The following is a 111,902-nucleotide window of genomic DNA, read 5'->3' on the forward strand; positions in this document are numbered from 1 at the left end:
GATGAGATGTTCCGCGCGAGCGATACGGCATGGGCGCCATGGTATGCGGTCCATTCGGACGACAAGCGCAAGGCGAGACTGGCGATCATCTCGCACATACTCAGCTCGGTTCCCTATGAAGCAATGCCGCGTGAGAAGATCAAGTTACCCAAGCGGCAGAAAGCACATGGCTATGAGGAAGCCGAGTTTGCGCGCAACTGGATAGGTTAGGTGTTCCCAGATCTTCCGAAAGGATGATCGCATCCGATTGCTCTAAACTGTTGATGCATCAAGTGTGATCCGATTAGCTTGTGCGGCAGGCTGGTTGCGGCGTGCTCTTGAACCGGAGTGTTCCGATGGCCGCTGGCCTTCATCCCTTGGCACCGCATTATCTGCCGGGCTTCATCACCGCGCCGGAGGAGACCGACACGCTGCTGGTCGTCACCGGTATTATCCTCCTTTTGTCGGTTCTGGGCGTGGGCCTCATCTTCCTGCGTCTTCACACGCTGCCCGAGCGGATGGCGCACAAGTCGCAGAAATTGCAGTTCGAGATCGTGGCGGTACTCGGCCTGCTCGCCCTGTTCACCCATGTCCATCTGTTCTGGGTAGCCGGGCTGCTCTTGGCCCTGATCGACATTCCCGATTTCTCGGGGCAGTTCGGCCGAATGGCCCATGCGCTCGAGCGCATCGCCGGGGTGAAGTCCCCGACGTCCGAGGTGGCGGGCGACGACGCGTCACCGCCCGGCGACGTCGACACCGCAGCCGAGAGCGATGCCGTGGTCCGGAAGGAGCAGGGTCATGCTTGAGCTCATGGTCTGCTCGCTCCTCACCATCGTCCCGGACTATCTCTACAGGCGCTTCGCGCAGGGCAAGCGCCTCGGCAAGGAGATCACCTTCTACTCGGTCTGGTTCGAGCTGCGCTGGGGCATCACCTCCTGCCTCATGCTGACTGTCGCCCTGATCACGGTGATCTTCTATAATCACCCCTCGACGACCAGCGCTTCGGTGATGTTCCGGACCGTCCCGATCGTGCCCGAGATCAACGGCCGCGTCGCGCAGATTTATCTCGGCGTTAGCGGCAATGTCGCCAAGGGCGACCCGATCTTCCGGCTCGACAGCAGCCGGCAGGAAGCGGCGGTCGAAACCGCAAGGAGCAAGGTCGCCGAGGTCGAGGCCGCGATCATCGTCGCCAGGGCGGATCTCCTCACCGATGAGAGCAAGATCCTTGAGGCGCGCAGTGCCCACAAGCAGGCGCTCGATGAGCTCGAGACCAAGCAGGAGCTGCGTCGGCGCAATGACGACATCGTCGCACGGCGCGAGATCGAGCGGCTGGAAAACCTCGTCGCCGGGCGGGAGGCCGCTGTGGCAGCGGTCGTCGCTTCGAAGGCGAGCGCGGAAACGCGGATCGCGACCCTTTTGCCGGCCGAAAGGGCGAGTGCCGAGGCCGCTCTGGTCCAGGCGCGGGCCGATCTCGACCGGACTTTGGTGCGTGCCGGGGTCACCGGGCGCGTCGAGCAGTTCACCCTGCGCGTCGGCGATGTCGTCAATCCTCTGCTGCGGCCTGCAGGCGTGCTGATCCCGGCCGAGGCGGGACGAACAACCTTGCAGGCGGGCTTCTCGCAGATCGAGGCGCAGGTCATGAAGGTCGGCATGGTCGCGGAAGCGACCTGCCTCTCCAAGCCCTGGGTGATCATCCCGATGGTCGTCACCAATGTGCAGGATTTCATCGCAGCGGGGCAAATCCGCAGCGGCGAGACCCTGCTCGACGTGCAGCAGGTTGCGAAGCCGGGAACGCTCCTGGCCTTCCTGGAGCCGCTCTATGCTGACGGGCTCGACGGTGTCACTCCAGGCAGCACCTGCATCGCCAATGCCTATTCGAGCAATCACGAGTTGATCGCCTCAGGGAAGCTCTCGACCGGGCGCAAGATCATGCTCCATGGCGTCGACGCGGTCGGCCTCGTGCACGCGCTGCTTCTGCGCATCCAGGCGCTGGTCCTGCCGATCCAGCTGCTCGTGTTCGGTGGGCATTGAGGGGCGGTTACACGTCGGGGCGGACGCAGTCTTGCTCTACCCTCTCGGCCCGGTCAGGCCGGCGGGCCGCGATGAGGTGTCCATTTAGGCCGAGCAGGTCGCCATGCCTCCTTCCACCGGAGGATCAGCGACCGAACGGACGCGCGGCGATCTAGCGGCGCAGCGCGCCGATGGTCTCGGCGTTCGGGCAATAGGCCTGGTAGCTGAGCTCCGCTTCTTCGCGGTCGAGCTCGCGGCGGCAGCGGCGCGCGCTGTCGCAGCCGGCGCAGACACGCGCCATGTCGCGCATGACCGCCGGCTGCTGCCGACTTACCCGATCGGCGTCGAGCCCGATGCTGGCGAGAAGGCGCGGCAGCAAGGCGCCATCGGCCGGGCTGCGCGAAACGAGATTGTAGAGATCGGCCTGCTGCAGGGCGACGTCGCCGGCGAGCTCGCGCAAGCCGTCGCTGCCGAGCCCATCGAGTTCGCGCAAGCTAGAATGGCGCTGCCGCCAGCGCTGGGCGAGTCCGGAAAGATGCATGGTTTCCTCCTCTTGGAGCCCAGCATTCACCAGCTGACGGTGCGGAACATTGTTCTGGCTCAAATCGGGATGCGATCGCCCGGCCCGCTTCCGCGCCGGCGCCGGGTGCTTCATTGCATTTGCACTCGATCAAAGAAGGGTGCCGCGGCGTGGGGTAAGAGCGATCAAACAGACGAGGTTCCGGAGCTTTTCGATGCAGGGCGCGCACTATGCGGATGAGCGGCTTCCGCGCTACACGAGCTATCCGACCGCGCCGCATTTCAGCGCCGGGATCGACGCCGCAACCTATGCCGGCTGGCTGAAGGCGCTGCCGGCGGGAACGACGACCTCGCTCTATCTGCACGTTCCCTTCTGCCGCTCGATGTGCTGGTATTGCGGCTGCCACACCACGGTCGCGCTCCGCGACGGCCCGATCGTCGACTATCTCGCCGTGCTACGCAGCGAGATCGCTCTGGTCGCGGCGCAGCGTTCCGCTCCGCTCGACGTGCGCCATATCCATTTCGGCGGCGGCACCCCGACGATCATCGAGCCGGAGGAGTTCGTCGGGCTCGTTGCGCTGCTGCGGCAGCATTTTGCCGTTCACCCGCAGGCGGAGATCGCCGTCGAGATCGATCCGCGCCGGCTCGGGCCCGGCATGACCGCGGCGCTCGCCGCGGCGGGCGTCAATCGCGCCAGCCTCGGGGTTCAGAGCTTCGATCCGGCGGTGCAGAAGGCGATCAACCGCATCCAGAGCGTCGAGCAGACCGCAAGTGTCGTCTCGGGCCTGCGTCGTGCCGGCATCGAGGAGGTCAGTTTCGACCTGATCTACGGGCTGCCGAAGCAGACGCTCCAGTCCTGCCGCGACACAGTGGAACAGTGCCTCGCCATGCGGCCGGACCGGTTCTCGATCTTCGGCTACGCCCATGTCCCGGAGTTCAAGAAGCATCAGCGCCGGATCGCTGTCGAGGATCTGCCTGACGGACGGGCGCGGCACGAGCAGGCCGAGGCGATGGCGCAAAAGCTCGTCGCCGCCGGCTATGTCCGAATCGGGCTCGACCATTTCGCCCGGCCGACGGATGCGATGGCGCAGGCTCTGGCGCAGGGGCGGCTGCATCGCAATTTCCAGGGCTACACCACGGATCGCTGCGAGGCGCTGATCGGCTTCGGCGCTTCGGCGATCGGGCGCCTGCCGCAGGGCTTCATTCAGAACGAGGTGGTGATAGGGCGCTATGCCGAGCGCGTCGCCGATGGCGCGCTGCCGACGGGCAAGGGCTATCGGCTGACCGCGGAAGATCGGTTGCGCGCCGCGCTGATCGAGCGGGTGATGTGCGATCTCGCCGTCGATATCGATGCGGTCTGTGACCAGCATCCCGTCGACCGCGGGGTCCTGGCTACGTCGCTCGCCAAGCTCGAGGACCTGTCGCGGGACGGGCTGATCCGTTTCGACGGCAGCCGGGTGCTGCTGCCCGAGGATGCGCGCCTGTTCGTCCGCAAGGTCGCCGCGGCCTTCGACGCGCATCTCGACCAGTCGCCGCGCCAATTCAGCCGGGCGGTCTGAGCAGCAAGCGCCGGAGCCTGTGGGTCTGCGCCGCTCGTCCGGGACGAGCGGCGTTGGCGACAGCCGGAATCCAGGTTGCAGGAATTCGCTTCAGGTCTTTGAGATAAAACAGAGTTTCAGAAGCGATTTTGCCTCGGTCAGGCCACCTCTGCGGGCAGGTGGCACACTCGCCCAGCCGCACAATCCATCATCAGGAGCCGGAAGCCTGCGATGGCGTCCGGCATTCTGCCGTGCTTCGTCGGACATGATGGTGCAGGCTGAACCTCGGATGCTCTCGACAATCCGCCAGCGGCGGAGTGCCCGGCTCAGAGGTCGACCAGCACCCAGAGCACGACGGCGTCGGTCGGGCCCGAGGAGGTCCAGGTGTGCTCGGTGCTCGCGTCGTAATAGACCGAGTCGCCCTTGTTGAGTTCGAGCGGCTCGTAGAGCGCGCTGTGCACGATCAGCGTCCCTTCCAGGACCATCACGAAGATCTCGGCCTCCGACTTGGCCCAGGCCGGATAATCGTCCGGCGAGCGTGCCGTCACCGTCGTCAGGATCGGCGTGGCGCGCTTGTTCTTGAGGTCGGCGCACAGCAGCATGTTGTTGCAGGTCACCGTCGCATGGCGGCTTCCGGCGCCGGCCCGCGTCACGCTGCGCCGGCCCCGGAAGGCGCCAGGATCGTTGTCCTGATCATCGAGCAGGGAGACCAGTTCGATGCCGAGCCCTTGGGCGATGCGCTGCATCGTCGAGATGGTCGGCGAAAGCTCGTTGCGCTCGATCTTCGAGAAGGCCGAAGCCGAGACACCGGTCAGCCGGCTCGCATCCTGCAGGGTCAGCTGCCGACGCTTGCGCACCTTCAGCAGGCGCGCGCCAATGTCGAGATGGCCCCGCGCATCTTCGGAATCGTGATCGGCGGGGCGGCCTGCGCCGCGGGCCGTGTCGTCCCGGTCGAGCGACGAGATTTCCGGCATCCTGATCTCCTTGGCGCGGCCGCGAGGCGCAACGCCTCTCGCCCGGACTGTCATAGCGAGCAGCATAGGGCATGGAAAGCGCTTGATCCATAATGCTCCACAAAATGTCGTATAGTGGATTTTTCTATCTTAGTGTTGACATTGGTCGAATGGTGGACGAGCGTTGGCTTGGCTGACGAGCCGGCAAACCGAAGCGGGATGCTCCGTCTGCGGGCACGCTCCGGCTTGAATCCGGTTGGCGGCTAGACAAGGGAAACGCTTGATGACGCTTACGAAAGACCAGTTGAACGGCCTCTATACGGCCATCGTCACCCCGCTTGCCGAGGATGGGTCTGTCGACGTCAAGGCCCTGAAGAAGCTGGTGCGCTTCCAGCTCGATGCTGGCGCAGCCGGCATCGTGCCGATCGGCGGCACCGGCGAATACCCCGCTTTCTCGCGCGACGAACGCCGTACCATCGTCGCGACCTGCGTCGAGGCTGCCGAGGGCAAGCCGGTGATCCCGGGCGTGCTTTCGACCGGCTTCGAGGATGCGCTGGAAGCCGGCCGCGACTTCGCGGCCGTGGGCGCGGCCGCGGTGATGACGGTCACCCCCTATTATGCGCCCGGCACCCAGGACGGCATGCGCGCCTATTTCCGGCGCTACCGGGATTCGCTCGACCTGCCGGTCATGCTCTACCAGATCCCGCGCCGCACCACCGTCTCCGCCTTCGCCGACACGGTTCAGGCGATGGCGGAGGACGGCTCGATCATCGGCATGAAGTACTCGTCCTATGACATGCCGGACTATATCCGCACGGTGAAATACGCCGGCGACAAGATCGCGATTCTCAGCGGCGAGGAGCCCCTGTTCGCGACCCATGTCGCGCTCGGCGCCCGCGGCGGCGTGCTGGCCTCGGCGACGATCTATCCGAAGATCTGGATCGAGATCTTCGAGCTCGCCAAGCAGGGCAAGCTGAATGAGGCGCTGAAGCTCCAGGACAAGATCGATCCGGTCATCGATTCGATCTATGTCGAGACCAATCCCGGCCCGTTGAAGCGCTACATGGCGCTGGCCGGCATGCCGGTCGGCGGTGTCCGCCTGCCGCTTCAGGGGCCGAGCGCCGAGACGATCGCCAAGCTCGAGACCGCCGCCAAACAGGCGAAATCGGTCAGCCTCGCCTGAACGAAGGGAACCGCATCGTGCTCGATCGGCTGCGCGATATCGTTGGCGACAAGGGGCTCATCGCCGATCCCGGCGATATGGCCCCCTGGCTGACCGATTGGCGCGAGAGGCGCAAGGGCAGGGCGCTCTGCGTCGTCGCCCCGGCCTCTACGGCCGAGGTCGCAGCCGTGATGCGGCTCTGCGCCGAGGAGGGCCAGCCGGTCTTCCCGGTCGGCGGCAATACCGGGCTCTGTTTCGGCGCGGTGCCGGAGAGCGGCCACGCGGACAGGCCGGGCATCGTCCTGTCGCTGCGCCGGATGAACAAGATCCGCGCCATCGACCGCGCCGGCAATGTCGCGACCGTCGATGCCGGCGTCGTGCTCGGCGACCTGCATGCCGCTGCGGCGGAAGCGGGCCGTCAGTTCCCGCTCCATCTCGGCAGCGAGGGCAGCGCCCAGATCGGCGGGCTGATCTCGACCAATGCCGGTGGCACCGGCGTCGTCCGCTACGGGCCGATGCGCGATCTCGTCGCCGGGCTGGAGGTCGTCCTTGCCGATGGCCGCGTGCTCGACGATCTCGCGGCCCTGCGCAAGGACAATACCGGCTATATGCTGCGGCACCTGTTCATCGGTGCCGAAGGAACGCTCGGCATCATCACCGGCGCGGCGCTGCGGCTGCACCCGCAGACCCCGAATACCGCCCACGCCTGGGTCTCGGTGGCCGATCCAGCCGCTGCGGGCGCTCTTCTCGCCGCCATGCAGGATCGGGCAGGCAGCGCGATCCAGGCCTTCGAACTGGTCTCTGCCTCGCAGTTCGAGCTTGTGGTTCGCCATGTCGAGCGCATCCGCATTCCCTTCGATGCCATTCCGGCCTGGTCGGTGCTGATCGAGCTCGGCAGCGAGGATGGCTCGACCGGCCTTAGCGCCATTCTCGAAGAGGTCCTCGGCGACTGCCTGGAAAAGGGCACGGTGGTCGATGCGGTCGTCGCGACCTCGCAGCAGCAGGCCGGCGAGTTCTGGCATGTCCGCCACTCGGTCTCTGAGGCCAACAAGAAGGAGGGCATCGGCGTCGTCCACGACGTCGCCGTGCGGACCTCCGACGTCGCAGGCTTCATCGCGGCCGCCGATGTGGTTGCCGCCGCGCGCTATCCGCAGGCTGTGACCCAGGTGGTCTGCCATCTTGGCGACGGCAATGTGCACTACATCCTGATGTTCCAGCGCGCCTTTTGGGCGAGCCTGCCGGACACGGAGGCCTTCGCGCTCGAAGTCGAGCAGGCGGTGCATGACGTGGCGGCGCGCTTCCGCGGCACCTTCAGCGCCGAGCACGGCGTCGGCCGCAAGCTGACCGAGGAACTCGAACGCCTCGCCGACCCGTTGCGCTACGAGCTGATGGGCAAGGTCAAGGCACTGTTCGATCCGCACAATCTGATGAATCCCGGTGTCCTCCTTCCGGCGAAGGCCGGGTGAGGGTGCCGCAAGCAAATCCGCCAGCGCTCCTGCCGGAGCGCGGGACGGCCTACCCGCCGACACAGGCGGGATCGCGCTCCAACGACCTTGGAGCACTATTCCAATCGGGAGAGACGACATGACGACACGCAGGGATCTCGCCGGGCTGCTCGGTGCCGGCGCCGTTGCGGCAACGGCGCTGACCCTGGCTTCGAAGGAAGCCAGCGCGCAGGCGGCCACCACCAACACCTTCGAGCGCATCCTCAGCTCCAAGAAGCTCCGGATGGGCGCCGTCGCCGCCGGCCAGCCCTGGACCTTCAAGGACCGTGCGACCGGCAAATGGGGTGGGCAGTTCATCGACATCGGCACGGCGCTTGCCGCCGACATGGATGTGCAGCTGGAGATCGTCGAGACGACCTGGGGCAATGCCGTCCTCGATATCCAGGCCGACAAGATCGACATCATGTTCGGCATGAACCTGACGCCGAAGCGCGCTTTGGTGGTCGACTACACCTCCACGGTCTATGACAGTGCGCTCGTCGTCATCGCCCGGCCCGGCTTCGAGCCGAAGATGTGGGCCGATCTCAACGACCCCAAGATCAAGATCTCGGTCGATGTCGGCTCGGCGCACGACCATGTCGCCGCCCGGCTCTGCCCGAAGGCGCAGATCGTCCGCTTCAAGTCGCTGGAGGAGGCGACCCTCGCGCTCCGCAGCGGTCGCGTCGACGCCCAGAGCATCTTCTGGATGGGTGGCGTACGCGCCGTGAAGCGCGATCCCGGGCTCGGCAAGGTCATCGTGCCGCAGCCGATGTTCGGCTCGACCTCGAACGCGATCGTGCGCCGCGAGACCGACAAGACCTGGCGCGATTTCGCCTCGGCCTGGATCACCTATTCGCGCGGCCTCGGCCTGATCCGCGAAGCGGTGGTGAACAGTCTCGCCCAGGTCGACCTGACGCTGGACGACATCCCGCCGGGCGTCACCTTCTGAGTGTGGGACAGGGTCTCCGGCCTAGTGCCGGGGACCCTTTTCCGGTTCCACCGGTTCCTGCGGCCTGGTCGCCGGGCAGGCTTGCGAGAGGAAAATCATGTATACGTGGCGTTTCGATGCCGTCTGGGGCTATCGCGATCTGTTCCTGACCGGAACCGCGGTCACCATCGGCCTGACCATCGCAGTCGTCATTCTCGGCCTGGTGGTCGGGCTCGTCGCCGGTCTCGCGCAATTGTCGCGTTCGCCGACGCTGCGCTGGCTGTCCTGGCTCTATATCGAGATGTTCCGGCTGACGCCGCTGCTCGTGCTGCTGCTCTGGTTCTATTACGCACTGCCGATGCTGACGGGCATCAAGATCGACGCGCTGACCGCGGCCGTCGTGACGCTCTCGCTCTATGGCGGCTCTTTCTATGCCGAGGTCATCCGGGGCGGCATCGTCTCGATCGAGGCCGGGCAAAGCGAGGCGGGGCTCGCGCTGGGCATGACGCCCGGCAAGGTGATGCGCCGCATCGTCCTGCCGCAGGCGATCAAGCGGATGATCCCGCCGCTGATGAATCAGTCGATCATCCAGTTCAAGAACACCTCGCTGGTCTCGGTTCTGGCGGTGCCGGATCTGCTCTATCAGGGCCAGATCGTCGCGATGGAGACCTATCGCGCCCTCGAGGTCTACAGCGTGATCGCCGCGATCTATTTCGTCGTCCTGCTGCCGGCGACCGTGATCGTCAAGCGCGCCGAAAAGCGCCTGTCGCAGAGCAATTGAGGCAGAGATGACCACCAGCAAGATCGAAATCTCGGGCCTGCGCAAACAGTTCGGCGATCTCGTCGTCCTGCGTGACATCAACCTCAAGGTGGACGCCGGCGCGGTCATCGCGCTGATCGGGCCCTCGGGCTCCGGCAAGTCCACCTTGCTGCGTTGCCTCAACCTGCTCGTCATCCCCGAAGGCGGGCGCATCCGCATCGGCGACGATGCCTTCGCCTTCGATGGCGGCGCCAAGCTGCCGGGCGTGCGCGAGCAGGCGCGCTTCCGCTCCAACACCGGCATGGTGTTCCAGCATTTCAACCTGTTTCCGCACATGACGGTGCTCCAGAACGTCATGGAGGGGCCGCTCTCGGTGAAGAACATGCCGAAGGCGGAGGCCGATGCGCTCGCCCGCCGGCTGCTCGACAAGGTCGGGCTCAGCGACAAGGTCGACGTCTTCCCGAACAAGCTCTCCGGCGGCCAGAAGCAGCGCGTCGCGATCGCTCGCGCGCTGGCGATGGAGCCTTCGGTGATGCTCTTCGACGAGGCGACCTCGGCGCTCGACCCCGAACTCGTCGGCGAGGTTCTCGGTGTCATGCGGGCTCTCGCAGCCGAGGGCATGACCATGATCATCGTCACCCATGAGATCGGCTTCGCCCGCGAGGTCGCCGACCGCCTCGTCTTCATGCGTGACGGCGTGATCGTCGAGGAAGGGCCGGCGCGCGAGGTCATCGACAGCCCGAAGGAGGAGGCGACCCGCGCCTTCCTCAGCCATTTCCACAATCGCGGCTGAACCCTGAAAGCAGGACGATGACGGCTTCTTCCGGCTCGCATGTCGCCGTCATCGGGGGCGGCATCGTCGGCCTCGCCGCGGCTTTGGAGATCCAGAGCTCCGGCCATCGGGTGACCCTGATCGAGCCCGCAGAGCCGGGCGGCCGGCAGGCGGCCTCCTATGGCAATGGCTGCTGGCTCAACCCCGGCGCGATCATGCCGATCTCGCTGCCCGGGCTCTGGCGCAAGGTGCCGGGTTTCCTGCTCGATTCGACCGGTCCCTTCGTCATCCGTTGGCGCGACCTGCCACGGCTGGCCGGCTGGCTGCGCGATTTCGTGCTCGCCGGCCGCAATTGGGATCTGGTCGAGGCCTGCGCCCGCACCCGTTTCGAACTCTGCCGGACTGCCGTCGATGAGCATGTAGCACTCGCGGCGGAGGCCGGGGTTCCCGAGCTGATCCGGCGGGAAGGCGTCATGTATGTCTATCTCGACCGCTCGGAATTCCTGGCCGAGGAACGCGTCTGGCGGATGCGGCGCGAATTCGGCGTTCCCTTCAGCGAGGTCGGGGAAGAGGAGCTGCGCCGGATCCAGCCGGAGCTGGCGCCGCGCTATCGTTTCGGTGCCCGGCTCGATGGCGGCGCCTATGTCGTCGACCCCGGTGCCTATTGCCGCGCGCTGGAGCAACTCCTCCTGCGTCGGGGTGGCAAGCGCATCGTCGCGCGCGCCACGGGCTTCGAATTCGCGGCGGGGCAGCTCAGCGCGGTGCGGTCGCAGGCCGGCCCGATCTCCTGCGACAAGGCGGTGATTGCTGCCGGCATCGGCTCCCGCGAGCTGGCCCGTCAGGCGGGCGACCGCGTACCGCTGATCTCGGAGCGCGGCTATCACGTCGTCCTGCCTGAGCCGGGTTTCGACATCCCTTGCGGCCTGATGCCCTCCGACGGGCTGATGGCGGTGGTTGCGACCTCCAAAGGGCTCCGGCTCGCCGGCCAGGTCGAGCTCGCCGCAATCTCGGCGCCGCCGGATTGGCGCCGCACCGAGATCCTGCTCGGCTTCGCCCGCAAGATGTTTCCGCAATTGGAGATCGACGAGAGCCGGCTCGACCGCTGGATGGGGCATCGCCCGTCGACGCCCGATGGTCTGCCCTGTATCGGGGTCTCCTCCGGCAGTGCCGACATCTTCCATTGCTTCGGACATGCCCATACGGGATTGATCCAGGCGCCGACCTCGGCCCGCCTGCTCGCGGCGCTGCTCGACGGCCGCGCGCCTCCCTTCGACCCGGTGCCGTTCTCGGCAGGAAGGTTTCGCTGATGAGCGACGGTCTGCTCTATCTTTCGCGCCGCGAGGTTCGTGCACTCGGCATCTCGCCCGGCGAGGTTCGCGAATCCGTGCTCCAGGCCTTCCGCGACCATGCCGCCGGGCTGAACCGCAGTCTGCCGAAGAAATCGCTCGATCTCGGCCCGGGCCATGGTTTCCAGGCGATGTCGGCGGCTTCCGAGCCGGAAGCGATCGCGACCGTCAAATGGGTGGCGATGGCGCCGGTGGCGCCGGGCAGCACGGCACCCGGCATCAGCGCCCTGATCTGCGTCAGCGACTATGCGACCGGCCTGCCGCTTGCTGTACTGGACGGCGACGAGATCACCCTGATCCGCACCGCCGCGATGTCGGCCGCCGCGGCGTCCTATCTCGCCCCGGCCGAGCCGCTCACCATCGGTTTCGTCGGCTGCGGCCTGCAGGCCCATGCCCATCTCGACGCCTTCCTCGATCTCTATCCCGGCCTCAAGACGGTGCTGGCGCTGAGCCGCAGCCGCGCCTCGGCCGAGCGTCTGGCCGAAGCCGCGGCGGCGCGCGGGCTTGCAACCGAGATCGTCGCGGAGGCCGATGACCTCCTTGCGCGCTCCGACATCGTCATCTCGATGGTTCCGGGCGCTCCCGGCCTGAAGCCCTTCCTCGATGCCGGACGCATGCCGGCCTCGTCCTTCGCTTCGGCGGTCGATATCGGCCGCAGCTGGCGCCCGCAGACACTGCCCGCCTTCGACTTCCTGGCGACCGATAGCCTCGCCCAGTCGACCGCGCCCTATGACGTCAATTCCCAGCCGGTCGAGACTGTCCGCTTCCAGGACGACCTGATCCAGATCGCGGCGCGCAGTGCCGGGCCGGCCGGGCAGGGGCGCCGGATGTTCTGCTTCCGCGGCTTCGCTCTGGCCGATCTCGCTCTGGCCGGACTGGTCGTCCGTAAGGCGCGCGCAGCCGGTGCAGGGACGAGACTCGAACGATGATCCTGACCGGCCTGGACGCCATCCTCAATGTCGAGGATGCGCGGCGCGCGGCCCGCCGGCGCCTGCCGCGTGGGCTGTTCGAATATGTCGACCGTGGCGCCGAGGACGAGAACGCGATCGGCGGCAACCGGCGCGATCTCGATGCGGTGAAGCTCGCGCCCTCCGTACTTGTCGACGTCTCCCAGCGCACTCAGGAAGCCGAGGTTCTCGGCCGCAAGCAGTCGAGCCCGCTGGTCATCGCGCCGACGGCGGTCGCCGGCCTGGTCTGGCGCGACGGCGAGATCGCTCTGGCGCGGGCGGCGGCCGCGGCCGGCATCCCGTTCTGTGTCTCGACCCAGTCGATCACCTCGATCGAGCGCATCGCCGCCGAATCCGGGGCCGAACTCTGGTTCCAGCTCTATGTCTGGAAGAACCGCGAGCGCACTTTGGCGCTGCTCGACCGGGCCTGGGCGGCGGGTGCGCGCACTCTGGTGCTGACAGTCGACACCGCGGTCGGCCCCAATCGCGAATACAATCTGCGCAACGGCTTCGGCATTCCGCTCAAGCCCTCGCTGCGGGCCGGCATCGACCTCGCGCTGCATCCGCGCTGGACCTGCGAGGTTCTGTTGCGCTCGCTCATCGCCTCCGGCGTGCCGACCTATGCGCATTATCCGGACGAGTTCCGGACCCAGCTCGGCCGCGTCTCGCTCTCTGACGAGATGTCTCTCGCGACCGACGTGACCTGGGAGGATGTCGCGCTGCTGCGGAAGCGCTGGCAGGGCAAGCTCGTGCTCAAGGGCGTGCTGCGCGTCGACGACGCCCGCAAGGCGGCCGAACATGGCGCGGACGCCATCGTCGTCTCCAACCATGGCGCCCGCAATCTCGATTGCGCACCGGGGCCGGTCGAGGTCCTGCCTGCCATCGTCGATGCTGTCGGGGACCGCCTCGCCATCCTCGCCGATAGCGGTGTCCGGCGCGGCGCCGACATCGCTCGCTTCCTGGCGCTCGGCGCATCGGGCGTATTGATCGGCCGGGCGACGCTCTACGGCGTGGCGATTGCCGGCGAGGCCGGCGCGCGCCGGGTGCTCGACCTGCTGCGCAACGAGCTCTCCATCACCATGGGCATGCTCGGGGTACGCTCGCTCTCCGAGTTGCCGGGCTGCCTCGCACCGCTTCCGGCTGGGCAAGCACCGCGGCAGGCTGCGATCAAGGCCGGGGCGGCGACCTAGAGCTGGGATTCGATCGGCAGCAGCCCGATGGCGAGGGCGGTGAGACGCCGTCCGAGGCTCGCGCCCGGCTCCGAGCGCAGTTGCTGTGGAACTGCGTCCTTCGCATCGTTCCAGACGAGGCGGCTGCCTTCGAGCGCAACCTGATAGCTGCATTCCGGGGCGGTCTGTGCCAGGAATATCGTCCGCATCTGCGCGACCAGCCGTGGATCATTGAAGATCACGCCCATTTCGGTGTTGAGCGAAGCCGAGCGCGGGTCGAAATTGAACGAGCCGACGAAGCCGGTCGCGGCATCGACCGTGAACGCCTTGGTGTGCAGGCTCGCGCCGCGCGAGCCGAACAGCGAAGGGCCGTCGCGGATGTTCTCGGGCCGCAGCTCGTACAGGGCGACGCCGCTTTCGAGCAGCGGCTTGCGATATCTGGCGTAGGCGCCGTGGACGGCGACGACATCGGTCGCCGCGAGGGAATTCGTGAGTACGGAAACCTTGATCCCGCGCCGGGCCATGGCCGCGAAGGCGGCGGTTCCTTTCCTGCCCGGAATGAAATAGGGCGAGGTGATGTTGAGCTCGTGCCGAGCGGTGGAGAGAGAGGCGAGCAGGCGCTCCGCCAGCCAGCCGGTGCCGCGTGGGTCCCAGGCTTTCGCCGGCGGGTCGGAGACGACGTCCACATCGGCGCTCCAGAGCAGGGAGCGGCCCGCCTCGGGCAGCACGTTCGCCTCCTTCCGCTCGGCGAGATTGGTCAGGAATGGCGTGGCGTTGAGCAGGCGCCGCGCAGGCCGCCTGGCCTGGCTCGCGAGCTTGCGGCGCAGCTTCGAGCGGCTCAGCGAGCAGAGCGGGATCACCATCGGGCTGTTCCAGAAATCGTCGAAGATTCGCTCGGTCTGCGGCACGGCCTCGCCGACCAAAAGCATGTCGAGATCGTGGAAGTTGGCGGTGCTGGACGCGTCGAAATAGGCATCGCCGATATTGCGCCCGCCGATGATGGCGATCCGGCCATCGGCGATCCAGGCCTTGTTGTGCATCCGCCGCGTCGCCCTGAAGGCGCGCAGCGCCAGCTCGATGCCGCGCCGCAGGGAATTGGAGCGGTTGCGGCTCGGATTGAACAGCCGGACTTCGATATTGGGGTGGCGGTCGAGCCCGAGATAGCTCGCATCGTCACCGCGCGTGTTGATGTCGTCGATCAGCAGGCGCACCCGCACGCCGCGGTCGGCGGCGGCAATGACCTCGCGGGCGAGCAGGCCGCCGGTCAGGTCGTCGAGCCAGTAGTAATATTGCAGGTCGAGGCTGCGGCCGGCATTGCGCGCAGCGAAGGCGCGCACGGCGAAAGCCTGGAGGTTGTCGGCGACCAGGAGCAGGCCGCTTCTGCCGGGTTGTTGGCGCAGCAGCGGCGCCACGGCGCGGTCGAGCGCAGTTTCCGCCTCTTCGACGGGCAGGGCCCGGGTCGGCCGGCCGCGGGCACGCCTGCCGAAGCGGCCATAGGAATAGATCGCGAGCAGCGAGCACAGGGCGAAGCAGACGACCCCGATCAGTGCGATCTCGAAAATGTGCATTCCCGCCTGCCGCTTTGCCTCTTCCATCATAACGAGCTATCGCCGATGTCGTTCAATCTTTCACGGGGCGACCGAACCTTTGCCATGTTTGACGCATTGATCTCCTGCCGCCCTGCTGCGATTCCGGCACGGCAGTTGCTTGCCGCCCGCTATGGAGATCGATGACGTCATGCAGGATACGGAGTTTCGCGGCCTGGCCCGGATCCGCCGGCTGCGCCCCGTGCGGATTTCGACCTGGAGCCGCGATCGCACCGGCAAGTCGCCTCCGGGCAAGCCGCCGCGCAGCACCGATCTCCTGATCGCGTCCTACAACATCCACAAGGCGGTGGGCCGCGACCGGCGCTTCGATCCGGCGCGCATCGTCGACGTGATCGACGAGATCGGCGCCGACATCATCGCGTTGCAGGAGGCCGACCAGCGCTTTGGCGAGCGCGCCGGCCTGCTCGACCTCGAGGCGTTGAAGCGGCGCACCGGCCTGATCGCGGCGCCCGTGCAGGGGCGCGGCCATGGCTGGCACGGCAATGTCGTGCTGTTCCGCCCCGGCATCGTCACGGCGACGCGCGAGATCGTGCTGCCCGGCGTCGAGCCGCGCGGCGCGCTGATCGTCGACCTTTCGCTGCCGCGAGGCGACGTCCGCATTATCGGCGCCCATCTCGGCTTGCTGCGCCATTCGCGCTCGCGCCAGATCGAGACGCTGATCGGTGCCGCCAAGCCGACCGATGGCCGTCCGGTGTTCCTGATGGGCGACTTCAACGAGTGGCGGGTCGGGCGGCGCTCGGCCCTGCAGGGGCTCGCCCCGAAATTCGGTCCGCTCCAGGCCGCCATCCCGAGCTTTCCGGCGCGCTTTCCGTTGCTGGCGCTCGATCGTATCGTCGCCTATCCGGCCGATCTGGTGGCCAGTGTCGAGCTGCACGATTCACCGCTGGCGCGGATCGCTTCCGATCATCTGCCGATCAAGGCCCAGGTTCATTTGCTGTCGGAGGATCGCTCGCCGCATTGAGGCGAAGGCGGCGGCACGACAGCGCGTTCATGACGGGCGCAAAATCGCCGCGCGTCCGTTCGGACGCGGTCACGGCGATCTATCTTTTTATTGTCGCATCGGAGTTTTCCGAAAAGTGGATTCCACTTCTCGGTCCGGTGCTATAGCGGCGGCGCAACTGCTCGATCTCGTCGCCATCCGCGCCCCGCGTCCAGCGCAGGAAGGCCGACAGGCGCAACAGGCCTCGCTTCGTCAGGTACAGCACGGCATACATCGCGGGTCTCCAGGCGGCGACAGGCCTAGGATAGCATCGCGGTGTTCTCTGCGTTGTTGACGCAGCGCAAAATCGCTCCGGGCAATCCCCGCGAACACCTGGCCCGGAGCCGAGGCGCCTCCTGATCATTCGCGCTCGGCCCTTGCGGGTCAATGAAGCCGGTTTCCAAAGATCGGCGCGAGGCTGGAAGAACGCTCTCCCGAGAGGCAGGGCTCGGGAAGAGAATGCTGGCCGCGCCCCTGGGATGGGGCGCGGCGGCAATAATGGCTGGCGGGTTCGCCTCAGACGGCCGCCTTCTTGATCGCGTCGAGCGTTTCGCTGCCGTATTTGCCGACGAACTCCTTCTCGACCTCGGCGGTGACGATCTTGGCGAAGGAGTCGCGATCCGGCGTCTCGACCGCCTGCATGCCGGCCTTCTTGAGGGCTGCGAGGCTCGAACCCTCGGTGTCCTCGTTCATCTGGCGCTGAATGGCGGCGATCTCGACGGCGATCGCGGGCAGCATCGCCTGGATATCGGCCGGCATCGCGTCGAACTTCGTCTTGTTCATCACGACAGGGCCGGTGGTGAAGGCGTGCCGGGTCAGCGAGAGATGCTTCTGCACTTCGTTGAACTTCGCGTTCAGGATCAGCGTCACCGGGTTCTCCTGGCCGTCGACGGCGCCGGTCTCGAGCGCCGTGAACAGCTCGGTGAAGGCCATCGGCGTCGGCACTGCGCCGAGCAGCTGGAAGGCCTTGATATGGGCCGGGTTCGGCGTGGTGCGGATCTTCAGCCCCTTGATGTCGGCGGCGGTCGCGACCGGGCGGCGGTTGTTGGTCAGGTTGCGCCAGCCGATCTCCCAGGTCGCGAGCGCCTTGAGGTTCGAACCCTCGAGCTCCTTGCGCAGACCGTCGCCGATCGGGCCGTCCATCACGATCGCCGCATGCTTGCGGCTCTGGAAAAGGAAGGGCAGGTCGAGCACGTTGAGCTTGGGCGCGAGCCCGGTGAAGAACGGGTTGCCGGTCAGGCAGATGTCGAGCGAGCCGCCGCGCACCGCGCTGATCGTCTGCGCGTCGGAGCCGAGCGCGCCATTGGCGAAGACCTGGACCTCGTAGCGGCCCTGGCTCTTGGCCTTGACCTGCTCGGCGAAGAGCAGGGCGGCCTTGTGCCAGCTATCGGCCTCCGGATGCGGGTGGGCGAAGCGCAGCTTCGTGGTCTGCGCCAGGGCCGGGCGGCCGATAGCGAAGAGTGCGAGGCCGGCGCCGGCAAGGGCGGTCCTGCGGGTGATGGTCATGATGGCGTCCTCCTTGTTTGGTCTTGTGGCGTCTGGTCTCGTGGTCAGGCGGGGCGGGCGCCTCAGCGCCCGTAGAGCCATCGCGCCGGCACGGTGACGATCTCGGGCACGAGGATGAGCAGCAGCAGCACGGCGAATTGCGCGATCAGGAACGGCATCACCCCGCGGATGACCTTGTCCATCGGCACGCGGCCGACGGCGCAGACGACGTTGAGCACCGTCCCGACCGGCGGGGTCAGCAGGCCGATGGCGTTGTTGATGATGAACATCACGCCGAAATAGACCGGGTCGATGCCGGCCTGCTTGACGATCGGCATCAGCACCGGAGTCAGGATCAGCACGGTCGGGATGAAGTCCAGCGCCGTGCCGACGATGATGACGAGGAACATCATCGCCAGCATCAGCAGTGTCTTCGACTCGATCAGCGGGCCGAGGATGCCGGAGACCTGGGCGGGAATGTCGGCTATGGTGATCAGCCAGGCCGAGACCATCGCCGCCGCGACGAGGAACATCACTGCGGCCGAGGTCTTCAGCGCCGAGAGCAGGGCCGGGCGCAGATCCTTGAGATGCAGCTCCCGATAGACGAAGCCGCCGACCGCCGCCGCATAGACCGCAGCCACGACGGCAGCCTCCGTCGGGGTGAAGACCCCGGCCCGCATGCCGCCGATGATCAGGAAGGGCAGGCCGAGCGCCCAGAGCCCATCCAGAACGGCATGGCCGACCTCGCGCAGGCTGGCGCGCTGCGTGCGCGCGGCCGGCTCGTCGCGCGCGACGATGTACCAGGTGAGGACGAGCGCCAGGCCCATCAGGATGCCGGGCACCAGACCGGCGATGAACAGCCGCGTGATCGAGACGCCGGCCGCGACGCCGAAGACGACGAAGCCGATCGAGGGCGGGATCACAGGCGCGATGATGCCGCCGGCCGAGATCAGCCCGGCGGCGCGCGGCAGGTTGTAGCCGGCCTGCCGCATCATCGGCAGCAGGATTGCGGCGAGGGCTGCGGTATCGGCGACCGCCGAGCCGGAAATGCTTGCCATCACCAGCGCCGCCAGCACCGCGACATAGCCGAGCCCGCCGCGGACATGGCCGACGATGGTCACCGCGAGCGCGATGATGCGGCGCGAGAGACCGCCGGCATTCATCAGCTCGCCTGCCAGCATGAAGAAAGGCACCGCCATCAGCGGGAAGGAATCGGCGCCTCCGACCAGGTTCTGTGCCAGGATCTGCGCGTCGAAGGTGTCGAGCTGCAGCATCAGCGCGACGCCGCAGACGAGCAAAGCGAGAGCAATCGGCATGCCCAGCGCCATGGCGCCGAGGAGCGAGCCCAGGAAAACGAAGACCGTCACCGCCGCTTCTCTTCAGCTTGCTGCGCCTCGAAGGCGCTGAGCTCTTCCGATTCCGCGCCGATGACGAGCTCGTCATCCGGCATCCGGCCACTCAGCAGGCGGGCCAGCGCGATCAGGTTGAGGGCCGCGATACCGATGCCGCCGGCGAGACCGGCGAAATAGACCACGGCAATGGGCACGCCGGTGACCGGCGCGTGATTGTCGAGATTGATCACCGCCTGCTGCCAGCAGCCGAGGATCAGCAGCGTCATGCACAGCAATGACAGCCCCTCGACCGCGAGCCGGCACCACCAGCGGCCATTGCGGCCGAGCATGTTGACGACCGTGGTCATGCCGAGATGCTGGCCGTCCTTGGCGACGAGGAAAGCGCCGCCGAAAGTCAGCCAGACGAAGATCATCCGGGAGACCTCCTCCGACATGATGATCCCGGAGTTGAAACCGTAGCGCAGCACGACATTGCCGAAGACCATCGCGATCATCACGACGAAGCCGGCAATCAGCAGGTTCTCCGTGAGCCTCAGCAGCGTGGCGCGCATTGGCATCAGCTCACTCCGGTCGTGGCTTCGGGCGCCAGGCGGTACCAGTGCGTGGCATTGTCGTGGAACAGCGCCAACCGCTCCGCCGGTGCCCGGTTCCTGGTCGCCGCCTTGAAGACGTCGTAGATCGTGCCGAAATCGGCGCAGAGCCCGTCGACAGGGAAATTGCTGGCGAAAGCGCAGCGTTCGACGCCGAAGGCCGAGATCACGCCCGCGATCACCGGGGCCTGCAGATCGAGCGTCCAGGCGCGGCCGGGCACGCCGATGCCGGAGATCTTGGCGACGACATTGGGCTGCCGCGCCAGCCGATCGAGCGCCGCCTGCCAGGCCGCGAGCCCCTCGGCGCTGCGGTCCGAGGGCAGGCCGGCATGGTTCAGGATGATCGTGGTGCCGGGGAAGTCGCGCGCGAGCTCGGCCGCCTCGTCGAGATGCCACCACGGTGTCTGCAGGTCGAAATGCAGGCCGGCCGGGGCGAGCCTTGCATAGCCGTCTCGCCATTTCGGGTCCCGCATCGAACCCGGGGCGCTGAAGCTCGCCTGATGCGCCTCGCGGCTCACTGCGGCCGGCTTGTGGCGGACGCTGCGCACGATCGGCATGTCGCGATAGGCGTCGGCCACCGCCGCGGCATCCTCCCGGTCGAGCCAGATCTGCGCGATCGCCGCGTCGGGAGCGCCGTGCTCTGCCGCGACCTCCGCCGTCCAGCGCATCTCGCCGACCGGGGCGCGCGAATCCCACTCGCCTTCCATCAGCACGCTGCCGAGGACGAGATGGCCGGCGGCGACGCGCCGATAGTGTTCCGGCAGGAAGTCGCGCCGGATCGCCGCGTAATCGCCGTAGCGGAAATTCGTCAGGATGTGGTCGCTCAGCCAGGGATGATGGTTCCGGCCGAGATCGAAGAAATGATGATGCGGATCGATGACCGGCAGGAGCGCGTCATCACCGGTCTCGAGGAAGCGGGCGCGTTGTTCGGGGGAGGCAATCGGCATCTGCTCAGTTTCCGCAGGCTGTTCGGGCGCGGCCTGACTGCGGGCCGGGCCGGTCGGAGGCCGGGACTGGGCACATATCGCGGTCTCCCCCGATGTTTCCTCGATGCTCTCGTCGCTTGAGCGATCGTTTGGCGGGCTATTCTGTATGCAGCATACAGCATAGCCTTAATTTTGTGTCAAACCGTTCCGGTCTTGAACAGCGCATCCTGCTCGCGCCGCAACTGCACCAGCGTCGTGGTCTCATCGAGCGCGATGTCGGCGCAGGTCAGCACCGCGCCGCGAGCCACCGGGCGCACCACCGGCCGGCCGGCTGTCAGGTAGTACGGCACCGGCTCGTCGGCTCCGAGCGGACGTGCGGCTTGCAGCAGCGGCTCGAGCCCGCCGATGACATGGCGATAGCCCATGGTCAGCGTCTCGCCGGGGACGAGGTCGCGGCTGGCGCGCGCCACGAGATCGACCCGCGGCAGCACCTCGGCGCCGCCGGTCGACTGGCCGAGCAGCGCAGCCGACAGCACAGACATCGGCGCCTCGGCCCCGAGGAGGTGGACCGGGTTGTGCACCAGCACATAGCGGCCATCGGGCGAGCAGGGGATGCCCTTGCCGGCGAACAGCGCGCCGGTCGCCAGATCGGGCGCCTCGGCGATGACGAAGACGCCGCCGGCGAAGGAGAGCTCGTCGGGCCGGCGCAGGCAGTTGAACATGTCGACCTTGCCACGCCCGGAGAGCAGGCCGCCTTCGGCTGCCGGCCGGAACAGGCTCGGCAATTCGGTCGTACGCGCGATCGGCGCATGCATCTCGGCGATGTCAGGCATCAGCCCGGTGTGGTTGGCGACGATACCCATCTCGCAGAGATCGGGCACGGTGGCGCGCGGGAAGGGCAGTTTGGCGCGCTCCGCCAGCAGCGGCAGCGGGTCGCTGCCGAGGCGGCCGAAGGCCGCGGCGAAATCCTTGGCCTCGGCCGGGGTTTCCCAGGCGGTGACCGTGCCGGCCTCCGGATCCCAGACGAAATCCGACTCGCTCGACTTGCCGGCCGCGACGATCGGCAGGCCGAGCATGCGCGCCCAGCCGATCAGGCCGATCAGCAGGCTCGGCTGGTCGCCGTCGACTGGAGTGTGCACGACCCCTTTCGCCTTGGCGCGATGCGCCAGGATCGGTCCGATGATGCACTCCGCCTCCTTGGTCACCATGACGCAGTGGCGGCCGTTCTCGATCGCGGCGAGAGCGACGCGGGCGGCGCCTTCCGGATCGCCGGTCGCCTCGACCACCAGGTCGACGGCCAGGCTGGCGAGATGGTCGGAATTGTCGATCAGCGCGACGAGGCCGCGGTCGAGGGCGCTCTTCGCCTCGGCGGCATTGCGGCAGTCGGCGAGGTCGCTCTCATTGAAGCCGCCGGCGAGGGCGGCCTTGCGGGCGCGGCCGAGATCGAGGTCGCAGACTACGCGCGGGGCGATATGTGCCGTGCGGCGGGCCTGGCCGATGAAGCTCGCGCCGAACTCGCCCGCACCGACGAGGGCGGCCGAAACGACACGCCCGGCGGCATCCGGCCGGAGCGCGAAGAAGTTCTCGATGTTCAAGGTCTTGGACTTTCAGTTCGGGATTGAAGCGGGCCGCGTCAGACCGGCAGGCCTTCGATGGCGTAGAAGCGCGCCGGCGCGCCGTCGGCGTTCGGGATCAGCAATGGCGCTGCCGAGAACAGGTTGCGCGGCGCGCTGAGGCGGCTGGTGTTGCAGACATATTCGATCAGCGTGACGCCGTGCGAGAGTAGGACGTGATGCGTCACATGCTCCGGCTTCGGCACTTCCTTGCCTTCGAGCAGCAGGCGGATCGGGTAGTCCTGCGGGAAGTCGAAGGCGACGGCGCTCGGCTTGCGCGCCGCCAGCCATTGCGCCGATTCCAGCGTCAGCCAGGGCGCTTCGGTCCAGAAGCTCTTGTCCTGATGGTCGCGGCGATCGTTCCAATGGGCGGCGAGCAGCAGGATCTCGCCCTCCTTGCCGCCGGGATCGGCCGCGGCGAGATGCTCCGGCTCGATCGGTGCATTGGCCGGACGGGCACTGAGGTCGAGCACACGGCAGGCGCCGACCACTTCGGAGAGCGGCGTCGCCTCGATCGTCGGCGCGCCGGCGACGAAATGCGCGGCGGCGTCGACATGCGAGAAGCCATGGCAGGGGCCGGCGATCTTCGAGACGCGGAACTGGTCGCCAGAGGCGATGTCGCCCTTGATCGAAAGCTCGACCGGCCAGCGGAAATGCGGTGCGATCGGCATGCTGAGGTCGATGATCTTCATGACAGGATCTCGCGGAGGTCGGGTCAGCCAGCGGGAGGCCGCGGGCGCGCTCTCGATAGATAGATGGCATCTTGCATGCAAGAAATTTTGACAGTCAAGCATGCATGCGGTGTACAAGCGCTCATGGTCACTTCGGACGACAACACGCCGCTCGCGGCGCTCCTGGCCCAGTTGCCGCAGCCGGAACCCGGCAAGCGCAAGGGCCATCTGCACGCCAATGCCGTCGCCCAGCTGCGCAATCTGATCGTCACCGGCGTGCTGGCGCCCGGCGCCAAGCTGAACGAGCGCGAACTCTGCGAACAGCTCGCGATTTCGCGCACGCCGGTACGCGAGGCGATCAAAACCCTGATCCAGGACGGGCTGCTGCGGGCCCTGCCCAATCATTCCGCCGTGGTCTCAGAGCTCGATCTCGACGAGATCGTCGCGCTGATCGAGGTCGTCACCGCGATCGAGGGGCTGGCCGGAGAGCTCGCGGCCAGGAACATCAGCGACGAGGCCGTCGCCGAAATCGGCATGCTTCACTACCGCATGCTGCTGCATCACGCCCGTGACGAGCTTCCCGGCTATTTCGAGGCCAACAAGGCCTTTCATCGCCGGATCGTCGAGCTCTCGCGCAATTCGATCCTGCTCTGGGTCTGGGAGCTGCTGGCGCTCCGGGTCGATCGCGCCCGCTTTTCCTCGAATCTCTGGCCGACGCGCTGGCGCACCGCGATCCAGGAGCATCAGCAGATCCTGGATGCGCTCGCGGTCCGCGATTCCGCCCGAGCCGGACAGGCCCTGCGCGATCATGTCCGCAACGGGCTCGAAGGGCTGGTCGCCTCGCTTCGTGCCAAGCAGGAAGCCGCGCGGTCCGAAGCGTAACGCGTGAAGAAGCATGGCGGCCCGGCTCCGGCATAGCACGGCATGAGCGGCGAAGCCGCCGAACGCGGTTGACGGCCTGCATTCTTGCATGCAACTTTTCGGGTGAGGCCGCGCAGACGGCTCCTACGGTTGCCGCGGACGAAGCCGGCGACCGGCTGCAATCACCGGGGAAGGAAGAGCACCATGGTCGGGAAGATCACGTGGACGCGTCGCTCGTTGCTGGGAGCCGGTGCGGCGCTCACGGTCGGGCTGCCGGCGATCAGACCGGCGCGTGCGGCCGTCGAATTGCGGCTGACCCACCCGGCCGACACCAGCCATCCCGTGCACATCGAGGCGGAGGCGATGGTCAAGCGCATCGCCGAGCGCACCAATGGCCAGGTCAAGATCGCGATCTTCCCGAACAATGCCCTGGGCTCGCCGGTCGAGGCGGCGCAGCAGACCAGGCTCGGCGCCATCGACATGATGATGCTGAACCCAGCCAATATCGAGGCGCTGTCGAAGACGATCGGCGTCATCAACATCCCCTATCAGTTCGACAGCTATGAGCACGCCCACAAGACGCTCGACGTCACCGGACGCGACTGGATCGCCGAGCAGCTCAAGGCCGCCGGCTTCACCTGGATCGCCAATCTGGAATGGGGCTTCCGCGCCGTCACCAACAGCCGCCGGCCGATCAACCAGCCGGCCGACGTGCAGGGCCTGAAGATCCGCGTCCCGCCCGAGCTCGCGATCAAGGCCGCCTTCGAGGCGCTCGGCGCGAGTACCCAGACCATCGCCTTCCAGGAGGTCTATCTGGCGCTCGCCAACAATGTCGTCGACGGCCAGGACAATCCGGTCGGAACGACCTTCGCCGCGAAGTTCTACGAGGCGCAGAAGCATATCGCGCTGACGCGGCACATCTACGCCTCGATCATGTTCTGTGCCAATCCGCGGGTCTGGAGCGGCAAGCTCACCGAGGAGCAGCGCAAGATCATCAGCGAGGAGGGCACCAGGGCCGGCGCCGGCGCACGCAAGGGCGTACGCGACAATGAGGAGAGCAATCTCGCCGCCATGGAGAAGGCGGGCGTCGCGGTCACCCGGCCGGATGTCGCGCCCTTCCGCGACAAGATGGGCCCCGCCTACGATCAGCTCCGCAAGGCGCTGGGCGAGGAGACCTGGAACAGCTGGACCAAGCTGGTCGCAGCCGCTCGCGCCTGATCGGGAACCAGACGCCGACCATGCTCATCACCGCCATTCTGCTCGGCGTCTGCTTCGTCATCCTGATCGGCCTGCCCATCGCGGTGGCGCTCGGCCTCGTCGCCATCGTCACCATGGTCGCGACCGCCGGACCCGATCTGCTCGTCATCTTCATCCAGCGCACCTATGCGGGGACGACCTCGTTCCCGCTGCTGGCGATCCCGTTCTTCGTGCTGGCCGGCAATCTGATGAATGTCGGCGGCACCACGGAGCGCATCTTCGGCGTCGCGCAGCTCTGCGTCGGCCGGATCCGCGGCGGCCTCGCCCATGTCAACGTCGTCGGCAGCGTGATCTTCGCCGGCATGTCGGGCTCGGCAGTGGCCGATGCAGCCGGCATGGGCGTGATCGAGCACCGGGCCATGACCAAGGCCGGCTATAGCGGCCGTTTCGCCGCGACGATCACCGCGGTCTCCTCGACCATCGGTCCGATCATCCCGCCGAGCATCCCCTTCGTCATTTATGGCAGCCTCGCCAATGTCTCGGTCGGGGCGCTGTTCCTCGCCGGCATCGTGCCCGGCCTCCTGATGGCGGTGGCTCTGATGGCGCTGATCGCCGTCTCGGCCAAGCACATGAACCTGCCGCGCGGCGATGCGCTGCCGCCCTTGCCCGTGGCCGTGAGGACCGTCGCCAAGGCCGGGCCGGCGCTGTTGCTGCCGCCGGTGATCCTGCTCGTCATCTTCACCGGCCTCGCGACGCCGACCGAGGCCGCCGTCGTCGCTGCCGCCTATGCCTTCGTTCTCGGCCGCTTCGTCTATCGCGAACTCGACTGGGCGGCGACGCTCGACGTACTCTGGGACACGGCGCGCCAGACCGCGCAGGTGATGTTCATCATCGCGCTCGCTGCGCCCTTCGGCTGGGTGCTGATCCAGCAGCAGATCCCCAACGCCATCCTCAGCGCCTTTCTCGGCCTGTCCTCCGAGCCCTGGGTGATCCTGCTGGTCATCAACGCGGTGCTGCTGATCCTCGGCATGTTCATCGAGGGCATCGCCATCATGATTATCGCCTATCCGGTGCTGCTGCCGATCATCGCCAAGATCGGCGTCGATCCCGTGCATTTCGGCGTGATCCTGGTGCTCAACATCATGATCGGGCTGGTCACGCCGCCGGTGGGCCTCTGCCTCTATGTCGTCGCCGGCATCGCCAAGATCTCGATCGCCGAGATCACCCGCGAGATCTGGCCCTATGTGCTGGCCCTGATCGCGGTGCTGATGCTGATCACCTATGTACCGGCGATCTCGCTCTGGCTGCCGCACGCCCTCGGCTACGGAGTTGCGCGATGATCGCCGCCCTGCGTTTCGCCGACCGGCTGGTCGGGGCTCTCTGCAAGGGCGGGGCGGTCGCCTGCCTGCTCGGGCTCTTCCTGCTGCTGGGCAGCGCCATCGTGCTGCGGCTCGTGCCGCTCTTCACCATCCACGGCTATGACGAGATCGTCGAGCTGCTCTTCATCTGGCTGGTGATGCTGACCTCGCTCGCGCTCTGGCGCGAGGGCTCGCTCTATCGCGTCGTGCTGTTCGAGGACCTGCTGCCCGTGCCGATGCGCCTACTCCTGGAGATCGGCATCCATGCCGTGATGTTCTGCTTCGCCCTGGTCCTCGTGGTCTATGGCCGCGAATTCATGGCGATGGCGGGCGAGACCACGCCTTTCCTGCGGCTCGACAAGGGTTGGTGGTACGCGGCCATCCCGGTCACCGGCGCGCTGATGGCGATCTACAGCCTGGTCTGGATCTGGCGGGTGATCCGGCGTGGCGAGACCCTCGAATCGACAGCGACACTGGTCGGCTGACCCCTCCGATCTCAAGGACGATGCGAATGCCCAGGCTTCAAGGCAAGGTTGCGATCCTCACCGGCGGGGCCGGCGGCATCGGCGCCGCGACCGCCGAACTCTTCGCCGAGGAGGGCGCCAAGGTCGCGCTCGTCGACATCGACGGCTCAGCGCTCGCCGAGGTCGGGGCACGGATCCGCGCCGCGCTGCCGGGCGCCGAGGTCCTGGAGATCGCCCGGGATGTCGGGCAGGAGGCTTCGGCGGCGGCGATCGTCGCGGAGACGCTCTCCGCCTTCGGCCGGCTCGACATCCTGGTCAACAATGCCGGCATCCGCTCCTATGAGCCGCTCGACGAGGCCAAGGCGGAGACCTGGCAGAAGATCCTGTCGGTGAACCTGCTGAGCTATGCCTATCTTGCCCGCGAGGCGCTGCCGGCGCTGCGGCAGGCGGGGAAGGGGGCGATCGTCAACATCTCCTCGACCCATGCCTTCAATCCGCGCGGCGGCATGGGGCAGTACGACGTCGCCAAGGCCGGCATCATCTCGATGACCAAGACGCTAGCCTTCGAGGAGGCCGATCGCGGCGTGCGGGTCAATGCGGTCTGCCCCGGCCTGACGCTGACGCCTTTCCATGTCCGCCGCTTCGCCCCGCAGGGCAAGAGCGAGCAGGATTTGCGCACCGAGAAGGTCGACCACAACATCCAGCGTCGCTGGGCCGATCCGCGCGAGGTCGCCTGGCCGATCCTCTGGCTCGCTTCCGACGAGGCGTCCTTCATGACCGCCTCGGTGGTCATGGCCGATGGCGGCACCCGCGTCTGACGGCGCGGGTACCGGGCAGCGGATCGTCCAGGTGGACTACTTGCCCTGCCAGTTCGGCGTCCGCTTGCCGAGGAAGGCCTCCATGCCCTCGCGGAAATCGGCACTGGTGTAGCAGAGCGCGACCAGATCATCGCCGTCGACGCCGGCGCTGGCCGCTTCGGTGAGCCGGCGCAGCGCTTCCTTGGTGGCGCGCATCGTCAGCGGCGCATGGCCGCGGATCGTCTCGGCGAGTTCCTTGGCCCGCGCCATCAGCGCCGCATGGTCGGCGACGAGCTCGTTGTAGAGGCCGACGCGATGGCCTTCATCGGCCTCGACCAGCCGGGCGGTGAAGATGATGTCCTTGACGCGGGCCGGGCCGAGCAGGCTGGCGAGCCTTGCGTAATTCGCCATCGACAGGCAGTTGCCGAGCGTGCGCGCCACCGGAAAGCCGAAGCGGGCCGATTGCGTCGCGATCCTGAGGTCGCAGGCGCAGGCGATCGCCGCACCGCCCCCGGTGACGGCGCCGGAGATCGCCGCGATCGTCGGCACGGAGCAGCTCTCGATCGCCGTGATCACCTTCTCGATGCGGTTCTCATAGGCGAGCGCATCCTCGGCCGTCTTGAACTCGCGGAACTGCGTAATGTCGGTGCCCGCGGCAAAAGCCTTCTCGCCGGCGCCGGTCATCACGATCACCTTCGGCGCGCCATGGCTCTCGGGATCGCTGCAGATCTTTGCCAGCCCTTCATACATGGCGAAGGTCAGCGCATTGCGTGCCTGCGGCCGGTTCAGCGTGATCGTGCCGATCCCGTCGGCGACGTCGTAGAGAATCTCGTCGGTCATCGGAAAACCTCTTCAGATCGCGCCGTCGGCGCGCAGTTGCGCGATCGCCGCGGCGTCATAGCCGAGCTCGGCGAGGATCTCATCATTGTGCTCGCCGGCATCCGGCGTCGGCGAAACCACGCTCGCCGGGGTGCGCGACAGGCCGACCGGCTCGCCGATGACGCGGATGTCGCCGAGAACCGGATGGGTGACGGGCTGCGCGATGCCAAGATGCTGCACCTGGGGATCGTCGAACATGGCGTCGACCGAATAGATCGGCCCGGCCGGCACCGAGGCCTTCTCGCAGGCGTCGAGCCAGTGGGCGCTGTCCTGGGTGGACATGATCTCCTCGAGCAGGACGCGCAGTTCCGGCCGCGCCGCAAAGCGCTTCTCGACGCTGTCATAGCGTGGGTCGCTCGCCAGCTCCGGCCGGCCGAGCACGCCGCAGAAGGAGCGCCAGTGCCCCTCGGCACCGACGCCGAGATTGATGTGGCCGTCGCGCGTGGCATAGACGCCCATCGGCGTCGCGTAAGGATGGTCGTTGCCGGCCTGCGGCGGCACCGTGCCCTCGACCAGGAAGCGCGCAGCCTGGAAATCCATCATCGCGATCTGCGCCTCGAGCAGCGAGGTCTGGACCCACTGGCCCTTGCCGGAGACCGCGCGCTCCTGCAGCGCGACCAGCGCGCCGATCGCGCCGTAGAGCCCCGCCGCGGAATCGGCCACCGCGATGCCGGCCCTGACCGGCCCCTGACCGGGCAGGCCGGTGACCGACATCATCCCGCCCATGCCCTGGGCGATCTGGTCGAAGCCGGCGCGCAGCCTGTAGGGGCCGCTCTGGCCGAAGCCCGAGACCGAGACCAGGATCAGGCGCGGATTGAGCGCATGCAGGGTCTCGAAATCGAGGCCGAGCCGGTCCTTCACATCCGGGCGGAAATTCTCGATCAGCAGGTCGGCATCGGCGATCAGCCGGCGCAGCACCGCCTTGCCGGATTCCTTCTTCAGGTTGAGGGTCAGCGAGCGCTTGTTCCGGTGCAGGTTCTGCATGTCGTAGCCATGCCGCGCGCCGCTCATGTTCTCGTTCGGGTCGACGCCCGGGGGGCTTTCGATCTTGAGCACGTCGGCGCCGAAATCGGCGAAGATCCGGGCGCAGGTCGGGCCGGCGCGGACCCGGGAGAGATCGAGGACGCGCAGATTCTCCAGCGCGGAGGACGGTGTCGGACGAGGCATGATGTTCCGGAAGGCTCTACAGGGGGCGCGACTATCCCGTCATCGGCCGGGAGCGTCAATGTTAAAGCCATTTTGTATGCAAGAATCGCGGCATGGCCATGTGCGACGCGCTCGCGCCGCGGCGCCACGAGACGGCGAGCGGCGCCGTGATCTGCTGCCCCGACATTGTGTCGCGTTCGCGCAGTATTATCTTCGAGCCAGCCCGGTGACGGTCGACGCCAAAAAACGCCGCGATCGACGCCAGCCGGGCGTTTTCCTCAAATGGAAAGAGAACGTCATGCGCTATCACACGCTTGGCCAGACCGGCCTGCTCGTCTCCGAACTATGCCTGGGTACCATGACCTTCGGCGGCGGCGACGAGGGCTTCTGGGGCCATATCGGCAGGCTCGAGCAGCAGGAGGCCGATGCGCTGGTCAGGACGGCGCTCGATGCCGGCATCAATTTCATCGATACCGCCAATGTCTATGCCGAGGGGCGCTCGGAGCAGATCACCGGCCAGGCCCTGCGCAATCTCGGCATCGCGCGCGACGAGGTCGTGATCGCGACCAAGGTCTTCAGCCGTATGGGGCAGGGCCCGAACGCCAGCGGCGCCAGCCGCTACCACATCATGGCCCAGGTCAAGGAGAGCCTGAAGCGGCTGCAGCTCGAGCATATCGACCTCTACCAGATCCATGCCTTCGACAGCGTCACCCCGATGGAGGAGACGCTGGAGGCGCTCGACAGCCTCGTGCGCCAGGGCCATGTCCGCTATGTCGGGGTCTCGAACTGGGCGGCCTGGCAGGTCGCCAAGGCGCTCGGCATCTGCGAGCGGCGCCAGCTTTCCCGCATCGCCTCGCTGCAATCCTACTACACCATCGCCGGGCGCGACCTCGAGCGCGAGATCGTGCCGATGCTGCTCTCCGAGAAGGTCGGCCTGATGGTCTGGAGTCCGCTCGCCGGCGGTCTGCTCTCCGGCAAATACGACCGCCGCAACGAGCAGGGCGGCGACGGGCGCCGCGCCAGCTTCGACTTCCCGCCGGTCGACCGCGAGCGCGGCTACGACGTCATCGATGTGATGCGCGGCATCGCCGAGACGCATCGGCGCAGCGTCGCGCAGATCGCGCTTGCCTGGCTGCTGCACCAGCAGGCGGTGACGAGCGTGATCGTCGGCGCCAAGCGGCCGGAGCAGCTCGCCGAGAATCTCGCGGCGGTCGACATCGTCCTCTCGCCTGACGAGCTCAAGGCGCTCGACGCGGCCAGCGCCCTGCCGCGCGAATATCCCGGCTGGATGCTGGAGCGCCAGGGTGCCAATCGCACCAAGCCGGACCAGCGCTGAGGCTGCAACGGCTGTTCACGTTTCCGGCGGTACCTCAAGGGCTTCCGCCGGGAAGCGGAATCAGTTTCGCACGGCTTTGAATCGCCATGGCAACGGCCGGGGCGGCTCTGCGGGGGGAGGCCTCGGCGGCTCCGTCCGTTCATGCTAGATCGGAGCGAGTGGAGCCTGCCCCGGCTGATCGTGCAGCCGGGGGCGCGACCGGCCGGAGGGCGGGATGACGACGAGCGAGAAGCCTGGCACCGAAGTTGCGGACGCACGGGAGTTGCGAGCCGTGGTCGGCGAGGTCCATCTCATCGCCGAGCGCAAGGTGCTCGACCGGCTCGACCATTTCTGCCGCGACTTCATCGCGCTCTCGCCCTTCCTGGTGCTGGCGAGCTCGGACAGCGAGGGGCGGGCCGATGCGAGCCCGCGCGGCGACGGGCCGGGCTTCGTCCAGGTGCTCGACGAGAAGACGCTGCTGATCCCGGACCGGCGTGGCAACAACCGGGTCGACAGCTTCGGCAATGTGTTGAGCTCGCCGGGCGTCGGCCTGGTCTTTTTCGTGCCGGGGATCAACGAGACGCTGCGGGTCAATGGCCGGGCGAGGCTGACGCGCGACACGGCGCTGCTCGAACCCACGACCGTGCAGGAGAAGACGCCGAAGCTCGGCCTGCTGGTCGAGGTCGACGAGGCCTATTTCCATTGCGGCAAGGCCCTGATCCGCTCGAAACTCTGGGCGCAGGATGCCCAGATCGAGCGCGGCAGCTTCCCAACGCTCGGGCGCATCGTCGCCGAGCAGACCAGGGCGGTCGACGCCGCCGAGGCCGATGCCAATCTGGAGGAGGCCTATCGGACGCGGCTCTATTGAGCCGCGCTCGCTTCACTGGCCGTCGATCGAGACGCTCTTGATCACAGCGTAGACGCGGTTGCCCGGCGCCAGGCGCAGATGCTCCGCCGATTTGCTCGTCAGACGCGCCAGCAGGCTGGCGCCGTTGCAGTCGATGCCGATCTCGAGCGCCGAGCCGCCGCTCCGGCGCGCCCCGATCTCGGCGATCGTGCCACTGAGGACATTGAGCGCGCTGATGCCGTCCAGTGGCTTCAGGCTGATGAGTACGTCGCTGGCCAGGATCCGGACGCGCAGCCGGCTGCCCAGAGCCTGCGCCCGATGCGGCACCTGCACCTGTCCGGCCTGGGTTTCGAGTATGGAGAGGCCGTGCTCGGGCTCATGGCGCAGGATCCGTGCATCGAGGACCGAGCCGGCTTCAGGCGCGGCCGAAAGGATCGGCACATCGGGGCGCGACATCAGATCGATCGTGCTGCCGCTGGCGATGGCGCGGCCCTGGTCGAGCAAGACGAGATTGGAGGCCAGCCGCGCGACCTCGGCGACCGAATGCGAGACATAGACGATCGGAATGCCGAACGCGTCGCGCAGGCGCTCGATATAGGGCAGGATCTCGGCCTTGCGCGCTTCGTCGAGCGAGGCGAGGGGCTCGTCCATCAGCAGGAGCCGCGGCTTGGCCAGCAAGGCACGGCCGATGGCGACGCGCTGCTTCTCGCCGCCGGAGAGCCTGCCGGGATGGCGCTGCAGCAAATGGCCGATGCCGAGCAGATCGAGCACGTCGCCAATGTTGCTGCCGACATCCGCCTTGGGTGCGAACCACTGGCCGTAGAGCAGGTTCTGCCTCACCGTGAGATGCGGGAACAGCCGCGCCTCCTGGAAGACGTAGCCGATCCGGCGCCTGTGCTTGGGCACGAAGATGCCGCGCTCGCTGTCGAGCAGCACCTGGCCGTCGATGGCGATGCGGCCGCGCTCCGGGCGGGTGAGCCCGGCGATGATGTTGACCAGCGAGGTCTTGCCGGAGCCGGAACGGCCGAACAGCGCGGTCAGGCGGCCGTCCGAGGTGAAATCGGCCGCGAGCCTGAAGGCGCCGAGCTGGTGCGAGACCGCGATCTCGATTGCGTTCGTCATTCGACTGCGATCCGCTTTCCGATGACCCGCGCCAGCACTTCGGAGGCGAACAGGGCCGCGACCGAGATCGCGATCGAGATCAGCGTCAGCCGCAGCGCGCCGGCATCGCCATTCGGCACCTGGGTGAAGGTGTAGATCGCGGAGGGCAGGGTCTGCGTTTCCCCGGGAATGTTGGAGACGAAGGTGATGGTCGCGCCGAACTCGCCCATCGCCTTGGCGAAGCACAGGATCATGCCGGCGAGGATGCCGGGCAGGCAGAGCGGCAGCGTCACCGTCAGGAAGACCCAGAACGGGTTCGCGCCGAGCGTCCCCGCCGCGTCCTCGAGCTTGCGGTCGACGGCCTCGATCGACAGGCGGATCGCCCGGACCAGCAGCGGAAAGCCCATCACGGCGCAGGCAAGGGCCGCCCCGGTCCAGCGGAAGGAGAGCACGATCCCGAACCAGTCATAAAGCCATTGCCCAATCGGGCCGCGCCGCCCGAAGCCGATCAGCAGCAGATAGCCGGTGACGACGGGCGGCAGGATCAGCGGCAGGTGAACGAGCGCATCCAGCAGCGACTTGCCCCAGAAGCGCCCCCGCGCCAGCAGCCAGGCGGTGGCGATCCCGAAAGGCAGGCTCGCCAGCATGGCAGTGGTGGCGACGAGGAGGCTAAGCCGGACCGCCGTCCATTCCTCGGGCGAAAGCCAGTCGCTCACGAAGAGCTGGCGGGCTTGTTCAGGACCGTGAAGCCCTGCTTCTCGAACGACGCCTTGGCGCCGTTGCCGCGCAGGAATGTCAGGAAGGCGGCGGCGTCGGGATTGGCCGAATCCTTGGTCACCGCGACCGGGTAGATGATCGGTGGGTGGCTGTCCTCCGGGAAGGTCGCGATCACCTTGACCTTCGGGTCGGCGGCGGCGTCGGTCGCATAGACGATGCCGAGCGGGGCTTCGCCACGGGAAACCAGCAGCAGCGCGGCGCGGACATTATCGGCCTGCGCCACCTTGTCCTTGACCTTGTCCCAGCCGCCGAGCTTCTCCAGCGCCGCCTTGCCATATTTGCCGGCCGGCACGGAATCGACATTGGCCATGGCGAGGCGGCCGGCGCCGAGCGTGGCGGCGAGGTCGACACCTAGCGCGAGCGTGGCGGTCGCCTTCGAATCGGAGGGGGCGATCAGGGCGATCCGGTTGGCGAGCAGGCTGACGCGGGTCTCGGGCTTGATCAGCTTCTTGCCGGCCACATAGTCCATCCAGTCGAGATCGGCTGAAAGGAACATGTCGGCGGGAGCGCCCTGTTCGAGCTGCTTGGCGAGCGCGCTGCTGGCGGCATAGGAGATCTTTGGCGCCGGCTTGCCGCTCTCCTTGACCCAGCTGGCGGCGGCTTCGTCGAGCGCGTTCTTCAAGCTGGCGGCCGCGAAGATCACCAGCTCCTTCGACTGGGCCTGTGCCTGAGAGGTTGCTGCGGCGAGCCCAATCAGCAGCGAGGCCGCAAAACCCAGGACTTGACGGCGGGGGAATGACATTGCTGACCTCGCTTTGGCTGTTGTCGCTATGTTTGTTTGAATATAGCGCTGGGCGGCAAAGGTCGAGTCCGCATGCCGCGGCTCGCCGTTCCATCTGGAGAAGATCATGAAGATCAGCGCCCGCAACCAGCTCAAGGGCACCATCATCGAGATCACCAAGGGGGCGACGACGGCCCATGTCCGCCTCGACGTCGGCGGCACGGTCGTGACCTCCGCGATCACCAATGCCGCGGTCGACGAACTCAAGCTCGCGGTCGGCCAGAAGGCCTATGCCGTGGTCAAGGCCTCGGATGTGATGATCGCGATCGACTGACGTCTGAATCGCCCGAGCGATTGCCGGCCGGCATCGGCCCGGCTAGCCTCCTGAAAAGAAAAAGGCCCGCGCCGAAGCGCAGGCCGAAGTCTAGGGAGGAAACGCCCAAGGAGGGCGCCACAGCATCTCTGCTGCGGTGCACAAGAGATAGGGCGTTCCGCGGAGCGGTACAAGAGGGAAAGGGCAGAATCGCTGTCCTTTTTTTGAGCAGGTTGCCGCCTCTTGCGCCGATCGCGGAAACGGGAGGCCGCGATCATGGTTTTCGGGCAACGCGCAATCGGATTTCGCCTCGTCGGTGCCGTTTTCGGGCTGGCGGCGACGGTCGGATTCGGCCGGCCGGCAGTCGCGCAGATTCCACCGTCGCAGGCCGAGATCGCCGCCTATGCCGGGCTGCATGCCGCAGCTCATCGGGGCGACATGGCGGCGTTGGAGCGAGCCCTGGCGCAGAAGCCGGAACTCGATGCCCGCGACGGCCATGGCCGCACGGCGCTGCATGTCGCCGCTCATGCCGGCAGGCGCGAGATCATGCGCGCGCTGGTCGCGGCGGGGGCCGATCCGCGAGCCCTCGACGGCCAGCGCTATGACGCGATCACCATTGCGGCCGTCAACGACGATGTCGAGACCATGCGGGTCGCGCTGGCGATCGGCGGCGACGCCCGGGCCGTGACCAGCCCCTATGCGGGCACGGCCCTGATCGCCGCTGCGCATCTCGGCCATGACGCGGTGGTGAAGGCGCTGATCGCGGCGGGCGCGCCGCTCGACCATGTCAACAATCTCGGCTGGACCGCGCTGATCGAGGCCGTGATCCTCGGCGATGGCGGCCCGCGTCATGTCGAGACCGCCCGCGCGCTCGTCGCTGCCGGTGCCCGCCGCGATCTTGCCGACCGCGATGGCGCGACGCCGCTCGATCATGCCCGCCGCCGCGGCTATGCCGCGATGGAGGCCGTTCTGGAGCGGCGCTAGCCGGGCTATAGCATCGGACCGAAAAGTGGACTCCACTTTTCGGAAAGCTCCGATGCAATAACAATGAGATAGATCACCGTGACCGCGTCCGAACCGACGCGCGGTGATCTAGGCGGCGCTCCTGGCTCAGCCCTTGGCCGGCCCTGTCGCGATCGGGCGGTCGCTCGCGCCCCATTCCGACCAGGAACCGTCATAGATCGCCCGCGCCGGCTTGCCGAGCGTCTCCAGCGCCGCCGAGAGGATCGCGGCCGAGACGCCCGAGCCGCAGCTCGTCACCATCGGCCTGTCGAGGTCGACGCCGGCCTCGCGGAAGGCGGCGGCGAGGGCATCGGGCGCCTTGAGCTTGCCGTTCGCCACCAGCGCCGAAGAGGGCAGGTTGAGCGCGCCCGGCATATGGCCGGAGCGGACGCCGGGACGAGGCTCGGGCGCCTCGCCGCGGAAGCGCTCCGCCGGTCTTGCGTCGATCACCTGTGCCGAAGCGGTTTCGAGCGCCTTCGCTACGTCGTTCATGTCGGCGACGGCGGAATGGTCGAGCCGTGCCGTGAAGCTGCGCGGCTGGCGAGCGCGGGGCGCGCCTTCCTCGACCGGCCGGCCTTCGGCCAGCCATTGCGGCATGCCACCATCGAGGATCACCACGTCGCGGGCGCCGAAGGTCCGGAAGGTCCAACGGACGCGCGGCGCCGAGAACAGCCCGAGCCCGTCATAGACCACGATGCGCATGCCGTCGCCGATGCCCATCGTGCCGGCGGCGGCCGCAAAGGCCTCGGGGCGCGGCAGCATGTGCGGCAGAGCAGATTCCGTGTCCTTGACCGCGTCGATATCGAAGCGGACTGCCCCGGGGATGCGCCGCTCGGCATATTCGGCGGCGGGATCGCGCGCCAGCGCCGGCAGATACCAGGAACCGTCGACGACGACGATGTCGGGCGCGTCGAGCCTCTCGGCCAGCCATTGGGTGGAGACTAAGACATCGTTGCTGGCCATGGAGCGGGGTTCCTCGAAGGAGTCTGTTTTCAGTGACTTGGAGAGAAGTCTTCAGGCGAGTGCGATGCGGACGCGCCGGTTCTGCTTGCCCTTTTTCTCGATGCCGGTGACCGCGACCTTGCCGATTTCGGCGGTGTTGCGGACATGCGTTCCGCCGCAGGGCTGGAGGTCGATTTCGTCGATTCTCACCAGCCTGACCCGGCCGGACCCGCGCGGCGGCTTGACCGACATGGTCTTGACCAGGCCGGGATTGGCGTCGAGCTCCTCATCGGTGATCCAGCTTTCGGTCACTGCCGCGTTGCGGCCGATCAACTCGTTCAGCTTCTCATCGATCTCGGCCTTGTCGAGTCCGCCTTCCGGAATGTCGAAATCGAGCCGGCCATCGCCTTCGCCGATGGCGCCGCCGGTGACCGGGTAAGGCAGGGCGACGCTGAGCAGGTGCAGCGCGGTGTGGATGCGCATGCGCTTCAGCCGGCGCTCCCAGTCGAGCCGGGCGGTGACCTTGTCGCCGACGGCCGGTGCGGCCTGCCCCTCCAGGGGCACATGCAGAATGCGGCTCTTGTCCTCGGGATCATAGATCGTGGTGCCGATCGCGATCTCGCGGCCATCGGCCGCGACGAGGAGGCCGGCATCGCCCGGCTGTCCACCGCCGGTGGCATAGAATACCGTCCGGTCGAGCTCGATGCCGCCGCGCTCGTTGACGGAAAGAACGGTCGCTGTGGTTTCGCTCTGATAGGCGTCGGCGCGGAACAGCAATTCGGTCGGCATGAAGATCTCCCTGGGATTGTCAGCTTATCGCAGGCCCGGCGGCCGCGGCAAAGATGCCTGCGATCGATGATCCTCTTCGCCGACGGGGCTTCCGCCGCGCCGCTGCTGTGACTAGGTTGCCGGGCTGGATCGCCGGTTCATCACCGGTGTGGGGACCCCTCGATGACCATGCCACGCATGCAGCCGAAGGACGGCGTCGCCTGGATCACCGGTGCGAGTTCCGGCATCGGCGCGGCGGTGGCGCTCGAACTGGCGCGGCGCGGCTGGACGGTCGCGATCACGGCGCGGCGCCTCGAACTGCTCGAGGAGGTCGCTCTGCAGGGCGCAGGCCTGCCGGGGCGCATCGTCGCTCATGCCGGCGACGTCACCGATCCCGAGGCGATGCGCGCCGTCGTCGAGGGTATCGAGAGCGTCCACGGCCCGATCGCGCTTGCCTTCCTCAATGCCGGTACGGCCCAGGGCAACCGGCCCGACGCGCTGGATGCGGCGACCTTTGAGCGCATCTTTGCCGTCAACCTGTTTGGCGTGGTGCGCGGGGTTTCGGCCCTGATCGAGAATATGAGCGATCGCGGCAAGGGCCAGATCGCCGTCAACGCCTCGCTCGTCGGCTATGCCGGCATGCCGGGGAGCGGCGCCTATGGCGCCTCCAAGGCTGCGGCGATCCATCTTTGCGAGAGCCTGCGCTTTGAATGCGACCGGCTCGGCATCCGCCTGCAGCTGGTCAATCCCGGCTTCGTCGACACGCCGATGACCAAGCGCAACAGTTTTCCGATGCCGCTGCTGATGAGCGAACAGGCGGCGGCGGCTCGTATCGCCGACGGCCTTGCCCGCGGCGGCTTCGAGATCGTCTTTCCGCGGCGCCTCGCCTGGACGCTAAAACTGATCCGGCTCTTGCCCTATCCGCTCTATTTCCGCGCGGCGCGGGCCCTGGCCGGCGGAACGAACCGCGACGGCTGAATCTCAGGCTTCCTCGGCGGCGCCGTCCGCCCTGAGCTGCGCCAGCGCGGCGAGCGCGCGCCTGCGGCCGAAGTCGAGATCGACGATCGGCCGGGGATAGTTCTCGCCCAGCCTGATTCCGGCCTCGTGCAGAATGGCTTGCGGCGCGCTCCAGGGGCGGTGGATGAACCTGACGTCGAGCTTCGCGAGCTCCGGCACGAATTGTCTGACATAGGCGCCGTCGGGATCGAATTTCTCGCCCTGGGTCACCGGGTTGAAGATGCGGAAATAGGGCGCCGCGTCGGCGCCGGACCCCGCCACCCATTGCCAGCTCGCGGCGTTGTTGGCCGGGTCGGCATCGACCAGCGTGTCCCAGAACCAGGCTTCGCCGGCACGCCAGTCGGTCAGCAGATGCTTGATCAGGAAGGAGGCAGTCACCATGCGCACGCGGTTGTGCATCCAGCCGGTCCGCCAGAGCTCGCGCATGCCGGCATCGACGATCGGGTAGCCGGTCAGTCCCTTCCGCCAGGCCGCGAGCCCGGCCATGTCCTGCTCCCAGCCGAAGCCGTCGAAGCGTCGATTGAAGTTGCGCGTCGCCAGCTCGGGGTTGTGGAACAGCAGGTGATAGGAGAATTCGCGCCAGCCGATCTCGGACAGGAATTTTTCGGCGTCGGCCGGGCTTCCCGTCGTCTCGCCGGTTTCGAGCGCCATCTGCACGGCCTGCCAGATCTGGCGCGGGCCGATCTCGCCGAAGCGCAGATGCGGCGAGAGCCGCGATGTCGCCGGCCGGTCCGGCCGGTCCCGTTCGGTGCGGTAGCCCGCGAGGCCTTCGTCGAGGAAATCGGTCAGGCGGGCCTGGGCTCCGTCCTCACCGGGCGTCCAGCTTTCGCGCAGACCGCCGGCCCAGTCGGGCTTGCCCGGCTCGAGACCGAGCTCGTCGACCGACAGCGTCATGCTGCGCAGGGAGGCCGGCAGCTCCGCCTTGCGGATGGTCTTCGGCGCCGGCAGGGGTGAGTGCGGCGTGCCGCGCTCGCGGGCGGCGCGCCAATAGGGCGTGAAGACCTGCATCGGCCCGCCTGCCTTGCTCTTCACCTGCCAGGGCTCGTTGAGTAGGGCGGCGTTGAAGCTCTCCACCGCGACCCCGCTCGCCGCGAGCTCGGCTTTCAGGGCCTTGTCGAGCGCGATGGCGGGCGCCTCATAGCGCCGGTTCCAGGCGACGAAGCCGATGCCGGCTTCCCGAACCAGACGGGGCAGGATCTGCGCGGGATCGCCGCGCATCACGAGGAGCTCGCCGCCGCGCACCGTGATAGCGGCCGAAAGCGCTGTGAGCGAGCGCGACAGCCACCAGCGCGCCGCCCCGCCGAGCGCCCGCCGCTTCGGCGACGTGTCGAGGATGTAGAGGCAGAGGACCGAGCCGTGATCGAGAGCGGCGGTCAGAGCCGGATTATCGGAGAGGCGCAGATCCTCGCGGAACCAGACCAGGGCGGGGCCTTGCATCACGTCTCTGCTGCTCCTTCCGGCGCTGCTTTCCGCCGTTGCCAGGCGTCCCGGATCGGCGATGGTCCGTTCTGCCGTAACGTCATTGCGTGCTGCCTCCGGCAGGGGCCGTGATACACTCGCCGCGGCTGCGGGTCGAGAACGGCATCGTCGGGGAGGCAGTCTGATGGCGACACCGGAAGTGGAGGCGCTGACGCGCCGCGTGGCCGCACTCGAAATCCAGCTCGCGGCCTTGCTCCAGGCAATCAATGTCGGCCGTGGCGGCTCGGTCGCGATCAGCGCGCCGACCGGATTGAGTATCACGGTGGGCGGCAACTGCACGATCAGCGCCGGGGCCGAGCTGACGTTGAACGCCGGCAGCAACTTCAGGACCAGTGTCGGCAGCGCCTACACGCTGCAATCCGGCGCCGGCATCAGGCTGGCGGCCGGTACCGGTATCGGCATCTTTGCCGCGACCGCGCTCAACCTTAATGCCAACAGGCAGATCAGCCTGACGACGCGCGCCTTCGATGTCGCGGCAGCGGTCAGCATCGACATCGACAGCAGCAAGGATTTCGCCATCGCCAGCGGCCGGGCGCTCAGCGTCGAGGCTGCCGACGGCATGCTGCTCGATTCCGGTGCGGCCTCCCTCCACTTGAAAAAGGATGGCTCGGTCGATCTCAAGGGCAAGGACGTCAACATCCGGGCCGGCGGCAGGATCAATGCCGTCGCGAGTTCCGACGTGACGATCAAGGGCTCCAAGATCCTCCAGAACTAAGATTCTGCAGAACTGAGAGCCGGCGCTCGGCTTCGCCCTCCGGAAACGAAAACCCCGCCCGGGCCGGGTGGCCGGGGCGGGGTTCGTTTGCGTTCGCGCCTCAGTGGGTCTGGGGCGCCGCGGCTTCCGTCGCCGGCTTTTTCTTCTTCTGGGGAGCGAGCGAGGCGAGCCAGCGCACGACCACATAGAAGACCGGCGTGAACAGCAGGCCGAACAGGGTGACGCCGATCATGCCGGAGAACACCGCAATGCCGAGTACCTGGCGCATCTCAGCGCCGGCGCCGACCGAGATCGTCAGCGGCAGCACGCCGAGGATGAAGGCGAGCGAGGTCATCAGGATCGGCCGCAGACGGGTCCTGGCGGCGGCGATGGCGGCATCGCGCCGGCTCATCCCCTCGTCCTCGGCCTGCTTGGCGAACTCGACGATCAGGATCGCGTTCTTCGCCGCCAGACCGACCAGCACCACGAGCCCGATATCGACCAGCACGTTGCGGTCGAAATCCTTGTAGCTGACGCCGATCATCGCCGCGAGGATACACATCGGCACGATCAGGATGACGGCGAGCGGCAAGGTCCAGCTTTCGTAGAGTGCCGCCAGCAGCAGGAAGACGAAGACGACGGCAAGGCCGAAGGCGATGATCGCGGTGTTGCCGGCGAGCTTTTCCTGCAATGCGATCTCGGTCCATTCGAAGCCGAAACCGGCCGGCAGGACCTGGCTCGCGATCTTCTCCACCGCCGCGATGCCCTGGCCGGTCGAGTAGCCGCGTGCCATCGACAGCTGCACTTCCGCCGCCGGATAGAGATTGTAGCGCGGCACGCGATAGGCGCCGGTCGTGTCCGAGAAGGTCGCGATCGAGCCGATCGGCACCATCTCGCCATCGGCATTGCGCGTCTTCAGATTGGCGACGTCGCGGATGTCGAGCCGGTGCGGATTGTCGGCCTGGGCCGTGACCCGGAAGGTCCGGCCGAGCAGGTTGAAGTCGTTAACATAGGCCGAACCCATATAGATCGAGAGCGTCTCGAAGATCCGGGTCACGGGCACGCCGAGCATTTCGGCCTTGGTCCTGTCGATATCGGCATAGATCTGCGGCGTCTTGGTCGAGAACAAGGTGAAGGGCTGCTGGATGCCGGGCGACTGGGCCGCTGTTCCCGCCACGGCCCAGGTCGCGCCCTCGAGCGCGGTGAGCCCGCGTCCGCCGCGATCCTGGACATAACCCTTCAGGCCGCCGCCTGTGCCGATGCCGGGAACCGCCGGAGGCTCGACCACCAGGGCGAAAGCCTCGCCGATCTGGAAGAGCTGGGTGCGCAGGTCGTTCAGGATGCCCTGGGTGGTGAGGCCGGCCTTGGCGCGCTCGCGGAAGTCGCTAAGCGTGACGAAGGCGACGCCGGAATTGGGGGCGAGCGTGAAGGTCGCCCCGTCCAGGCCGGCGAAGGCGACGGCATGGGCGACGCCCGGGCGCGACAGCAGAAGGTCGGTCGCCTTGCGCACAACCGCGTCGGTCCGCGGCAGCGACGAGCCCGGCGGCAACTGGAAGACGGCGATGAAATAGCCGCGGTCGAGCTGCGGCACGAGTCCGGTCGGGACGGCGGCGAGGCGCTGGCCGGCGACCGCGATCAGTGCGGCATAGACCAGGAGCATGATGAAGCCGAAGCGGATCAGGCGCGAGGTCACCGCGCCATAGGCGCGCGACAGCCAGTCGAAGGCCATGTTGAAATACTTGAAGAACCAGCGCAGTGGCGCGCCGAGCATCGCGAAGAAGCCGGTCGGCTTCTCATGGCTGTGCGGCTTCAGCAGGATCGCCGACATCGCCGGCGACAGGGTCAGCGAGACGAAGCAGGAGATCGCCGTCGACGCCGCGATGGTCACTGCGAACTGCTGGTAGAAGGTGCCCTGCAGGCCGGAGATGAACGCGGTCGGGATGAACACGGCGCAGAGCACGAGCGCGATCGCGAGCAGCGCGCCGCCGACCTCGTCCATCGTCTTGTGCGCGGCTTCCTTGGCGTTCATGCCTTGGGCGAGATAGCGCTCGACGTTCTCGACGACGACGATCGCGTCGTCGACGACGATGCCGATCGCCAGCACCAGGGCGAGCAGCGAGATCGTGTTGAAGGAGATGCCGACCGCGCTCATCACCAGGAAGGTGCCGACCAGCGAGACCGGGATCGCGATGATCGGGATGATCGCGGCGCGCCAGGTCTGCAGGAACAGCACCACGACGACGACCACGAGCAGGATCGCCTCGAGCAGCGTCGTGACCACCGCCGAGACGGATTCCGCGATGAACTCGGTCGGGTTGTAGACGATCTTGTACTCGACGCCGGCCGGGAAGTTCTTCGACAGCTGGTCCATCGTCCGGATCAGCGCCTCGGAGGCGGCGAGCGCATTCGAGCCCGGGCGCTGGAACACGCCGATCGCGACCGCTTCCTTGTTGTCGAGATAGGAGTTCGAGAGATAGTCCTGCGCGCCGAGTTCGACACGCGCGACGTCGCGCAGCCGGATCGTGCCGCCATCCGCATCCGAGCGGACGACGATGTTGTAGAACTCGTCGACGGTGGTGAGACGGCCGAGCGTGTTGACCGAGAGCTGGAAGGCGCCGTCCGACTGCGCCGGCGGCTGGTTGATCGCGCCCGCCGCGACCTGGATGTTGGCGGCGCGGATCGCCGCGACGACATCGCCGGCCGTCAGGTTGCGCGAGGCGACCTTGGCCGGATCGAGCCAGACGCGCATCGAATAGTCGCGCGCGCCGAAGACCTGGACGTCGCCGACGCCCTCGACGCGGGTCAGCACGTCCTTGACGTTCAGCGTGGTGTAGTTCGAGACGTATTGCTGGTCGCGCGAGCCGTCCGGCGACAGCATGTGGATGACCATCAGGAAGTCCGGCGAGGCCTTGCGGACCTGCAGGCCGAGCGTGCGTACCTCCTGCGGCAGGCGTGGTTCGGCCGCCGAGACGCGGTTCTGCACAAGCACCTGGGCCTGGTCGACATCGGTGCCGCCCTTGAAGACGACGTTGATCGAGACGCGCCCGTCACCGGTCGACTGCGACTGGATGTAGAGCATGTCGTCGACGCCGTTGACCTCCTGCTCGATCGGCGCCGCGACCGTGGCCGCGACGACCTCGGCCGAGGCGCCCGGATAGGTCGCGGTGATCGTCACGGTCGGCGGCGCGATCTCGGGATATTCCGCGATCGGCAGCGTACGCAGGGTGATCGCGCCGGCGATGGTCAGCAGGACCGAAAGAACGGTCGCGAAGATCGGCCGGTCGATGAAGAAATGGGCGAAGCGGAACATGCTTTGGTCCTGGCCAGGAAGGGCAGGCGGACGGGCGATACCGTCCGCTGGCGTCGTGCGGCGTGCGCGCCTTACTTGGCGGCGGCCGCCTTGATCTCGGTCTGCTGCGGCGTCACCGTCACGCCGGGCCGGACCATGGGATTGGCGAGACCGGTGACGATCACCCTGTCGCCGGCGGTCAGCCCCTTCACGATCACGCGCAGCCCGTCCGTGATCTGGCCGAGGGTGACGGGCTTGGGCACGACCTTGTTGTCGGCGCTGACCGTCAGCACGATCTTGTTGGCCTGGTCGGAGACGATCACCGAATCCGGTACCAGCAGGCCGTCGACCTCGCCGGCATCGAGGCGCAACCGCCCGAAGGAGCCCGGTGTCAGGAAGCGGTCGCTGTTGGCGAAGACGGCGCGGCCGCGGATCGTGCCCGAACGGGCGTTCAGGGTGTTGTCGACGAAGTCGATCTTGCCGGTCCGGTTCCAGCTCGTCTCGTCCGAGAGGCGCACGCGTGCCTCCGGGGCGACGCCGCGCAGGCTGGCGAGACGGGCATAGCGCAGATAGTCGGCCTCCGAGACGTCGAAGACGAACTTGATCGGATCGAGCGCGACGATGGTCGTCAGCAGGGTCGCGCCGGACTGTCCGCCGGCGATCAGGTTGCCGGCGTCGACGCGCCGGTTGGAGAGCCGGCCGGCGAGCGGCGCGCGCACCTGCGTCCATTCGAGATTGAGCTCGGCCGTCTTCAGATTGGCCTCGGCTGCCTGGTGCGAGGCGATCGCGCCGTTGAGGTTGGCGCGGCGCTGGTCGATGTCGCGGGCGGTGATCGTCCGGTTCTGGGTCAAGGCCTCGGCGCGCTCGACCTCGTTCTGGTTGAGGTCGACCTGGGCCTTGGTGCGGGCGACTTCGGCGCGCGCGGCGTCGACCGCGAGCGTGTAGGGCCGCTGGTCGATGGTGAAGAGCAGGTCGCCCGCCTTCACCATGTCGCCGTCCTTGAAATGGATCTTGTCGACGAAGCCCGAGACGCGCGCTCGCACCTCGACCTGCTCGTCGGCTTCGAAGCGGCCGGTGAACTCGTCCCAATTGGTAACCCGCTTGGCCAGCGGCGTCGCCACGGTGACCGGCGGCGCAGGAGGCGCACCCTGCGCGATCGCCGCGAGCGGGAAGGCCGGGAGGGCGGCCGCCAAGACGAAAAGCGCCCTGCGGGAGCGACGGCGGATCATGGGTGACTCCGAAATGAATGCGGGCCCGGCGCGAGCTGCGGTTTCCCGGCGGTCAGGCAGAAATGCTGTAGTGCTGACGATTGTCAAGATACGTCACTCGACATTCGTGCGGCCTTGCGTGTCGCGGCCGGGATTGTGGTGCCATCGGGGCGCAGCGGCAACAGATGCTTGCTGGCGGCTGCGCAAGGCTCTACCTGAGGGGTTCGTCAATTTCTGGCAGGGCCGGCCGCCCGCCGTTTCCGGAACATCGCCATGAACGCCCATTCACGCCCCGCCGATCCGAAGAAGCTCATCAAGGGGGCAACCGGCGACTGGGAGGTCGTGATCGGCCTGGAGATCCATGCCCAGGTGACCTCCAACGCCAAGCTGTTCTCCGGCTCCTCCACGGCCTTCGGCGGCGAGCCGAACGCCCATGTTAGCCTGGTCGATGCGGCAATGCCCGGGATGCTGCCGGTGATCAACGAGGAATGCGTCCGCCAGGCGGTCCGCACCGGGCTCGGCCTGAATGCGCAGATCAACCACCGCTCGGTCTTCGACCGCAAGAACTACTTCTATCCGGATCTGCCGCAGGGCTACCAGATCAGCCAGTACAAGCACCCGATCGTCGGGGAGGGCGAGATCGCGGTCGACCTGTCGCCGACCGAGCAGATCACGGTGGGCATCGAGCGCCTGCATCTCGAGCAGGACGCCGGCAAGTCGATGCACGACCAGCACCCGACCATGAGCTTCGTCGACCTCAACCGTTCGGGCGTCGCGCTGATGGAGATCGTCTCCAAGCCGGATCTGCGCTCGGCCGACGAGGCCAAGGCCTATGTCTCGAAGCTGCGCACCATCCTGCGCTATATCGGCTCCTGCGACGGCGACATGGAGAAGGGCAATCTGCGCGCCGACGTCAACGTCTCAGTGCGCAAGCCGGGCGAGCCCTTCGGCACGCGCTGCGAGATCAAGAACGTCAACTCGATCCGCTTCATCGGCCAGGCGGTCGAGGTCGAGGCCCGCCGCCAGATCGGTATCCTCGAGGATGGCGGTTCGATCGATCAGGAGACGCGCCTCTACGATCCCGGCAAGGGCGAGACCCGCTCGATGCGCTCCAAGGAGGAGGCGCACGACTACCGCTATTTCCCCGATCCGGACCTGCTGCCGCTCGAATTCGACGATGCCTTCGTCGACGATCTGAAGCAGCATCTTCCCGAGCTGCCGGACGCCAAGAAGGCGCGCTTCATCGCCGAATACGGGCTCTCGCCCTATGATGCCTCGGTGCTGGTCGCCGAGCGCGACCAGGCCGATTATTTCGAGGCGGTGGCGAAAGGCCGCGACGGCAAGGCCGCCGCGAACTGGGTGATCAACGAGCTGTTCGGCCGCCTCAACAAGGAGGGCAAGGAGGTCTCGACCTCGCCGGTCTCGGCTGCCCAGCTCGGTGGCCTCGTCGACCTGATCGGCGAGGGCGTGATCTCCGGCAAGATCGCCAAGGACCTGTTCGAGATCCTCTGGACCGAAGGCGGCGATCCCCGCGAGATCGTCGAGGCCCGCGGCATGAAGCAGGTCACCGACACCGGCGCCATCGAGAAGGCGGTCGACGAGATCATCGCCGCCAATCCGGACAAGGTCGAGCAGGTCAAGGCGAAGCCGACCATGCTCGGCTGGTTCGTCGGACAGGCGATGAAGGCCTCGGGCGGCAAGGCCAATCCGCAGGCCCTGAACGAGATCCTGAAGGCGAAACTTGGAATCGAATAGATGGATTCGGATGAGTATCCGGCGTCTTATTTTGAATCAATCGGGGATCTTTGTGATCAAATTCTGAATATTACCAAGAAATGGGAGGTTGTGTGGTATCGCGGCCTCCCGTCTTCTGATTTTAAATTGATCCCATCTATATTTAGAGGGAAGCGAGTGCATGAGCATTTTAATTCAATAGAATTTCGAAGGCGGGCAAGATTAATTGATGGCGCATTGAGCTCGCAGTTCGATTTTATGTGCCTGATGCAGCACCACGGGTTGCCTACAAGGCTTCTTGATTGGACAGAGAGTCTTTCGGTTGCGTTGTATTTCTCAAGTTGCGGGCCCTATCAGAAAGGGTATTCTCCAACGATATGGCTTTTGGGGCCCTTTCAGTTGGGAAAATTAAACGGTATAAGTGATGTTATTTGTACATCAACTGACGATGATATTATAAAGCATTGCGATATTGCATTTAATGATTTTTCGAATCTGGAAAACAATAGCTACAAAAAGTATCCTGTTCCTGTTTTACCAGATTTCATGTCGAGAAGACTGGCGGCGCAAGAAGGGGTTTTTACGATCCACGGAACAGACAAAAGGCCAGTCGAAGACACAGTTCCAAAGAGCATGCGGCGCTATCTGCGAAAATTAGTAGCGAAGAATGGATGTGAGGGCGCTCTTCGAAAGCAAATTCGACTGGTCATGCCAAATGGAAATTCCATGTTTCCGGATATTGATGGCATCGGAAAGTATCTCGCGGACCATGGTGCCGAGTGATTTCGGTGGGCGTTGAGTGAAACAAGGTCTCATCATCCGCGACGCGACTTCGGCCGATCTGTCGGCCGTGCGCGCGCTGCTGGTCGAGACCTGGCATGCGACCTATGATGGCATCTATGGCTGGCGTCGTGTCGCCGAGATTACCAATGCTTGGCATTCGCTCGATGCGCTCGCCGCTCAGCTCGGGCGCGAGAGCGGTGTTTTCCTGGTCGCGCTGATCGGCGAGGAGGTCGTCGGCACGGCCTCGGCCCGCAGCGAGCCTGATCATGCGGCGCTGCTGACGCGACTCTACGTCCTGCCGGCGCGGCAGGGCGAGGGCATCGGCCGAACGCTGCTCCAGGTCGCGCTCGCCTGCTTCCCGGATGCGCCGGTGGCGCGGCTCGAGGTCGAGAGCCAGAACGAGCCGGCTATCGCCTTCTACGAGCGCATGGGTTTCTTCCTGCAGCGCCAGGCCCGTTTCGACGGGCGCGAGGACACCCCCAACACCTTGATCATGGCCAGGCGGCTGTTCGTCGGTTGAACGCGCCTGCCAAGGCCTTTTCCCCGGAGATTGCGATGAACGACGTGTCCAACCCACATGGGATCACAATGCGCGCGGCGATCCGCGCCGACGCCCCGCGCATCGCGGCCCTGATCCTGATGGGGGCAGCCAAGCAGACGCGCACGGAGGTCGAGATCGAGGAAGAGGCGGCTCATCCTGCCTATCTCAGCGCGTTCGACGAGGTCGCGGCGAGCCCGCATAACAGGCTCTTCGTCGCCGAGCTCGACGGCGCCGTGGTCGGCACCTTGCAGGTGACGCTGATCCCGGGACTGGTCAATCGCGGCCGCAAACGTGCCAAGCTCGAGAGCGTGCATGTCGACCCGGCCCAGCGCAGCCGCGGCATCGGTGCCGTCATGGTCGCCTTCGCGGTCGATTTCGCCCGGCGCAACGGGGTGGGGCTGGTCGAGCTCACCTCGAACAAGTCCCGCGAGGCGGCGCACCGCTTCTACCGGCGGCTCGGCTTCGAACAGAGCCATGAGGGCTTCAAGCTCGAGCTCTGAGGCCGGGGCTACGCTCCCTCACGGCATGGCTCGCCCGCCCTGGACGCGCGGCCGATCAGCTTACGCAGCCGCGGCCGGCTCCCTAGAGTGACCGACCAACCTCAACGCAGACGAGGATGCAACGCATGTCGCAAGAGCAGTCCAAGCCGATCGATCTCTATTACTGGCCGACACCGAATGGCTGGAAGATCACCATCATGCTCGAGGAATGCGGGCTGCCCTACGAAATCGTGCCGGTGAACATCGGCAAGGGCGACCAGTTCAAGCCGGAATTCCTGGCGTTCTCGCCGAACAACCGGATGCCGGCGATCATCGATCCGCAGGGGCCGGATGGCACGCCGATCTCGGTCTTCGAATCCGGTGCGATCCTGCAATATCTCGGCCGCAAGACCGGGAAATTCTATCCGGCCGACGAGCGGGCCCGCGTCGCCGTCGACGAATGGCTGTTCTGGCAGATGGGCGGATTCGGGCCGATGCTCGGCCAGACCCATCATTTCCGCATCTACGCGCCGGAGAAGGTGCCCTACGCGATCGAGCGCTACACCAATGAGGCGAATCGGCTCTATGGGGTGCTGAACCGGCGCCTCGAAGGCCGCGAATTCATCTGCGACGCCTATTCGATCGCCGACATGGCCTGCATCGGCTGGGCCCGTGGCTGGGAGCGCCAGGGCCAGGACATCGCGCAATTCCCCAATGTCGCGCGCTGGCTCGAGACGATGCTGGCGCGTCCGGCCGTCCAGCGTGGGCTTGCCGTCGGTGCGGAGCTGCGCAACCCGGCCGGCATCTCGACGCCGGAGGAGAAGGCGATCCTGTTCGGCCAGAAGGCGCGCTGACGCCGCTTGAACCCTCGGCCGTCATGCTCGCCCTTGTGGCGAGCATCCACGCCTTGAACACTGTGCTCGATCAGCGAAGCGAAGACGTTGATGGTCGGGACAAGCCCGACCATGGCGGCTGACCGGGCCAAGCGGACTTAAGTCAATTGCTCCGCGACCATTTCACCGAGCGGCAGATCAGCCCGCCCATGACGCAGCCGGCCGTGGTCAGCGTGTCCCCGGAAAGGTTCATCGTCCCCGAATAGGTCTTGCCGTCCTCGGGATTGAACGCACTGCCGCTCCATTTTCCGGCACCTGACGGCTTCATGTCGTAGAAGATGCGCTGGCCCAGCTTGGCCGGTCCGCTGCTGTCCTTGAGCCAGGAGATCGTGCCGCAGACCGCCTCGCCGCATTTGGCGAGGCGCACCTTGGAAGCGCCGCTGTCGCGCAGCCAGGTACCGGTGACCTCCTGGGCGAGGGACGGGGTGGCGAATATGGCGAGTGCCGCGGCGATCGCGAACGGGCGAAGGCTCATGACGTTCCTCCTCTGGCAGTGACCAGCGTTGATCGCATGGTTCAGATATAAACTATATCCGAGACCGAATTGGCTTCAAGAGGGCGAGCCGGATGGCGCTGCGTCCCTCGCCAGCTCTCGGTGAATGGCCGAGAGGGTGAATCCTCCGTCAATGCCTGCCGCTGCGTAACTTTTCGAGGGCGTTGAAATCATTCGCTGTTTCGGCGCGGAAGACTGAATTGAGTGTTGATTTAACCGCGCGCTTACGAGTCGTTGAGCTTCGATTCATCGCGAATTTTAGCGGAGTCTTTTACCGCCTGGCTCGAACCTCCTCATCAAGAAGCGCGGCCCGGGAAGGGTCGGGCCACGGTGAAAACAGGGTGGTTTGTCATGGCACGCATGGAGATGAGCGCGATCCCGGCCTCGCTGGCGATCCCGATGGAAGCCTCGGCCGAGGCCTATTACGAGCTCGGCCTGATGCACGCCGCCGGCCGCACGGCCCCGGTCGATCTGGTCGCCGCGCAGAAATGGTTCAACGTCGCGCTCGCCAAGGGTTGCAGTCGTGCCGCCGCCCACCGTGCCGAGCTGGCCCAGGAGATGAGCCGCGAGGAGGTCGCCGAGGCGCTGCGCGAGGCGCGCAGGTTCCTGACCCGGCACTGAGGATCAGGCCAGGTCGGGCGATCGGGTGCGTGCGATTTTTGAGCCCTCATCCTGAGGAACGATCGTAGGAGCGCGGCTCCTCAGGATGAGGGCTCGACGGACAGTTGCGATCCAAGCCGTCGCAGCCTTGTGGCCGGCGGAGGGCGCCGCTATAAGCGCGCCGCATTCTCCCGATTTTGCCCCAAGGATTACAACGATGGCTGTCCAGCGTACCTTTTCCATTCTCAAGCCCGATGCGACGCGTCGCAATCTCACGGGCGCGGTCAATGCGGTCATCGAGAAGGCCGGCCTGCGCATCGTCGCGCAGAAGCGCATCCAGATGACCAAGGCCCAGGCCGAGACCTTCTACGCCGTCCACAGCGCGCGTCCCTTCTTCGGCGAGCTCGTCGAGTTCATGACCTCCGGCCCGGTCGTCGTGCAGGTCCTCGAAGGCGAGAACGCCATCGCCGCCTATCGCGAGGTGATGGGCGCCACCAACCCGGCCAACGCCGCCGAGGGCACCGTCCGCAAGCTCTTCGCCGAGTCGGTCGGCGAGAACACCGTCCATGGCTCGGACGCCCCGGAGACCGCCGCGATCGAGATCGCCCAGTTCTTCTCGGGCAACGAGATCGTCGGCTGAGCCGATCGCCTTTCAGGCGTCGATAACAAGAAGGGCGGGTCCGCGAGGGCCCGCCCTTTCTGTATCTGCCACCATCCCTGACGAGACGGCGGAATGTCCGGCGATCAGGCTAATTGAAGCCGAGATCGAAGGCGTAGGTCGCGGAGATGCCGACCGTGATCGAGTCGCGCGAGCCATAGGTCTTGACGATCGGCGCCTTGGCGGCGTCGCCCACCAGGTGCTTGTACTCGACATAGGCGGTGGTCTGGAGCTTGTCGCTCCAGGCATAGGTCGCCTGGGCGATCGCGCCGACCGAATGGACGCCGGTGTTGAAGCGTTGCAGCAGGCCACCATTGCCGGCCCAGGCGCCGCCGAAATAGGTGCGGACATAATCGGCGCTCGCAATGGTCATGCGCGGGCCGGCACCGATCGACCAGGCGCCGATGCGCTGGAAGGCCTCGACCTTGACCTCGGCGACGACGCCGTCATGCGCGACGATGCCGCGGCGCAGATCGACACGGCCGCGCAGCCAGGAGGTCGGGTAGAATTCGGCGAAGACGCCGCCCTCGCCGCCGAACTTGGTGTCGGGAACGCCGGTGATGCGCAGCGCCGCATTGGTGCTGGCCTTGCGCTCCCAGAGCAGATTGCCGGAGAAGCCGACGCGCCAGGCCTTGCCGGAGAAGAAGCCGATGCTGATCGCATCGTCCTCGGCCGACCACCAGGTGCTCCTGGTGCCGCGCCCGAGCGAGATGATGCCGCGCGGCCGGAAGATGTAGTCGTTGGAGCCGACATAGTCGGGCTGATAGCGCAGGCCGGCACCCAGCGTCAGATGCCAGTTCTGGGCCGATTCAGGCGAGGTGTACTGGGTGTATTCCGGAGATTGTGCCTTTGCCGGAGCCGCAAGCACGGAAGCCAGGCCGACGAGGCCAGCAAGGAACGCAACGCAACGCATCATCACAACTCCGGCGCCGAGGCGCCCCAAACCAGACCAACGGCGACAATCTGATTCATTAGTCTTAACCCGAGGTTGATGCGCCGCGTCGGGGCGGGTGGAAAGTTGCTGCCTACCAGAAGAGGTCGATTCGGTGCGAATCGGAACCATGCGCCGTCTCGCCGCCGGCTTTGGCGGGAACGATCTTCCGCCGAGCCTGGACCTGTTCTAGGAAGGAGGGATGACAGAACTTCCCCGCGTCGAGCGCCTGCCTTCCGTCTGTCCGCATGATTGTCCTTCGGCCTGTTCGCTGGAGGTCGAGGTCATCGACGGCCGCAGCATCGGCCGTGTCCGTGGCAGCAAGCGCCAGAGCTACACCGACGGGGTGATCTGCGCCAAGGTCGCGCGTTACGCCGAGCGCATCCACCATCCCGACCGCCTGCTGCATCCGCTGCGGCGTGTCGGGCCCAAGGGTTCGGGCGCCTTCGAGCGCATCTCCTGGGACGAGGCGCTGGACGAGGTCGCCGAGCGCTTCCTCGCGCTGGAGGCGCAGTTCGGCGCCGATACGATCTGGCCCTATTACTATGCTGGTACGATGGGGCTGGTGATGCGCGACGGCATCAACCGCCTGCGCCATGCCAAGCGTTATTCCGGCCAGTTCTCGACGATCTGCACCACATCGGCCTGGACCGGCTACATCGCCGGCACGGGCCGGCTCGCCGGTTCCGATCCGCGCGAGATGGCCAAGTCCGACTGCGTCGTGATCTGGGGCACCAACCCGGTGCACACTCAGGTCAACGTCATGCACCACGCGGTCAAGGCCCGTAAGGAACGCGGCGCCAAGATCGTGGCGATCGACATCTACCGCAACGCCACCATCGACCAGGCCGATCTCGGCCTCGTGCTGCGTCCGGGCACGGATGGCGCGCTCGCCTGCGGCGTTATGCATGCGCTGTTTCGCGACGGGCTGGCCGACCGCGACTATCTCGCCCGCTTCACCGATGCGCCCGAGGAAATGGAAGCCCATCTGGCGACGCGCACGCCGGAATGGGCGGCGGCGATCACCGGTCTTTCGGTCGCGGAGATCGAGGCCTTCGCCCAGCTCGTCGGCACGCGCAAGCGCAGCTATTTCCGGCTCGGCTATGGCTTTGCGCGCCAGCGCAATGGCGCCGTCAATATGCATGCGGCGCTCTGCGTGCCGGCTGTCACCGGTGCCTGGCAGCATGAGGGCGGCGGCGCCTTCCACTCGAACAGCGGCGTCTACAAATGGCGCAAGGGCCTGATCGAGGGGCTCGACAAGGCCGACCCGAAGACCCGCCAGCTCGACCAGTCGCAGATCGGCCGCATCCTGACAGGGGATGCTGCGGCGCTGCGACAGGGCCAGCCGGTCCGGGCGCTGTTCATCCAGAATACCAACCCGGTCACGGTCGCGCCCGAGCAGGAGCTGGTGAAGCGCGGCTTCGCCCGCGACGATCTCTTCACCGTCGTGCACGAGCAGTTCATGACCGAGACGGCCGCCATGGCCGACATCGTACTGCCGGCGACGCAGTTCATGGAGCATGACGACCTCTATCAGGGGGGCGGCCACCAGCACATCATGTGGGGCGGCAAGCTGATCGACCCGCCGGGCGAGTGCCGCTCGAACCATGAGGTGATCTGCGCCCTGGCCCAGCGCCTCGGCGCCGAGCATCGCGGCTTTTCGCTGAGCCCGCGCGAGATCGTCGACTGGACCTTGCAGCAGACCGGGCGCGGTACGCTCGAGGAGCTGATCGCCAGCGAATTCCACGACATCCAGCCAGATTTTGAGGCCGCGCATTATCTCAAGGGCTTCGGCTGGCCGGATGGCCGATTCCGCTTCAAGCCGGATTGGAGCAAGGTCCCCAACAGCAATGCCGGCCTCGCAGGCCCGCATGCCACGATCCCGGCCATGCCTGACCATTGGAACGTGATCGAGGCCGCCGATGCCGAGCATCCTTTCCGGCTTGCGACCAGCCCGGCCCGCAACTTCCTGAACTCATCCTTCACGGAGACGCCGACCGCGCGCAAGAAGGAGGGCGGACCGACCCTGATGCTGCATCCCGACGATGCGGCTGGACTCGGCATCGTCCAGGGCGACGCCATCCTGGTCGGCAACCGCCGCGGCGAGGTCCATCTCGACGCCGTGCTGTTCGACGGGTTGGTACGCGGCGTCGTCATCGCCGAGTCGATCTGGCCGAACGGCGCCCATCGCGGCGGCCGCGGCATCAACACCTTGACCGGCGCGGACTCGATCGCACCTTTCGGCGGTGCCGCCTTCCACGACAACAGGGTCTGGATTCGCAAACTGTGACCTTTGCGTCATTGCTTTTTTGCTGGTGCTGTGGACCATCCGTTGCTGCGTAGGCGGGTCATTCAAGAGCGGATTCGGGACTTTCGCTCGGGCTGCGCCGCGAAGACGGAACGGTTCGACAATGATCACGCGGCGGGTTGGAGCGGCCTTTTGGGTCGCCGGGTTGTCCATGCTGGTTTCGGCGCAGGTGGCGTTCGCCGCCGCTGGCACGAGCGCCTTGCCGCCCCCTGATCCGACCGCCAAGAACCTGACGCCCTACATGATTCAGCTGCGGGCCTTCGATGCCTGCCTCGTCACCCAGTCGCGGCTGATGAACACGACCCGCGAGGCGGTGCACTCGCCCTGCAGCTGCTATGCCAAGGGCACGGTCAATTCCATGACCAAGGACGAGATCCAGGCCTTTCGCGAGACCGGCTACTTCAACGATTCCGCCCGCGCCAAGGGCTATGAATTCATCGACCGCTGCAAGTTGCAGCGGCCCTGAAGCAGGCTGTGGTCAGGCCGGCGCGCTCTCCGCGTCGACCTTGAAATAGCGCTCGCGCATCCGGCCGGCATAGGCGACGAGGTTGGGATGCTCGATGAGCGCCGCGCGCAGCGGTGACTCGAAGGTTTCGCACAGCCCGCCGATCATGAAGGCGCCGAGCGTCGCGTCGCCGCCGCAAGGATCGGGCCCGGTGAGGTAAGGCTTACCGCCGAGCAGGCCCGAGAGCGAGCCCAGTGCCTGCCGCGCCAGCACCAGACGCTCGGCATCGCTGTGCCGGCCGATGCCCTGGCCATGCAGGTCGCGGCGAACCTGGCGCTTGACCATGGCGATGACCAGCGGGCGCAGGGGCGTCGGTACGGCACTGAAGAAGTGGCGCGGTCCGCGGTCGAAATTCGCGGCGTCGGCCCAGCGTTCCTGGACGATATGCCAATAGAGGTGGTCCTCCAGCATCTTCTCGACCGCCCAGGCGAGGCCACGCTGCTCGGCGCTGAGTCCGTGATCGAAATCGATGCCGTGCTTGCGCTCGAGATGCAGCCGGATGAAGCTGGTATCGGGGATGACCTCGCCCTCATCGACCAGCACCGGGAACTTGCCCTTCGGCGCCTTGCGCAGATTGCCGCGGACCCGACGATAGGGCAGCCTCGACATCTCCATCAGGATGATGGCCTTGGTACAGAACGGGCTGGGGTCAGGCAGGCCGAAGCCGGGCCCAAAGACGTGCAGTTCCAGCATGAAATCTCCTCGAAACACCGCTGCCCCGGCTCGGCCGGCCACCATACTGCTGCCACGCTGCTGACAATGATTGTCAGGGCATCTGCGGCAGAGTGACGCTAATCCATCTTTCCCGAAGCGGAAGCCCCGTCATGCAACGCGCTGAACGTTTGCTCGATCTGATCCAGGGGCTGCGCCGTCGCCGCCGCCCTGTTACCGCCGAGACGCTGGCCTCCGAGCTCGATGTCTCCGTGCGCACCGTCTATCGCGACATTGCCGCGCTGCTGCGCCAGGGCGTCCCGGTGCGCGGCGAGGCCGGCATCGGCTATGTCCTCGATGCCGGCTTCGACCTGCCGCCGCTGATGTTCTCTCCCGACGAGATCGAGGCCGTGCTGGTCGGCATGCGCTGGCTCTCCGAGCGCGCCGACCCGACGCTGGCGCGCGCTGCCGAGGATGTCGTCTCGAAGGTCGCGGCGGTGCTGCCGGCGCATCTGCGCCCGATCCTGCTCGATGGGGCGCTGTTCGCGCCGGCCTATTGCAAGGACATGGTCGTCGATCAGGTCGATGTCGCGGCCGTCCGTGCCGCGATCCGCAATGGCCGCAAGCTCGAGATCAGCTATCGCGACGAGGCCGGCAATCCGTCGAGCCGGGTGATCTGGCCGATCGGCCTGACCTTCTTCGAGCGCGTGCGCATGGTCATCGCCTGGTGCGAGCTACGGCAGGCCTTCCGCCATTTCCGCACCGACCGCATCGCCGAGCTGACGGCGCGCGAGGAGCGCTATCCGGCGAGACGGGCCGACCTGTTCCGCCGCTGGCAGAAGGAGGAGCAGGAGGTTGCGGCGCGGCGCGCGCTGGAGCAACAGGCCGCGATGGTGGCGAGCGTTCAGTAGCAGCAGGGAGCCCGTCATGCTCGGGCTCGACCCGAGCATGACGGGCCGGACGAGGCTCCGGCGCGTGCCGTCTCGTCGTGAGATGCTCGTGTCTGCGCTTCGCTTCGCCCGCGAATGACGGCCGGCTAGGTGTTGGCCGGCGCCTCGTCTTCCAGCTTCGCTGCGCCCGACGCGACAAGCGCCAGCGCCTGCGGATAGAGGATGTGCTCCTGCTCCAGCACCCGCGCCGACAGGCTCGCCTCGTCGTCTCCGGGCAGCACCGGGACTTTCGCCTGCAGGATGGTCGGGCCGGCGTCGAGCTCGGGCACGACGAAATGCACGGTGCAGCCATGCTCGGCGACGCCGGCCTCCAGCGCCCGGGCATGGGTATGCGTGCCGCGGAAGTCCGGCAGCAGGGAAGGGTGGATATTGACCAGCCGCCCCTGCCAGCGCGTCACGAACCAGGGCGTCAGCACGCGCATGAAGCCGGCCAGCGCGACGAGTTCGATCTGGTTGACGCGCAAGACTTCGTCGAGCTTGCGTTCGAAGGCCTCGCGGTCCTTTCCAAAGGGGCGATGGTCGACGGATGCCGTGGCGATGCCGGCCTGCCGGGCGCGCTCGAGCCCGCCAGCCTCCGGCAGGTTGGCCGCGACCAGCACGATCTCGGCCGGGAAATCGGCCGCCTGCGCCGCCTCGATCAGGGCGACCATGTTCGAGCCGCGGCCCGAGATCAGGATCGCGGTGCGGACCCGCCGCGGCGTCGTGCTCACAGGCTGAGCTTCCCGTGATAGGCGACCTGGCCCTCGCTGCCGGCCGGCGTGACCTCGCCGAGCCGGACCGGCGCTTCTCCGGCCTCGCGCAGCGCGGCGACGACCGCATCCGCCTCGGCCGCCGAGGCGACCACGATCATGCCGATGCCGCAATTGAAGGTGCGCAGCATCTCGCGCTCGGCGACGCCGCCGACCTTGGCGAGCCAGCCGAAGACGGCCGGTACCGGGATCGCGGACAGATCGAGCGCGACGCCGAGATCGTCGGGCAGGACGCGCGGGATGTTGTCGGGGAAGCCGCCGCCGGTGATGTGCGCCAGCGCCTTGATGCCGGGCGCTGCCTTCAGCGCCTGCAGCAGCGGCCTCACATAGATCCGGGTCGGCGTCAGCAGCGCCTCGGCCAGCGTCAGTTCGGGAGCGAAGGGGGCGGGCGCCTCCCAGGCGAGGCCGGAGAGCGCGACGATGCGCCGGACCAGCGAGAAGCCGTTGGAGTGGACGCCGGAGGAGGGCAGGCCGAGCACCACGTCGCCTGCCACCAGGTCGGCGCGGGGCAGCAGCGAGCCGCGCTCGGCGGCGCCGACGGCAAAGCCGGCGAGGTCGTAATCCTTGTCGGCATACATGCCCGGCATCTCGGCGGTCTCGCCGCCGATCAGGGCGCAGCCGGCCTGGCGGCAGCCGTCGGCGATGCCGCGCACGATCTCGACGCCGGCCTGCGGGTCGAGCTTGCCGGTGGCATAGTAGTCTAGGAACAGCAGCGGCTCGGCGCCCTGCACGACGAGATCGTTGACGCACATCGCGACGAGGTCGATGCCGATCGTCGAATGCCGGCCGCTCTCGATCGCGATCTTCACCTTGGTGCCGACGCCGTCATTGGCCGCGACCAGGATCGGGTCGCTGAAGCCCGCCGCCTTCAGGTCGAACAGGCCGCCGAAACCGCCGATCTCGGCATCCGCGCCCGGACGCCGGGTCGAACGCACCAGAGGCTTGATTGCATCGACCATGGCATTGCCGGCATCGATATCGACGCCCGCCTGCGCATAGGTCAGCCCGTTGCCGCCTGTCTTGGTCATGAAACCGCGCTCCTTGCTGTGCGGGGAGCGATAGGCAAGGGCGGCCCCGCTGGCAAGCCGGCAGCGCCTCTTCCGCGAAAGCGTTTCGCAGTTGTCCCGCACATGCATTAGCCTTCAGTCGTAGTTCCGCTCGAGAACCTGGCGACGAGCCCTGGCGATGACGCTTCCGAACCTGATCACCATCGGCCGTCTGATCCTCGTCCCCCTCGTGATCGTGATGATCATCAACGAACGCTGGCTGGCCGCCTTCCTGCTGTTCGTCGCGGCCGGGATTTCCGACGCGATCGACGGTTTCATTGCCAAGCGCTTCGACATGGCAAGCGAGCTCGGCGCCTATCTCGACCCCGTCGCCGACAAGGCGCTGATCGTCTCGATCTACATCACCCTCGCCATGGTCGGCGCCATACCGGTCTGGCTCGTCATCCTGGTCGTCTCGCGCGACATCATGATCGTCACCGCCGTGATCCTCTCCTGGCTGATGGAGAGGCCGCTCGAGATCGCGCCCTTCGCCGTCAGCAAGCTCAATACGGCGGCGCAGCTCAGCTTCGCTGCGCTGATGCTGGGCTCGCGCGCCTTCGGGCTCGATCTCGGCCCTGCGATCCCGGTCGCGCAGCTCACCGTCGCGCTCTTGACGGTCGGTTCCATGGCGGCCTACCTCGCCTTCTGGCTGCGCCATATGGCGGCCTGAGCTTGGAACCTTGCCGGTGCACTCCTATTCTCTAGGGGCCCCGGCCGGCCCACCGGGCCCTGCGGACAATGCGTAACGGCGAGTTCAGGACAGCGGATGAGTCTTCAGCGTCAACTCGCCTTCTGGGCTCTCACCCTTGCGGCCTTCGTGCTGGCGCTCCTGCTGTTGCGCGACGTGCTCTTGCCGTTCATCGCGGCGCTGGCACTGGCCTATCTGCTTGATCCGCTGGCGGACAGGCTGGAGCGGCTCGGCATGCGCCGCCTGACCGCGACCATCATCATCCTCTGCGTCTTCCTGCTGTTCTTCGTAATGACGCTGGTGCTGCTGCTGCCATTGCTGAGTCAGCAGCTCGCCGGCCTCGTCGCGCGCCTGCCTGAAGTCGCCGCCAAGCTGCAGGCGCTGGTCATGGAGCGTGGCGCGCCGCTGCTCGAGCGCTTCGGCGGGACCAAGCTCGCCGAGGATGCCCAGAGCCAGCTCGGCAATTTCGTCGGCGAGGCGACCAAATGGGTCGGCGGGCTCCTGCAATCGCTCTGGTCGGGCGGGACCGCGATCATCGGTGTTTTCTCGCTGCTGGTGCTGACGCCGGTCATCGCCTTCTACCTGCTCGCCGATTGGGACCGCATGGTCGAGACCGTCGATGGCTGGCTGCCACGCGATCACCGCGACACGATCCGCGGCCTGCTGCACGAGATGGACACTGCCATCGCCGGCTTCCTGCGCGGGCAGGCGCTGGTCTGCGTACTGCTCGGGCTGTTCTATGCGGTCGGTCTCTCGCTGCTCGGCGTCAATTTCGGCGCCCTGATCGGCATCATCTCCGGCTTCCTCTCCTTCATCCCCTATGTCGGCTCGCTGACCGGGCTTGTGCTGTCGGTCGGCGTCGCGATCGTGCAGTTCTGGCCGGATTGGACGATGCCGCTGGCGACGCTCGCGGTCTTCGCCGCCGGTCAGTTCTTCGAGGGCAACATCCTCCAGCCCAAGCTGGTCGGCGACTCCATCGGCGTGCATCCGGTCTGGCTGATGTTCGCGCTGCTCGCCTTCGGTTCGCTGTTCGGTTTCGTCGGGCTCCTGCTGGCGGTGCCGCTGGCGGCCGTCATCGGCGTGCTGATGCGCTTTGCGCTGCGTCAGTATCTGGCCAGCGATCTCTATCGCGGCCGGCCCGATCAGAAGCTCGTCGCCACCGGTTCGGACAATCATGCCGGGAACTGAGCCGCCGCGCCGGCCGCGTCAGCTCGCTTTCGACCTGCCGGTCGACAGCCGGCACGGCGTCGAGGATTTTCTCGTCGGCCCGTCCAATGAGCAGGCCTATGGGCTGGTCGAGAGCTGGCCGGCCTGGCCGGATGCCTGGCTGCGCCTCATCGGGCCGGAGGGTTCGGGCAAGACCCATCTTGCCGCGATCTGGGCGGCGCGGGCGCATGCCTGGACGCTGCAGGCCAGCGAAATCGACGAGGGCAAGGTGCCGCACCTGGCCTCCGGCGGGGCGCTGGTCATCGAGGATTGCGATGCCGGCCAGCTCGACGAGCGGGCGCTCTTCCACCTGCTCAACGCCGTCAAGGCGCGCGGCGGCTTCGCCTTGCTGACGGCGCGAACGGCCCCGGATCAATGGGGGCTGAGCGTGCCGGACCTGCTCTCGCGCCTGCGGCTCGCGCCGGCAGCCGAGATCGCGGCGCCTGACGACGCTTTGCTGCGGGCGCTGCTGGTCAAGCTCTTCGTCGACCGGCAGCTGATCGTCGACACCGGCACGATCGAGGCGCTGGCGCTGCGCATGGAGCGCTCTTTCGCCGCGGCGCGGGACCTGGTCGACGCCATCGACCGGCTCTCGCTGGAGCGCGGCCGCCGCGTCACCCGCGCCATGGCGAGCGAGGTCGCGGCCAGCCTGTTCGACGCCGAATAGGCCTCAGGCGTTGGCGGCTGCCGGGGTCGCCACCAGCCGGGCATGGATCGCCTCGACCAGCATGTCGTGCGCACGCGCCGCGATGGCGTCGAGCGACGGCGTCTTGACGAACATCGCCGCGGCCTTCTCCGTCAGCTCCTCGCGGCTCGGCAGCGCCGGCACATGCCAGTGCGCCATCGCCTCATGGGCCTGGGCCTGGATCGCGGAGAGCCGCTCGCCGGCACGGGCCTGCATGGTCGCGAGCGCCTCGCGCAGCTCCGGCAGGGTCAGCGTCGGCAGATGCAATTCCGGCAAATGCAGTCCGGGTAGTGCCGGCGTGCCGGCATAGGCCTCGCGCAGGCCCTGCACGATGCGGTCGACCGGCACGGAGGCTGCAAGGCGCTCGGCCGAACGCTCGATCACGCGCGGCGGCAGGGCCTGCGAGCGGTCGACCACGGCCTGCGGCGGCGCCTTCAGATCCCAGACCAGGCGCAGCTTCGACAGGCCGAGGATCAGGTAATAGGTCGGGTCCCACTGCCACCAGCGAAAGCCCTGGCGCACGCTGTACTGATAGGCATGGTGGTTGTTGTGCCAGCCTTCGCCCATGGTGATGATCGCCAGCCACCAATTGTTCCGGCTCTCGTCTCCGGTGACATAGTGCTTGTCGCCATGCACATGCGCCAGCGAGTTGATGCAGAAGGTGCCGTGATAGACCAGCACGGTCGAGATGAAGAAGCCGACGAACAGGCCGGACCAGCCATCGATGGCGAAGCAGGCGAGGGCGAGCAGGATCGCCGGCGCGAGCTCGAAACGGTGCAGCAGCCGAAGCTCGGGAAACCGGGTCAGGTCGGTGACGGTGGAAGCGTCGAACTCGTGATGCTGGCGGCTGAAGATCCAGCCGACATGCGAATAGAAGAAGGAACTCTGGACCGGCGAGTGCACGTCGTGCTCGGTGTCGGCGAAGCGGTGATGGTGCCGGTGCTTCGAGGCCCACCAGATCACGCTCTTCTGCGCCGTCGACTGAGCGAGGAAGGCGAGGACGAACTGGCCGATGCGGCTGGTCTTGTAGGAGCGATGCGAGAAGTAGCGGTGATAGCCTGCCGTGACCGCGAACATGCGCAGCCAGTAGAGTCCGAAGCAGAGCCAGAGCGAGGTCGCGGTCACGCCGCTCCAGAACGCGCCGAGGCCGGCCAGATGCGCCAGGGCAAAGGGTATGGCCGAGGGGTAGACGATGTCGTCATGGTCGGCGGCGGCGGAGGGTTCTGACAAGATCGTTCTCTGGAAATATCTGGTGCGGCATGCGGGATTCGCATGCGACCAAAACAGGAGAGCGGGGGTGAGCGCAAGGTTCCCGAGCCGTTCGCGCGGCAATTGCGGCAGCGGGCCGCACGGCATGCGCAACCGTCATGAGATGGCGTTGCGAGCGGGGTCGTCGCGAGCCCTGCTCATGGCGCTGGGCCTCGAATGTCATCGAAGCGTTACGCTAGGATGCCTTGAGGATGAGTGGGCCGATGGTCGGCCGACGGCAAACCGACACAGATGACAGCTACAGGATCGGCAGTGACACGAGCGGCAGCGGCGAAGGCGAGGCGAATGAACCAGGATCTGGCCGAGGCGGCGGCTTCGCGGGCAGCGACACCGGTACCGGAGATTACGGCACTTACCGTCGATCATGAGCTGCGCCGGTCGCCGCAGCGCTTCATGAATCGCGAATTGTCCTGGCTGCAGTTCAACCGCCGCGTGATGGAGGAGGCCTCCAATCGCAATCATCCCCTGCTCGAACAGCTGCGCTTCCTCTCGATCTCGGCGAACAATCTCGACGAGTTCTTCATGGTCCGGGTCTCCGGCCTGCGTGAGCAGCTCAAGGCCGGCGTGGTCACGCCGAGCCAGGACGGCTTGAGCCCGGCCGAGCAGCTCGTCGCGCTGGGCGCGGCGGTCTCCGACCTGACGCGCGACCAGCAGACCCGTTGGGTCGAGCTCAGGCAGGACCTGCAGGACAACCGTATCCTGTTGCTGAAGGCGGCCGATATCGGCCCGCAGGAGCGAGTCTGGCTCGAGGACCGCTTCCTCCACTACGTCTTCCCCGTGCTGACGCCGCTGGCGATCGACCCGGCCCATCCCTTCCCGTTCATCCCCAATCTCGGCTTCAGCCTGGCGCTCGCGCTCGAGCGCATCAGCGACGGGCGCGCGCTCGACGCGTTGATCCGCGTCCCCGGCAAGATCGACCGCTTCATCGAGGTGCCCGATCTGGCGCGCGAGGGCGTGCAGCGCTTCATCATGCTCGAGGACCTCGTCGCGCTGTTCATCGGCAAGCTCTTCCCCGGCTACGAGGTCAAGGGAACCGGCTCCTTCCGCATCATCCGCGACTCCGATCTCGACATCGAGGAGGAGGCGGAGGACCTGGTCCGCGTCTTCGAGAGCATGCTCAAGCAGCGCCGACGCGGCGTCGTGATCCGCCTCGAACTGCATGCCGACACGCCGGACCATCTGCGCCAGCTGATCGTGCGCGAGCTGCGGGTCGATCCTGACGAGATCGTGATCGTCGACGGCATGATCGGCCTCAACGAGCTTTCGCAGCTCGTCGGCGTCGACCGGCCGGACCTGAAGTTCAAGCCTTACAATGCCCGCTTCCCCGAGCGGATCCGCGAGCATGGCGGCGACTGCTTCGCGGCCATCCGTCAGAAGGACCTGATCGTCCATCACCCCTATGAGAGCTTCGACGTCGTCGTCCAGTTCCTGCAGCAGGCGGCGCGCGATCCCAATGTCGTGGCGATCAAGCAGACGCTCTACCGGACGTCCTCGAACTCGCCGATTGTCCAGGCCCTAGCCGAGGCGGCCGAGGCCGGCAAATCCGTGACGGCGCTGGTCGAGCTCAAGGCGCGCTTCGACGAGGAGGCCAATATCCGCTGGGCCAAGGATCTTGAGCGCGCCGGCGTGCAAGTGGTCTACGGTTTCATCGAGCTCAAGACCCACGCCAAGCTCTCGATGGTGGTCCGTCGCGAGGCTGGCCAGCTAGTGACCTACTGCCATATCGCGACCGGCAACTATCACCCGATCACGGCGCGCATCTACACCGACGTCTCCTTCTTCACCGCCGATCCGGTGATGGCGCAGGACGTGGCGCGGATCTTCAATTTCATCACCGGCTATGCCGAGCCGGCCGAGCTTGAGCGCATGGCGGTCTCGCCGGTGAACCTGAAGAAGCGGCTGCTCGACGACATCGCCGAGGAGGTCGCGCATGTGAAGGCCGGCCGTAAGGGCGCGATCTGGGGCAAGTGCAATTCGCTGGTCGATCCCGAGATCATCGACGCGCTCTACGATGCCAGCCAGGCCGGCGTGCAGATCGATTTCGTCGTGCGCGGTATCTGTTGCCTGCGTCCCGGTGTGCCCGGGCTTTCCGAGAACATCCGGGTCAAGTCGATCGTCGGGCGCTTCCTCGAGCATACTCGCGTCTACGCCTTCGGTGCCGGGCACGGCATGCCTTCGCCGCGCGCCAAGCTCTATATCTCCTCGGCCGATCTGATGCCGCGCAACCTCGACCGCCGTGTGGAGGCGCTGACGCCGATCCTCAACCCCACCGTGCATCAGCAGCTGCTCGAGCAGATCATGCTGGCGAATTTTCTCGACAACGAACAGAGCTGGACCATCTTGCCCGATGGCGGCTCGCGACGCATTGTCCCGCCGTCGGCCGAAGAGTCGTTCAACGCCCACAAGTATTTCATGACGAATCCGAGCCTGTCCGGTCGTGGAAAATCACTCTCCAGTTCAAGTCCTCGCAGCCTTTCCCGCCGTTCCGGCAAGAAGGCCTGAGCAGGCACAGGGTCGCTTGAGTCTGGGTGACACCGTCGCGATCATCGATATCGGTTCGAATTCGGTCCGCCTCGTCGTCTATGAGAACCTGTCCCGGGCACCGGGGCAGGTTTTCAATGAGAAGGAGATGGCGGGGCTCGGCCGTCAGGTCGCGACGACCGGCATGCTCGCCGCCGCCGCCGTCGAGAAGGCCCTGGCGGCGCTGGTCCGCTTCCGCATCCTCTGCGAGGCGATGCATGTCGCGCAATTGCGTGTCATCGCCACGGCGGCGGCGCGCTATGCTTCGAACGGCCCGGATTTCATCGCCCGGGCCGAGGCGGCGGTCGGCCAGCCGATCGAGCTGATCTCGGGCGATCGCGAGGCCTATCTCTCGGCGCTCGGCGTCATCTCGGGCTTCGACCGGCCGAACGGCGTGGTCGGCGATCTCGGGGGCGGCTCGCTCGAACTCGTGGCCGTCGACGGCAGCAAGGTCGGGGAGGGCGTCAGTCTTGCGCTCGGCGGCCTTGCGCTGATGGACCGCTCGCAGAACTCGATCAAGGCGGCCGAGAAGATCGTGCGCGAGGATCTCGACGGTCATCCCCAGCTCGCCGCGATGCGCGGCCGCGATTTCTTCGCGGTCGGCGGCACCTGGCGCGCGCTGGCGACGCTGCACCAGCGCCAGTCGGGCTACCCGCTCAATGTCATGCATGGCTATACCGTGCCGGCGCGCGAGGCGAGCGAGTTCGTGCGGCTGGTCGAGCGCGCCGATGCCACCATGTTGGAATCGATCGAGGCGATCTCTTCCGCCCGGCGGCCACTGCTCGCCTATGGTGCGCTCGTCCTTGATCAGCTGATCAAGCGCGGTCGCCCGCGCCAGGTCGTGATCTCGGCTCATGGCGTTCGCGAGGGGCTGATGCATGAGCAGCTCGCGCCCAAGGAGCAGGACATCGATGCCTTGCTGCGTGGCGCCCAGGACTACAACCAGCTGCGCGCCCGCGATCCGCGCCATGCCGCCGATCTGGTCCCCTGGGTCGAGGGCCTGCTCGACAGCGCCTTTCCGAACGACGAGCCCGCGCTGAAACGGCTCCAGACCGCCGCCTGCCTGCTCTCCGATATCGGCTGGCGCGCCCATCCCGATTATCGCGGCGAGCAGACCCTCAACGTCATCGCCCATGCGCCGTTCAGCGGCGTCGACCATGCCGGACGTGCCTTCCTCTCGCTGACGGCGTTCTATCGTTATGCTGGGCTGAAGGGCTCCGCGCCCGCGGCGGAGGGCCTTCGCCGCCTGCTCAGCCCGCGCTTTCTCGAGCGCGCGCATATCGTCGCGGCGATCCTGCGCGTCGCCTATCTGATGTCGGCCGGCATGCCCGGCATCCTCTCGCAAACCAGGCTCGTCTGTGACGACCGGCGCCTGATCCTGAGCCTGCCGCCGGAGTTCCGCGCGCTCGCCAGCCAGCGCGTCACCGGGCGTTTGAAGCAGCTTGCGCGGCTCCTCGGCCGCGAGGTCGAGGTGCGCTGAACGCGGTTTGGGCCGAGCTCCGGCTCAGATGACCTCGAACCAGGTCCAGAGGCCGAAGTCGAAACGCTCCAGCACCGTCGAGGAGATCAGCCAGCGCCCCGGATTGTCGGCGATGAAGGCGATGTGCAGGCGCTTGCCCTCCGGGATCTGCACCGTGTCGAGGAAATAAGGCTCCCAGCCATCGTCGAGCGGGTGCAGTAGCCGGAAGCTGTGGCCGTGGACATGGAAGGGCTGCAGGAAATCGGTCTTGTTGGTGATGCCGATCACCACCGGCGTGCCGCGCCGGACGCTGAGCAGCGGCTTGCCCTGCGGATCCCCGGTCGTGCCATTGAGGCGCCATGGCCGGGCCTGGTCGATACCGGAGAGGTTGAGCTTGTTGTCGGCGTCGATCTTGGCGCCGCCCTCGACGATGATCTCGGCGCGGCTGGCGTTCTGCAGCCTGACCGCGGCCGGCAGCGCCGGATTGGGCGCGAGCGCCGCTATCGGGCCGGATGCCTTGCGCTGCACGGCGCTCTTGCCGGCCTCGCTGACGAAGCGCACCAGCGGCATGCCCGGACCGATCAGCGCGGTGACGCTGGCGCTGGCGCCGTTCTCCTCGGGCATGTCGAAGATCACGTCGTAGCGCGTGCCGGGCGCGAAGGGCAGTTGCGCCCGCACCGGTTCGAAGGTCTCGGTCGGTTGCCCGTCGACGGCGACGACGAAGGCCTTCAGCCCGTCGAAGCGCAGGCGCATGATCCGGGCATTGCAGGCATTGGCGAGGCGCAGCCTTACGCGCGCGCCCGGCGCCAGCCCGATCCGCTCCGGCGGCGGCTTGCCGTTGACGGTGAGCCAGCTGCCGAGCCGGCCGGCGGCGGCGCCTTCCTGCGCCGTGGCGGGGAAGGGCAGCAGCTTGTGGTCGTCGCCGAGCAGCCAGTCACCGACCAGCACGGGCAGGTCGAGATCGACGGCCGGCGGCTCCTTCTCCTCGACGACGAGCAGTCCGGAGAGGCCGCGGCCCGCAGGCTCCGATGATCCCCCGAGCAGAAGCGGGCGGTAGAGGTAGCTGCCGGGATCGCGCGGCGTCAGCCGGTATTCGAAGCTGTCGCCCGGTGCGACGGGCTCCTGGCTGAAGCCGCCGACGCCGTCCATGGTCTGGTCGTGGCGCAGCCCGTGCCAGTGCAGGGATAGCGGCTTGTCGGTCCGGTTCAGCAACCGGATGCGCAGGGTCTCGCCGAGCTTGACGCGCAGGGTCGGCCCGGGCGCATTGCCGTCGAAGCTCCAGATCTCGCTTTCGGTCGCCGGTGATGGTCGCAGCCGGGTCTTGCCTGGGACGGCGGTGAGCTCGCGAGCGGTGGTGGCGGCCGGCTCCGCGGGCTGCCCGGGGGCGGGTGTCGCGTCCTGCGCGCGTGTCGGCGTCGTGCCGGCGAGCGCCGCCAGGCCGGCCAGCCCGGCCAGCGCCTGGCGGCGATTCGGCCGGGCCTTGATCGCGGGCTTGGAAAGATCGGTTTTCATGACCAAGCGACATAGCGCGGGGCGTCGACGCTGGCGAGAGCGCCCCTTCTGCAACCGCCTTCGCAGAAACGTCGCATTTTTTTGCTGCATACTCCGTCCGAAATGCGTATAGGACCGCGGCCCAACGATGGCGGCGGTGCGTTTGCTCGCACGCGGCCTATCGGGTTGGCGGGCGTGGCGGAACTGGTAGACGCAGCGGATTTAGGTTCCGCCGACGCAAGTCGTGGGGGTTCGAGTCCCTTCGCCCGCACCAGGATTCGGATTTCGCGAGCGCGGCGGCGGTCATCCGGCGTCGCGCTTTGGACATTGAAGTAACGAGCTGTTGGCGGATCAGAACGATGAACGTGACCGAAACCCTGTCCCAGGGCCTCAAGCGCGAATTTCAGGTGGTGCTGAACGCCGCCGACCTGAAGACGAGGCTCGATGACGAACTGCAGAACCTGCAGGGCAAGGCCCGCATCAACGGCTTCCGCCCCGGCAAGGTCCCGGTCGGCCATCTGCGCCGTCTCTATGGCCGCTCGGTCATGGCCGACGTCGTGCAGAACGCCGTCAACGAGGCCAATCAGAAGATCGTCTCCGATAACGGCCTGAAGCTCGCTTTCGAGCCGCAGATCAAGTTCCCCGAGAACAAGGACGAGATCGAGGCCGCGATGGAGGCCAAGGGCGATCTCGCCTTCACGGTCGCCCTCGAGGTGCTGCCGAAGATCGAGCTCGCCGACCTGTCGGACGTGGCGCTGGTCAAGCCGGTCGCCGAGATCCCCGAGGCCGATGTCGATGCCGCGCTCGAGCGCATGGCCTCCCAGAATCGTCCGTTCTCCAGCAAGGGCGACGATGCCGTGGCGGGGAAGGGCGATCGCCTGCTGATCTCCTTCACCGGCACGCTCGATGGCGAGCCCTTCGACGGCGGCACCGGCACGGGCATCCCGCTCGATCTCGGCTCCGGCCAGTTCATCCCGGGCTTCGAGGACCAGCTCGAGGGCGCCAAGAAGGGCGAGAGCCGCACCGTTTCGGTGACCTTCCCCGAGAACTACACTGCCACGCATCTCGCCGGTAAGCCGGCCGAGTTCGCCGTGACCGTCGACGACGTGCAGGCGCCGGGCGAGCTCACCATCGACGACGAGCTCGCCAAGGGCTTCGGTATGGAATCGCTCGATGCGCTGAAGGCCGCGATTCGCGAGCAGCTCGGCCGCGAGCTCGGCACCCAGTCGCGTCGCAAGCTGAAGAAGAGCCTGCTCGACGCGCTCGACACCAAATACGCCTTCGAGCTGCCGCCGACCCTGGTCGACCAGGAGTTCGGCGCCGTCTGGAGCCAGGTCGAGGCCGATATGAAGCAGGCCAACAAGACCTTCGCGGACGAGGACACCACCGAGGAGGACGCCCGGGCCGAGTATCGCAAGATCGCCGAGCGCCGGGTTCGTCTCGGCCTCGTCCTCGCCGAGATCGGCGAGCAGGCCAAGATCCAGATCGCCGACGACGAAGTGACGCAGGCCCTGATCGAGCGCGCCCGCCAGTTCCCGGGCCAGGAGAAGGAAGTCTGGGAGTTCTACCGCAAGAACCCGCAGGCGCTCGCCGAGATCCGCGCCCCGATCTTCGAGGAGAAGGTCGTCGATCATCTGCTCGGTCAGGTGAAGGTCGAGGACAAGACCGTCTCCCGCGAAGAGCTCTTCGCCGACGACGAGGAAGAGGGCGAGGCCAAGGCCAAGCCGGCCAAGGCCAAGAAGGCCAAGAAGGCCGCCGCCAGCGACGAGGCCTCGGCCTGAACCCGTTTCGGCAATCACGCGTCTGATTTGCGCCGCCCGGCTTCGGCCGGGCGGCGCTTCCCTTTTCAGGCGGGGCCGGCATGCTTATGTGGGGCCTTCGCCGATACCGGCTGATTCCCGCCCCCCGCACTTCAAGGACTGGCTGCGATGCGCGATCCAATCGAGACCTACAACAATCTCGTCCCGATGGTGGTCGAGCAGTCGAGCCGCGGCGAGCGTGCCTTCGACATCTATTCGCGCCTGCTGCGTGAGCGGATCATCTTCCTGACGGGGCCGGTCGAGGATTATTCCGCCTCGCTGATCGTCGCCCAGCTGCTCTTCCTCGAGGCCGAGAACCCGAAGAAGGAAATCTCCTTCTACATCAACTCGCCTGGCGGCGTGGTCACCTCGGGCCTGTCGATCTACGACACCATGCAGTTCATCCGCTGCCCGGTGACGACGCTCTGCGTCGGCCAGGCCGCCTCGATGGGCTCGCTGCTGCTCACCGCCGGCGCCAAGGACATGCGCTTCGCCCTGCCGAACGCCCGCATCATGGTCCACCAGCCCTCCGGGGGCTTCCAGGGCCAGGTGACGGACATCCTGATTCATGCCCGCGAGGTCGAGAGCCTGAAGCGGCGCCTGAACGAGATCTACGTCAAGCATACCGGCCGCCCTTATGAGGACATCGAGGCGGCGCTGGAGCGCGACAATTTCATGACCTCCGAGCAGGCCCGCGATTTCGGCCTGATCGACAAGGTCATCGACAAGCGACCGGAAGAGGTCGCCTGAACGATCCGGACTCTCCTGCGCGGCCAAGGCTTGGCGTGCCGCGCAGGAGGGGCCATATTGCCTATCACTAGGCCTCATGTTTGCATGAGGCTCATCGGAAGAGCGCGCAGGGCGCTCGAGAGGTTCGGTTTTGGGGCAGTTTCGTCGGCGCCTGCGCCATGGCGATGCGTTAACCTAATAATCGTGATCTGAGCGCCTACTATGACGGAGAGACGACATCGGCTTGCCGTTATTCGGTGGCTGGCTTCGCCTCCCGAGATGGAGATCGACAATGAGTAAGGTCAGCAGCGGCGATTCGAAGAGCACGCTCTACTGCTCGTTCTGCGGCAAGAGCCAGCACGAGGTTCGCAAGCTGATCGCGGGCCCGACGGTGTTCATCTGCGACGAGTGCGTCGAGCTGTGCATGGACATCATCCGCGAGGAGTCCAAGTCCGCGCTGGTGAAGTCGAAGGACGGGGTGCCGACGCCGAAGGAGATCCGCAAGGTCCTCGACGACTATGTCATCGGCCAGGATCACGCCAAGAAGGTGCTCTCCGTCGCCGTCCACAATCATTACAAGCGGCTCTCGCACGCGACGAAGCACAACGACGTCGAGCTGGCGAAGTCCAACATCCTGCTGATCGGGCCGACCGGCTCGGGCAAGACGCTGCTCGCGCAGACGCTCGCCCGCATCCTCGACGTGCCCTTCACCATGGCGGATGCGACGACGCTGACCGAGGCCGGCTATGTCGGCGAGGATGTCGAGAACATCATCCTGAAGCTGCTCCAGGCCTCCGACTACAATGTCGAGCGGGCGCAGCGCGGCATCGTCTACATCGACGAGATCGACAAGATCAGCCGCAAGTCGGACAATCCCTCGATAACCCGCGATGTTTCGGGCGAGGGCGTCCAGCAGGCGCTGCTCAAGATCATGGAAGGCACCGTCGCCTCCGTGCCGCCGCAGGGCGGGCGCAAGCATCCGCAGCAGGAGTTCCTGCAGGTCGATACCACCAACATCCTGTTCATCTGCGGCGGCGCCTTCGCCGGGCTGGACAAGATCATCTCCGGCCGCGGCAAGGGTACCTCGATCGGCTTCGGCGCGACCGTGAAGGCTCCCGACGACCGGCGCACCGGCGCGATCTTCCGCGAGGTCGAGCCCGAGGATCTGCTGAAGTTCGGCCTGATCCCGGAATTCGTCGGCCGCCTGCCGGTGCTGGCGACGCTCGAGGACCTCGACGAAGCCGCGCTCAAGACGATCCTGACCGAGCCGAAGAACGCGCTGGTCAAGCAGTATCAGCGCCTGTTCGAGATGGAGGACACCGAGCTGACCTTCACCGACGAGGCGGTCAGCCTGATCGCGCGCAAGGCGATCGAGCGCAAGACCGGCGCCCGTGGCCTGCGCTCGATCATGGAGGGCATCCTGCTCGAGACCATGTACGAGCTGCCGGGGCTGGAAGGCGTCGAGCAGGTCGTCATCGGGCCTGAGGCCGTCGAGACGAAGTCGCGGCCATTGTTCATCTATTCGGACCGGGAAGAAGAGACCAAGTCGGCTTCGGCCTGACCTAACGTTAATCTGCCCCATTTTCGAACGCGCGCCGTCTGGCGCGCGTTTTGCTTTGGAGGGTTGGCTCGCAGAACTGCGCGAGACTGCCTCCGCCCGCACCGCCATCGCGGCTTCGTGTTCCGGCATGCGGTGGAAGCTGCGGTGGACTGCGCCGGCGGGTCGCTTGAAAGCGAGCCGGGAAGCATCCACTTTAAGTCCACCTGCGATGCAGCGTGCCTGTCGAGGGCGTGAGTCGCAGGGGCGGTTGGCGCGAATGGTCGCGCCGGCGCGGAACGTCCGGTTCGGTCGCCCATCAGGGGGTCGGTCGGGCGAAAACTTGAAGGACAAGACATGACAGGCTCGACGCCCCGCGCCCCGCTCGTCCCCGGCACCACCGGCACTTACCCGGTTCTGCCCCTGCGCGACATCGTCGTTTTCCCGCACATGATCGTGCCGCTCTTCGTCGGCCGCGAGAAGTCCATTCGCGCGCTCGAGGAGGTGGTCAAGAACGACGGACTGATCCTGCTCGCCACCCAGAAGAACGCTGGCGACGACGATCCGGAGACCAAGGACATCTTCCAGATCGGCACGCTCGCTCGCGTCCTGCAGCTGCTGAAGCTTCCCGATTCCACCGTTAAGGTGCTGGTCGAGGGCGTCGGCCGTGCCAAGGCGCTGAGCTACAGCGCCGATGACAGTTTCTACCAGGCCGAGGCGGTCGCGCTCGAAGAGGAGCCCGGCAAGAAGGTCGAGGTCGAGGCGCTCGGCCGTTCGGTCGTCAGCGAGTTCGAGAGCTATGTGAAGCTCAACAAGAAGATCTCGCCCGAGATCGTCGCCGCGGTTTCGCAGATCGACGAGCCGGCCAAGCTCGCCGACACCGTGGCCTCGCATCTCGCCGTGAAGATCGTCGACCGCCAGGCCGTTCTGGAGGTGATGAACGTCGCTCACCGCCTCGAGAAGGTGCTCTCGCTGATGGAAAGCGAGATGTCGGTTCTCCAGGTCGAGAAGCGCATCCGCTCGCGCGTCAAGCGCCAGATGGAGAAGACCCAGCGCGAGTACTATCTGAACGAGCAGATGAAGGCGATCCAGAAGGAACTCGGCGACGGCGAGGAAGGCCGTGACGAGCTCGCCGAGCTGGAAGAGCGCATCGCCAAGACCAAGCTGACCAAGGAGGCGCGTGACAAGGCGCTGGCCGAGGTCAAGAAGCTCAGGCAGATGTCGCCGATGTCCGCCGAGGCGACGGTCGTGCGCAACTATCTCGACTGGCTGCTCGGCATCCCCTGGCAGAAGCGCTCGAAGATCAAGAAGGACCTCGCCGCGGCCCAGCAGGTGCTCGACGACGATCACTTCGGCCTCGACAAGGTCAAGGACCGGATCGTCGAATACCTCGCCGTGCAGCAGCGCGCCAACCGGCTCGCCGGCCCGATCCTGTGCCTTGTCGGCCCTCCGGGCGTCGGCAAGACCTCGCTCGGCAAGTCGATCGCCAAGGCGACCGGCCGCGAGTTCGTGCGCATGTCGCTTGGCGGCGTGCGTGACGAGGCCGAGATCCGCGGTCACCGCCGCACCTATATCGGCTCGATGCCCGGCAAGATCATCCAGTCGATGAAGAAGGCCAAGACCTCGAATCCGCTCATCCTGCTCGACGAAATCGACAAGATGGGCCAGGACTTCCGCGGCGATCCGTCGGCGGCCCTGCTCGAGGTGCTCGATCCCGAGCAGAACTCGACCTTCAACGACCATTATCTCGAGGTCGACTACGACCTGTCGAACGTGATGTTCGTGACCACGGCCAACACGCTCAACATCCCGCCGGCCCTGCTGGACCGGATGGAGGTCATCCGCATCGCCGGTTACACCGAGGATGAGAAGGTCGAGATCTCGCGTCGCCACCTGATCCCGGGCGCGATCAAGAAGCACGGGCTCGAGTCGAAGGAATGGTCGATCGACGACGAGGCGCTGATGACGCTGGTCCGGCGCTATACGCGTGAAGCCGGCGTCCGCAATCTCGAGCGCGAGATCGCCAACACCGTCCGCAAGGCGGTGAAGGAGATCGTGCTCTCGAAGAAGAAGAAGGTTGCTGTCACGCCCACCGTGCTCGAGGAGTATCTCGGCCCGCCGCGCTACCGCTATGGCGAGGCGGAGACCGAGGACCAGGTCGGTGTCGTCACCGGTCTGGCCTGGACCGAGGTCGGTGGTGAGCTTCTCACCATCGAAGGCGTGATGATGCCCGGCAAGGGCAGGATGACCGTCACCGGCAATCTGCGCGAGGTGATGAAGGAATCGATCTCTGCGGCGGCATCCTATGTCCGCTCGCGGGCCATCGATTTCGGTGTCGAGCCGCCGCTCTTCGACCGGCGCGACATCCACGTCCACGTTCCCGAGGGGGCGACCCCGAAGGACGGACCTTCCGCCGGCATCGCGATGGCCACCGCCATCGTCTCGGTGCTGACGGGCATCCCGATCCGGCGTGACATCGCCATGACCGGCGAGGTGACGCTGCGGGGCAGGGTGCTGCCGATCGGCGGCCTGAAGGAGAAGCTGCTCGCCGCGCTGCGCGGCGGCATCAAGAAGGTGCTGATCCCCGAGGACAACGCCAAGGACCTCGTGGACCTGCCGAAGTCGGTGAAGAACGGGCTCGAGATCGTTCCGGTCTCGCGCATGGATCAGGTGCTCCAGCACGCGCTGGTGCGTCAGCCGAAGCCGATCGTCTGGGAAGAGGATCTGAAGGCCGCGACGCCGAAGACCTCCGAGGACGATGCCGCGGCAGGTCAGATCGCACATTGAGGCGCTGAGACTAACGCATACAGGCCGCCGGCACCCACCGGCGGCCTTTTTTTGTTACTGGGGCAGGGTGGCTCAAGCGCGCAGCCTGGCGGGAGCAGATCGCCGCCGCGCCGCCGTAGTCGCATGCGCGGATCGCCGCTCGCAGTGCCGGCAGAAGGCTCGGCGCCCCGATTGGGCGATACGATGGGATTGTCGAAGGGAAGGGAAATGGCGCGGGCGACGGGGCTCGAACCCGCGACCTCCGGCGTGACAGGCCGGCACTCTAACCAACTGAGCTACGCCCGCGCGGGCGGCTGAAGGCACTGGCCTCCAGCGAGGTCTTTACTTCAGCTTGCGCTGTCAGGCGGCTGAAGATGTACTGAAAATATGGCGCGGGCGACGGGGCTCGAACCCGCGACCTCCGGCGTGACAGGCCGGCACTCTAACCAACTGAGCTACGCCCGCGCGGGCGGCTGATGGCCTCGGCCCCAGCGCGGTTGGGATTATGGCGCCGGGCGCGAAGTGTCAAGCACGAGCTGTCATCAAATTGTTGGTTCGCTGATTGGCGGTGGAAATCGCCTCGCAAGGCTCGATTCACGCCTCCGCAACGCCGGATTTCGCAGGCCTGCAGGGACCCGGCACCGTCATGGGCCGGCTCTGTATCGGGCGGATCCCGCACATTCCCGGCGAATCTCGGAATCATCAGATCGTCGCGGAGTGGGCCTAGCTTGGGACTTGCCCACAAGCTAAGGCTTGAAGGCTGGAAGGCGAGGCATTAAACGGCTGCTGCGGGGCGGTTAGCTCAGTTGGTAGAGCATCTCGTTTACACCGAGAGGGTCGGCGGTTCGAGCCCGTCACCGCCCACCATATCGGATGCGACGGCTACGCTGAAGCAACCGAAATTCTCTTGCGCTCCGGATAGGCCCGAGATCGGCGGAACGCGTCCGGCTCGGTCTCGATCCTGCTCTCCCGGATCAGCTCACCATCGGTGTCCGTCGCGCAGATGCTGGTGGTGCGACAGACGCATCAAGACCGACGAACAGCTCCATGGCAGGCTCCCTGACCGGTTGAACCGATGGAGCCTGCCCGGAAAGCCTCTGTCCCGTCGTCTTTTGCCCGGGAGGGGGGGCGGAGCCCAAGCAACTCGATCTTTTTGCTTTCCCTGCTCAGGCGGCCTCGAGATGGCCGATGCCGTCCACCAGCATGTTGCAGCCGCGGCTGGCGAGGCCCCACTGGCGGGTGACGACACCGGTCGCGGTGGTCAGGACGCCGCCCGTGGTAAGGGCGATGCCCAGGATCTTCTGGCCGATGCCGGCGCCGGCCACGGTGTCGAGCTCGTCATCGGTCAGGGCGATGGAGGTGTCGCGGGCGGTGTCGAAGGCGTTGGTGGCGGTCATGCTCGGTTTCCTCTCGCTTCCGGCCGGCGACTGCTTCGTCCGGCCTGGTGAGAGGCATTTGACCGCCCTGCGCTTACAGGCACCTTACAGCCGTCATGGCCTCGGCGCCGTATGGCGCACCTCGGTAACGACAAGCCGATCATCGGTGATGGCGAAGACGATCTCGGCTTGACCGCCCGTAGGGCAACAATTGGCGTCATCGCTTCGCCACAGTGCGGGACGTGCTACGAGACCCGACCAGGGATCGCGGAATTCGTACTGGACCCCCTTCCAGATTTGGAGACCGCTCGGCACGTGTTCGGCTATGGTCGCGCGCCAGCTCTTCATGTCGACGGCGCGCCAGGCGGTTCCGTCCCACCGGTAGAGCCTGTCAGCATTGTAGGCTCCGGTTCCGCCAGTATAGCCGGGAACGTGCAGCAAGCCGTCCTCATTGACGCGCGGCGGAAAGAAGCGCCAGCCGTCAAAGCCGGAATCGCGCCGTCTCCATGTGCCGGCCTCGCTCTGCAACAGCACGAAGCCGCCGAGCACGCCGTCCTCCGGGGTGAAGCCGGTTTGGGTCTGCCAGGCCAGCATCGGAGCGCCCTCGCTGGCACCACCGTCATTGTTGATGAAGCCGGCGGTCAGCACCTTGCAGCTTTTTAGGATGGTCTCGACGCAGACCGTATTGATCCTCCTAACATCGACGGCATTCTCAGCGTGCGCCGCCGTGCTGAAGCCAAGAAAAGCCGTCATCTGGATCGAAAGACGGACCGGCATTCTTACCGGGATTCTTGCCGACCTTCCCGTCAGGACCTCCACCACGCCAGCTCCTTGTAAACCGATAAGGTCCTGCACATTGGCCACGCCCGTGGATTCATGCAGACGTTGAGTGGAGCGCGGCACAATTCACGGGGCGCTGGGTCCATGCCGACAATCTAGGGGACATTCGCGATGGCCAATCCCCCAACTCGGGGGATGAACCGGTGCCTGGTTCTCTTCAATCTAAGATCGGGGGAGACAGATCATGGCAATCGCACTTTTCAGCGTCGCGGTTGCGGTCTTCGGCAGTTTCGCCATGGGCGCGGTAGAGGCGGGAGCGGCTCTCGGGCTCTTCTCCTTCCTTGGGCTTTGGTTCGGCAAGCGAGCCTTTACGGACGGCTGATCAGCGCTTCACCGAGCTGAGCCGTGCGATCTCCGTCCGCAGCTCCGTTTCGCACATCTTTGATCCCGCGTTCCTCCCGATCGGTCGAGCCGGCAACGCCATCCGGACTGACGCTGAGCTTTGGCGGCGTCAGGCCTGCGGGCGATCGCGCATTCGTGCTTCCACTCTTCCGATTAGGTCGAAACCTCGCGGCCGGCGAGATGGGGATAGGCGATCGGCGGCTGCGAGAACGCGCCATTTCGCGCCCAGCGGATCAGCTGTCCGCCGTCTCCTTCGCCATCACGGCCGCGATCGCCCGCTCCAGGGCTTCGAAGGCATAGGGCTTCTTGAGTAGCGCGGTGCGCGGCGCGCCTTCGAAGCCCGCCACCTCGCTGTGCCCCGTGACGAAGACGATCGGCTGCTCCGGGCGCATCTGCCGCGCGCGGCGCGCCAGCTCGTCGCCCCGCAGATCGGGCAGGCCGATATCGGTCATCAGGATGTCGATGGGGCGGTTGGCGAGCAGCGCCAGCGCCTGCATGCCGTTCTCGGCCTCGACGGCGATGTGACCGAGCTCCTGCAGCAGGTCGACCGTATCGAGCCGGATCAGCGTCTCGTCCTCGCAGACCAGCACCGTGTAGATCGTCCGCTCCGGGGCAGGGGCGGCCTGCACTTCCGGCTGCTCCGCTGCGGGCTTGGGCATCTTGCCGTCGCGCGCCAGCACCTGCCGTACCTTCCGGGCCAGGGCATCGCGGGCATAAGGCTTCGACAGCAGGTTGACGCCCGCATCGAGGCGACCGCCATGCACGATCGAGTTCTCGGTATAGCCGGAGGTGAACAGCACGCTGAGCTGGGGCAGCTTTTCCTTGGCCTTGCGCGCGAGTTCGGCGCTCTTCAGCGGGCCGGGCATGACGACGTCGGTGAAGAGCAGGTCGATCGCGACGCCGCTCTCCACGACGGCCAGCGCGCTCTGGGCGTCCGGCGCCTTGAGCACGCGGTAGCCGAGGCCTTCGAGCAGCCCTATGACCGTATCGCGCACCGCGTCGTCGTCCTCGACGACGAGGATGGTCTCGCTGCCGCCGACCACAGGGCCGGTATCGACCTCGACGGGGATGTCTTCCGCCTCGGACGAACGCGGCAGATAGAGCCGCATCGTCGTGCCTTGTCCGGGCTCGCTGTAGACCTTCACATGCCCGCCCGACTGCTTGACGAAGCCGTAGACCATGGAGAGGCCGAGCCCGGTGCCCTTGCCCTCGGGCTTGGTCGAGAAGAACGGCTCGAAGACCTGCGCGATCACCTCGCGACTCATGCCGGTGCCGGTATCGCTGACCGCGATCTGGACATATTGGCCGGCCTCGACGTCGGCATGCGCGGCGGCATAGGTGTCGTCGAGAAAGGCGTTGCCGGCCTCCACCGTCAGCCGGCCGCGCCCGCCCATGGCGTCGCGCGAATTGATCGCCAGGTTGAGGATCGCGTTTTCGAGATTGGCGGGGTCGACGAGCGTGTTCCACAGTCCGCCGGCGATCACCGTCTCGATCTCCACGGCTTCGCCGAGCGTGCGCCGCAGCAGGTCGTCCATGCCGCGGATCAGGCGCCCGACATTGACGACCTTCGGCTCCAGCGGCTGGCGTCGCCCGAAGGCGAGCAGCTGCGCAGCGAGATGCGAGCCGCGCGCGACGCCGGCCATCGCCTTCTCGATCCGGGCCTGCGCCTTGTCGTTGCCCGGCATTTCGCGCGCGAGGAGCTGGAGATTGCCGCCGACGACCTGCAGCAGGTTGTTGAAGTCGTGCGCGACGCCGCCGGTCAGATTGCCGATCGCCTCCATCTTCTGCGCCTGCACCAGCATGGTTTCGACACGGGCGCGCTGCTCGATCTCGGCGGCGAGCCGGGCATTGCTCTCCTCCAGCTCGCGCGTGCGGGCCGCGACTCGCTGCTCCAGCGCCGCGCTGTCGGAACGGATCTGTTCGGAGGCATCCGACATGGCATCACGCAGGGCGGCGAATTCGCGCAAGCGCGTCGGCGCGGTGATGGGGCCGTCCAACCGGCCGAGCCGTGCGCTCGCCGCGGTCAGGGTCGCCAGCGGCTTGCCGATGAGGCGCCATAGCCAGAGCGCCACGAGCGAGGAGACGAGCAGCGCCGCCAGTCCGAACGCGATCAGCGATTGCAGGGCTGTGTTGAGCGGTTGCCGGATGAGGCTCTGCCGGATGCTGGCGGCGATCAGCCAGTCGGCGAGGTCGGAGCGGACATAGCCGACCAGCACAGGTTCGCCCTTCGCGCTCTGGCCCTCGAAATTGCCGCTCTGGCCGGTCGCCTTGGCGAGGAAGGCCGGCACGCCTGCCTTGCCGCTATAGGCGGCATGGTCCTGCGAGCGTGTGACGTATTGCCCGCGCCGGTCGCCGACGGCGACGAGCCAGTCCGCGGGGACGACCGGTCTCAGCACATCGTTGAGTCGCTCGGTATTGGCACTGATATGCAGCAGGAATTCCGGCCGGCCGTCGAATTCCAGCGGGATGATCATCGTGATCAGCGTTTCGCCGGTCATGGCGCCGACGAAGACATTGGAGACGACCGGCTTGCGCAGGGAGATCGCGTCGCTGTCGACGTCGAACTGATAGTTGGGCAGCTTGGTGCCGAACGGGAAGCGCGTATTGACGATCTGCGTGCCGTCGAGGCTGCGCAGCCCGATCTCGGCCCCGACGAAATGCTTGACCAGAGTCGCCTGCCGATAGAACGCCTCGAAATTGCGCGAGCGCAGGTTCTCGGAGGTCGCGAGCGTCTGCAGCGTGGTTTGCCAGCCGCCGAGATAGCGGTCGAGGATCGAGGCGGCGGCGCTGGCGACTTCGCGGGCTTCTTGCCGGTAGCGTTCGTTCTCCGACCCGGCGAAGCGCTGCAGCAGCAGCCCGGCGAACAGCAGGCCGGGGACCACGATCACCGCGATCAGGGACAGGATGACCAGCCGGGCCGGAATGCCGCTGGCTTTACCCGATGCCGTCATGCCCTGCAGTCCCCGGTCGCGATGTCATTGCAAGCTGTAACATGGGCCGCGGCAGCCGCCAGCCCATTGCGCACGGGATCGCCGGGGCGTCACCAGGGCCGCCGTGGTCCCGTGTCGATATGGATCAACCCGTTCCAGTAGACCTTGTTTCCGCCGACCTCGGGCAGGTTTCTGGCGAAATCCAGAACGGCGCGCGGCCTCACGCCCGGCACGCGGAAATCCATGGCCTCGCAGCGCTTGTGGAAGGAGCCGCGCCGGGCCCGCCAGGGCGGCCGCCAGGTCGAGGTCACTTTCACCGCCCCGTATTTGTCGGCGATCTTGCCGAGGATCTTCTTCAGGACCGGCGGCAGGCAAACGATCGAGGTTCCCGGATCCGTCGAGATGCCCGGCTGCTCCGGCTTCTCCTCGGGGTCGAAGGCCGGCTCCTGCTCGGACTGTCCCGGCGTGCGCTGCGGCCATTCCGGCCCTTCGTCGTCGTCCGGCTGCGCCAAGGTAGGGCCCGGCGCGGCGGCCGTCGGGATCGGTGCTTCGGCCGGTGCCGGCGGGGCGGGAACCACGACCACGGGTTCGACCGGGCCCGGCTTCAGGTCGAGGTCGAACGGGCGCTCCGGCGGCAATTGCATGCGGACGGTCTGTGCCGCCGCCGGTGCCGTCATGAGGATGAGGCAGAAGGCCAGCGCGCTCGCGTCGCCGCTCAGCCGCGACATGCCGTTTCCGCTATTCCCGAGGCTGACGTCGTGGCGGGTTCAACCTGCACGGATGGCCTGAACATCGCTGAAAAACCGCCTCTTGCGTTGCCTTTGGGCTGTGCGCCGCGCGAATCGTCGGGAATCTCCGGAACGCTGACGTTAGGGCCGATCTGCCATGACCGGACGCGCCGCGACAACCGCCTGCTTGCGTTTGCGCGGGGGAGGGGCAAAAATCCGGCCGAACCGCGCGGTTTTCCCGCTCCTGTCGTGATGACGCTGGTGCATGCGGGGCGGGCATGGCGCTGCCCGCTTTGTGCGACGCGGCAAACCCTTGCGTGATTCTAAAGCAGGGGCTAATCGACTGGCGAGATTGGGGTGCGCAGCCGGCGCGCCGGCTTTTGCGGGGTGTCACATGCAAGCTCTTCCTGTGCAGTCCCTGCTGTCCGATTATCTGCCGCTGGCCATCTTCATCGGCCTGTCGCTGGTGATCGGCCTGGCTCTGCTGATCGCGCCCTTCGCCGTCGCCTATTCCAAGCCGGATGCCGAGAAGCTCTCGGCCTATGAGTGCGGCTTCAACGCCTTCGACGATGCGCGCATGAAGTTCGACGTGCGCTTCTATCTCGTCGCCATCCTCTTCATCATCTTCGACCTCGAGGTCGCCTTCCTGTTCCCCTGGGCCGTCGCCTTCGGCGGGCTCGGCTGGTTCGGCTTCTGGTCGATGATGATTTTCCTCGGCGTGCTGACCGTCGGATTCATCTATGAATGGCGCAAGGGCGCGCTCGAGTGGGATTGATCAAAGTGTCGCGTGAGCCTGCCTCCGTGCCGTCGGCATTGTTGGATTCGTCGAAACCCGGAAGGTCGAACTAATGGCCATGACTGCGATCGATCGCGGCGATCCGCTCGTCGCACCCGCGCCCAAGGGTCTTCTCGGCCCCGACGGCAAGCCCGTCGGCTCGCGCGATCCCTTCTTCGTCGAGATCAACAACGAGCTGGCGGACAAGGGTTTCCTCGTCACCGCCACCGACGACCTGATCAACTGGTCGCGCACCGGCTCGCTGATGTGGATGACCTTCGGTCTCGCCTGCTGCGCGGTCGAGATGATGCAGCTCTCGATGCCGCGCTACGACGTCGAGCGCTTCGGCTTCGCGCCGCGCGCCTCGCCGCGTCAGTCCGACGTGATGATCGTTGCGGGCACCCTGACCAATAAGATGGCTCCGGCTTTGCGCAAGGTCTACGACCAGATGCCGGAGCCGCGCTACGTCATCTCGATGGGCTCCTGCGCCAATGGCGGCGGCTACTACCACTACAGCTATTCGGTGGTGCGCGGCTGCGACCGCATCGTGCCGATCGACATCTATGTGCCGGGTTGCCCGCCGACGGCTGAAGCCCTGCTCTACGGCGTGCTGCTGCTGCAGAAGAAGATTCGCCGCACGGGCACGATCGAGCGGTAAGGAATTTCGGCCCCGGCGTCTTTCCGGGGTCGAGCGTAGCGAGGAGCCCGGAACCCATGAGCACAGGTGTTCCGGAGAATGGCTCCGACTGTGTTCATGGATTCCGGGATCGCGCCTGCGGCGCGCCCCCCGGAATGACCTGATGGTGAGATGATGAGCGAAGCGCTCGTGACATTGGGCGAAGAGATCAAGGCGGCGCTGCCCGGCGCGGTCACGAACGCGCTCGTCGCTTTCGATGAGCTCACCGTCGAGGCCGAGACCGGCGCCATCGTCCAGGTGCTGCGCACGCTCTATGACGATCCGCGCTTCCGCTTCGTCAATTTCACCGACATCGCCGGTGCCGACTATCCCGGGCGCGAGCAGCGCTTCGAGGTCGTCTACCACCTGCTCTCGCCGCGGCATAACCGCCGCGTCCGCGTCAAGGTCCGCACCGACGAGGCGACTCCGGTCCCCTCCGTGATCGAGGTCTTCCCGGCCGCGAACTGGTATGAGCGCGAGGCCTATGATTTCTACGGCATCCTGTTCTCGGGCCATCCTGACCTGCGCCGCATCCTCACCGATTACGGTTTCGAGGGCTATCCGCTGCGCAAGGACTTCCCGCTGACCGGCTTCGTCGAGGTCCGCTATGACGACGAGCAGAAGCGCGTCGTCTACGAGCCGGTGAAGCTGAACCAGGAGTTCCGCAACTTCGACTTCCTCTCGCCCTGGGAAGGCACGGAATACGTGCTGCCCGGCGACGAGAAGGCGAAGGGGGCCTGAGGCGATGGCTGCGAGCGCGCCCGTATCGGGAGGCTGTCTGTGCGGCGCGATCCGTTTCCGCGCCGTGCCGGCCAAGCCTGAAATGGATGTCTGCCATTGCGGCATGTGCCGGCGCTGGAGCGGCGGCGTGTTCATGGCCGTGCCCTGCGGCGAGGTGACGATCGAGGATGAGAGCCGTCTCGGCCGCTATCCCTCCTCCGACTGGGCCGAGCGCCAGTTCTGCTCGGTCTGCGGATCGAGCCTGTTCTGGCGGCTGCGCAGCGGCGAGGGGCATGTCGCGGTCTCGCTGCAGAGCTTCGACGACCTGACGCCTTTCACCTTCCTCGAAGAGATCTTCATCGACGAGAAGCCAGGCCTTTATGCCTTTGCCGGCGAGCGCCCCCGCCTGACGGGTGCCGAGGTGATGGCGCGGTTCCAGGCTGAGCAGGACGCCCGGACATGAGCGAGCACAACATCCGCAACTTCTCGATCAATTTCGGCCCGCAGCATCCGGCGGCGCACGGCGTGCTGCGCCTGGTGCTGGAGCTCGACGGCGAGATCGTCGAGCGTGTCGACCCGCATATCGGCCTGCTGCATCGCGGCACCGAGAAGCTGATCGAGGCCAAGACCTATCTCCAGGCGGTGCCCTATTTCGACCGGCTCGACTATGTCGCGCCGATGAACCAGGAGCATGCCTTCGCGCTGGCGGTCGAGAAGCTGATGGGCGTGACCGTGCCGCGCCGCGGCCAGCTCATCCGCGTGCTCTATTCCGAGATCGGCCGCATCCTCTCGCATATCCTCAACGTCACCACGCAGGCCATGGACGTCGGCGCGCTGACGCCGCCGCTCTGGGGCTTCGAGGAGCGCGAGAAGCTGATGATCTTCTACGAGCGGGCCTGCGGCGCGCGCATGCACGCGGCCTATGTCCGGCCCGGCGGCGTACACCAGGACCTGCCGCCCTCGCTGATCCACGACATCGCCGAATGGTGCGATCCGTTCCTCAAGGTCTGCGACGATCTGGAAGGGCTGCTGACCGACAACCGCATCTTCAAGCAGCGCAATGTCGATATCGGCGTGGTCGATCTCGAGACCTGCTGGAAATGGGGCTTCTCGGGCGTGATGGTGCGCGGCTCCGGTGCCGCCTGGGACCTGCGCAAGAGCCAGCCCTATGAGTGCTACGAGGAGATGGAATTCGACATCCCCGTCGGCAAGAACGGCGACTGCTACGACCGCTACTGCATCCGCATGGAAGAGATGCGCCAGTCGGTCCGCATCATGAAGCAGTGCTGCGAGAAGTTGCTGGCGGCCGATGGCGGCGGGCCAGTCTCCTCGCTCGACGGCAAGATGGTGCCGCCGAAGCGTGGCGAGATGAAGCGCTCGATGGAAGCGCTGATCCACCATTTCAAGCTCTACACCGAGGGCTACAAGGTGCCCGAGGGCGAGGTCTACGCCGCGGTCGAAGCGCCCAAGGGCGAATTCGGCGTCTATCTCGTCTCCGACGGCACCAACAAGCCCTATCGCTGCAAGATCAAGGCCCCGGGCTTCGCCCATCTCCAGGCCATGGATTTCATGTGCCGCAAGCACATGCTGGCGGACGTCTCCGCGATCCTCGGCTCCCTCGATATCGTCTTTGGTGAGGTGGACCGCTGATGTCCGTCCGTCGTCTCGCGCCCGATCACGTCCAGCCCGCTTCCTTCGCCTTCACTCCGGCGAACGAGAACTGGGCCGACCAGCAGATCGCCAAGTACCCGGAAGGCCGGCAGGCCTCGGCCGTGATTCCGCTGCTCTGGAAGGCTCAGGAACAGCACGATGGCTGGCTGCCGCGTGCTGCGATCGAAGCGGTCGCCCACAAGCTTGGCATGGCGCCGATGCGGGTGCTGGAGGTCGCGACCTTCTACACCATGTTCAGCCTGCAGCCGGTGGGCCAGCATTTCGTCCAGCTCTGCGGCACCACGCCCTGCGCGCTGCGCGGCGCCGAGGCGCTGAAGAAGGTCTGCGAGGACGTCATCGGCCCGCAATCGACTGTGACCGCGGACGGCAAGCTCTCCTGGCTCGAGGTCGAATGCCTCGGCGCCTGCTGCAACGCCCCGATGGCGCAGATCAATTTCGACTATTACGAAGATCTGACGCCCGAGAATTTCCGCAAGCTCCTCGACGATCTGCGCCATGGTCGCCCGACCAAGCCCGGCCCGCAGATCGACCGTTCCTGCTCGGAACCGGTCGGCGGCGGCGAGACGCTGAAGGACGCTTCCCTCTATGACGGCTCGGTGATCGGCGCCGGCGATTGGCAGAAGCGCATCGCCAAGCAGCGCGAAGAGGCTGCGATCAAGATCGCCAGCGAGAAGGCTGCCGCGGAAGCCAAGGCGAAGGCCGAGGCCGAGGCTGCCGCCGTGACCGGCAAGGCCGGCCCGACCGACACCAAGACCGCGCCGGCCCCCGAGGCCGCCGCGCCCGCCCGTCCGAAGCCGTCCGAGCCGGGGCAGCCGGCGAGCGCTGCGCAGGACACGCCGTCCGCGACCGGCAAGGCGATCAAGGATGCCGACAGGCCCGCTCCCGCCGCGACCGAAACCAAGCCCGAATTGCTGACCGCGGCCCGCGGCGGCAAGGGCGACGATCTCGAGCTGATCTGGGGCGTCGGGCCGAAGCTGGCGGTCATGCTCAACGAGATGGGCATCTGGCATTACGATCAGGTCGCAGCCTGGACACCGGCCGAACTGGCCTGGGTCGACGCGCGCCTGACCGGATTCAAGGGCAGGGCGGTCCGTGACGACTGGATCAGCCAGGCCAAGAAGCTTGCGACCGGCTGGCGGCCGGACGGCAAGCTCGGCGACAAGCCGGTGAAGTGAGGCGAAAACCATGCTCGCAGATCGCGACCGCATTTTCACCAACCTCTACGGCCGGCACGACCTGTCGCTGAAGGGCGCCATGCAACGTGGCGCCTGGGACGGCACCAAGTTCCTGCTCGAGCAGGGCCGCGACTGGATCATCGACGAGATGAAGAAGTCGGGCCTGCGCGGGCGCGGCGGCGCCGGCTTCCCGACCGGCCTGAAATGGTCGTTCATGCCCAAGCAGAGCGACGGGCGCCCGCACTACCTCGTCGTCAATGCCGACGAGTCGGAGCCCGGCACCTGCAAGGATCGCGAGATCCTGCGCAACGATCCGCATACGCTGATCGAGGGCTGCCTGATCGCCTCCTTCGCGATGGGCGCGCACGCCGCCTACATCTATCTTCGCGGCGAATATATCCGCGAGCGCGAGGCGCTGCAGCGCGCCGTCGACGAGGCCTATGCGGCCAACCTTCTCGGCAAGAACAACAAGCACGGCTATCCGTTTGATCTTTATGTGCATCACGGTGCCGGCGCCTATATCTGCGGTGAAGAGACGGCGCTGCTCGAGAGCCTCGAAGGCAAGAAGGGCATGCCGCGGCTGAAGCCGCCTTTCCCGGCCAATGTCGGCCTCTATGGCTGCCCGACCACCGTCAACAACGTCGAGTCGATCGCGGTTGCGCCGACCATCCTGCGCCGCGGCGCGAGCTGGTTCTCCTCGATCGGCACGCCCAACAATGTCGGCACCAAGCTGTTCTGTGTCTCCGGGCACGTGAACAAGCCCTGCAACGTCGAAGAGGCGATGGGCCTGACCTTCCGCGAGCTGATCGACCGCCATTGCGGCGGCATCCGCGGCGGCTGGGACAACCTCAAGGCGGTCATCCCCGGCGGCTCTTCGGTGCGCATGGTGCCGGCCGAGCAGATCATCGACACGCCGATGGATTTCGACTCGCTCTCCAAGCTGAAGTCCGGCCTCGGCACCGCCGCGGTGATCGTCATGGACAAGTCCACCGACATCATCCGCGCCATTGCCCGCATCAGCTACTTCTACAAGCATGAGAGCTGCGGCCAGTGCACGCCGTGCCGCGAAGGCACGGGCTGGATGTGGCGCGTCGTCAGCCGCATGGCTGAGGGCCGGGCGCAGAAGCGCGAGATCGACATGCTGCTCGACGTTTCCAAGCAGATCGAGGGCCACACCATCTGCGCGCTGGGCGATGCTGCCGCCTGGCCGATCCAGGGCCTGATCAACCATTTCCGCCACGAGATCGAGCAGCGCATCGACGACTATGCCGCCAACCCGCATGGTGAGCCGGTCAGGCTCATGGCGGCGGAGTGAGACCATGACCAAGCTTCTGATCGACGGCATCGAGGTCGACGTTCCCCCGGAGTACACCGTGCTCCAGGCCTGCGAGGCGGCGGGCGCCGAGGTGCCGCGCTTCTGCTTCCATGAGCGTCTCTCGATCGCCGGCAATTGCCGCATGTGCTTGGTCGAGGTGAAGGGCGGGCCGCCGAAGCCGCAGGCCTCCTGCGCCATCGGCGTGCGCGATCTGCGCCCCGGCCCGAACGGCGAGCCGCCGGTCGTCTCGACCAAGTCGCCGATGGTCAAGAAGGCGCGCGAAGGGGTGATGGAGTTCCTGCTCATCAACCACCCGCTGGACTGCCCGATCTGCGACCAGGGCGGCGAGTGCGACCTGCAGGACCAGGCGATGGCCTATGGCGTCGACTCCTCGCGTTTCGTCGAGAACAAGCGCGCCGTCGAGGACAAGTATATCGGCCCGCTGGTCAAGACCGCGATGACGCGCTGCATCCAGTGCACGCGCTGCGTCCGCTTCACCACCGAGGTCGCCGGTGCCTCCGATCTCGGCGCGATCGGTCGCGGCGAAGACATGGAGATTACCACCTATCTCGAACAGGCGATGAGCTCCGAGCTGCAGGGCAACGTCGTCGACCTCTGCCCGGTCGGCGCGCTGACCTCGCGGCCCTACCAGAACAAGGCCCGGCCCTGGGAGCTGACCAAGACCGAATCCGTCGACGTGATGGACGCGGTCGGCTCGGCGATCCGGGTCGACTCCCGTGGCCGCGAGGTGATGCGCGTCCTGCCGCGCATCAACGAGGCGGTGAACGAGGAGTGGATCTCCGACAAGACCCGCCACATCGCCGACGGCCTGAAGACCCAGCGTCTCGACCGGCCCTATATCCGCGAGAACGGTGCGCTGCGCCCGGCGAGCTGGACCGAGGCATTGGCCCTGGTCGCAAGCAAGCTCAAGGCGGCCAAGCCGGAGCGCGTCGGCGCCATCGCCGGCGATCTCGCCGCAGTCGAGGAGATGTTCGCGCTCAAGAGCCTGATCTCGGGCCTCGGCTCGCAGAATCTCGACTGCCGCCAGGACGGCGCGAAGCTCGATCCGGCATTCGGGCGCGCCAGCTACATCCTCAACAGCGGCATTGCCGGGATCGAGGACGCGACCTCGCTGCTGATCATCGGCGCCAATCCACGCAAGGAAGCCGCGATCATCAATGCGCGCATCCGCAAGCGCTGGCTGCGCGGCGACTTCAAGGTCGCGGTCATCGGCGAGCCGGTCGACCTGACCTATGCGCATGAGCATCTCGGCGCCGGCCCCGAAACGCTGGCCGACCTCGTCAAGCGCGCTCCGGCCGCCGGCGAGCGGCCGCTGGTGCTGGTCGGGCAGGGCGCTCTTTCCCGGGCCGACGGCGCGGCCGTGCTCTCGCTCGCCGCCAAGGCGGCGCAGGTGCTGGGCGCGGTCAAGGAAGGCTGGAACGGTTTCGGCGTTCTGCACACCGCCGCCGCCCGCGTCGGTGCTCTCGATCTCGGCTTCGTGCCGGGCGAGGGCGGCCTCGACGTCGCGGGCATGACCGCGGCGGGCGCGCTCGACGTGCTCTATCTGCTCGGTGCGGACGAGATCGAGGTGCCGGCCGGCGCCTTCGTGATCTACCAGGGCAGCCATGGCGACAAGGGCGCGCACCGCGCCGATGTTATCCTGCCGGGCGCGACCTACACCGAGAAGTCCGGCACTTACGTCAACACCGAAGGCCGGGTGCAGATGGCGGCTCGCGCCACCTTCCCGCCGGGCGACGCCAAGGAAGACTGGGCGATCCTGCGCGCGCTTTCGGCCGCGCTCGGCAAGGCCCTGCCTTTCGACTCGCTCGGCGCGCTGCGCCAGGGCCTCTATGCCGCGTACCCGCACTTCGCGGCGGTCGACGCGGTGGCGGCGGGCGATGTCGCCGGCCTCTCGCAGCTCGCCGGCATCGGCGGGGCGACCGAGAAGGCGGGCTTCGTCTCGGCCGTGCATGATTTCTATTCGACCAACCCGATCGCGCGCGCTTCGGCCGTGATGGCGGAATGTTCGGCGCTGGCCTCCGGCCGGCTCCGGCAGGCGGCGGAGTAAGCCTCAGATGAACTGGGACCTCGTCCTCGACCTCGCGATCATCGCCGGCAAGAGCCTGCTGCTGCTGGTCTGCCTGCTGGTCTTCATCGCCTATATCCTGCTCGCCGACCGCAAGATCTGGGCGGCGGTGCAGCTGCGCCGCGGCCCGAACGTCGTCGGGCCCTTCGGCCTGTTCCAGAGCTTCGCGGACCTTTTGAAGTTCGTCTTCAAGGAGCCGATCATCCCGGCCGGCGCCAATAAGGGCGTCTTCCTGCTGGCGCCGCTGGTCTCCTGCGTGCTCGCCCTGGCGGCCTGGGCCGTGATCCCGGTCGCCGAGGGCTGGGCGATCGCCGACATCAATGTCGGCGTGCTCTACATCCTCGCGATCTCGTCGCTCGGCATCTACGGCGTGATCATGGGCGGCTGGGCCTCGAACTCGAAATACCCGTTCATGGGCGCGCTGCGCTCGGCGGCGCAGATGGTCTCCTACGAGGTCTCGATCGGCTTCGTGATCATCACCGTACTGCTCTGCGTCGGCTCGCTGAACCTCTCGGCGGTGGTCGAGGCGCAGAACTCCAGCGCCGGCATGTTCGGCTGGTACTGGCTGCCGCTCTTCCCGATGTTCGTGATCTTCTTCATCTCGGCGCTGGCCGAGACGAACCGGCCGCCCTTCGACCTGCCCGAGGCGGAGTCGGAACTCGTCGCCGGCTTCATGGTCGAATACGCCTCGACCCCGTATCTGCTGTTCATGCTCGGCGAATACGTGGCGATCATGACCATGTGCTCGATGACCACGATCCTGTTTCTCGGGGGCTGGCTGCCGCCGTTCCCGGTGGCGCCGTTCACCTGGCTGCCGGGCGTGTTCTGGTTCGCGCTCAAGGTCTGCCTGGTCTTCTTCATGTTCGCGATGGTGAAGGCCTTCGTGCCGCGCTACCGCTATGACCAGCTGATGCGGCTGGGTTGGAAGGTGTTCCTGCCGCTGTCACTCGCTTCGGTCGTCGTGGTCGCGGCTGTGCTGCAGATCACCGGCTGGGGTCCGGTGCGGTAGTGGAAAACTGGGCCGGCCCGCTCGGAGCCCTGATCGGCTTCGTCCTGGGCTGGCTCGAATACAAGCTGATCGGGGGGACCGTCACGGCGGCATTGCGCCGGACGAATCCTTCGAAGACGCAGGCCGAGCATGACGACTACGAGCGGCGCATCCGCCTGCTCCAGGCGATCCTGCTGGTTCTGATGGTCGGCGGCATGCCGGTCTTGGGTTACGTGATCGGCCGGGCCTTGTTCGGCTGAATGGATGAAGAGGACGAGAGGCGATGTCAGTCGCGCAAGCCGCCAAGGGACTGCTCCTCAAGGAGTTTGTCGGCGCGTTCGTTTTGTCGATGCGCTATTTCTTCAAGCCCAAGGCGACGCTGAACTATCCCTTCGAGAAGGGGCAGCTCTCGCCGCGCTTCCGGGGCGAGCACGCGCTACGCCGCTATCCGAACGGCGAGGAGCGTTGCATCGCCTGCAAGCTCTGCGAGGCGATCTGCCCGGCCCAGGCCATCACCATCGAGGCCGGCCCGCGCCGCAATGACGGCACGCGGCGCACGACGCGTTACGACATCGACATGACCAAGTGCATCTATTGCGGCTTCTGCCAGGAGGCTTGCCCGGTCGATGCCATCGTCGAGGGGCCGAATTTCGAGTTCGCGACCGAGACGCGCGAGGAGCTGTTCTACGACAAGGACCGGCTGCTCGCGAACGGGGCGCGGTGGGAGCGCGAGATCGCGCGCAACATCGCGATGGACGCCCCTTATCGCTGAGGACGAAAGCCCGGCGCGCGGTTGTCGCTTCGGGTAGGCCTGACTATAGACGCTCCAAACTGCACCGGGACTCAAGCAGGGCCCGGCGCGCGACGAAAAACGAGGGCCGCCCCGACGGGCGGAAAGGCTGGCGAAGATGAATGCCGCAGCGGCTTTCTTCTATCTGTTCTCCGGGATCACCATCGCCTCCGGGCTGATGGTGGTGGCGGCGCGCAATCCCGTGCATTCGGTGCTGTTCCTGATCCTCGCCTTCGTCAACGCGGCAGGCCTGTTCCTGCTGCTCGGCGCCGAGTTCCTGGCGATGCTGCTGGTCGTCGTCTATGTCGGCGCCGTCGCCGTGCTCTTCCTCTTCGTGGTGATGATGCTCGACGTCGATTTCGCCGAGTTCCGCCAGGGCTTCCTGCAATATCTGCCGATCGGCGCGCTGATCGGCCTGATCTTCGCCGTCGAACTGCTGCTCGTCGTCGGCACCTGGGCCATCGACCCGCAGATCGTGCGTGCCCCCGTCGCCGCGATCCCGAGCAATGTCAGCAACACCGAGGCCATCGGCCAGGTGCTCTACACCCAGTACATCTACTATTTCCAGGCGGCGGGGCTCGTCCTGCTCGTCGCCATGATCGGCGCCATCGTGCTGACCCTGCGTGAGCGGCCCGGCGTCAAGCGCCAGAACATCGTCGCGCAGAACGCCCGCACCAAGGCGACCGCGATGGACGTGAAGAAGGTGCCCTCGCGCGCCGGCGTTCCCGAGGAGCTCGCGTAATGATCGGCCTTGGCCACTATCTCGCGGTTGGCGCGATCCTGTTCACGCTGGGCGTGCTCGGCATCTTCATCAACCGCAAGAACGTCATCGTCATCCTGATGTCGGTCGAGCTCATCCTGCTCGCGGTGAACATCAACTTCGTGGCGTTCTCGAGCTTCCTCGGCGACATCGTCGGCCAGATCTTCGCACTGCTGGTGCTGACGGTCGCAGCCGCTGAAGCCGCCATCGGCCTCGCCATTCTCGTCGTCTACTTCCGCAACCGCGGCACGATCGCGGTGGAAGACATCAACATGATGAAAGGCTGAGCGCCCACCAGCGCCCGCATCCTGCCATGTATCACGCGATCGTCTTCCTCCCTCTGATCGGCTTCCTGATCGCCGGCCTCTTTGGCCGGCTGATCGGCGCGCGCGCGTCGGAGATCGTCACCACCGCCCTGCTGCTGGTCGCGGCGCTGCTCTCCTGGGTCGCGCTCTTCCAGGTCGGCTTCGGCTCCGGCACCACCCGCATCCAGGTCGCGACCTGGCTCGCCTCGGCCGATCTGCGCGTCGACTGGGCCTTCCGCATCGACACGCTGACCGTGGTGATGCTGGTCGTCGTCAACACCGTCTCCTCGCTCGTGCACCTCTACTCGATCGGCTACATGCACGAGGATCCGCACCGGCCGCGCTTCTTCGCCTATCTCTCGCTCTTCACCTTCGCCATGCTGATGCTGGTGACGGCCGACAACCTCGTGCAGATGTTCTTCGGCTGGGAAGGCGTCGGCCTCGCCTCCTATCTGCTGATCGGCTTCTGGTACCAGAAGCCCTCCGCGAACGCCGCGGCGATGAAGGCCTTCATCGTCAACCGCGTCGGCGATTTCGGCTTCCTGCTCGGCATCTTCCTGGTCTTCGTGCTGTTCGGCGCCGTGACCTTCGACGCCATCTTCCCGAAGGCGGGCGAACTGACCTCGCAGACCTTCCGCTTCCTCGGCTATGAGTGGAACGCCCTGACCCTGACCTGCCTGCTGCTCTTCATGGGCGCGATGGGCAAGTCGGCGCAGTTCCTTCTGCACACCTGGCTGCCGGACGCGATGGAAGGCCCGACCCCGGTTTCGGCGCTGATCCATGCCGCGACCATGGTCACCGCCGGTGTCTTCATGGTGGCGCGCCTGTCGCCGATCTTCGAATACGCCCCGGTCGCGCTGACCGTCGTCGTCGTGATCGGTGCGACGACCGCCTTCTTCGCCGCGACCGTCGGTCTCGTCCAGAACGACATCAAGCGCGTCATCGCCTATTCGACCTGCTCGCAGCTCGGCTACATGTTCGTCGCGCTCGGCGTCGGTGCCTATTCGGCCGGCATCTTCCACCTCTTCACCCACGCCTTCTTCAAGGCGCTGCTGTTCTTGGGCGCCGGCTCGGTCATCCACGCGATGCATCATGAGCAGGACATGCGCTTCATGGGCGGCCTGCGGAAGCACATCCCGCTGACCGCGGCGGCGATGACGATCGGTACGCTGGCGCTGACCGGCTTCCCCTACTTCGCCGGCTATTTCTCCAAGGACGCGATCATCGAGAGCGCCTACGCCTCGGTCGGCCATGGCGGCTTCGCCAGCTCCTATGCCTTCGTCCTGCTGGTCGTCGCCGCCCTGATGACCTCGTTCTACTCCTGGCGGCTCTATTTCATGACCTTCGAGGGCAAGCCGCGCTGGGCCGGCCACGGTCATGACGGGCATGGCCACGACGATCACGCGCATGCCGTCGACGGCAAGCATGACGATCATGCCCACGGCCACGACGATCACGGCCATGGCGACCATGCCCATACCCCGCATGAGAGCCCGCTCTCGATGCTGATCCCGCTCGCCGTGCTCTCGATCGGCGCGATCGCCGCCGGCTTCGCCTTCAAGAGCGCCTTCATCGGCGACGCCTATGACGCTTTCTGGAAGGGCGCGATCTTCACCGGCAAGGACAACCATATCCTGCACGCCATGCACGAAGTGCCGAAATGGGTGGTCTGGTCGCCCTTCTTCGCGATGCTGGTCGGCTTCCTGCTGGCGCTCTACATGTACGTGCTGCGGCCGGACGTGCCGGGCAAGCTGGCGGCCGCCAACCCCGCGCTCTACCGCTTCCTGCTCAACAAGTGGTATTTCGACGAGATCTACGACTTCCTGTTCGTGAAGCCGTCGATGTGGCTCGGGAAGTTCCTCTGGAAGAAGGGCGATGGCCTCGTCATCGACGGCATGGGCCCGGATGGTATCTCGGCCCGGGTGGTCGACGTCACCAATCGCGTCGTCCGGCTTCAGACCGGCTATCTCTATCACTATGCCTTCACCATGCTGATCGGCGTCGCCGGGCTGGTGACCTGGTATCTCCTGCGCGGGTGAGATGATGTTCGGTTTCGGTATCCTCACCGGGCTTCTGGTCCTGCCGCTGGTCGGCGCCGCCTTCATCCTGGCGCAGCGCGGCGACGAGGCCTCGGTCAGCTCGAATGCGCGCTATGCCGCGCTGATCACCACGGTCGCGACCTTCGTGCTGGCGCTCGTCGCCTGGGGCCAGTTCGACTCCGCCAATCCGGGCTTCCAGATGGTCGAGACCCATGCCTGGGTCTCGGACGTGATCAAGTTCAAGCTCGGCGTCGACGGCTTCTCCTTCCCCTTCGTGGTCCTGACCGCCTTCCTGATGCCGTTCTGCATCCTGGCCTCCTGGACCTCGGTCGAGAAGCGGGTGCGCGAGTACATGGTCGCGTTCCTGATCCTCGAGACGCTGATGATCGGCGTCTTCGTCGCGCTCGACCTCGTGCTGTTCTACCTGCTCTTCGAGGCCGGCCTGATCCCGATGTTCCTGATCATCGGCATCTGGGGCGGCAAGCGCCGGGTCTATGCCTCGTACAAGTTCTTCCTCTACACGCTGCTCGGCTCGGTGCTGATGCTGCTCGCCATCATGGCGATGTACTGGAACGCCGGCACGACCGATATTCCGACGCTGCTCAAGCATCATTTCCCGGTCTCGATGCAGCCCTGGCTCTGGCTTGCCTTCTTCGCCTCCTTCGCGGTGAAGATGCCGATGTGGCCGGTCCACACCTGGCTTCCCGACGCGCACGTCGAGGCGCCGACGGCGGGCTCGGTCATCCTGGCGGCGATCCTCCTGAAGATGGGCGGCTACGGCTTCATCCGCTTCTCTATCCCGATGTTCCCGGATGCCTCGGCGATGTTCGCGCCGCTGGTCTTCGCGCTCTCCGTCATCGCCATCGTCTACACCTCGCTGGTGGCGCTGATGCAGGAGGACATCAAGAAGCTGATCGCCTATTCCTCGGTCGCCCATATGGGCTTCGTGACGATGGGCCTGTTCACCCTGACGCCGCAGGGCATCCAGGGCGCGATGTTCCAGATGGTCAGCCACGGGCTGGTCTCGGGCGCGCTCTTCCTCTGCGTCGGCGTGATCTATGACCGCATGCACACCCGCGAGATCGCGGCCTATGGCGGGCTGGTGAACCGCATGCCGATGTACGCGGTGGTGTTCATGATCTTCACCATGGCCAATGTCGGCCTGCCCGGCACGGCCGGCTTCGTCGGCGAGTTCCTGACGCTGATGGGCGCCTTCAAGGCCAATCCCTGGGTGGCGTTCTTCGCGACCACCGGCGTGATCTTCTCGGCCGCCTATGCGCTCTGGCTCTATCGCCGGGTCGTGTTCGGCGAGCTGGTCAAGCCCGAGCTGAAGGACATCACGGACCTGAACGGCCGCGAGATCGCGATCTTCGTGCCGCTCGTCCTGCTGACGATCTGGTACGGCATCGCGCCCGGCACGATCCTCGACGCCTTCGCCGCGCCGACGGAAGCCCTGATCAAGAACTATCAAGCCGCCATCGCCGCCGCCAAGACGGCCATGCTGGTCGTACAATAAGGCTGATCGAGATGACCTTGCCCGCTCTCGGCCCTGCGCTGCCGGAAATCGTCCTCGCGATCGGCGCCATCGTCATGGTGCTCTACGGTGCCATCCAGGGCGAGCGCTCGACGCGCACGCTCGAAGTCGCGACGCTCGCTCTGCTCGCCCTTGTGCTCGTGCTGGTCTTGCGCGGCGAGGGCAAGGCGGTGACCTTCAACGGCGCCTTCGTCGTCGACGGCTTCGCCCGCTTCATGAAGGTGCTGACCCTGATCGGCGCCGGCGCCGCCGTGCTGCTTTCGGCCGATTTCCTGCGTCGCGACGGCGCGATGCGCTTTGAGTTCCCGATCCTCATCGTGCTGGCGACGATCGGCATGATGATGATGATCTCGGCCAACGACCTGATCGGCCTCTATGTCGGTCTCGAGCTGCAGTCGCTCGCGCTCTATGTCGTCGCCGCCTTCAACCGTGAGAACGAGCGTTCGACCGAGGCGGGCCTGAAGTATTTCGTCCTCGGCGCGCTCTCCTCCGGCATGCTGCTCTATGGCGCCTCGCTGGTCTACGGCTTCACCGGCACGGTGAGCTATGCCGGCATCGCCGCTGCGGTGCAGGGCGGCCATCCCGGCATCGGGCTGATCTTCGGCATCGTCTTCATCGCCGCGGGCGTCGCCTTCAAGATCTCGGCCGTGCCGTTCCATATGTGGACGCCGGATGTCTACGAGGGCGCGCCGACGCCGGTCGCCGCCTTCTTCGCCTCGGCGCCCAAGATCGCCGCGATGGCGATGACGATCCGCATCTTCGTCGGCGCCTTCCCCGGTGCGCTGCATGACTGGCAGCAGATCATCATCTTCATCTCGATCGCCTCGATGGCGCTCGGTGCCTTCGCCGCGATCGGCCAGCGCAACATCAAGCGCCTGATGGCCTATTCCTCGATCGCCAATATGGGCTATGCGCTGGTCGGGCTCGCGGCCGGCACGGTTGCCGGCGTCCAGGGCGTGATGACTTATATGGCGATCTATCTCGCCACGACGCTCGGCGCCTTCGCCTGCATCCTGATGATGCGCCGCGACGGCAAGCCAGTCGAGAACATCGACGAGCTCGCCGGCCTTTCACGCACCAATCCCTGGGTGGCCTTCGCCTTCTCGATGATGATGTTCTCGCTCGCCGGCATTCCGCCGCTCGCCGGCTTCTGGGCGAAGTGGTACGTCTTCCTCGCCGCCATCGAGGCCAAGCTCTACGTGCTCGCCGTCATCGGCGTGGTCACCAGTGTCGTCGGCGCCTATTACTATCTGCGCATCGTCAAGGTGATCTATTTCGACGACGCCAAGCCTGCCTTCGACAAGGGCGATCTGAGCGTGCGCGGCGTGCTTCTGGTCTCGACCCTGTTCGTGCTGGCGCTTTCCTTCCTGCCGGCGCCGCTGTTCAACTCGGCTGCCGCGGCTGCGAAGTCGCTGTTCTGATGCCTCTTCGTCATTCCCGGGCGCAGCGAAGCGCAGCCCCGGGAATTTCAGGACGGGTAGCCGGTTTCAGAGCTGCTCGGGCTTGGCCCGAGCATGGCGGCCTGTGAGGGCGGCATGCTGAGTGAGGCTGCCCGCGCCGCCGGTTATCGGCTGATCGTGCGCGACGAGGTTTCCTCCACCATGGAGGAGGCCCGCGCGGTTCTCGCCCAGGGCGATCCCGGCAAGCTCTGGATCGTGGCACGCAGCCAGAAGGCCGGCCGCGGCCGGCATGGCCGGCAATGGGGCTCGCCGCCAGGCAATCTCTACGCCAGCCTGCTGCTCGTGGCGCCTTGCGAGGTTGCCCTGGCGCCGCAGCTCGGCTTCGTCGCCGGGCTCGCCTTGCATGATGCCGCTGCGGCGGTGACCGGGCTCGGCTCCCCGCGCCTCGCCTTGAAATGGCCGAACGATCTCCTGATCGATCGGGCCAAGGCAGCCGGGTTGTTGCTGGAGGGCGAGAGCCGGGCAGGGCGCTTCAGCGTGATCATCGGGATCGGCGTCAACCTCGCCTCTTCGCCTCCCGATACCCCCTACGCGGCGACCCATCTTGCGGCACATGCGAGCGATGCGAGCGTCGAGCGCCTGCTCGCTGCGCTCTCCGAAGCTTGGCATAGGCGCTTCTCGGCCTGGTCCCTGCCCGGTGGGTTCGGGCCGACGCGCGCCGCCTGGCTGGAGCGCGCCGCTTTCCTCGGCGAAACCGTCACCTTGCGCCTGCCGGACGGACCGGTTTCCGGTCGTTTCCGCGGTCTCGATCCGGCCGGCCGCCTCGAACTGGAGACAGCCGGGGGGCCGCGGCTCATTGACGCCGGCGACCTCTATTTCGGCGCTGCGGCGGCCGAAGGCCGGGGATGACGATCGGCCCTACCATCCCTTGCACCCGGCGCTATGGAGGCAGGGGCGGGGGCATGCTAGAGCGGGGTTCGTTTCGAAGGATGTCCAGCCCGTCATTCCGGACAAGCGGCGAAGCCGCACCGGCCCGGAGCCATCGCAGGGTTTACCGCCTGTGCCGGGCCGGCGTTTCCTTTCACTCCGTCCGGTCTGCCGGTCGGAGGTCCTTGCCCCTTGATATGCGTCAGGATTGCCCGTGACCCGCTCCAGTGACCAGCTCGTCTTCATCCCGCTCGGAGGCCTCGGCGAGATCGGCATGAACGCCGCGCTCTACGGCTTCGGGCCGGAGGGGCGGCGCAAATGGATCCTGGTCGATTGCGGCCTGTCCTTCGCCGGCCCCGAAGTGCCCGGCGTCGATATCGTCCTGCCCGATCTGACCTATATCATCGAGGACAAGGCGAACCTGCTGGGGATCGTCATCACCCACGCCCATGAGGACCATATCGGCGCGCTCGCAGCCTTGTGGCCGGCGCTGCGCGCGCCGGTCTACTGCACGCGCTTCGCCGCGGGCCTGCTCGCGACCCGCAGGCTCTCCGAGCCCGGAGCGCCCAAGGTTCCGATTCATGTCGTGGCGCAGGGCAGCCGCATCGCGCTCGGCCCGTTCGACATCGAGTTCGTCCCGGTCGCGCATTCGATCCCCGAATCGAACGCTCTGGCCATTCGCACCCCGGTCGGCCTCGTCGTCCACACCGGCGACTGGAAGATCGATCCGACGCCGCAGGTCGGCCTGCCGACCGACGAGGCGCGGCTGCGCGCGCTCGGCGAGGAGGGCGTGCTCGCTTTGATCTGCGATTCGACCAATGTCATGCGCGACGGCATCAGCCCGAGCGAGGCCGATGTCGCCGCCAAGCTGAAGGAACTCGTGCATTCCGCGCCGAACCGCGTCGCGGTCACCACCTTCGCCTCGAATGTCGCGCGCCTGCGCGCCGTCGCCGAGGCGGCTATGGCGGACCAGCGCGAGGTCGTCGTCGTCGGCCGCGCCATGGAGCGGGTGATCGATGTCGCCCGCGAATGCGGCTATCTCGAAGGCATCCCGGCCTTCCGTTCGGCCGACACCTATGGCTACCTGCCGCGCGACAAGGTCGTGGCGCTGCTGACCGGTAGCCAGGGCGAGCCGCGCGCCGCCCTCTCGCGGATTGCCTCCGACGATCATCCCGAGATCACGCTCGGCGCGGGTGACCGTGTGATCTTCTCGTCCCGCACCATTCCCGGCAATGAGAAGGCGGTCGGCAACATCCTGAACGCGCTCGCCCGCGACAATATCGAGATCATCACCGACCGCACCCATCTCGTGCATGTCTCCGGCCATCCGCGGCGCGAGGAGATGGCGCGGCTCTATGGCTGGCTGAAGCCGCAGATCGCGATTCCGGCCCATGGCGAGGATCTGCATCTTTCCGAACACGCGACCTTTGCCCGCGGTGTCGGCGTCAGGCATGTGCTGCGGGCCGGCAATGGCGACGTGATCGGCATCTCGGCCGAAGGCGCGCGCAAGCTCACCGAGGTCCGGCATGGCCGGCTCTATCAGGACGGCATGCTGCTGGTCGGGGCGCAGGAGCGGACCGTCGCCGAACGCCGCAAGCTTTCCTTCGCCGGCATCGTTTCGGTCGCCGTCGCGCTCGACGAGAAGGGCGAGCTCGCCGGCGATCCTGAAATCGCGCTGCTCGGCCTGCCGCTGCTCGCCAAGGACGGCACGCCCTTCGACGACATCGTCGCCGACGCGGTCGAGGACCTGATCGAGGGGCTGCCGAAGGCGAAGCGCCGCGATCCCGAGGCGGTGCGCAGCGCGCTCGAGCGCGGCGTCCGCGCGGCCGTCAACGAGGAGTGGGGCAAGAAGCCGCTGGTCAACGCCCTGGTGATCGAGGTCTGACGAGTAGCGGGCGCCCGCGCGCGAATGATAGAACCCGGCGACGCGCGGGCGGCGATCGCCTCCGGGCGCCAGCTTCCCCCTTCGGCCGCGGAGACCAGCATGATCGGACGCCTCAACCACGTCGCCATCGCCGTGAAGGACCTCGCGGCCTCGACGGCGCTCTACCGTGATACGCTCGGCGCACGGGTTTCGCAGCCGCTGCCGCAGCCGGAGCATGGTGTCACCGTCGTCTTCGTCGAGCTGCCCAACACCAAGATCGAACTGCTCGAGCCGCTCGGCGCGGATTCGCCGATCGCCAAGTTCCTCGAGCGCAACGCCGATGGCGGCATCCACCACATCTGCTACGAGGTCGACGACATCCTGGCGGCCCGCGAGCGCCTGAAGGCGCAGGGCGCGCGGGTTCTGGGCTCGGGCGAGCCGCGTATCGGCGCCCATGGCAAGCCGGTGCTCTTCCTGCACCCCAAGGACTTCTGCGGCACGCTGGTCGAGCTCGAGCAGGCCTGAGCCATGAACGATTCGCCGATCACGTTCTTCGGCCAGCCGGAAGCCGGCTCGCCACGTCCCTTCAGCTTGGCGACGCGCGCCGGCGGCCTCGTCTTCGTCTCCGGCCAGTCGGCGCCGCATGACCCGGCTCGCGGCGTCGTCCGCGGCGAGACGCCGGCCCAGCAGGTGCGCGAGGCGCTCGCCTATGTCAGCCGTATCCTGGAAGAGGCCGGCAGCGGGCTCGACCGGGTCGTCCAGGTCACCATGCTGATCACCGATCCCGCCGACTATGCCGCCTGCAACGCCGAATATGTCAGGCATTTCCCGGGCGGGCTGCCGGCCCGGCATACGGCTCGCTTCGGCGTTCCGACGGAGGCCCGCGTGGCCTTTTCCTGCATCGCGCTCGCGAATGACGACAGCCTGGGAGCAAGGCCATGAGTTTGACGGCGGGGCTTGCGGTCTATTTCGTGATCTGGTGGACGGTTCTGTTCGCCGTGCTGCCATTCGGCGTGCACAGCCAGGCCGAGGCCGGGCCGGTCAGCGACGGCACCGATCCGGGCGCTCCGCAGGCACCGCTGCTCGCGAAAAAAGCGCTGGCGACGACCGTAATCGCCGCGATCATCTTCGCCGGCGTCTGGTATCTCTGGGCAGTACTGGATCTCTGAGGCGCGGAGGGGCCGAGGAGCTCGAGCCGTGGCCGAAAGCCGAAGTGGAGAGCCGGAAGAAGCACCAAAAACAAAAGGCAAGGCCGAAGCCTTGCCTTTGAAGTTTGTTTTTTACCGCAGTATCGGCGCGCGGTTGCAGCAAGCGCAGCTCATATACCAAACGGACGTTTATTCCTCCCAAGACCTGGCCCGCTGCGCCCGAAGCTTGATCAGGCGCGCCCAGCGTCCAAGAGTTAGCCGATCAAGATCGCTATGTCACCCGTTTAGGCACGGCTGGCCTCAATTTTTCGCAAAATTATTCTGGTTTGATCTTGTGCAGTGCAACATTGTGCTCACCCGCCGCATTTGGCGCCTTGTTCCGGCCAAAGGATGCCGGTACCTGCCTGTTTCGTAGAGCTGCCGGGCGTCCCGGCGGCCAGGAGACGCTCCATGCTTCGCCCTATCCTCACCGCTCTGGCGCTTTCCGCTTCCATTGGCCTCGCCCAGGCCCAGGCGCCCGACCCGCAGAATACGATCGTGCTCGAAACCAAGGACGGCAAGGTCACCATCCGGCTGCGTCCGGATCTTGCGCCCAAGCATGTCGCGCAGATCAAGACGCTGACCAAGCGCGGTTTCTATGACGGCATCGTCTTCCACCGCGTCATCGACGGCTTCATGGCCCAGACCGGCGATCCGAAGGGCAATGGCACCGGCGGCTCCGACCTGCCGAACATCCCGGCCGAATTCACACCGACGCCCTACAAGGTCGGTTCGGTCGGCATGGCCCGCTCGCAGAGCCCCGATTCCGCCAACTCCCAGTTCTTCATCTGCTTCGAGGGCTGCGGTTCCCTGACCGGCCAGTACACCCTGTTCGGCGAGGTCGTCTCGGGCATGGATGTCGTCCGCAAGATCAAGAAGGGCAGCTCCGCGAACAACGGCGCCGTCAACGCTCCGGACAAGATCGTCCGCATGCGTCTGCTCGCCGACGCCAAGTAGACCGTCGATGCGCGTGCGCCTGCCCGTTCTGGCGCTTCTGCTGCTGGCCTCCGCCGGCAGCTCGCCAGTTCCGGCGCAGGACACGCGCGATCTCGGCCTGCCGCCGGCTTCAGGCTATCAGAACCCGGTTCTGCCTCCGCCTTCCGGCTTCCAGAACCCGGTTCTGCCACCGCCGACCGGCCAGCGCTACATGCCCGGCATCGGCGGGCCCTTCGGCGAGGGAGACTATCGCCGCGCTGTGCCTCCGCCGCCTCCGGCCAGCAATCGCGACGTGATCGGCACGGTTTCGCCGGACACGGCCGCGCTCGGCAGCGAGACGCTCGACAGGCTCGACCAGATCGGCCCGGCCCTGAGACGCTGCTGGCAGCCGCCGGCGGCGGAAGAGGGGCCTGACGGCTTTGGCCGCGCCACCGTGCGCTTCAGCCTGCGCCGCGACGGGACGCTGTTCGGCCAGCCGCGCGTCACCTGGGAGGCGCGCCGGGCGTCGCCAGCGTTGCGCGAGCGCTTCGGCAGCTCGCTGATCGCCGCCGTGCGCGAATGCACGCCGATGAGGTTGTCGCCCGGCCTCGGAGGGAGTATCGCAGGCCGACCGATCACCATCCGCTTCCACGGCCGCGCGCCGTCTAACCAGAGAGCAGTCTGATGTCGCTCGACCCCGAGAACACCCTCGTCATGGAGACCACCAAGGGCCGCGTAGTCATCAAGCTGCGCCCCGATCTCGCGCCCGGCCATGTCGAGCGCCTGAAGCTGCTCGCGCGCGAGGGCTTCTATGACGGCATCGTCTTCCATCGCGTCATCGACGGCTTCATGGCCCAGGTCGGCTGCCCGCACGGCACCGGCACCGGCGGTTCGAGCTATCCGGACCTGAAGGCCGAGTTCAACGCCGAGCCGCATGTCCGCGGCATCTGCTCGATGGCCCGTGCCCAGAACCCGAACTCGGCCAACAGCCAGTTCTTCATCGTCTTCGACGACGCCCGCTTCCTCGACAAGCAGTACACGGTCTGGGGCCAAGTCGTGGAAGGCATGGAGAATGTCGACAAGATCAAGCGCGGCGAGCCGGTGCGCGATCCCGATACGATCGTCTCCATGAAGGTGATGGCTGACGCCTGAGCCTGAACGGCGCGGGCGAGCCGCATCGTGGACGTCGGTCTCTTCGACTTCGACCTGCCGGAGGAGCGGATCGCGCTGCGACCCGCCAATCCGCGCGATTCGGCCCGTCTGCTCGTCATCCGCCCCGAGTCTGGCGGCGTCTTCGAGGATCGCGGCGTGCGCGACCTCGTCGATCTGCTGCGGCCGGGTGATGCGCTCGTCCTCAACGACACGCGCGTCATCCCCTCGCGCCTCTATGGCCGCCGCTATCGCGGCGAGGTCTCGGCGCGGGTGGAAATCATGCTGCACAAGCGGGTCGACAGCGAGCGCTGGCTCGCCTTCGCCCGCCCCGCCAAGAAGATCGCGATCGGCGAAACCATCCTCTTCGGTGACGACAGCGCCAGCAATATTTGCGAGCTCGGCCGGCTCCAGGCCGAAATCACCGGCAAGGGCGAGGGCGGCGAGGTCGAGTTACGTTTCGCTTTCTCGGGAGCGGCGCTCGACGAGGCGATCGTCAGGCTCGGCGAATTGCCGCTACCGCCCTATATTGCCGGCAAGCGCCCGACAGATTTCGCCGACACCCGCGACTACCAGACGACCTATGCCCGGGAGGAAGGCGCGGTCGCAGCGCCGACGGCTGGGCTGCACTTCACCCCGGACCTGTTCGCGGCGCTGGATAAGCGCGGCGTCTCGCGCCACTTCGTCACGCTCCATGTCGGTGCCGGCACCTTCCTGCCGGTCAAGGCCGAGGATACCGACGAGCACCGCATGCATGCCGAATGGGGCACGGTCGACGCCGCGACGGCGGCGGCCCTGAATGCCACGCATGCCGCGGGCGGGCGCATCGTCGCGGTCGGCACGACCTCGCTGCGCCTGCTCGAAAGCGCGACCGGCGAGGACGGGATCATAAGGCCCTTCTCGGGGGATACCGCGATCTTCATCACGCCGGGCTATCGCTTCCGCGCCGTCGACCTGCTGGTCACGAATTTCCACCTGCCGCGCTCGACGCTGTTCATGCTCGTTTCCGCCTTCTGCGGACTCGAGGTGATGAAACGCGCCTATGCTCATGCGATCGCGGAAAAATACCGCTTCTACTCCTATGGCGATTCCTCGCTGCTGGAGCGGGCCGGCTGAGGCTTCGGCCCAGAAGCGACGCGGTCCGACCGGGCCGGATGCGCCGCGATCTTCACACCATCGACAAGGCTGTTGTCGGCCGCCCGGAACCCGCAAGGCTCGGGTCCCGGGCGACCATCGCTTATTTCGAGTTGGTGATCGTCCGGAATTCCGGCTCGGGGATGAAGCCGTCGCGGTTGGGCATCATCACCTTGGGCAGGCTGTCCTTGTCGAGCTTGCCGGTCTCCGGAAGCAGTCCGTTCAGGCTGAGGATATAGGCCGTGACGGCGTAGGTCTCGTCGACGCCGAGGGTGCCGGGGGCCTGGTAGGGCATGGCCCGACGGACATAGTCGAACAGCGTGGTGGAGTAGGGCCAGAAGCTGCCGACGGTCTTGACCGGCCGGGCCGATGTCAGCGTGCCCTGGCCACCGACCAGACGGTCCTTGATGCCACCCTGGCCGTTGACGCCATGGCAGGCGACGCAGTTCTCCTCATAGATCGTCTTGCCATCGAGGACAGTGCCGCTGCCGGCCGGCAGGCCCTTGCCGTCGGGCCTGACATCGATATCCCAGAGCTTTATCTCTTCCGGAGTGGCCGGGCGCCCGAAATCATAGGCGAACGCGGTTGCCGTGAAGCAGCCGGCGAGAATCGAGCCGGCGAGCAGGGCCTTAAGCGAGGACATTGCGCACCATCCCTTTTTCGTCGATGCTCCAGCTCTGCTGGGCGTTGTAGTGAAACAGCGCGTTCGTCCCCATCCGCTCGATCACCGCCTTGCGATCGGGCTGGACATTGCCTTTGTCGTCGGTCGACCGGCTGACGATCTTGGTGGGCTTGCCGTCCCACACCCAATCCATCTGGAAGCGGGCCTGTGCCTTTGGCAGCACGGGATGGTTGAGCTGTGCGGCTTTCCACGACCGGCCGCCATCCGTGCTGATCTCGACGCCGCTTATCGCGCCATAGCCGCTCCAGGCCAGGCCGGTGATGCGGTTGTAGCCCGGCTTGATCTGCATCATCCCCGAAGGCGCAGTGATGACCGAATTGACCTCCTGCACCAGCTGGAACTGGCGGGCCTTGCCATTGGCCAAAAGCTGGGTGTAGCGGGCGGTTTCCCAGCGGGTCATGAAGGGCTGGTCGCCGAATTTCAGGCGTCGCAGCCATTTGATGCTGAGATTGCCTTCCCAGCCCGGGATCAGGAGCCGCAGCGGAAAACCATGGGCCGGCCGCAGCGGTTCGCCGTTCTGGCCATAGGCGATGATCGCCTCGGCCATGACCTCGTCGGTCAGCGGAATACTGCGAGCAACGCCGGCGGCGTCACCGCCTTCGGCCAGCATCCAGATCGAGCTGCGCTCCTTGCCGATCAGGTCGATCAGGAAGGACAGCGGTACACCGGTCCATTCATGGGTGCTGATCAGGCCGTGCGTGTTCTGCACGGTCAGGTTCTGGTCCGCCGACTTCCAGTTTTCCCAGCCATTGCCGGTGCATTCGAGGAAGGCGATCCGCGACACCGACGGCATTGCCTTGATGTCGTCCATGGTCAGGACCAGCGATTTCTTCGCCATGCCGTGGATGAGCAACCGGTGCTTGGCCGGGTCGAGGCTGGGTATGCCGGCATGGCTGCGCTCATAATGCAGATCCGACGGGGTGACGGAGCCCATCAGCTTGTGCAGCGGCGTCTTAGAGTTGATCGCATCCGTCGGGTCGACGTTCCGCATTCCGGGGCCGGCCTCCGGAATGCGGCTGATCGCGACATATTGCGAGCGCGCGCTGCTGCCCGAGAGCGGCTCTCCGACCTCGCGTGCCGGAACGTTGGCAAGCGTGTCGGCATAGGCTCGTCCTGCCGCCGCAGCTCCCGCGACGCCGGCCGTGGCGGTCAGGAAGCGCCGTCGGGAAACCGGCTCCCTTTGCCGAGGCGCGCTCGAGATATCCTGTGTCACAGCCATGTCCTCCCAACCCTTTTCATTTTCTGGTTTCGCCGGCGGCGTGCCATGCGGACTGGACTGGGAGCGGCGCTTGCTCCCGCGACCCGCTTTGCGGCGGGGACCAGCCTTGCGTCCGCTGCCGCCGGAAGACCGGGCATCGGCAGGCAGGAAGATCGTGAGGGGCGTGGGTACGAAAGCACCGGCAGGCTCCTTGGTCTCCCGCGATGCGCCGTGAACGGCGAACAGGGAAGGCGACGACAACAGGAAGGCTAGGGGGAGGTCTGCCCCGCTGCTCGACCGGTTGGGTCATTCGCGTGACCGGGCGGATCAAAATCGCCGGCGCCGCGTGCTTTCCCGCGAAGCTTGCAGCAGGATCAGTTGACGGGCCGGCGCCGGCGTTGCGATCGCCGACGAGAGGCGCAGGGTCCTGTGGGAGGAGATGGCTTGCCCAACCGTGCTGCGTTCGACGAGCTCTCCGCTCTTGCGCCGCTCCTGCGCGTGCGCCCCGAGCTTGAGCGGCTATGCCAGTTCGGTGCCCAATGGGCCTCGCCGCATGATCAGTCGCCGGCCGGTTGGGTTCCGTTTCATCTCGTGGCCAGAGGAAGTTGCATCCTTGACATCGCCGGCCGGGCGCCGGTTTCGCTCCATGCCGGCGATGTCGTGCTCCTGCCGCGCGGCGATCCGCATCTGATGCGGGGAGCCACGACCCCGGCGGATGGGCGTTCGCAGCCGCCGGTGGTGATCCGTCCGAACGGGGCGATCGAACTGGCTTCGAATGCGGACGCTCCCGATACCGAACTGATCTGCGGCCGGCTGTCCTTTGAACCCCGTGCGGAAAGCCTCGCGCTGGCGGTGCTGCCATCCTTCATCTTGCTGCGCGCCGATGAAGGCCCGTCGGCGCGTCGCGTTGCCGGGCTCCTGCACACGATCCGGGACGAACTCGTTCAGGCCGCGCCGGGCGCGCGTGCCATCGGTGCCGGTCTCGCCTCCGCCCTGATGATCATGGTCCTGCGCATCCACTTCGCGCGCGACGAGGCGCGAAGCGGCATTCTGGGCCTGCTCGCCCAGCGCCAAACCGCCGGTGCCGTGCTCGCCATGATCCGCGAGCCGACGCGGCCATGGAGCCTCGATGATCTCGCCCGCGCCGCCAACACCTCGCGCGCCACGCTGGTCAGGGGCTTCAGGTCGCTGGCGGGCCAGGCGCCGCTGGCTTTTCTGGCGGATCTCAGGCTCGACCTCGCCAGGCATAGGCTGGCGACTTCGGATCAGGGGCTGACCGAAATCGCCCTCGATGTGGGCTACCAGTCGCAGAGCGCGCTGACCCGCGCCTTCAGGCGGCGCTTTTCGCTGACCCCGACCGCGTTTCGCAGAGACCGGGAGGCTGCGCAGCCCGCCGGCTGACGGGAGCGTCGGCTGTTCTCAGCCGACGGTGACGCGCCCGCGCACGACCCGCAGGGCGAGCGTGCCGTTCTTCAACGCCAGTGCCTTCTCGCCGAAGACCTCGCGGCGCCAGCCCTGCAGGGCCGGGACCGCCGCCTGGTCGTCGAAGGCGATCGCTTCGAGATCGTCGCTTGAGGCGAGGATCTTCGGTGCGACGCGCTCGGCGTCGGCCGTCGCCTTGAGCAGGACCTTGAGCAGGTCGAGCACGGCGCCGTTACCTGACCGGCCGCGTTCGCGTTCGAGCTTCGGCAGCGTCTGCGGATCGAGGGCCTGGGCCCGTTCGATCGCGGCCAGCACCTCGCCCCCGGCGCGCGAGCGCTCGAAGCCGTTCGGTACGGAGCGGAGCTCTCCCAGCGCCTCGGCCGAGCGCGGCGAGCGCTGGACGATGTCCATCAGCGTATCGTCCTTCAATACGCGCTGACGCGGCACGTCGCGATGCTGGGCCTCGCGCTCGCGCCAGGCGGCGAGCTCGATCAGCGCGGCGAGTTCCTTCGTCTTGCGGATGCGACCCTTGAGCCGCTGCCAGGCGTTCTCCGGCTTGACCTCATAGGTGCCGGGCGAGGTCAGTACCGCCATCTCCTCGGCGACCCAGCTTTCGCGGCCGCTCTCGGCGAGATCGGCGGCGAGCGCGAGATAGATGTCGCGCAGATGGGTGACATCCGATTCCGCATAGGCGAGCTGGGCGTCGGTGAGCGGCCGGCGCGACCAGTCGGTGAAGCGCGACGACTTGTCGATCCGCGCCTTGGCGAGGTCGTTGGCGAGCTGCTCATAGCCGACGGAATCGCCATAGCCGCAGACCATCGCGGCGACCTGCGTGTCGAAGAGCGGCGTCGGGATCAGCTTGCCGATCATCCAGACGATTTCGAGGTCCTGCCTGGCCGCATGGAAGACCTTGACCACTTTGGGGTCGCTCATCAGCGCCAGGAAAGGCTCGAGGCTGAGATCGGGCGCCAGCGGATCGACCAGCACCGCTTCGTCCGGCGAGGCGAGCTGGATCAGGCAGAGCTTCGGATAATAGGTCGTCTCGCGCAGGAACTCGGTGTCGACCGTGACGAAAGGATGCTGCGCCAGGCGCGCGCACGCCTCGGCCAGCTCCGCGGTGGTGGTGATCAGGTTCATGGGCGGCTCTTAAGGCATGTTCCCCGAAAGTGGAAACGACTTTCACGCCTCGGGGGCCTGCGCGACGCCGCTTTTTGCCGCGGTTGATCCCGGTTCGGGCGGCCGTTTCAACGACAGGCCGGGGCCGTCCGGGCCAGGCTCCGCATGCGCGCTTCTTGACAAGGCCGCCGGCTGCGTGTGGTTACGGGCCAGACCGTCGCGCGGCCCCGTCGGGCCCGCCCGCATGCCCGGAAAGCCTGATCCCGTGACCCTGCACCGCTATCGTTCCCATACCTGTGGCGCGCTCCGCGAGAGCGACATCGGCTCGACCGTGCGCCTCTCCGGCTGGTGCCACCGCATCCGCGACCATGGTGGCGTGCTCTTCATCGACCTGCGTGACCATTATGGCATGACCCAGGTCGTGATCGATCCGGATTCGCCCGCCTTCCGCGAGGCCGAGGATCTGCGCGCCGAATGGGTCGTGCGCTTCGACGGCAAGGTCAAGGCGCGCCTCGCCGGCACCGAGAACCCGAATCTGGCGACCGGCTCGGTCGAGGTCTTCGCGACCGGCATCGAGGTGCTCGGCCCCTCCGCCGAGTTGCCGCTGCCGGTCTTCGGCGACCTCGAATATCCCGAGGATACCCGGCTCAAATACCGCTTCCTCGATCTGCGCCGCGAGAAGCTGCACAACAACATCATCCTGCGCGGCAAGGTGATCGACTATCTGCGCACGCAGATGAAGCACTCCGGCTTCTCCGAGTTCCAGACGCCGATCCTGACGGCGTCCTCGCCGGAGGGCGCGCGCGACTTCCTGGTACCGAGCCGGCTGCATCCCGGCCATTTCTACGCGCTGCCGCAGGCGCCGCAGCAGTACAAGCAGCTCCTGATGATGGCGGGCTTCGATCGCTACTTCCAGATCGCGCCCTGCTTCCGTGACGAGGACCCGCGCGCCGACCGCCTGCCGGGCGAGTTCTACCAGCTCGACGTCGAGATGAGCTTCGTCGAGCAGGAGGATGTGTTCCGCACCATGGAGCCGGTGATCGCCGGCGTCTTCGAGGAGTTCGGCGGCGGCAAGACGGTCACCAAGAACTGGCCGCGCATCCCCTATGCCGAGGCGATCGCCAAATACGGCTCCGACAAGCCCGATCTGCGCAACCCGCTGGTCATGCAGGACGTCTCCGAGCATTTCCGTGGCTCGGGCTTCAAGGTCTTCGCGCGCATCCTCGAGGATGAGAAGAACCGCGTCTGGGCGATTCCCGCCCCGGGCGGTGGCTCGCGCGCCTTCTGCGACCGGATGAACTCCTGGGCGCAGGGCGAGGGCCAGCCCGGCCTCGGCTATCTGATGATCAAGGAGGATGGCGAAGGGCAGGGGCCGATCGCCAACAATATCGGCCCTGAGCGCGTCGCGGCGATCATCGCTCAGATGGGGCTGAAGGGCGGCGATGCCTGCTTCTTCACCGCCGGAAACCCCGACAAGTTCTACAAGTTCGCCGGTTCGGCCCGCAACAAGGTCGGCTCCGAGCTCGGGCTGATCGACGAGAACGCCTTCGCTTTCGCCTGGATCGTCGACTTCCCGATGTACGAGTACAACGAGGACGAGAAGAAGGTCGATTTCTCGCACAACCCCTTCTCGATGCCGCAAGGCGGGCTGAAGGCGCTGAGCGAGGAGGATCCGCTTTCGATCAAGGCCTTCCAGTACGACATCGCCTGCAACGGGTTCGAGCTCGCCTCCGGCGGCATCCGCAACCACAGGCCGGAAGCAATGGTGAAGGCCTTCGAGATCGCCGGCTATGGCGAGGAGACGGTGATCGAGCGCTTCGGCGGCATGTACCGCGCCTTCCAGTACGGCGCGCCGCCGCATGGCGGCATGGCGGCCGGTGTCGACCGGATCATCATGCTGCTCGCCGGCGCGACCAATCTGCGCGAGGTCGCCCTGTTCCCGATGAACCAGCAGGCCGTCGACCTCTTGATGGGCGCGCCCTCCAACGTGACGCCGAAGCAGCTCCGCGAGCTGCATCTGCGCCTCAACCTGCCCGAGAAGAACGGCTGACCCGATGACTCCGCTGGCTGCCCGGCGCCTCCTGGCGCCGGCTCTTCTGCTGCTGCCCGTTCTCTCGGCCTGCGTCTCGACGCCGTCCAATCCGAGCGCTGCGCGCGCCAGCGTGCTCGCCGGGATCGTCTCGCGCGCCAGCGCCTGCAATGCCGGCTATGCGCGCCGCGACACGCTCGACCGCTTCCTGCAGGCGGAGCGGGCCCGCGGAGCGACGCCGGAGCAGATCGCCGGTGCCCGCTCGACCTATGTCACCATCTCCGAGGCGCAGACGATCAACCAGGGCATCCGGCCTGAGCCCTGCACGGCCGAGGAGCGCGCGACGCTGCGCGGCCAGATGAACACGGTTCGCGCCAACCGCTTCGAGACGCTCTGACCACGATGCCCGCGCTCAAGCCGAGCCTCGCGGCGCTCGCCGCCTGCGGCCTCGCCGGCTGTGTCGGCGCCGGTGCCGGCCCGGTTCCGGGGACGCCGGAATTCACCGCCTCGCGGGTCTCGCGCGCCTATGATTGCGGCGTCGGGGTCGATCGTGGCCGGATCATCGCGGGTTTCCGACAGGAGGACCGCGCGCGCTTTATCGCAGCCAATGCGAGCTATGCGGTGAAATCCTACAACGCCCCGCGCCGCTGCGAAGCCGAGGAGCGCGCGCAACTGCAGCGCGAGCTGCGTTCCGGGGCGCGCCGCTGATTTCCGCTTGCCCGCGCGTCGCTTACCGCGCACATGCGCTGCATGAGTTTCTCGCCGGCCGATATCACCGCCATCGTCGTTTCCTTCGACAGCGCCGAGGTGTTGCCTGCCTGCCTCGCGGCGCTGGCCGGGGAGGGCGTGCGGGCGCTGGTCGTCGACAATGCCAGCGGTGACGATTCCGCAGCGGTGGCCGAGCGCTCGGGCGCGACGGTCCTGCGCAATGCGCGCAATGAGGGCTATGGCCGCGCTAATAATCGCGGGGCCAGGGCGGCCGATACGCCGTTCATCCTGATCGTCAATCCGGACCTCGAAATCGGCGCGGGGGCGATCGCCGCCCTGCTCGCCGCTGCCGAGGCCTATCCGGATGCCGTCGCTTTCGCCCCGCGCCTGATCGAGCCCTCCGGCCGGGTCTTTCTGCAGCCGCGCTCGCTGCTGTCGCCCGACCATCTCAACCGCGCTCGCGACATCGTCCTGCCTCAGGGCGATGCCTGTCTGCCTTTCCTCTCCGGTGCCTGCCTCTTGCTGCGCCGCGAGGCCTTCCTGGCGCTCGGCGGCTTCGATCCCGAAATCTTCCTGTTCTACGAGGACGACGATCTCTGCCGGCGGCTGCGCGAGGCCGGCCATGCCCTGGTCCATGTCGACGGCGCCGAGGCCAGGCATGGCCGCGGTCGCTCAAGCGCTCCCTC

Annotated in this window: 107 protein-coding genes, 4 tRNA genes and 1 pseudogene (2 of these 112 running past the window's edge); 76 read left to right on the plus strand and 36 right to left on the minus strand. The window is 66.7% G+C overall.

Annotated elements, in window-relative coordinates:
* The 3 genes from ppk2 to J0J10_RS13895 form a co-directional block, all read left to right on the plus strand.
* Positions 1-210, plus strand: the end of a protein-coding gene (gene ppk2, locus J0J10_RS13885) for a polyphosphate kinase 2 (protein ID WP_291647092.1). Its footprint begins 573 nt before the window's first position; only the last 210 of its 783 coding nucleotides appear in the window; its start codon lies off the left edge, out of view; the stop codon is at positions 208-210.
* Between the two features lie 125 nt (positions 211-335).
* Positions 336-785 carry a hypothetical protein gene (locus tag J0J10_RS13890; protein ID WP_291647093.1) on the plus strand — a complete coding sequence of 150 codons (450 nt, stop codon included), beginning with the start codon at positions 336-338 and terminating at the stop codon, positions 783-785.
* Entirely contained in the window at positions 778-2,010 is a 1,233-nt protein-coding gene (locus tag J0J10_RS13895) for an HlyD family secretion protein (RefSeq protein WP_291647094.1), read from the plus strand. The genes J0J10_RS13890 and J0J10_RS13895 overlap by 8 nt, the downstream gene beginning before the upstream one ends.
* Positions 2,011-2,161: 151 nt before the next feature.
* Here J0J10_RS13895 and J0J10_RS13900 read toward each other — a convergent pair whose 3' ends face one another.
* On the minus strand, positions 2,162-2,530 hold the full coding sequence (locus tag J0J10_RS13900) for a DUF6455 family protein (RefSeq protein ID WP_291647095.1): 369 nt from the start codon (positions 2,528-2,530) through the stop codon (positions 2,162-2,164).
* Between the two features lie 193 nt (positions 2,531-2,723).
* Here J0J10_RS13900 and hemN point away from each other — a divergent pair, with 193 nt between their 5' ends.
* The gene (hemN, locus tag J0J10_RS13905; RefSeq protein ID WP_291647096.1) at positions 2,724-4,067 is read left to right on the plus strand and encodes an oxygen-independent coproporphyrinogen III oxidase; all 1,344 of its coding nucleotides are present in this window, start codon (positions 2,724-2,726) and stop codon (positions 4,065-4,067) included.
* 305 nt (positions 4,068-4,372) lie between these two features.
* Here hemN and J0J10_RS13910 read toward each other — a convergent pair whose 3' ends face one another.
* On the minus strand, positions 4,373-5,020 hold the full coding sequence (locus J0J10_RS13910; protein WP_291647097.1) for a helix-turn-helix domain-containing protein: 648 nt from the start codon (positions 5,018-5,020) through the stop codon (positions 4,373-4,375).
* A 262-nt stretch (positions 5,021-5,282) separates the two neighbouring features.
* Here J0J10_RS13910 and dapA point away from each other — a divergent pair, with 262 nt between their 5' ends.
* The 8 genes from dapA (at position 5,283) to J0J10_RS13950 (ending at position 13,588) form a co-directional block, all read left to right on the plus strand.
* A complete protein-coding gene (gene dapA, locus J0J10_RS13915; protein WP_291637803.1) occupies positions 5,283-6,182 on the plus strand; it encodes a 4-hydroxy-tetrahydrodipicolinate synthase in 900 nt (299 codons plus the stop codon).
* Between the two features lie 17 nt (positions 6,183-6,199).
* A complete protein-coding gene (locus tag J0J10_RS13920) occupies positions 6,200-7,627 on the plus strand; it encodes an FAD-binding oxidoreductase (RefSeq protein ID WP_291647098.1) in 1,428 nt (475 codons plus the stop codon).
* 118 nt (positions 7,628-7,745) lie between these two features.
* Positions 7,746-8,594, plus strand: a complete 849-nt coding sequence (locus J0J10_RS13925; protein WP_291637799.1) for a transporter substrate-binding domain-containing protein — start codon at positions 7,746-7,748, stop codon at positions 8,592-8,594.
* Between the two features lie 97 nt (positions 8,595-8,691).
* Positions 8,692-9,354 (plus strand): amino acid ABC transporter permease, encoded by a 663-nt coding sequence (locus J0J10_RS13930; RefSeq protein ID WP_291637797.1) that lies wholly within the window; start codon positions 8,692-8,694, stop codon positions 9,352-9,354.
* 7 nt (positions 9,355-9,361) lie between these two features.
* Positions 9,362-10,126, plus strand: coding sequence for an amino acid ABC transporter ATP-binding protein (locus tag J0J10_RS13935; RefSeq protein ID WP_291647099.1), 765 nt, complete (start codon positions 9,362-9,364; stop codon positions 10,124-10,126).
* 17 nt (positions 10,127-10,143) lie between these two features.
* Positions 10,144-11,412 (plus strand): NAD(P)/FAD-dependent oxidoreductase, encoded by a 1,269-nt coding sequence (locus J0J10_RS13940; RefSeq protein ID WP_291647100.1) that lies wholly within the window; start codon positions 10,144-10,146, stop codon positions 11,410-11,412.
* The gene (locus J0J10_RS13945) at positions 11,412-12,380 is read left to right on the plus strand and encodes an ornithine cyclodeaminase family protein (RefSeq protein ID WP_291647101.1); all 969 of its coding nucleotides are present in this window, start codon (positions 11,412-11,414) and stop codon (positions 12,378-12,380) included. The genes J0J10_RS13940 and J0J10_RS13945 overlap by 1 nt, the downstream gene beginning before the upstream one ends.
* Entirely contained in the window at positions 12,377-13,588 is a 1,212-nt protein-coding gene (locus J0J10_RS13950) for an alpha-hydroxy acid oxidase (RefSeq protein WP_291647102.1), read from the plus strand. Before J0J10_RS13945 ends, J0J10_RS13950 begins: the two co-directional genes overlap by 4 nt.
* On the opposite strand, the gene J0J10_RS13955 is transcribed toward J0J10_RS13950, so the two are convergent.
* A complete protein-coding gene (locus tag J0J10_RS13955) occupies positions 13,585-15,135 on the minus strand; it encodes a phospholipase D family protein (protein ID WP_291647103.1) in 1,551 nt (516 codons plus the stop codon). The genes J0J10_RS13950 and J0J10_RS13955 overlap by 4 nt on opposite strands.
* Before the next feature lie 169 nt (positions 15,136-15,304).
* Here J0J10_RS13955 and J0J10_RS13960 point away from each other — a divergent pair, with 169 nt between their 5' ends.
* Positions 15,305-16,135: an endonuclease/exonuclease/phosphatase family protein gene (locus tag J0J10_RS13960; protein ID WP_291647104.1), complete on the plus strand. Its 831-nt coding sequence runs from the start codon at positions 15,305-15,307 to the stop codon at positions 16,133-16,135.
* Positions 16,136-16,214: 79 nt separating this feature from the next.
* Here J0J10_RS13960 and J0J10_RS13965 read toward each other — a convergent pair whose 3' ends face one another.
* From J0J10_RS13965 to J0J10_RS13995, 7 genes and pseudogenes are all read right to left on the minus strand, one after another.
* Positions 16,215-16,388: a hypothetical protein gene (locus J0J10_RS13965; protein ID WP_291647105.1), complete on the minus strand. Its 174-nt coding sequence runs from the start codon at positions 16,386-16,388 to the stop codon at positions 16,215-16,217.
* A gap of 281 nt (positions 16,389-16,669) precedes the next feature.
* The gene (locus J0J10_RS13970; RefSeq protein WP_291647106.1) at positions 16,670-17,659 is read right to left on the minus strand and encodes a TRAP transporter substrate-binding protein; all 990 of its coding nucleotides are present in this window, start codon (positions 17,657-17,659) and stop codon (positions 16,670-16,672) included.
* A gap of 149 nt (positions 17,660-17,808) precedes the next feature.
* Positions 17,809-18,966 (minus strand): annotated as a pseudogene (locus tag J0J10_RS13975) (TRAP transporter large permease subunit); the annotation flags it as partial.
* Positions 18,967-19,001: 35 nt separating this feature from the next.
* Positions 19,002-19,547 carry a TRAP transporter small permease gene (locus tag J0J10_RS13980; protein WP_291647108.1) on the minus strand — a complete coding sequence of 182 codons (546 nt, stop codon included), beginning with the start codon at positions 19,545-19,547 and terminating at the stop codon, positions 19,002-19,004.
* Complete coding sequence (locus J0J10_RS13985) at positions 19,547-20,527, minus strand: amidohydrolase family protein (RefSeq protein ID WP_291647109.1); 981 nt, start codon at positions 20,525-20,527, stop codon at positions 19,547-19,549. The genes J0J10_RS13980 and J0J10_RS13985 overlap by 1 nt, the downstream gene beginning before the upstream one ends.
* A gap of 176 nt (positions 20,528-20,703) precedes the next feature.
* Positions 20,704-22,101, minus strand: a complete 1,398-nt coding sequence (locus J0J10_RS13990) for an NAD(P)H-dependent oxidoreductase (protein WP_291637765.1) — start codon at positions 22,099-22,101, stop codon at positions 20,704-20,706.
* A gap of 38 nt (positions 22,102-22,139) precedes the next feature.
* Positions 22,140-22,811, minus strand: a complete 672-nt coding sequence (locus J0J10_RS13995) for a cyclase family protein (RefSeq protein ID WP_291647110.1) — start codon at positions 22,809-22,811, stop codon at positions 22,140-22,142.
* Positions 22,812-22,934: 123 nt separating this feature from the next.
* Between J0J10_RS13995 and J0J10_RS14000 the strand changes: the two genes are divergently transcribed.
* The 5 genes from J0J10_RS14000 to J0J10_RS14020 all read left to right on the plus strand — a co-directional run bounded on the left by J0J10_RS14000 (position 22,935) and on the right by J0J10_RS14020 (position 27,488).
* Complete coding sequence (locus J0J10_RS14000; RefSeq protein ID WP_291637761.1) at positions 22,935-23,672, plus strand: GntR family transcriptional regulator; 738 nt, start codon at positions 22,935-22,937, stop codon at positions 23,670-23,672.
* A gap of 183 nt (positions 23,673-23,855) precedes the next feature.
* A complete protein-coding gene (locus tag J0J10_RS14005; RefSeq protein ID WP_291647111.1) occupies positions 23,856-24,869 on the plus strand; it encodes a TRAP transporter substrate-binding protein in 1,014 nt (337 codons plus the stop codon).
* 20 nt (positions 24,870-24,889) lie between these two features.
* Positions 24,890-26,188, plus strand: a complete 1,299-nt coding sequence (locus J0J10_RS14010; RefSeq protein WP_291647112.1) for a TRAP transporter large permease — start codon at positions 24,890-24,892, stop codon at positions 26,186-26,188.
* A complete protein-coding gene (locus J0J10_RS14015) occupies positions 26,185-26,691 on the plus strand; it encodes a TRAP transporter small permease (protein WP_291647113.1) in 507 nt (168 codons plus the stop codon). The genes J0J10_RS14010 and J0J10_RS14015 overlap by 4 nt, the downstream gene beginning before the upstream one ends.
* A 26-nt stretch (positions 26,692-26,717) precedes the next feature.
* The gene (locus J0J10_RS14020; protein WP_291647114.1) at positions 26,718-27,488 is read left to right on the plus strand and encodes an SDR family NAD(P)-dependent oxidoreductase; all 771 of its coding nucleotides are present in this window, start codon (positions 26,718-26,720) and stop codon (positions 27,486-27,488) included.
* Between the two features lie 36 nt (positions 27,489-27,524).
* Here J0J10_RS14020 and J0J10_RS14025 read toward each other — a convergent pair whose 3' ends face one another.
* Both J0J10_RS14025 and J0J10_RS14030 read right to left on the minus strand, forming a co-directional pair.
* Positions 27,525-28,307: an enoyl-CoA hydratase/isomerase family protein gene (locus J0J10_RS14025; RefSeq protein ID WP_066475316.1), complete on the minus strand. Its 783-nt coding sequence runs from the start codon at positions 28,305-28,307 to the stop codon at positions 27,525-27,527.
* A gap of 12 nt (positions 28,308-28,319) precedes the next feature.
* Positions 28,320-29,513: a CaiB/BaiF CoA transferase family protein gene (locus tag J0J10_RS14030; RefSeq protein WP_291637750.1), complete on the minus strand. Its 1,194-nt coding sequence runs from the start codon at positions 29,511-29,513 to the stop codon at positions 28,320-28,322.
* Between the two features lie 277 nt (positions 29,514-29,790).
* Here J0J10_RS14030 and J0J10_RS14035 point away from each other — a divergent pair, with 277 nt between their 5' ends.
* Together J0J10_RS14035 and J0J10_RS14040 are read left to right on the plus strand one after the other, a co-directional pair.
* Complete coding sequence (locus tag J0J10_RS14035) at positions 29,791-30,828, plus strand: aldo/keto reductase (RefSeq protein ID WP_291647115.1); 1,038 nt, start codon at positions 29,791-29,793, stop codon at positions 30,826-30,828.
* Positions 30,829-31,042: 214 nt separating this feature from the next.
* Entirely contained in the window at positions 31,043-31,675 is a 633-nt protein-coding gene (locus J0J10_RS14040; protein WP_291647116.1) for a pyridoxamine 5'-phosphate oxidase family protein, read from the plus strand.
* A 12-nt stretch (positions 31,676-31,687) separates the two neighbouring features.
* On the opposite strand, the gene modC is transcribed toward J0J10_RS14040, so the two are convergent.
* The 3 genes from modC to modA are packed head-to-tail and all read right to left on the minus strand — an operon-like array spanning position 31,688 to position 34,274.
* Complete coding sequence (gene modC, locus J0J10_RS14045; RefSeq protein ID WP_291647117.1) at positions 31,688-32,776, minus strand: molybdenum ABC transporter ATP-binding protein; 1,089 nt, start codon at positions 32,774-32,776, stop codon at positions 31,688-31,690.
* Entirely contained in the window at positions 32,773-33,471 is a 699-nt protein-coding gene (gene modB / locus J0J10_RS14050) for a molybdate ABC transporter permease subunit (RefSeq protein WP_291647118.1), read from the minus strand. Before modB ends, modC begins: the two co-directional genes overlap by 4 nt.
* Positions 33,468-34,274, minus strand: a complete 807-nt coding sequence (gene modA / locus J0J10_RS14055) for a molybdate ABC transporter substrate-binding protein (RefSeq protein WP_291647119.1) — start codon at positions 34,272-34,274, stop codon at positions 33,468-33,470. Before modA ends, modB begins: the two co-directional genes overlap by 4 nt.
* A gap of 106 nt (positions 34,275-34,380) precedes the next feature.
* On the opposite strand from modA, the gene J0J10_RS14060 reads away from it, so the two are divergent.
* Together J0J10_RS14060 and J0J10_RS14065 are read left to right on the plus strand one after the other, a co-directional pair.
* On the plus strand, positions 34,381-34,587 hold the full coding sequence (locus J0J10_RS14060; protein ID WP_291637738.1) for a TOBE domain-containing protein: 207 nt from the start codon (positions 34,381-34,383) through the stop codon (positions 34,585-34,587).
* Positions 34,588-34,842: 255 nt separating this feature from the next.
* Complete coding sequence (locus tag J0J10_RS14065; protein ID WP_291647120.1) at positions 34,843-35,550, plus strand: ankyrin repeat domain-containing protein; 708 nt, start codon at positions 34,843-34,845, stop codon at positions 35,548-35,550.
* A 126-nt stretch (positions 35,551-35,676) separates the two neighbouring features.
* Here the strand turns inward: J0J10_RS14065 and sseA are convergent, their stop codons facing one another.
* Positions 35,677-36,531: a 3-mercaptopyruvate sulfurtransferase gene (gene sseA / locus J0J10_RS14070; RefSeq protein ID WP_291647121.1), complete on the minus strand. Its 855-nt coding sequence runs from the start codon at positions 36,529-36,531 to the stop codon at positions 35,677-35,679.
* Positions 36,532-36,582: 51 nt separating this feature from the next.
* Positions 36,583-37,299 (minus strand): alanyl-tRNA editing protein, encoded by a 717-nt coding sequence (locus tag J0J10_RS14075; protein WP_291647122.1) that lies wholly within the window; start codon positions 37,297-37,299, stop codon positions 36,583-36,585.
* 162 nt (positions 37,300-37,461) lie between these two features.
* Between J0J10_RS14075 and J0J10_RS14080 the strand changes: the two genes are divergently transcribed.
* On the plus strand, positions 37,462-38,256 hold the full coding sequence (locus J0J10_RS14080) for an SDR family NAD(P)-dependent oxidoreductase (RefSeq protein ID WP_291647123.1): 795 nt from the start codon (positions 37,462-37,464) through the stop codon (positions 38,254-38,256).
* Between the two features lie 3 nt (positions 38,257-38,259).
* Here the strand turns inward: J0J10_RS14080 and J0J10_RS14085 are convergent, their stop codons facing one another.
* Positions 38,260-39,732 (minus strand): cryptochrome/photolyase family protein, encoded by a 1,473-nt coding sequence (locus J0J10_RS14085; RefSeq protein WP_291647203.1) that lies wholly within the window; start codon positions 39,730-39,732, stop codon positions 38,260-38,262.
* A 166-nt stretch (positions 39,733-39,898) separates the two neighbouring features.
* On the opposite strand from J0J10_RS14085, the gene J0J10_RS14090 reads away from it, so the two are divergent.
* Positions 39,899-40,489 (plus strand): DUF2345 domain-containing protein, encoded by a 591-nt coding sequence (locus tag J0J10_RS14090; protein ID WP_291647124.1) that lies wholly within the window; start codon positions 39,899-39,901, stop codon positions 40,487-40,489.
* 100 nt (positions 40,490-40,589) lie between these two features.
* Here the strand turns inward: J0J10_RS14090 and J0J10_RS14095 are convergent, their stop codons facing one another.
* A complete protein-coding gene (locus J0J10_RS14095; protein WP_291647125.1) occupies positions 40,590-43,778 on the minus strand; it encodes an efflux RND transporter permease subunit in 3,189 nt (1,062 codons plus the stop codon).
* Positions 43,779-43,849: 71 nt separating this feature from the next.
* Complete coding sequence (locus J0J10_RS14100; RefSeq protein WP_291647126.1) at positions 43,850-44,986, minus strand: efflux RND transporter periplasmic adaptor subunit; 1,137 nt, start codon at positions 44,984-44,986, stop codon at positions 43,850-43,852.
* Between the two features lie 252 nt (positions 44,987-45,238).
* Between J0J10_RS14100 and gatB the strand changes: the two genes are divergently transcribed.
* The 5 genes from gatB to J0J10_RS14125 all read left to right on the plus strand — a co-directional run bounded on the left by gatB (position 45,239) and on the right by J0J10_RS14125 (position 49,356).
* Entirely contained in the window at positions 45,239-46,720 is a 1,482-nt protein-coding gene (gene gatB, locus J0J10_RS14105) for an Asp-tRNA(Asn)/Glu-tRNA(Gln) amidotransferase subunit GatB (protein WP_291647127.1), read from the plus strand.
* A complete protein-coding gene (locus J0J10_RS14110) occupies positions 46,721-47,482 on the plus strand; it encodes an FRG domain-containing protein (RefSeq protein WP_291647128.1) in 762 nt (253 codons plus the stop codon).
* A 16-nt stretch (positions 47,483-47,498) separates the two neighbouring features.
* Entirely contained in the window at positions 47,499-48,002 is a 504-nt protein-coding gene (locus J0J10_RS14115) for a GNAT family N-acetyltransferase (protein ID WP_291647129.1), read from the plus strand.
* A 35-nt stretch (positions 48,003-48,037) separates the two neighbouring features.
* Positions 48,038-48,523: a GNAT family N-acetyltransferase gene (locus J0J10_RS14120; RefSeq protein WP_291647130.1), complete on the plus strand. Its 486-nt coding sequence runs from the start codon at positions 48,038-48,040 to the stop codon at positions 48,521-48,523.
* Between the two features lie 125 nt (positions 48,524-48,648).
* Complete coding sequence (locus J0J10_RS14125; protein WP_291647131.1) at positions 48,649-49,356, plus strand: glutathione S-transferase N-terminal domain-containing protein; 708 nt, start codon at positions 48,649-48,651, stop codon at positions 49,354-49,356.
* Positions 49,357-49,498: 142 nt separating this feature from the next.
* Here J0J10_RS14125 and J0J10_RS14130 read toward each other — a convergent pair whose 3' ends face one another.
* Complete coding sequence (locus J0J10_RS14130) at positions 49,499-49,870, minus strand: DUF2147 domain-containing protein (protein ID WP_291647132.1); 372 nt, start codon at positions 49,868-49,870, stop codon at positions 49,499-49,501.
* Positions 49,871-50,239: 369 nt separating this feature from the next.
* Here J0J10_RS14130 and J0J10_RS14135 point away from each other — a divergent pair, with 369 nt between their 5' ends.
* Together J0J10_RS14135 and ndk are read left to right on the plus strand one after the other, a co-directional pair.
* Positions 50,240-50,509 (plus strand): sel1 repeat family protein, encoded by a 270-nt coding sequence (locus tag J0J10_RS14135; protein ID WP_291647133.1) that lies wholly within the window; start codon positions 50,240-50,242, stop codon positions 50,507-50,509.
* A gap of 196 nt (positions 50,510-50,705) precedes the next feature.
* Positions 50,706-51,128, plus strand: a complete 423-nt coding sequence (gene ndk / locus J0J10_RS14140; RefSeq protein WP_291639617.1) for a nucleoside-diphosphate kinase — start codon at positions 50,706-50,708, stop codon at positions 51,126-51,128.
* Positions 51,129-51,237: 109 nt separating this feature from the next.
* On the opposite strand, the gene J0J10_RS14145 is transcribed toward ndk, so the two are convergent.
* Positions 51,238-52,059: a MipA/OmpV family protein gene (locus tag J0J10_RS14145; RefSeq protein WP_291639615.1), complete on the minus strand. Its 822-nt coding sequence runs from the start codon at positions 52,057-52,059 to the stop codon at positions 51,238-51,240.
* Positions 52,060-52,279: 220 nt separating this feature from the next.
* On the opposite strand from J0J10_RS14145, the gene J0J10_RS14150 reads away from it, so the two are divergent.
* Both J0J10_RS14150 and J0J10_RS14155 read left to right on the plus strand, forming a co-directional pair.
* Entirely contained in the window at positions 52,280-54,367 is a 2,088-nt protein-coding gene (locus J0J10_RS14150; protein ID WP_291647134.1) for a molybdopterin-containing oxidoreductase family protein, read from the plus strand.
* A 121-nt stretch (positions 54,368-54,488) separates the two neighbouring features.
* Positions 54,489-54,851 carry a hypothetical protein gene (locus tag J0J10_RS14155; protein ID WP_291647135.1) on the plus strand — a complete coding sequence of 121 codons (363 nt, stop codon included), beginning with the start codon at positions 54,489-54,491 and terminating at the stop codon, positions 54,849-54,851.
* A 12-nt stretch (positions 54,852-54,863) separates the two neighbouring features.
* On the opposite strand, the gene J0J10_RS14160 is transcribed toward J0J10_RS14155, so the two are convergent.
* Positions 54,864-55,583, minus strand: coding sequence for a glutathione S-transferase family protein (locus tag J0J10_RS14160; RefSeq protein ID WP_291639609.1), 720 nt, complete (start codon positions 55,581-55,583; stop codon positions 54,864-54,866).
* 131 nt (positions 55,584-55,714) lie between these two features.
* On the opposite strand from J0J10_RS14160, the gene J0J10_RS14165 reads away from it, so the two are divergent.
* Positions 55,715-56,452 carry a helix-turn-helix transcriptional regulator gene (locus J0J10_RS14165; RefSeq protein WP_291639607.1) on the plus strand — a complete coding sequence of 246 codons (738 nt, stop codon included), beginning with the start codon at positions 55,715-55,717 and terminating at the stop codon, positions 56,450-56,452.
* 125 nt (positions 56,453-56,577) lie between these two features.
* Here the strand turns inward: J0J10_RS14165 and purN are convergent, their stop codons facing one another.
* Both purN and purM read right to left on the minus strand, forming a co-directional pair.
* Positions 56,578-57,201 (minus strand): phosphoribosylglycinamide formyltransferase, encoded by a 624-nt coding sequence (purN, locus tag J0J10_RS14170; RefSeq protein WP_291647136.1) that lies wholly within the window; start codon positions 57,199-57,201, stop codon positions 56,578-56,580.
* Positions 57,198-58,268 carry a phosphoribosylformylglycinamidine cyclo-ligase gene (purM, locus tag J0J10_RS14175; protein ID WP_291647137.1) on the minus strand — a complete coding sequence of 357 codons (1,071 nt, stop codon included), beginning with the start codon at positions 58,266-58,268 and terminating at the stop codon, positions 57,198-57,200. Before purM ends, purN begins: the two co-directional genes overlap by 4 nt.
* Before the next feature lie 157 nt (positions 58,269-58,425).
* Here purM and J0J10_RS14180 point away from each other — a divergent pair, with 157 nt between their 5' ends.
* The 3 genes from J0J10_RS14180 (at position 58,426) to J0J10_RS14190 (ending at position 60,847) form a co-directional block, all read left to right on the plus strand.
* Positions 58,426-58,956: a CDP-alcohol phosphatidyltransferase family protein gene (locus J0J10_RS14180; RefSeq protein WP_291647138.1), complete on the plus strand. Its 531-nt coding sequence runs from the start codon at positions 58,426-58,428 to the stop codon at positions 58,954-58,956.
* 96 nt (positions 58,957-59,052) lie between these two features.
* Complete coding sequence (locus tag J0J10_RS14185) at positions 59,053-60,162, plus strand: AI-2E family transporter (RefSeq protein ID WP_291647139.1); 1,110 nt, start codon at positions 59,053-59,055, stop codon at positions 60,160-60,162.
* Positions 60,149-60,847 (plus strand): P-loop NTPase family protein, encoded by a 699-nt coding sequence (locus J0J10_RS14190; protein ID WP_291647140.1) that lies wholly within the window; start codon positions 60,149-60,151, stop codon positions 60,845-60,847. Before J0J10_RS14185 ends, J0J10_RS14190 begins: the two co-directional genes overlap by 14 nt.
* 3 nt (positions 60,848-60,850) lie before the next feature.
* On the opposite strand, the gene J0J10_RS14195 is transcribed toward J0J10_RS14190, so the two are convergent.
* Entirely contained in the window at positions 60,851-62,095 is a 1,245-nt protein-coding gene (locus J0J10_RS14195; protein ID WP_291647141.1) for an acyl-CoA desaturase, read from the minus strand.
* Positions 62,096-62,365: 270 nt separating this feature from the next.
* Here J0J10_RS14195 and J0J10_RS14200 point away from each other — a divergent pair, with 270 nt between their 5' ends.
* Complete coding sequence (locus tag J0J10_RS14200; RefSeq protein WP_291647142.1) at positions 62,366-64,636, plus strand: RNA degradosome polyphosphate kinase; 2,271 nt, start codon at positions 62,366-62,368, stop codon at positions 64,634-64,636.
* A 16-nt stretch (positions 64,637-64,652) separates the two neighbouring features.
* Positions 64,653-66,134, plus strand: a complete 1,482-nt coding sequence (gene ppx / locus J0J10_RS14205; RefSeq protein WP_291647143.1) for an exopolyphosphatase — start codon at positions 64,653-64,655, stop codon at positions 66,132-66,134.
* A 24-nt stretch (positions 66,135-66,158) separates the two neighbouring features.
* Here the strand turns inward: ppx and J0J10_RS14210 are convergent, their stop codons facing one another.
* On the minus strand, positions 66,159-67,625 hold the full coding sequence (locus J0J10_RS14210; RefSeq protein WP_291647144.1) for a multicopper oxidase family protein: 1,467 nt from the start codon (positions 67,623-67,625) through the stop codon (positions 66,159-66,161).
* 168 nt (positions 67,626-67,793) lie between these two features.
* Here J0J10_RS14210 and J0J10_RS14215 point away from each other — a divergent pair.
* From J0J10_RS14215 to lon, 5 genes are all read left to right on the plus strand, one after another.
* Positions 67,794-67,878, plus strand: a tRNA-Leu gene (locus tag J0J10_RS14215).
* 85 nt (positions 67,879-67,963) lie between these two features.
* On the plus strand, positions 67,964-69,385 hold the full coding sequence (gene tig / locus J0J10_RS14220; protein WP_291647145.1) for a trigger factor: 1,422 nt from the start codon (positions 67,964-67,966) through the stop codon (positions 69,383-69,385).
* A 147-nt stretch (positions 69,386-69,532) separates the two neighbouring features.
* Entirely contained in the window at positions 69,533-70,153 is a 621-nt protein-coding gene (locus tag J0J10_RS14225; protein WP_291639585.1) for an ATP-dependent Clp protease proteolytic subunit, read from the plus strand.
* Between the two features lie 271 nt (positions 70,154-70,424).
* Positions 70,425-71,693: an ATP-dependent Clp protease ATP-binding subunit ClpX gene (clpX, locus tag J0J10_RS14230; protein ID WP_291639583.1), complete on the plus strand. Its 1,269-nt coding sequence runs from the start codon at positions 70,425-70,427 to the stop codon at positions 71,691-71,693.
* Positions 71,694-72,026: 333 nt separating this feature from the next.
* Positions 72,027-74,456 (plus strand): endopeptidase La, encoded by a 2,430-nt coding sequence (gene lon / locus J0J10_RS14235; protein ID WP_291647146.1) that lies wholly within the window; start codon positions 72,027-72,029, stop codon positions 74,454-74,456.
* A 208-nt stretch (positions 74,457-74,664) separates the two neighbouring features.
* Here the strand turns inward: lon and J0J10_RS14240 are convergent.
* Positions 74,665-74,741: transfer RNA gene (locus J0J10_RS14240), tRNA-Asp, on the minus strand.
* An 82-nt stretch (positions 74,742-74,823) separates the two neighbouring features.
* Positions 74,824-74,900 (minus strand) — tRNA-Asp (locus tag J0J10_RS14245).
* Positions 74,901-75,226: 326 nt separating this feature from the next.
* On the opposite strand from J0J10_RS14245, the gene J0J10_RS14250 reads away from it, so the two are divergent.
* Positions 75,227-75,302, plus strand: a tRNA-Val gene (locus J0J10_RS14250).
* Positions 75,303-75,601: 299 nt separating this feature from the next.
* Here the strand turns inward: J0J10_RS14250 and J0J10_RS14255 are convergent.
* A complete protein-coding gene (locus J0J10_RS14255; protein WP_291639579.1) occupies positions 75,602-75,832 on the minus strand; it encodes a hypothetical protein in 231 nt (76 codons plus the stop codon).
* Between the two features lie 93 nt (positions 75,833-75,925).
* Complete coding sequence (locus tag J0J10_RS14260) at positions 75,926-76,675, minus strand: hypothetical protein (RefSeq protein WP_291647147.1); 750 nt, start codon at positions 76,673-76,675, stop codon at positions 75,926-75,928.
* Positions 76,676-76,835: 160 nt separating this feature from the next.
* Here J0J10_RS14260 and J0J10_RS14265 point away from each other — a divergent pair, with 160 nt between their 5' ends.
* Positions 76,836-76,973 carry a hypothetical protein gene (locus J0J10_RS14265; RefSeq protein ID WP_291639574.1) on the plus strand — a complete coding sequence of 46 codons (138 nt, stop codon included), beginning with the start codon at positions 76,836-76,838 and terminating at the stop codon, positions 76,971-76,973.
* 253 nt (positions 76,974-77,226) lie between these two features.
* Here J0J10_RS14265 and J0J10_RS14270 read toward each other — a convergent pair whose 3' ends face one another.
* On the minus strand, positions 77,227-79,944 hold the full coding sequence (locus J0J10_RS14270) for a response regulator (protein ID WP_291647148.1): 2,718 nt from the start codon (positions 79,942-79,944) through the stop codon (positions 77,227-77,229).
* An 89-nt stretch (positions 79,945-80,033) separates the two neighbouring features.
* Positions 80,034-80,651, minus strand: a complete 618-nt coding sequence (locus J0J10_RS14275; protein ID WP_291647149.1) for a YcbK family protein — start codon at positions 80,649-80,651, stop codon at positions 80,034-80,036.
* A gap of 409 nt (positions 80,652-81,060) precedes the next feature.
* Between J0J10_RS14275 and J0J10_RS14280 the strand changes: the two genes are divergently transcribed.
* The 25 genes from J0J10_RS14280 to queA all read left to right on the plus strand — a co-directional run bounded on the left by J0J10_RS14280 (position 81,061) and on the right by queA (position 104,043).
* Positions 81,061-81,426 carry an NADH-quinone oxidoreductase subunit A gene (locus J0J10_RS14280; protein WP_291639623.1) on the plus strand — a complete coding sequence of 122 codons (366 nt, stop codon included), beginning with the start codon at positions 81,061-81,063 and terminating at the stop codon, positions 81,424-81,426.
* 79 nt (positions 81,427-81,505) lie between these two features.
* Complete coding sequence (locus tag J0J10_RS14285) at positions 81,506-82,084, plus strand: NuoB/complex I 20 kDa subunit family protein (RefSeq protein ID WP_157089718.1); 579 nt, start codon at positions 81,506-81,508, stop codon at positions 82,082-82,084.
* 153 nt (positions 82,085-82,237) lie between these two features.
* Complete coding sequence (locus J0J10_RS14290) at positions 82,238-82,843, plus strand: NADH-quinone oxidoreductase subunit C (protein ID WP_291647150.1); 606 nt, start codon at positions 82,238-82,240, stop codon at positions 82,841-82,843.
* Positions 82,844-82,847: 4 nt separating this feature from the next.
* On the plus strand, positions 82,848-83,285 hold the full coding sequence (locus J0J10_RS14295) for a GFA family protein (RefSeq protein WP_291647151.1): 438 nt from the start codon (positions 82,848-82,850) through the stop codon (positions 83,283-83,285).
* On the plus strand, positions 83,282-84,472 hold the full coding sequence (locus tag J0J10_RS14300; RefSeq protein ID WP_291647152.1) for an NADH-quinone oxidoreductase subunit D: 1,191 nt from the start codon (positions 83,282-83,284) through the stop codon (positions 84,470-84,472). The genes J0J10_RS14295 and J0J10_RS14300 overlap by 4 nt, the downstream gene beginning before the upstream one ends.
* Positions 84,472-85,668 carry an NADH-quinone oxidoreductase subunit NuoE gene (gene nuoE, locus J0J10_RS14305; protein ID WP_291647153.1) on the plus strand — a complete coding sequence of 399 codons (1,197 nt, stop codon included), beginning with the start codon at positions 84,472-84,474 and terminating at the stop codon, positions 85,666-85,668. Before J0J10_RS14300 ends, nuoE begins: the two co-directional genes overlap by 1 nt.
* A 10-nt stretch (positions 85,669-85,678) precedes the next feature.
* Positions 85,679-86,983 (plus strand): NADH-quinone oxidoreductase subunit NuoF, encoded by a 1,305-nt coding sequence (nuoF, locus tag J0J10_RS14310; RefSeq protein ID WP_291639559.1) that lies wholly within the window; start codon positions 85,679-85,681, stop codon positions 86,981-86,983.
* Between the two features lie 4 nt (positions 86,984-86,987).
* Entirely contained in the window at positions 86,988-89,051 is a 2,064-nt protein-coding gene (gene nuoG, locus J0J10_RS14315) for an NADH-quinone oxidoreductase subunit NuoG (RefSeq protein WP_291647154.1), read from the plus strand.
* Positions 89,052-89,058: 7 nt separating this feature from the next.
* Positions 89,059-90,078: an NADH-quinone oxidoreductase subunit NuoH gene (gene nuoH, locus J0J10_RS14320; RefSeq protein WP_066475422.1), complete on the plus strand. Its 1,020-nt coding sequence runs from the start codon at positions 89,059-89,061 to the stop codon at positions 90,076-90,078.
* Entirely contained in the window at positions 90,078-90,317 is a 240-nt protein-coding gene (locus J0J10_RS14325; RefSeq protein ID WP_291639554.1) for a hypothetical protein, read from the plus strand. Before nuoH ends, J0J10_RS14325 begins: the two co-directional genes overlap by 1 nt.
* Before the next feature lie 23 nt (positions 90,318-90,340).
* Positions 90,341-90,829, plus strand: coding sequence for an NADH-quinone oxidoreductase subunit NuoI (gene nuoI, locus J0J10_RS14330; protein WP_291639552.1), 489 nt, complete (start codon positions 90,341-90,343; stop codon positions 90,827-90,829).
* Positions 90,830-90,965: 136 nt separating this feature from the next.
* Positions 90,966-91,589 (plus strand): NADH-quinone oxidoreductase subunit J, encoded by a 624-nt coding sequence (locus tag J0J10_RS14335; protein WP_291639550.1) that lies wholly within the window; start codon positions 90,966-90,968, stop codon positions 91,587-91,589.
* Positions 91,589-91,894: an NADH-quinone oxidoreductase subunit NuoK gene (nuoK, locus tag J0J10_RS14340; RefSeq protein WP_066475432.1), complete on the plus strand. Its 306-nt coding sequence runs from the start codon at positions 91,589-91,591 to the stop codon at positions 91,892-91,894. Before J0J10_RS14335 ends, nuoK begins: the two co-directional genes overlap by 1 nt.
* Before the next feature lie 26 nt (positions 91,895-91,920).
* Complete coding sequence (gene nuoL, locus J0J10_RS14345) at positions 91,921-93,951, plus strand: NADH-quinone oxidoreductase subunit L (protein WP_291647155.1); 2,031 nt, start codon at positions 91,921-91,923, stop codon at positions 93,949-93,951.
* 4 nt (positions 93,952-93,955) lie between these two features.
* Positions 93,956-95,467 carry an NADH-quinone oxidoreductase subunit M gene (locus J0J10_RS14350; RefSeq protein ID WP_291637318.1) on the plus strand — a complete coding sequence of 504 codons (1,512 nt, stop codon included), beginning with the start codon at positions 93,956-93,958 and terminating at the stop codon, positions 95,465-95,467.
* A gap of 11 nt (positions 95,468-95,478) precedes the next feature.
* Positions 95,479-96,906 carry an NADH-quinone oxidoreductase subunit NuoN gene (gene nuoN, locus J0J10_RS14355; protein WP_465247206.1) on the plus strand — a complete coding sequence of 476 codons (1,428 nt, stop codon included), beginning with the start codon at positions 95,479-95,481 and terminating at the stop codon, positions 96,904-96,906.
* 114 nt (positions 96,907-97,020) lie between these two features.
* Positions 97,021-97,794: a biotin--[acetyl-CoA-carboxylase] ligase gene (locus J0J10_RS14360; protein WP_291647156.1), complete on the plus strand. Its 774-nt coding sequence runs from the start codon at positions 97,021-97,023 to the stop codon at positions 97,792-97,794.
* A 232-nt stretch (positions 97,795-98,026) separates the two neighbouring features.
* Complete coding sequence (locus tag J0J10_RS14365; protein WP_291647157.1) at positions 98,027-99,697, plus strand: ribonuclease J; 1,671 nt, start codon at positions 98,027-98,029, stop codon at positions 99,695-99,697.
* A gap of 99 nt (positions 99,698-99,796) precedes the next feature.
* A complete protein-coding gene (gene mce, locus J0J10_RS14370) occupies positions 99,797-100,201 on the plus strand; it encodes a methylmalonyl-CoA epimerase (RefSeq protein WP_291647158.1) in 405 nt (134 codons plus the stop codon).
* 3 nt (positions 100,202-100,204) lie between these two features.
* Positions 100,205-100,618 (plus strand): RidA family protein, encoded by a 414-nt coding sequence (locus J0J10_RS14375; protein ID WP_291647159.1) that lies wholly within the window; start codon positions 100,205-100,207, stop codon positions 100,616-100,618.
* A complete protein-coding gene (locus J0J10_RS14380) occupies positions 100,615-100,845 on the plus strand; it encodes a DUF1467 family protein (protein WP_291637328.1) in 231 nt (76 codons plus the stop codon). Before J0J10_RS14375 ends, J0J10_RS14380 begins: the two co-directional genes overlap by 4 nt.
* Positions 100,846-101,274: 429 nt before the next feature.
* A complete protein-coding gene (locus J0J10_RS14385) occupies positions 101,275-101,820 on the plus strand; it encodes a peptidylprolyl isomerase (RefSeq protein ID WP_291637332.1) in 546 nt (181 codons plus the stop codon).
* 7 nt (positions 101,821-101,827) lie between these two features.
* Entirely contained in the window at positions 101,828-102,463 is a 636-nt protein-coding gene (locus tag J0J10_RS14390; RefSeq protein WP_291647160.1) for a hypothetical protein, read from the plus strand.
* A complete protein-coding gene (locus J0J10_RS14395) occupies positions 102,463-102,930 on the plus strand; it encodes a peptidylprolyl isomerase (RefSeq protein ID WP_066475452.1) in 468 nt (155 codons plus the stop codon). Before J0J10_RS14390 ends, J0J10_RS14395 begins: the two co-directional genes overlap by 1 nt.
* Before the next feature lie 27 nt (positions 102,931-102,957).
* Positions 102,958-104,043 carry a tRNA preQ1(34) S-adenosylmethionine ribosyltransferase-isomerase QueA gene (gene queA / locus J0J10_RS14400; RefSeq protein ID WP_291647161.1) on the plus strand — a complete coding sequence of 362 codons (1,086 nt, stop codon included), beginning with the start codon at positions 102,958-102,960 and terminating at the stop codon, positions 104,041-104,043.
* A gap of 121 nt (positions 104,044-104,164) precedes the next feature.
* On the opposite strand, the gene J0J10_RS14405 is transcribed toward queA, so the two are convergent.
* Positions 104,165-104,704 (minus strand): c-type cytochrome, encoded by a 540-nt coding sequence (locus tag J0J10_RS14405; RefSeq protein WP_291647162.1) that lies wholly within the window; start codon positions 104,702-104,704, stop codon positions 104,165-104,167.
* Entirely contained in the window at positions 104,691-105,956 is a 1,266-nt protein-coding gene (gene soxC, locus J0J10_RS14410; protein ID WP_291647163.1) for a sulfite dehydrogenase, read from the minus strand. Before soxC ends, J0J10_RS14405 begins: the two co-directional genes overlap by 14 nt.
* A gap of 429 nt (positions 105,957-106,385) precedes the next feature.
* Between soxC and J0J10_RS14415 the strand changes: the two genes are divergently transcribed.
* On the plus strand, positions 106,386-107,342 hold the full coding sequence (locus J0J10_RS14415; RefSeq protein WP_291637344.1) for an AraC family transcriptional regulator: 957 nt from the start codon (positions 106,386-106,388) through the stop codon (positions 107,340-107,342).
* Positions 107,343-107,360: 18 nt separating this feature from the next.
* Here J0J10_RS14415 and rnd read toward each other — a convergent pair whose 3' ends face one another.
* The gene (gene rnd / locus J0J10_RS14420; RefSeq protein ID WP_291647164.1) at positions 107,361-108,500 is read right to left on the minus strand and encodes a ribonuclease D; all 1,140 of its coding nucleotides are present in this window, start codon (positions 108,498-108,500) and stop codon (positions 107,361-107,363) included.
* Positions 108,501-108,750: 250 nt separating this feature from the next.
* On the opposite strand from rnd, the gene aspS reads away from it, so the two are divergent.
* The 4 genes in view from aspS to J0J10_RS14440 are tightly spaced (at most 42 nt apart) and all read left to right on the plus strand, a layout consistent with a single transcriptional unit that may run on beyond the window.
* Positions 108,751-110,529, plus strand: coding sequence for an aspartate--tRNA ligase (gene aspS, locus J0J10_RS14425; protein ID WP_291637441.1), 1,779 nt, complete (start codon positions 108,751-108,753; stop codon positions 110,527-110,529).
* A 4-nt stretch (positions 110,530-110,533) separates the two neighbouring features.
* Positions 110,534-110,905 (plus strand): hypothetical protein, encoded by a 372-nt coding sequence (locus tag J0J10_RS14430; protein ID WP_291637348.1) that lies wholly within the window; start codon positions 110,534-110,536, stop codon positions 110,903-110,905.
* Between the two features lie 5 nt (positions 110,906-110,910).
* Complete coding sequence (locus J0J10_RS14435) at positions 110,911-111,216, plus strand: hypothetical protein (RefSeq protein ID WP_291647165.1); 306 nt, start codon at positions 110,911-110,913, stop codon at positions 111,214-111,216.
* A 42-nt stretch (positions 111,217-111,258) separates the two neighbouring features.
* On the plus strand, positions 111,259-111,902 hold the 5' portion of the coding sequence (locus J0J10_RS14440; protein WP_291647166.1) for a glycosyltransferase family 2 protein. 247 nt of this gene lie beyond the right edge of the window; 644 of the gene's 891 nt are visible here — the first part of the coding sequence; the start codon lies at positions 111,259-111,261; the stop codon falls past the right edge of the window.

Source organism: Allobosea sp., assembly GCF_017308075.1.
Classification (GTDB): domain Bacteria; phylum Pseudomonadota; class Alphaproteobacteria; order Rhizobiales; family Beijerinckiaceae; genus Allobosea.

Excerpts from the sequence above, each read along its gene's own strand:
- J0J10_RS13890 (WP_291647093.1), top strand. The coding sequence starts at position 336 with ATGGCCGCTGGCCTTCATCCCTTGGCACCGCATTATCTGCCGGGCTTC.
- J0J10_RS13895 (WP_291647094.1), top strand. The coding sequence starts at position 778 with ATGCTTGAGCTCATGGTCTGCTCGCTCCTCACCATCGTCCCGGACTAT.
- J0J10_RS13900 (WP_291647095.1), bottom strand. The coding sequence starts at position 2,530 with ATGCATCTTTCCGGACTCGCCCAGCGCTGGCGGCAGCGCCATTCTAGC.
- hemN (WP_291647096.1), top strand. The coding sequence starts at position 2,724 with ATGCAGGGCGCGCACTATGCGGATGAGCGGCTTCCGCGCTACACGAGC.
- J0J10_RS13910 (WP_291647097.1), bottom strand. The coding sequence starts at position 5,020 with ATGCCGGAAATCTCGTCGCTCGACCGGGACGACACGGCCCGCGGCGCA.
- dapA (WP_291637803.1), top strand. The coding sequence starts at position 5,283 with ATGACGCTTACGAAAGACCAGTTGAACGGCCTCTATACGGCCATCGTC.
- J0J10_RS13925 (WP_291637799.1), top strand. The coding sequence starts at position 7,746 with ATGACGACACGCAGGGATCTCGCCGGGCTGCTCGGTGCCGGCGCCGTT.
- J0J10_RS13930 (WP_291637797.1), top strand. The coding sequence starts at position 8,692 with ATGTATACGTGGCGTTTCGATGCCGTCTGGGGCTATCGCGATCTGTTC.
- J0J10_RS13935 (WP_291647099.1), top strand. The coding sequence starts at position 9,362 with ATGACCACCAGCAAGATCGAAATCTCGGGCCTGCGCAAACAGTTCGGC.
- J0J10_RS13940 (WP_291647100.1), top strand. The coding sequence starts at position 10,144 with ATGACGGCTTCTTCCGGCTCGCATGTCGCCGTCATCGGGGGCGGCATC.
- J0J10_RS13945 (WP_291647101.1), top strand. The coding sequence starts at position 11,412 with ATGAGCGACGGTCTGCTCTATCTTTCGCGCCGCGAGGTTCGTGCACTC.
- J0J10_RS13950 (WP_291647102.1), top strand. The coding sequence starts at position 12,377 with ATGATCCTGACCGGCCTGGACGCCATCCTCAATGTCGAGGATGCGCGG.
- J0J10_RS13955 (WP_291647103.1), bottom strand. The coding sequence starts at position 15,135 with ATGCACATTTTCGAGATCGCACTGATCGGGGTCGTCTGCTTCGCCCTG.
- J0J10_RS13960 (WP_291647104.1), top strand. The coding sequence starts at position 15,305 with ATGCAGGATACGGAGTTTCGCGGCCTGGCCCGGATCCGCCGGCTGCGC.
- J0J10_RS13965 (WP_291647105.1), bottom strand. The coding sequence starts at position 16,388 with ATGTATGCCGTGCTGTACCTGACGAAGCGAGGCCTGTTGCGCCTGTCG.
- J0J10_RS13970 (WP_291647106.1), bottom strand. The coding sequence starts at position 17,659 with ATGACCATCACCCGCAGGACCGCCCTTGCCGGCGCCGGCCTCGCACTC.
- J0J10_RS13980 (WP_291647108.1), bottom strand. The coding sequence starts at position 19,547 with ATGCCAATGCGCGCCACGCTGCTGAGGCTCACGGAGAACCTGCTGATT.
- J0J10_RS13985 (WP_291647109.1), bottom strand. The coding sequence starts at position 20,527 with ATGCCGATTGCCTCCCCCGAACAACGCGCCCGCTTCCTCGAGACCGGT.
- J0J10_RS13995 (WP_291647110.1), bottom strand. The coding sequence starts at position 22,811 with ATGAAGATCATCGACCTCAGCATGCCGATCGCACCGCATTTCCGCTGG.
- J0J10_RS14000 (WP_291637761.1), top strand. The coding sequence starts at position 22,935 with ATGGTCACTTCGGACGACAACACGCCGCTCGCGGCGCTCCTGGCCCAG.
- J0J10_RS14005 (WP_291647111.1), top strand. The coding sequence starts at position 23,856 with ATGGTCGGGAAGATCACGTGGACGCGTCGCTCGTTGCTGGGAGCCGGT.
- J0J10_RS14010 (WP_291647112.1), top strand. The coding sequence starts at position 24,890 with ATGCTCATCACCGCCATTCTGCTCGGCGTCTGCTTCGTCATCCTGATC.
- J0J10_RS14015 (WP_291647113.1), top strand. The coding sequence starts at position 26,185 with ATGATCGCCGCCCTGCGTTTCGCCGACCGGCTGGTCGGGGCTCTCTGC.
- J0J10_RS14020 (WP_291647114.1), top strand. The coding sequence starts at position 26,718 with ATGCCCAGGCTTCAAGGCAAGGTTGCGATCCTCACCGGCGGGGCCGGC.
- J0J10_RS14025 (WP_066475316.1), bottom strand. The coding sequence starts at position 28,307 with ATGACCGACGAGATTCTCTACGACGTCGCCGACGGGATCGGCACGATC.
- J0J10_RS14030 (WP_291637750.1), bottom strand. The coding sequence starts at position 29,513 with ATGCCTCGTCCGACACCGTCCTCCGCGCTGGAGAATCTGCGCGTCCTC.
- J0J10_RS14035 (WP_291647115.1), top strand. The coding sequence starts at position 29,791 with ATGCGCTATCACACGCTTGGCCAGACCGGCCTGCTCGTCTCCGAACTA.
- J0J10_RS14040 (WP_291647116.1), top strand. The coding sequence starts at position 31,043 with ATGACGACGAGCGAGAAGCCTGGCACCGAAGTTGCGGACGCACGGGAG.
- modC (WP_291647117.1), bottom strand. The coding sequence starts at position 32,776 with ATGACGAACGCAATCGAGATCGCGGTCTCGCACCAGCTCGGCGCCTTC.
- modA (WP_291647119.1), bottom strand. The coding sequence starts at position 34,274 with ATGTCATTCCCCCGCCGTCAAGTCCTGGGTTTTGCGGCCTCGCTGCTG.
- J0J10_RS14060 (WP_291637738.1), top strand. The coding sequence starts at position 34,381 with ATGAAGATCAGCGCCCGCAACCAGCTCAAGGGCACCATCATCGAGATC.
- J0J10_RS14065 (WP_291647120.1), top strand. The coding sequence starts at position 34,843 with ATGGTTTTCGGGCAACGCGCAATCGGATTTCGCCTCGTCGGTGCCGTT.
- sseA (WP_291647121.1), bottom strand. The coding sequence starts at position 36,531 with ATGGCCAGCAACGATGTCTTAGTCTCCACCCAATGGCTGGCCGAGAGG.
- J0J10_RS14075 (WP_291647122.1), bottom strand. The coding sequence starts at position 37,299 with ATGCCGACCGAATTGCTGTTCCGCGCCGACGCCTATCAGAGCGAAACC.
- J0J10_RS14080 (WP_291647123.1), top strand. The coding sequence starts at position 37,462 with ATGACCATGCCACGCATGCAGCCGAAGGACGGCGTCGCCTGGATCACC.
- J0J10_RS14085 (WP_291647203.1), bottom strand. The coding sequence starts at position 39,732 with ATGCAAGGCCCCGCCCTGGTCTGGTTCCGCGAGGATCTGCGCCTCTCC.
- J0J10_RS14090 (WP_291647124.1), top strand. The coding sequence starts at position 39,899 with ATGGCGACACCGGAAGTGGAGGCGCTGACGCGCCGCGTGGCCGCACTC.
- J0J10_RS14095 (WP_291647125.1), bottom strand. The coding sequence starts at position 43,778 with ATGTTCCGCTTCGCCCATTTCTTCATCGACCGGCCGATCTTCGCGACC.
- J0J10_RS14100 (WP_291647126.1), bottom strand. The coding sequence starts at position 44,986 with ATGATCCGCCGTCGCTCCCGCAGGGCGCTTTTCGTCTTGGCGGCCGCC.
- gatB (WP_291647127.1), top strand. The coding sequence starts at position 45,239 with ATGAACGCCCATTCACGCCCCGCCGATCCGAAGAAGCTCATCAAGGGG.
- J0J10_RS14110 (WP_291647128.1), top strand. The coding sequence starts at position 46,721 with ATGGATTCGGATGAGTATCCGGCGTCTTATTTTGAATCAATCGGGGAT.
- J0J10_RS14120 (WP_291647130.1), top strand. The coding sequence starts at position 48,038 with ATGAACGACGTGTCCAACCCACATGGGATCACAATGCGCGCGGCGATC.
- J0J10_RS14125 (WP_291647131.1), top strand. The coding sequence starts at position 48,649 with ATGTCGCAAGAGCAGTCCAAGCCGATCGATCTCTATTACTGGCCGACA.
- J0J10_RS14130 (WP_291647132.1), bottom strand. The coding sequence starts at position 49,870 with ATGAGCCTTCGCCCGTTCGCGATCGCCGCGGCACTCGCCATATTCGCC.
- J0J10_RS14135 (WP_291647133.1), top strand. The coding sequence starts at position 50,240 with ATGGCACGCATGGAGATGAGCGCGATCCCGGCCTCGCTGGCGATCCCG.
- ndk (WP_291639617.1), top strand. The coding sequence starts at position 50,706 with ATGGCTGTCCAGCGTACCTTTTCCATTCTCAAGCCCGATGCGACGCGT.
- J0J10_RS14145 (WP_291639615.1), bottom strand. The coding sequence starts at position 52,059 with ATGCGTTGCGTTGCGTTCCTTGCTGGCCTCGTCGGCCTGGCTTCCGTG.
- J0J10_RS14150 (WP_291647134.1), top strand. The coding sequence starts at position 52,280 with ATGACAGAACTTCCCCGCGTCGAGCGCCTGCCTTCCGTCTGTCCGCAT.
- J0J10_RS14155 (WP_291647135.1), top strand. The coding sequence starts at position 54,489 with ATGATCACGCGGCGGGTTGGAGCGGCCTTTTGGGTCGCCGGGTTGTCC.
- J0J10_RS14160 (WP_291639609.1), bottom strand. The coding sequence starts at position 55,583 with ATGCTGGAACTGCACGTCTTTGGGCCCGGCTTCGGCCTGCCTGACCCC.
- J0J10_RS14165 (WP_291639607.1), top strand. The coding sequence starts at position 55,715 with ATGCAACGCGCTGAACGTTTGCTCGATCTGATCCAGGGGCTGCGCCGT.
- purM (WP_291647137.1), bottom strand. The coding sequence starts at position 58,268 with ATGACCAAGACAGGCGGCAACGGGCTGACCTATGCGCAGGCGGGCGTC.
- J0J10_RS14180 (WP_291647138.1), top strand. The coding sequence starts at position 58,426 with ATGACGCTTCCGAACCTGATCACCATCGGCCGTCTGATCCTCGTCCCC.
- J0J10_RS14185 (WP_291647139.1), top strand. The coding sequence starts at position 59,053 with ATGAGTCTTCAGCGTCAACTCGCCTTCTGGGCTCTCACCCTTGCGGCC.
- J0J10_RS14190 (WP_291647140.1), top strand. The coding sequence starts at position 60,149 with ATGCCGGGAACTGAGCCGCCGCGCCGGCCGCGTCAGCTCGCTTTCGAC.
- J0J10_RS14200 (WP_291647142.1), top strand. The coding sequence starts at position 62,366 with ATGACAGCTACAGGATCGGCAGTGACACGAGCGGCAGCGGCGAAGGCG.
- J0J10_RS14210 (WP_291647144.1), bottom strand. The coding sequence starts at position 67,625 with ATGAAAACCGATCTTTCCAAGCCCGCGATCAAGGCCCGGCCGAATCGC.
- tig (WP_291647145.1), top strand. The coding sequence starts at position 67,964 with ATGAACGTGACCGAAACCCTGTCCCAGGGCCTCAAGCGCGAATTTCAG.
- J0J10_RS14225 (WP_291639585.1), top strand. The coding sequence starts at position 69,533 with ATGCGCGATCCAATCGAGACCTACAACAATCTCGTCCCGATGGTGGTC.
- clpX (WP_291639583.1), top strand. The coding sequence starts at position 70,425 with ATGAGTAAGGTCAGCAGCGGCGATTCGAAGAGCACGCTCTACTGCTCG.
- lon (WP_291647146.1), top strand. The coding sequence starts at position 72,027 with ATGACAGGCTCGACGCCCCGCGCCCCGCTCGTCCCCGGCACCACCGGC.
- J0J10_RS14255 (WP_291639579.1), bottom strand. The coding sequence starts at position 75,832 with ATGACCGCCACCAACGCCTTCGACACCGCCCGCGACACCTCCATCGCC.
- J0J10_RS14265 (WP_291639574.1), top strand. The coding sequence starts at position 76,836 with ATGGCAATCGCACTTTTCAGCGTCGCGGTTGCGGTCTTCGGCAGTTTC.
- J0J10_RS14270 (WP_291647148.1), bottom strand. The coding sequence starts at position 79,944 with ATGACGGCATCGGGTAAAGCCAGCGGCATTCCGGCCCGGCTGGTCATC.
- J0J10_RS14275 (WP_291647149.1), bottom strand. The coding sequence starts at position 80,651 with ATGTCGCGGCTGAGCGGCGACGCGAGCGCGCTGGCCTTCTGCCTCATC.
- J0J10_RS14285 (WP_157089718.1), top strand. The coding sequence starts at position 81,506 with ATGACTGCGATCGATCGCGGCGATCCGCTCGTCGCACCCGCGCCCAAG.
- J0J10_RS14290 (WP_291647150.1), top strand. The coding sequence starts at position 82,238 with ATGAGCGAAGCGCTCGTGACATTGGGCGAAGAGATCAAGGCGGCGCTG.
- J0J10_RS14295 (WP_291647151.1), top strand. The coding sequence starts at position 82,848 with ATGGCTGCGAGCGCGCCCGTATCGGGAGGCTGTCTGTGCGGCGCGATC.
- J0J10_RS14300 (WP_291647152.1), top strand. The coding sequence starts at position 83,282 with ATGAGCGAGCACAACATCCGCAACTTCTCGATCAATTTCGGCCCGCAG.
- nuoE (WP_291647153.1), top strand. The coding sequence starts at position 84,472 with ATGTCCGTCCGTCGTCTCGCGCCCGATCACGTCCAGCCCGCTTCCTTC.
- nuoF (WP_291639559.1), top strand. The coding sequence starts at position 85,679 with ATGCTCGCAGATCGCGACCGCATTTTCACCAACCTCTACGGCCGGCAC.
- nuoG (WP_291647154.1), top strand. The coding sequence starts at position 86,988 with ATGACCAAGCTTCTGATCGACGGCATCGAGGTCGACGTTCCCCCGGAG.
- nuoH (WP_066475422.1), top strand. The coding sequence starts at position 89,059 with ATGAACTGGGACCTCGTCCTCGACCTCGCGATCATCGCCGGCAAGAGC.
- nuoI (WP_291639552.1), top strand. The coding sequence starts at position 90,341 with ATGTCAGTCGCGCAAGCCGCCAAGGGACTGCTCCTCAAGGAGTTTGTC.
- J0J10_RS14335 (WP_291639550.1), top strand. The coding sequence starts at position 90,966 with ATGAATGCCGCAGCGGCTTTCTTCTATCTGTTCTCCGGGATCACCATC.
- nuoK (WP_066475432.1), top strand. The coding sequence starts at position 91,589 with ATGATCGGCCTTGGCCACTATCTCGCGGTTGGCGCGATCCTGTTCACG.
- nuoL (WP_291647155.1), top strand. The coding sequence starts at position 91,921 with ATGTATCACGCGATCGTCTTCCTCCCTCTGATCGGCTTCCTGATCGCC.
- J0J10_RS14350 (WP_291637318.1), top strand. The coding sequence starts at position 93,956 with ATGTTCGGTTTCGGTATCCTCACCGGGCTTCTGGTCCTGCCGCTGGTC.
- nuoN (WP_465247206.1), top strand. The coding sequence starts at position 95,479 with ATGACCTTGCCCGCTCTCGGCCCTGCGCTGCCGGAAATCGTCCTCGCG.
- J0J10_RS14360 (WP_291647156.1), top strand. The coding sequence starts at position 97,021 with ATGCTGAGTGAGGCTGCCCGCGCCGCCGGTTATCGGCTGATCGTGCGC.
- mce (WP_291647158.1), top strand. The coding sequence starts at position 99,797 with ATGATCGGACGCCTCAACCACGTCGCCATCGCCGTGAAGGACCTCGCG.
- J0J10_RS14375 (WP_291647159.1), top strand. The coding sequence starts at position 100,205 with ATGAACGATTCGCCGATCACGTTCTTCGGCCAGCCGGAAGCCGGCTCG.
- J0J10_RS14380 (WP_291637328.1), top strand. The coding sequence starts at position 100,615 with ATGAGTTTGACGGCGGGGCTTGCGGTCTATTTCGTGATCTGGTGGACG.
- J0J10_RS14385 (WP_291637332.1), top strand. The coding sequence starts at position 101,275 with ATGCTTCGCCCTATCCTCACCGCTCTGGCGCTTTCCGCTTCCATTGGC.
- J0J10_RS14390 (WP_291647160.1), top strand. The coding sequence starts at position 101,828 with ATGCGCGTGCGCCTGCCCGTTCTGGCGCTTCTGCTGCTGGCCTCCGCC.
- J0J10_RS14395 (WP_066475452.1), top strand. The coding sequence starts at position 102,463 with ATGTCGCTCGACCCCGAGAACACCCTCGTCATGGAGACCACCAAGGGC.
- J0J10_RS14405 (WP_291647162.1), bottom strand. The coding sequence starts at position 104,704 with ATGTCCTCGCTTAAGGCCCTGCTCGCCGGCTCGATTCTCGCCGGCTGC.
- rnd (WP_291647164.1), bottom strand. The coding sequence starts at position 108,500 with ATGAACCTGATCACCACCACCGCGGAGCTGGCCGAGGCGTGCGCGCGC.
- J0J10_RS14430 (WP_291637348.1), top strand. The coding sequence starts at position 110,534 with ATGACTCCGCTGGCTGCCCGGCGCCTCCTGGCGCCGGCTCTTCTGCTG.
- J0J10_RS14435 (WP_291647165.1), top strand. The coding sequence starts at position 110,911 with ATGCCCGCGCTCAAGCCGAGCCTCGCGGCGCTCGCCGCCTGCGGCCTC.